The 115,343-nt window shown below is 37.6% G+C and carries 110 protein-coding genes, 1 tRNA gene and 3 pseudogenes (2 of these 114 cut by a window edge); 57 read left to right on the forward strand and 57 right to left on the reverse strand.

What is annotated here, in order from left to right; genetic code table 11:
* From LEP1GSC202_RS08050 to LEP1GSC202_RS08070, 5 genes are all read right to left on the reverse strand, one after another.
* Window positions 1–122, reverse strand: partial view of a ribbon-helix-helix protein, CopG family gene (locus tag LEP1GSC202_RS08050; protein WP_015677462.1) — the beginning only. The gene continues 124 nt to the left of window position 1, outside the view; only the first 122 of its 246 coding nucleotides appear in the window; the start codon lies at window positions 120–122; its stop codon lies beyond the left edge, outside the window.
* A 69-nt stretch (window positions 123–191) separates the two neighbouring features.
* Window positions 192–1,721 carry a thiolase family protein gene (locus LEP1GSC202_RS08055; protein ID WP_039928381.1) on the reverse strand — a complete coding sequence of 510 codons (1,530 nt, stop codon included), beginning with the start codon at window positions 1,719–1,721 and terminating at the stop codon, window positions 192–194.
* A gap of 15 nt (window positions 1,722–1,736) precedes the next feature.
* Window positions 1,737–2,531: a hypothetical protein gene (locus LEP1GSC202_RS08060; RefSeq protein ID WP_015676335.1), complete on the reverse strand. Its 795-nt coding sequence runs from the start codon at window positions 2,529–2,531 to the stop codon at window positions 1,737–1,739.
* Window positions 2,528–3,667: an LIC_10450 family protein gene (locus LEP1GSC202_RS08065; RefSeq protein WP_015676694.1), complete on the reverse strand. Its 1,140-nt coding sequence runs from the start codon at window positions 3,665–3,667 to the stop codon at window positions 2,528–2,530. The genes LEP1GSC202_RS08060 and LEP1GSC202_RS08065 overlap by 4 nt, the downstream gene beginning before the upstream one ends.
* Window positions 3,664–3,948 (reverse strand): hypothetical protein, encoded by a 285-nt coding sequence (locus LEP1GSC202_RS08070; RefSeq protein ID WP_015676551.1) that lies wholly within the window; start codon window positions 3,946–3,948, stop codon window positions 3,664–3,666. The genes LEP1GSC202_RS08065 and LEP1GSC202_RS08070 overlap by 4 nt, the downstream gene beginning before the upstream one ends.
* Window positions 3,949–4,067: 119 nt before the next feature.
* Here LEP1GSC202_RS08070 and rpsT point away from each other — a divergent pair, with 119 nt between their 5' ends.
* From rpsT to LEP1GSC202_RS08110, 8 genes are all read left to right on the forward strand, one after another.
* Window positions 4,068–4,343 (forward strand): 30S ribosomal protein S20, encoded by a 276-nt coding sequence (gene rpsT, locus LEP1GSC202_RS08075; protein ID WP_015677273.1) that lies wholly within the window; start codon window positions 4,068–4,070, stop codon window positions 4,341–4,343.
* Window positions 4,344–4,447: 104 nt separating this feature from the next.
* A tRNA-Val gene (locus LEP1GSC202_RS08080) sits at window positions 4,448–4,520 on the forward strand.
* Window positions 4,521–4,623: 103 nt separating this feature from the next.
* Window positions 4,624–6,000, forward strand: a complete 1,377-nt coding sequence (glmM, locus tag LEP1GSC202_RS08085; protein WP_039928384.1) for a phosphoglucosamine mutase — start codon at window positions 4,624–4,626, stop codon at window positions 5,998–6,000.
* Window positions 5,985–7,820 (forward strand): glutamine--fructose-6-phosphate transaminase (isomerizing), encoded by a 1,836-nt coding sequence (gene glmS, locus LEP1GSC202_RS08090; RefSeq protein WP_015677107.1) that lies wholly within the window; start codon window positions 5,985–5,987, stop codon window positions 7,818–7,820. Before glmM ends, glmS begins: the two co-directional genes overlap by 16 nt.
* A gap of 3 nt (window positions 7,821–7,823) precedes the next feature.
* Window positions 7,824–8,855 carry a GlmU family protein gene (locus tag LEP1GSC202_RS08095; RefSeq protein ID WP_015676856.1) on the forward strand — a complete coding sequence of 344 codons (1,032 nt, stop codon included), beginning with the start codon at window positions 7,824–7,826 and terminating at the stop codon, window positions 8,853–8,855.
* Between the two features lie 3 nt (window positions 8,856–8,858).
* A complete protein-coding gene (locus tag LEP1GSC202_RS08100) occupies window positions 8,859–9,764 on the forward strand; it encodes an alpha/beta fold hydrolase (protein ID WP_015677359.1) in 906 nt (301 codons plus the stop codon).
* 1 nt (window position 9,765) lies between these two features.
* On the forward strand, window positions 9,766–11,367 hold the full coding sequence (locus LEP1GSC202_RS08105) for a carboxyl transferase domain-containing protein (protein WP_015676943.1): 1,602 nt from the start codon (window positions 9,766–9,768) through the stop codon (window positions 11,365–11,367).
* Window positions 11,368–11,411: 44 nt separating this feature from the next.
* On the forward strand, window positions 11,412–11,771 hold the full coding sequence (locus LEP1GSC202_RS08110) for an STAS domain-containing protein (protein WP_039928388.1): 360 nt from the start codon (window positions 11,412–11,414) through the stop codon (window positions 11,769–11,771).
* Here the strand turns inward: LEP1GSC202_RS08110 and LEP1GSC202_RS08115 are convergent.
* Window positions 11,759–12,325, reverse strand: a complete 567-nt coding sequence (locus LEP1GSC202_RS08115; protein ID WP_015676514.1) for a DJ-1 family glyoxalase III — start codon at window positions 12,323–12,325, stop codon at window positions 11,759–11,761. The two genes, LEP1GSC202_RS08110 and LEP1GSC202_RS08115, sit on opposite strands and share 13 nt — an antisense overlap.
* Before the next feature lie 123 nt (window positions 12,326–12,448).
* Between LEP1GSC202_RS08115 and LEP1GSC202_RS08120 the strand changes: the two genes are divergently transcribed.
* From LEP1GSC202_RS08120 to LEP1GSC202_RS08130, 3 genes are read left to right on the forward strand one after another with little or no spacing between them, the layout of a single operon-like run.
* Window positions 12,449–13,600 (forward strand): trypsin-like peptidase domain-containing protein, encoded by a 1,152-nt coding sequence (locus tag LEP1GSC202_RS08120; protein ID WP_051125300.1) that lies wholly within the window; start codon window positions 12,449–12,451, stop codon window positions 13,598–13,600.
* 22 nt (window positions 13,601–13,622) lie between these two features.
* Window positions 13,623–14,627 (forward strand): Holliday junction branch migration DNA helicase RuvB, encoded by a 1,005-nt coding sequence (gene ruvB / locus LEP1GSC202_RS08125; RefSeq protein ID WP_039928680.1) that lies wholly within the window; start codon window positions 13,623–13,625, stop codon window positions 14,625–14,627.
* Window positions 14,608–15,525, forward strand: a complete 918-nt coding sequence (locus LEP1GSC202_RS08130; protein WP_015676359.1) for an energy transducer TonB — start codon at window positions 14,608–14,610, stop codon at window positions 15,523–15,525. The genes ruvB and LEP1GSC202_RS08130 overlap by 20 nt, the downstream gene beginning before the upstream one ends.
* A gap of 4 nt (window positions 15,526–15,529) precedes the next feature.
* Here the strand turns inward: LEP1GSC202_RS08130 and LEP1GSC202_RS08135 are convergent, their stop codons facing one another.
* From LEP1GSC202_RS08135 to LEP1GSC202_RS08155, 5 genes are all read right to left on the reverse strand, one after another.
* Window positions 15,530–15,850, reverse strand: a complete 321-nt coding sequence (locus tag LEP1GSC202_RS08135) for a hypothetical protein (protein WP_015676941.1) — start codon at window positions 15,848–15,850, stop codon at window positions 15,530–15,532.
* Window positions 15,851–15,854: 4 nt separating this feature from the next.
* Window positions 15,855–17,036: a serine hydrolase domain-containing protein gene (locus LEP1GSC202_RS08140; RefSeq protein ID WP_015676663.1), complete on the reverse strand. Its 1,182-nt coding sequence runs from the start codon at window positions 17,034–17,036 to the stop codon at window positions 15,855–15,857.
* Between the two features lie 73 nt (window positions 17,037–17,109).
* Window positions 17,110–17,523, reverse strand: a complete 414-nt coding sequence (locus LEP1GSC202_RS08145) for a SufE family protein (protein ID WP_015677241.1) — start codon at window positions 17,521–17,523, stop codon at window positions 17,110–17,112.
* The gene (locus LEP1GSC202_RS08150) at window positions 17,507–17,833 is read right to left on the reverse strand and encodes an LIC12806 family lipoprotein (protein WP_083930008.1); all 327 of its coding nucleotides are present in this window, start codon (window positions 17,831–17,833) and stop codon (window positions 17,507–17,509) included. Before LEP1GSC202_RS08150 ends, LEP1GSC202_RS08145 begins: the two co-directional genes overlap by 17 nt.
* 125 nt (window positions 17,834–17,958) lie before the next feature.
* Window positions 17,959–18,975 carry a hypothetical protein gene (locus LEP1GSC202_RS08155; RefSeq protein WP_015677519.1) on the reverse strand — a complete coding sequence of 339 codons (1,017 nt, stop codon included), beginning with the start codon at window positions 18,973–18,975 and terminating at the stop codon, window positions 17,959–17,961.
* Window positions 18,976–19,045: 70 nt separating this feature from the next.
* Here LEP1GSC202_RS08155 and LEP1GSC202_RS08160 point away from each other — a divergent pair, with 70 nt between their 5' ends.
* From LEP1GSC202_RS08160 to LEP1GSC202_RS08190, 7 genes are read left to right on the forward strand one after another with little or no spacing between them, the layout of a single operon-like run.
* On the forward strand, window positions 19,046–19,225 hold the full coding sequence (locus LEP1GSC202_RS08160; protein ID WP_015676599.1) for a hypothetical protein: 180 nt from the start codon (window positions 19,046–19,048) through the stop codon (window positions 19,223–19,225).
* A gap of 1 nt (window position 19,226) precedes the next feature.
* Complete coding sequence (locus tag LEP1GSC202_RS08165; protein ID WP_015677352.1) at window positions 19,227–19,754, forward strand: hypothetical protein; 528 nt, start codon at window positions 19,227–19,229, stop codon at window positions 19,752–19,754.
* Entirely contained in the window at window positions 19,755–20,369 is a 615-nt protein-coding gene (locus LEP1GSC202_RS08170; protein ID WP_015676459.1) for an RsmD family RNA methyltransferase, read from the forward strand.
* Window positions 20,341–22,500: a penicillin-binding protein 1C gene (gene pbpC / locus LEP1GSC202_RS08175; protein WP_015677221.1), complete on the forward strand. Its 2,160-nt coding sequence runs from the start codon at window positions 20,341–20,343 to the stop codon at window positions 22,498–22,500. The genes LEP1GSC202_RS08170 and pbpC overlap by 29 nt, the downstream gene beginning before the upstream one ends.
* Before the next feature lie 5 nt (window positions 22,501–22,505).
* Window positions 22,506–22,931, forward strand: a complete 426-nt coding sequence (locus LEP1GSC202_RS08180; protein ID WP_015677064.1) for an acyl-CoA thioesterase — start codon at window positions 22,506–22,508, stop codon at window positions 22,929–22,931.
* On the forward strand, window positions 22,928–24,211 hold the full coding sequence (locus LEP1GSC202_RS08185) for a PP2C family protein-serine/threonine phosphatase (RefSeq protein WP_015676480.1): 1,284 nt from the start codon (window positions 22,928–22,930) through the stop codon (window positions 24,209–24,211). Before LEP1GSC202_RS08180 ends, LEP1GSC202_RS08185 begins: the two co-directional genes overlap by 4 nt.
* Entirely contained in the window at window positions 24,208–25,344 is a 1,137-nt protein-coding gene (locus tag LEP1GSC202_RS08190) for an LptF/LptG family permease (RefSeq protein WP_015677540.1), read from the forward strand. The genes LEP1GSC202_RS08185 and LEP1GSC202_RS08190 overlap by 4 nt, the downstream gene beginning before the upstream one ends.
* A 165-nt stretch (window positions 25,345–25,509) precedes the next feature.
* Here LEP1GSC202_RS08190 and LEP1GSC202_RS08195 read toward each other — a convergent pair whose 3' ends face one another.
* Both LEP1GSC202_RS08195 and LEP1GSC202_RS08200 read right to left on the reverse strand, forming a co-directional pair.
* Window positions 25,510–26,949: an FAD-binding oxidoreductase gene (locus LEP1GSC202_RS08195; RefSeq protein ID WP_015676801.1), complete on the reverse strand. Its 1,440-nt coding sequence runs from the start codon at window positions 26,947–26,949 to the stop codon at window positions 25,510–25,512.
* Between the two features lies 1 nt (window position 26,950).
* Window positions 26,951–27,703 carry an SDR family NAD(P)-dependent oxidoreductase gene (locus tag LEP1GSC202_RS08200; RefSeq protein WP_015676700.1) on the reverse strand — a complete coding sequence of 251 codons (753 nt, stop codon included), beginning with the start codon at window positions 27,701–27,703 and terminating at the stop codon, window positions 26,951–26,953.
* A 51-nt stretch (window positions 27,704–27,754) separates the two neighbouring features.
* Between LEP1GSC202_RS08200 and LEP1GSC202_RS08205 the strand changes: the two genes are divergently transcribed.
* The 3 genes from LEP1GSC202_RS08205 to LEP1GSC202_RS08215 are packed head-to-tail and all read left to right on the forward strand — an operon-like array spanning window position 27,755 to window position 30,842.
* Window positions 27,755–28,255, forward strand: a complete 501-nt coding sequence (locus LEP1GSC202_RS08205; protein WP_279615298.1) for an NYN domain-containing protein — start codon at window positions 27,755–27,757, stop codon at window positions 28,253–28,255.
* Between the two features lies 1 nt (window position 28,256).
* The gene (locus LEP1GSC202_RS08210) at window positions 28,257–29,735 is read left to right on the forward strand and encodes an MBOAT family O-acyltransferase (protein ID WP_015677194.1); all 1,479 of its coding nucleotides are present in this window, start codon (window positions 28,257–28,259) and stop codon (window positions 29,733–29,735) included.
* 9 nt (window positions 29,736–29,744) lie between these two features.
* On the forward strand, window positions 29,745–30,842 hold the full coding sequence (locus LEP1GSC202_RS08215) for a DUF1574 domain-containing protein (protein ID WP_015677014.1): 1,098 nt from the start codon (window positions 29,745–29,747) through the stop codon (window positions 30,840–30,842).
* On the opposite strand, the gene LEP1GSC202_RS08220 is transcribed toward LEP1GSC202_RS08215, so the two are convergent.
* The 8 genes from LEP1GSC202_RS08220 to LEP1GSC202_RS08255 form a co-directional block, all read right to left on the reverse strand.
* Window positions 30,815–31,411, reverse strand: a complete 597-nt coding sequence (locus tag LEP1GSC202_RS08220; protein WP_015676433.1) for a hypothetical protein — start codon at window positions 31,409–31,411, stop codon at window positions 30,815–30,817. The genes LEP1GSC202_RS08215 and LEP1GSC202_RS08220 overlap by 28 nt on opposite strands.
* A 51-nt stretch (window positions 31,412–31,462) precedes the next feature.
* Window positions 31,463–32,653 carry a hypothetical protein gene (locus LEP1GSC202_RS08225; RefSeq protein WP_015677546.1) on the reverse strand — a complete coding sequence of 397 codons (1,191 nt, stop codon included), beginning with the start codon at window positions 32,651–32,653 and terminating at the stop codon, window positions 31,463–31,465.
* The gene (locus LEP1GSC202_RS08230) at window positions 32,650–34,545 is read right to left on the reverse strand and encodes a DUF4962 domain-containing protein (protein ID WP_015676363.1); all 1,896 of its coding nucleotides are present in this window, start codon (window positions 34,543–34,545) and stop codon (window positions 32,650–32,652) included. The genes LEP1GSC202_RS08225 and LEP1GSC202_RS08230 overlap by 4 nt, the downstream gene beginning before the upstream one ends.
* Entirely contained in the window at window positions 34,542–36,395 is a 1,854-nt protein-coding gene (locus tag LEP1GSC202_RS08235) for an adenylate/guanylate cyclase domain-containing protein (protein ID WP_015677302.1), read from the reverse strand. Before LEP1GSC202_RS08235 ends, LEP1GSC202_RS08230 begins: the two co-directional genes overlap by 4 nt.
* 77 nt (window positions 36,396–36,472) lie before the next feature.
* Window positions 36,473–37,783, reverse strand: coding sequence for an LIC11270 family surface protein (locus LEP1GSC202_RS08240; RefSeq protein ID WP_015676564.1), 1,311 nt, complete (start codon window positions 37,781–37,783; stop codon window positions 36,473–36,475).
* Entirely contained in the window at window positions 37,780–38,418 is a 639-nt protein-coding gene (locus tag LEP1GSC202_RS08245; RefSeq protein ID WP_015677445.1) for a hypothetical protein, read from the reverse strand. The genes LEP1GSC202_RS08240 and LEP1GSC202_RS08245 overlap by 4 nt, the downstream gene beginning before the upstream one ends.
* The gene (truA, locus tag LEP1GSC202_RS08250; RefSeq protein WP_015676956.1) at window positions 38,390–39,184 is read right to left on the reverse strand and encodes a tRNA pseudouridine(38-40) synthase TruA; all 795 of its coding nucleotides are present in this window, start codon (window positions 39,182–39,184) and stop codon (window positions 38,390–38,392) included. The genes LEP1GSC202_RS08245 and truA overlap by 29 nt, the downstream gene beginning before the upstream one ends.
* 4 nt (window positions 39,185–39,188) lie before the next feature.
* A complete protein-coding gene (locus tag LEP1GSC202_RS08255; RefSeq protein ID WP_015677547.1) occupies window positions 39,189–40,067 on the reverse strand; it encodes a DUF2225 domain-containing protein in 879 nt (292 codons plus the stop codon).
* Window positions 40,068–40,203: 136 nt separating this feature from the next.
* On the opposite strand from LEP1GSC202_RS08255, the gene LEP1GSC202_RS08260 reads away from it, so the two are divergent.
* The gene (locus LEP1GSC202_RS08260) at window positions 40,204–41,322 is read left to right on the forward strand and encodes an LIC11274 family protein (RefSeq protein WP_015677101.1); all 1,119 of its coding nucleotides are present in this window, start codon (window positions 40,204–40,206) and stop codon (window positions 41,320–41,322) included.
* 97 nt (window positions 41,323–41,419) lie between these two features.
* Window positions 41,420–42,223, forward strand: a complete 804-nt coding sequence (locus LEP1GSC202_RS08265; protein ID WP_015677176.1) for a lysophospholipid acyltransferase family protein — start codon at window positions 41,420–41,422, stop codon at window positions 42,221–42,223.
* On the opposite strand, the gene LEP1GSC202_RS08270 is transcribed toward LEP1GSC202_RS08265, so the two are convergent.
* Together LEP1GSC202_RS08270 and LEP1GSC202_RS08275 are read right to left on the reverse strand one after the other, a co-directional pair.
* Window positions 42,220–42,903, reverse strand: a complete 684-nt coding sequence (locus tag LEP1GSC202_RS08270; RefSeq protein ID WP_244147699.1) for a protein-tyrosine phosphatase family protein — start codon at window positions 42,901–42,903, stop codon at window positions 42,220–42,222. The genes LEP1GSC202_RS08265 and LEP1GSC202_RS08270 overlap by 4 nt on opposite strands.
* Before the next feature lie 4 nt (window positions 42,904–42,907).
* A complete protein-coding gene (locus LEP1GSC202_RS08275) occupies window positions 42,908–44,578 on the reverse strand; it encodes an isochorismatase family protein (RefSeq protein WP_244147670.1) in 1,671 nt (556 codons plus the stop codon).
* 64 nt (window positions 44,579–44,642) lie between these two features.
* Here LEP1GSC202_RS08275 and LEP1GSC202_RS08280 point away from each other — a divergent pair, with 64 nt between their 5' ends.
* Window positions 44,643–44,957, forward strand: a complete 315-nt coding sequence (locus tag LEP1GSC202_RS08280; RefSeq protein WP_015676512.1) for a 7(1) septoil knot domain-containing protein — start codon at window positions 44,643–44,645, stop codon at window positions 44,955–44,957.
* Here LEP1GSC202_RS08280 and LEP1GSC202_RS08285 read toward each other — a convergent pair.
* Window positions 44,937–46,937, reverse strand: coding sequence for an LTA synthase family protein (locus tag LEP1GSC202_RS08285; protein WP_015677186.1), 2,001 nt, complete (start codon window positions 46,935–46,937; stop codon window positions 44,937–44,939). The genes LEP1GSC202_RS08280 and LEP1GSC202_RS08285 overlap by 21 nt on opposite strands.
* A 94-nt stretch (window positions 46,938–47,031) precedes the next feature.
* On the opposite strand from LEP1GSC202_RS08285, the gene LEP1GSC202_RS08290 reads away from it, so the two are divergent.
* The 5 genes from LEP1GSC202_RS08290 (at window position 47,032) to LEP1GSC202_RS08310 (ending at window position 52,095) form a co-directional block, all read left to right on the forward strand.
* Window positions 47,032–48,477 (forward strand): acetyl-CoA carboxylase biotin carboxylase subunit, encoded by a 1,446-nt coding sequence (locus tag LEP1GSC202_RS08290; RefSeq protein ID WP_039928692.1) that lies wholly within the window; start codon window positions 47,032–47,034, stop codon window positions 48,475–48,477.
* Window position 48,478: 1 nt separating this feature from the next.
* Window positions 48,479–48,988, forward strand: a complete 510-nt coding sequence (locus LEP1GSC202_RS08295; RefSeq protein WP_015677001.1) for an acyl-CoA carboxylase biotin carboxyl carrier protein subunit — start codon at window positions 48,479–48,481, stop codon at window positions 48,986–48,988.
* 72 nt (window positions 48,989–49,060) lie between these two features.
* Window positions 49,061–50,548: an Omp85 family outer membrane protein gene (omp85, locus tag LEP1GSC202_RS08300; protein ID WP_015677120.1), complete on the forward strand. Its 1,488-nt coding sequence runs from the start codon at window positions 49,061–49,063 to the stop codon at window positions 50,546–50,548.
* A 17-nt stretch (window positions 50,549–50,565) separates the two neighbouring features.
* On the forward strand, window positions 50,566–51,249 hold the full coding sequence (lsa25, locus tag LEP1GSC202_RS08305; RefSeq protein ID WP_015676786.1) for a surface adhesin Lsa25: 684 nt from the start codon (window positions 50,566–50,568) through the stop codon (window positions 51,247–51,249).
* A 126-nt stretch (window positions 51,250–51,375) separates the two neighbouring features.
* Window positions 51,376–52,095, forward strand: a complete 720-nt coding sequence (locus tag LEP1GSC202_RS08310; protein WP_015677442.1) for a hypothetical protein — start codon at window positions 51,376–51,378, stop codon at window positions 52,093–52,095.
* Here LEP1GSC202_RS08310 and yihA read toward each other — a convergent pair.
* Genes yihA through LEP1GSC202_RS08330 form a run of 4 tightly spaced genes read right to left on the reverse strand, consistent with a single transcriptional unit; the run spans window position 52,065 to window position 55,937 of the window.
* A complete protein-coding gene (gene yihA, locus LEP1GSC202_RS08315) occupies window positions 52,065–52,706 on the reverse strand; it encodes a ribosome biogenesis GTP-binding protein YihA/YsxC (RefSeq protein ID WP_015677247.1) in 642 nt (213 codons plus the stop codon). The two genes, LEP1GSC202_RS08310 and yihA, sit on opposite strands and share 31 nt — an antisense overlap.
* A 5-nt stretch (window positions 52,707–52,711) precedes the next feature.
* Complete coding sequence (locus LEP1GSC202_RS08320; RefSeq protein ID WP_051125301.1) at window positions 52,712–53,713, reverse strand: tRNA lysidine(34) synthetase; 1,002 nt, start codon at window positions 53,711–53,713, stop codon at window positions 52,712–52,714.
* Window positions 53,689–54,012 (reverse strand): PP-loop family protein, encoded by a 324-nt coding sequence (locus tag LEP1GSC202_RS20380; protein ID WP_015677057.1) that lies wholly within the window; start codon window positions 54,010–54,012, stop codon window positions 53,689–53,691. Before LEP1GSC202_RS20380 ends, LEP1GSC202_RS08320 begins: the two co-directional genes overlap by 25 nt.
* The gene (locus tag LEP1GSC202_RS08330; RefSeq protein WP_015676538.1) at window positions 54,009–55,937 is read right to left on the reverse strand and encodes a GAF domain-containing SpoIIE family protein phosphatase; all 1,929 of its coding nucleotides are present in this window, start codon (window positions 55,935–55,937) and stop codon (window positions 54,009–54,011) included. The genes LEP1GSC202_RS20380 and LEP1GSC202_RS08330 overlap by 4 nt, the downstream gene beginning before the upstream one ends.
* 301 nt (window positions 55,938–56,238) lie before the next feature.
* Between LEP1GSC202_RS08330 and LEP1GSC202_RS08335 the strand changes: the two genes are divergently transcribed.
* On the forward strand, window positions 56,239–58,302 hold the full coding sequence (locus tag LEP1GSC202_RS08335) for a sigma-54-dependent Fis family transcriptional regulator (RefSeq protein ID WP_039928694.1): 2,064 nt from the start codon (window positions 56,239–56,241) through the stop codon (window positions 58,300–58,302).
* 18 nt (window positions 58,303–58,320) lie between these two features.
* Here the strand turns inward: LEP1GSC202_RS08335 and thiD are convergent, their stop codons facing one another.
* Window positions 58,321–59,223, reverse strand: coding sequence for a bifunctional hydroxymethylpyrimidine kinase/phosphomethylpyrimidine kinase (thiD, locus tag LEP1GSC202_RS08340; RefSeq protein ID WP_015676973.1), 903 nt, complete (start codon window positions 59,221–59,223; stop codon window positions 58,321–58,323).
* A gap of 1 nt (window position 59,224) precedes the next feature.
* Window positions 59,225–59,563, reverse strand: a complete 339-nt coding sequence (locus tag LEP1GSC202_RS08345) for an MGMT family protein (RefSeq protein WP_039928399.1) — start codon at window positions 59,561–59,563, stop codon at window positions 59,225–59,227.
* A 64-nt stretch (window positions 59,564–59,627) separates the two neighbouring features.
* Here LEP1GSC202_RS08345 and LEP1GSC202_RS08350 point away from each other — a divergent pair, with 64 nt between their 5' ends.
* The 3 genes from LEP1GSC202_RS08350 to LEP1GSC202_RS08360 are packed head-to-tail and all read left to right on the forward strand — an operon-like array spanning window position 59,628 to window position 62,230.
* Window positions 59,628–60,506 (forward strand): DUF455 family protein, encoded by an 879-nt coding sequence (locus LEP1GSC202_RS08350; protein WP_015677163.1) that lies wholly within the window; start codon window positions 59,628–59,630, stop codon window positions 60,504–60,506.
* A gap of 20 nt (window positions 60,507–60,526) precedes the next feature.
* Window positions 60,527–60,928, forward strand: a complete 402-nt coding sequence (locus LEP1GSC202_RS08355) for a hypothetical protein (protein WP_015676800.1) — start codon at window positions 60,527–60,529, stop codon at window positions 60,926–60,928.
* Window positions 60,929–60,961: 33 nt separating this feature from the next.
* A complete protein-coding gene (locus LEP1GSC202_RS08360) occupies window positions 60,962–62,230 on the forward strand; it encodes a porin (RefSeq protein ID WP_015677195.1) in 1,269 nt (422 codons plus the stop codon).
* 356 nt (window positions 62,231–62,586) lie between these two features.
* Here the strand turns inward: LEP1GSC202_RS08360 and LEP1GSC202_RS08365 are convergent.
* From LEP1GSC202_RS08365 to ppk1, 8 genes and pseudogenes are all read right to left on the reverse strand, one after another.
* Window positions 62,587–65,736, reverse strand: a pseudogene (locus LEP1GSC202_RS08365) (efflux RND transporter permease subunit); the annotation flags it as partial.
* The gene (locus LEP1GSC202_RS08370; protein WP_015676824.1) at window positions 65,729–66,478 is read right to left on the reverse strand and encodes a hypothetical protein; all 750 of its coding nucleotides are present in this window, start codon (window positions 66,476–66,478) and stop codon (window positions 65,729–65,731) included. The pseudogene LEP1GSC202_RS08365 and the gene LEP1GSC202_RS08370, both read right to left, overlap by 8 nt.
* Before the next feature lies 1 nt (window position 66,479).
* Window positions 66,480–67,487, reverse strand: coding sequence for an efflux RND transporter periplasmic adaptor subunit (locus LEP1GSC202_RS08375; protein WP_015676686.1), 1,008 nt, complete (start codon window positions 67,485–67,487; stop codon window positions 66,480–66,482).
* A gap of 1 nt (window position 67,488) precedes the next feature.
* Window positions 67,489–68,907: a TolC family protein gene (locus tag LEP1GSC202_RS08380; protein WP_015677436.1), complete on the reverse strand. Its 1,419-nt coding sequence runs from the start codon at window positions 68,905–68,907 to the stop codon at window positions 67,489–67,491.
* A 102-nt stretch (window positions 68,908–69,009) separates the two neighbouring features.
* Window positions 69,010–69,396, reverse strand: coding sequence for a hypothetical protein (locus tag LEP1GSC202_RS08385; protein WP_015676873.1), 387 nt, complete (start codon window positions 69,394–69,396; stop codon window positions 69,010–69,012).
* Between the two features lie 260 nt (window positions 69,397–69,656).
* Window positions 69,657–69,998 (reverse strand): hypothetical protein, encoded by a 342-nt coding sequence (locus LEP1GSC202_RS08390; RefSeq protein ID WP_039928403.1) that lies wholly within the window; start codon window positions 69,996–69,998, stop codon window positions 69,657–69,659.
* Between the two features lie 108 nt (window positions 69,999–70,106).
* Complete coding sequence (locus LEP1GSC202_RS08395; protein ID WP_015677603.1) at window positions 70,107–71,519, reverse strand: FAD-binding oxidoreductase; 1,413 nt, start codon at window positions 71,517–71,519, stop codon at window positions 70,107–70,109.
* A 10-nt stretch (window positions 71,520–71,529) separates the two neighbouring features.
* Window positions 71,530–73,608: a polyphosphate kinase 1 gene (ppk1, locus tag LEP1GSC202_RS08400; RefSeq protein ID WP_244147671.1), complete on the reverse strand. Its 2,079-nt coding sequence runs from the start codon at window positions 73,606–73,608 to the stop codon at window positions 71,530–71,532.
* Between the two features lie 91 nt (window positions 73,609–73,699).
* Here ppk1 and fliD point away from each other — a divergent pair, with 91 nt between their 5' ends.
* Window positions 73,700–75,622, forward strand: coding sequence for a flagellar filament capping protein FliD (gene fliD, locus LEP1GSC202_RS08405; RefSeq protein WP_015677218.1), 1,923 nt, complete (start codon window positions 73,700–73,702; stop codon window positions 75,620–75,622).
* Window positions 75,619–76,581 (forward strand): hypothetical protein, encoded by a 963-nt coding sequence (locus tag LEP1GSC202_RS08410; RefSeq protein ID WP_051125302.1) that lies wholly within the window; start codon window positions 75,619–75,621, stop codon window positions 76,579–76,581. Before fliD ends, LEP1GSC202_RS08410 begins: the two co-directional genes overlap by 4 nt.
* Here LEP1GSC202_RS08410 and LEP1GSC202_RS08415 read toward each other — a convergent pair.
* A complete protein-coding gene (locus LEP1GSC202_RS08415; RefSeq protein ID WP_015676449.1) occupies window positions 76,578–76,793 on the reverse strand; it encodes a hypothetical protein in 216 nt (71 codons plus the stop codon). The genes LEP1GSC202_RS08410 and LEP1GSC202_RS08415 overlap by 4 nt on opposite strands.
* 92 nt (window positions 76,794–76,885) lie before the next feature.
* On the opposite strand from LEP1GSC202_RS08415, the gene LEP1GSC202_RS08420 reads away from it, so the two are divergent.
* Entirely contained in the window at window positions 76,886–77,749 is an 864-nt protein-coding gene (locus LEP1GSC202_RS08420) for an HAD family hydrolase (RefSeq protein WP_039928696.1), read from the forward strand.
* Here LEP1GSC202_RS08420 and LEP1GSC202_RS08425 read toward each other — a convergent pair.
* Window positions 77,723–78,574, reverse strand: coding sequence for a class I SAM-dependent methyltransferase (locus LEP1GSC202_RS08425; protein ID WP_039928406.1), 852 nt, complete (start codon window positions 78,572–78,574; stop codon window positions 77,723–77,725). The genes LEP1GSC202_RS08420 and LEP1GSC202_RS08425 overlap by 27 nt on opposite strands.
* Before the next feature lie 109 nt (window positions 78,575–78,683).
* On the opposite strand from LEP1GSC202_RS08425, the gene dapF reads away from it, so the two are divergent.
* Window positions 78,684–79,526 carry a diaminopimelate epimerase gene (gene dapF, locus LEP1GSC202_RS08430; protein WP_015677225.1) on the forward strand — a complete coding sequence of 281 codons (843 nt, stop codon included), beginning with the start codon at window positions 78,684–78,686 and terminating at the stop codon, window positions 79,524–79,526.
* Between the two features lie 55 nt (window positions 79,527–79,581).
* On the opposite strand, the pseudogene LEP1GSC202_RS08435 reads toward dapF, so the two are convergent.
* From LEP1GSC202_RS08435 to LEP1GSC202_RS08450, 4 genes and pseudogenes are all read right to left on the reverse strand, one after another.
* A pseudogene (locus tag LEP1GSC202_RS08435) lies at window positions 79,582–79,933 on the reverse strand (HepT-like ribonuclease domain-containing protein).
* Window positions 79,923–80,237: a nucleotidyltransferase family protein gene (locus LEP1GSC202_RS08440; RefSeq protein ID WP_015676942.1), complete on the reverse strand. Its 315-nt coding sequence runs from the start codon at window positions 80,235–80,237 to the stop codon at window positions 79,923–79,925. Before LEP1GSC202_RS08440 ends, LEP1GSC202_RS08435 begins: the two are co-directional and overlap by 11 nt.
* Before the next feature lie 59 nt (window positions 80,238–80,296).
* Complete coding sequence (locus LEP1GSC202_RS08445) at window positions 80,297–81,019, reverse strand: lysophospholipid acyltransferase family protein (protein ID WP_015676918.1); 723 nt, start codon at window positions 81,017–81,019, stop codon at window positions 80,297–80,299.
* A 1-nt stretch (window position 81,020) separates the two neighbouring features.
* Window positions 81,021–81,311, reverse strand: a complete 291-nt coding sequence (locus LEP1GSC202_RS08450) for a hypothetical protein (protein ID WP_015677345.1) — start codon at window positions 81,309–81,311, stop codon at window positions 81,021–81,023.
* A gap of 261 nt (window positions 81,312–81,572) precedes the next feature.
* On the opposite strand from LEP1GSC202_RS08450, the gene LEP1GSC202_RS08460 reads away from it, so the two are divergent.
* Window positions 81,573–82,058, forward strand: coding sequence for a DUF4468 domain-containing protein (locus tag LEP1GSC202_RS08460; protein ID WP_039928410.1), 486 nt, complete (start codon window positions 81,573–81,575; stop codon window positions 82,056–82,058).
* 12 nt (window positions 82,059–82,070) lie between these two features.
* Here the strand turns inward: LEP1GSC202_RS08460 and LEP1GSC202_RS08465 are convergent, their stop codons facing one another.
* From LEP1GSC202_RS08465 to LEP1GSC202_RS08485, 5 genes are all read right to left on the reverse strand, one after another.
* Window positions 82,071–82,349 carry a hypothetical protein gene (locus LEP1GSC202_RS08465; RefSeq protein WP_244147672.1) on the reverse strand — a complete coding sequence of 93 codons (279 nt, stop codon included), beginning with the start codon at window positions 82,347–82,349 and terminating at the stop codon, window positions 82,071–82,073.
* 62 nt (window positions 82,350–82,411) lie between these two features.
* Window positions 82,412–83,977: an adenylate/guanylate cyclase domain-containing protein gene (locus LEP1GSC202_RS08470; RefSeq protein ID WP_015677068.1), complete on the reverse strand. Its 1,566-nt coding sequence runs from the start codon at window positions 83,975–83,977 to the stop codon at window positions 82,412–82,414.
* A gap of 16 nt (window positions 83,978–83,993) precedes the next feature.
* Window positions 83,994–85,379: an MFS transporter gene (locus tag LEP1GSC202_RS08475; protein ID WP_015677330.1), complete on the reverse strand. Its 1,386-nt coding sequence runs from the start codon at window positions 85,377–85,379 to the stop codon at window positions 83,994–83,996.
* 102 nt (window positions 85,380–85,481) lie between these two features.
* Window positions 85,482–87,275: a SpoIIE family protein phosphatase gene (locus LEP1GSC202_RS08480; RefSeq protein ID WP_015676745.1), complete on the reverse strand. Its 1,794-nt coding sequence runs from the start codon at window positions 87,273–87,275 to the stop codon at window positions 85,482–85,484.
* A gap of 48 nt (window positions 87,276–87,323) precedes the next feature.
* Window positions 87,324–89,615 (reverse strand): PP2C family protein-serine/threonine phosphatase, encoded by a 2,292-nt coding sequence (locus LEP1GSC202_RS08485; RefSeq protein ID WP_015676967.1) that lies wholly within the window; start codon window positions 89,613–89,615, stop codon window positions 87,324–87,326.
* Window positions 89,616–89,772: 157 nt separating this feature from the next.
* Between LEP1GSC202_RS08485 and LEP1GSC202_RS08490 the strand changes: the two genes are divergently transcribed.
* Window positions 89,773–91,464, forward strand: coding sequence for a methyl-accepting chemotaxis protein (locus LEP1GSC202_RS08490; protein WP_015677621.1), 1,692 nt, complete (start codon window positions 89,773–89,775; stop codon window positions 91,462–91,464).
* Window positions 91,465–91,661: 197 nt separating this feature from the next.
* Here LEP1GSC202_RS08490 and LEP1GSC202_RS08500 read toward each other — a convergent pair whose 3' ends face one another.
* From LEP1GSC202_RS08500 to LEP1GSC202_RS08510, 3 genes are read right to left on the reverse strand one after another with little or no spacing between them, the layout of a single operon-like run.
* Window positions 91,662–92,099: a hypothetical protein gene (locus LEP1GSC202_RS08500; RefSeq protein WP_015676909.1), complete on the reverse strand. Its 438-nt coding sequence runs from the start codon at window positions 92,097–92,099 to the stop codon at window positions 91,662–91,664.
* A 4-nt stretch (window positions 92,100–92,103) separates the two neighbouring features.
* Window positions 92,104–93,369: an acetyl-CoA acetyltransferase gene (locus LEP1GSC202_RS08505; protein WP_015676506.1), complete on the reverse strand. Its 1,266-nt coding sequence runs from the start codon at window positions 93,367–93,369 to the stop codon at window positions 92,104–92,106.
* Window positions 93,370–93,382: 13 nt separating this feature from the next.
* Window positions 93,383–94,693, reverse strand: coding sequence for a 3-hydroxyacyl-CoA dehydrogenase NAD-binding domain-containing protein (locus LEP1GSC202_RS08510; RefSeq protein ID WP_015677250.1), 1,311 nt, complete (start codon window positions 94,691–94,693; stop codon window positions 93,383–93,385).
* 488 nt (window positions 94,694–95,181) lie between these two features.
* On the opposite strand from LEP1GSC202_RS08510, the gene LEP1GSC202_RS08520 reads away from it, so the two are divergent.
* Window positions 95,182–95,793, forward strand: a complete 612-nt coding sequence (locus tag LEP1GSC202_RS08520; protein ID WP_015677392.1) for a hypothetical protein — start codon at window positions 95,182–95,184, stop codon at window positions 95,791–95,793.
* Entirely contained in the window at window positions 95,790–96,293 is a 504-nt protein-coding gene (locus tag LEP1GSC202_RS08525; RefSeq protein ID WP_015676828.1) for a hypothetical protein, read from the forward strand. Before LEP1GSC202_RS08520 ends, LEP1GSC202_RS08525 begins: the two co-directional genes overlap by 4 nt.
* Window positions 96,294–96,527: 234 nt before the next feature.
* Here LEP1GSC202_RS08525 and LEP1GSC202_RS08530 read toward each other — a convergent pair whose 3' ends face one another.
* Complete coding sequence (locus tag LEP1GSC202_RS08530) at window positions 96,528–97,016, reverse strand: DUF2721 domain-containing protein (RefSeq protein WP_015677362.1); 489 nt, start codon at window positions 97,014–97,016, stop codon at window positions 96,528–96,530.
* Window positions 97,017–97,113: 97 nt separating this feature from the next.
* Window positions 97,114–98,046 (reverse strand): tRNA dihydrouridine synthase, encoded by a 933-nt coding sequence (locus LEP1GSC202_RS08535; protein WP_015676781.1) that lies wholly within the window; start codon window positions 98,044–98,046, stop codon window positions 97,114–97,116.
* 35 nt (window positions 98,047–98,081) lie between these two features.
* Between LEP1GSC202_RS08535 and LEP1GSC202_RS08540 the strand changes: the two genes are divergently transcribed.
* The 16 genes and pseudogenes from LEP1GSC202_RS08540 to LEP1GSC202_RS08615 all read left to right on the forward strand — a co-directional run bounded on the left by LEP1GSC202_RS08540 (window position 98,082) and on the right by LEP1GSC202_RS08615 (window position 113,842).
* Window positions 98,082–98,288, forward strand: coding sequence for a hypothetical protein (locus LEP1GSC202_RS08540; RefSeq protein ID WP_039928418.1), 207 nt, complete (start codon window positions 98,082–98,084; stop codon window positions 98,286–98,288).
* A complete protein-coding gene (locus LEP1GSC202_RS08545) occupies window positions 98,285–99,148 on the forward strand; it encodes a hypothetical protein (RefSeq protein WP_015677242.1) in 864 nt (287 codons plus the stop codon). The genes LEP1GSC202_RS08540 and LEP1GSC202_RS08545 overlap by 4 nt, the downstream gene beginning before the upstream one ends.
* Window positions 99,135–101,585 carry an LA_1737 family protein gene (locus tag LEP1GSC202_RS08550; RefSeq protein WP_051125303.1) on the forward strand — a complete coding sequence of 817 codons (2,451 nt, stop codon included), beginning with the start codon at window positions 99,135–99,137 and terminating at the stop codon, window positions 101,583–101,585. The genes LEP1GSC202_RS08545 and LEP1GSC202_RS08550 overlap by 14 nt, the downstream gene beginning before the upstream one ends.
* 113 nt (window positions 101,586–101,698) lie before the next feature.
* Window positions 101,699–103,345: a hypothetical protein gene (locus LEP1GSC202_RS08555; protein ID WP_015677113.1), complete on the forward strand. Its 1,647-nt coding sequence runs from the start codon at window positions 101,699–101,701 to the stop codon at window positions 103,343–103,345.
* An 87-nt stretch (window positions 103,346–103,432) separates the two neighbouring features.
* On the forward strand, window positions 103,433–104,305 hold the full coding sequence (locus LEP1GSC202_RS08560) for a multiheme c-type cytochrome (protein ID WP_015676487.1): 873 nt from the start codon (window positions 103,433–103,435) through the stop codon (window positions 104,303–104,305).
* Between the two features lie 64 nt (window positions 104,306–104,369).
* Window positions 104,370–104,558 (forward strand): transposase, encoded by a 189-nt coding sequence (locus tag LEP1GSC202_RS08565; protein WP_015677111.1) that lies wholly within the window; start codon window positions 104,370–104,372, stop codon window positions 104,556–104,558.
* A gap of 18 nt (window positions 104,559–104,576) precedes the next feature.
* Window positions 104,577–105,443: pseudogene (locus tag LEP1GSC202_RS08570) on the forward strand (IS3 family transposase); the annotation flags it as partial.
* Window positions 105,444–105,659: 216 nt separating this feature from the next.
* Complete coding sequence (locus LEP1GSC202_RS08575) at window positions 105,660–106,256, forward strand: NAD(P)H-dependent oxidoreductase (RefSeq protein WP_015676815.1); 597 nt, start codon at window positions 105,660–105,662, stop codon at window positions 106,254–106,256.
* A gap of 1 nt (window position 106,257) precedes the next feature.
* Window positions 106,258–107,151: an alpha/beta fold hydrolase gene (locus tag LEP1GSC202_RS08580; protein ID WP_015676561.1), complete on the forward strand. Its 894-nt coding sequence runs from the start codon at window positions 106,258–106,260 to the stop codon at window positions 107,149–107,151.
* Window positions 107,148–107,696 (forward strand): PadR family transcriptional regulator, encoded by a 549-nt coding sequence (locus LEP1GSC202_RS08585; RefSeq protein ID WP_015677290.1) that lies wholly within the window; start codon window positions 107,148–107,150, stop codon window positions 107,694–107,696. The genes LEP1GSC202_RS08580 and LEP1GSC202_RS08585 overlap by 4 nt, the downstream gene beginning before the upstream one ends.
* A 64-nt stretch (window positions 107,697–107,760) precedes the next feature.
* Window positions 107,761–109,911 (forward strand): ABC transporter substrate-binding protein, encoded by a 2,151-nt coding sequence (locus LEP1GSC202_RS20385; protein WP_015676662.1) that lies wholly within the window; start codon window positions 107,761–107,763, stop codon window positions 109,909–109,911.
* 57 nt (window positions 109,912–109,968) lie between these two features.
* A complete protein-coding gene (locus LEP1GSC202_RS08595) occupies window positions 109,969–111,078 on the forward strand; it encodes a DNA alkylation repair protein (RefSeq protein WP_015677401.1) in 1,110 nt (369 codons plus the stop codon).
* Window positions 111,075–111,695, forward strand: a complete 621-nt coding sequence (locus LEP1GSC202_RS08600; protein WP_015676759.1) for a hypothetical protein — start codon at window positions 111,075–111,077, stop codon at window positions 111,693–111,695. The genes LEP1GSC202_RS08595 and LEP1GSC202_RS08600 overlap by 4 nt, the downstream gene beginning before the upstream one ends.
* Window positions 111,685–112,224: a hypothetical protein gene (locus LEP1GSC202_RS08605; protein ID WP_015677424.1), complete on the forward strand. Its 540-nt coding sequence runs from the start codon at window positions 111,685–111,687 to the stop codon at window positions 112,222–112,224. The genes LEP1GSC202_RS08600 and LEP1GSC202_RS08605 overlap by 11 nt, the downstream gene beginning before the upstream one ends.
* Entirely contained in the window at window positions 112,221–113,135 is a 915-nt protein-coding gene (locus LEP1GSC202_RS08610) for a CE1 family esterase (protein ID WP_015676964.1), read from the forward strand. The genes LEP1GSC202_RS08605 and LEP1GSC202_RS08610 overlap by 4 nt, the downstream gene beginning before the upstream one ends.
* On the forward strand, window positions 113,132–113,842 hold the full coding sequence (locus LEP1GSC202_RS08615) for an SDR family NAD(P)-dependent oxidoreductase (RefSeq protein WP_015677529.1): 711 nt from the start codon (window positions 113,132–113,134) through the stop codon (window positions 113,840–113,842). The genes LEP1GSC202_RS08610 and LEP1GSC202_RS08615 overlap by 4 nt, the downstream gene beginning before the upstream one ends.
* A 1-nt stretch (window position 113,843) precedes the next feature.
* On the opposite strand, the gene LEP1GSC202_RS08620 is transcribed toward LEP1GSC202_RS08615, so the two are convergent.
* The 3 genes in view from LEP1GSC202_RS08620 to LEP1GSC202_RS08630 are tightly spaced (each overlapping or abutting the next) and all read right to left on the reverse strand, a layout consistent with a single transcriptional unit that may run on beyond the window.
* Complete coding sequence (locus tag LEP1GSC202_RS08620) at window positions 113,844–114,365, reverse strand: Crp/Fnr family transcriptional regulator (protein WP_015676982.1); 522 nt, start codon at window positions 114,363–114,365, stop codon at window positions 113,844–113,846.
* A complete protein-coding gene (locus LEP1GSC202_RS08625) occupies window positions 114,355–114,789 on the reverse strand; it encodes a Crp/Fnr family transcriptional regulator (RefSeq protein ID WP_015677018.1) in 435 nt (144 codons plus the stop codon). The genes LEP1GSC202_RS08620 and LEP1GSC202_RS08625 overlap by 11 nt, the downstream gene beginning before the upstream one ends.
* Window positions 114,789–115,343, reverse strand: the 3' portion of a protein-coding gene (locus tag LEP1GSC202_RS08630; RefSeq protein WP_015676448.1) for an ankyrin repeat domain-containing protein. It continues 1,380 nt past the right edge of the window; 555 of the gene's 1,935 nt are visible here — the last part of the coding sequence; its start codon lies off the right edge, out of view; it ends in the stop codon at window positions 114,789–114,791. The genes LEP1GSC202_RS08625 and LEP1GSC202_RS08630 overlap by 1 nt, the downstream gene beginning before the upstream one ends.

The raw sequence follows: 115,343 nt of genomic DNA on the forward strand, positions 1-115,343 counted from the left end.
GCAAAATGATCGATATAGTAAACGATGGATTCTTTGATGATCTCTGATTTACTTTTATTTTCAATTTTAGCGACTTCTGAAAGTTTCTTTTCTAGTTCCTCAGGTAATCTTAAGCTGATCATACAAGTGCCGTAATACACATGTATCACATTTTTCATTCTCTGTCAAGAGCTTCAGGGCTGACTTCTCACTCAACCCAATAACACAGCTTGGATTTTTCCATCGATCATCTGGAACTCCACTTTGGTTTTTCCTAATTCCAACCCCTCCTTCGATACTATCTCTTTTCCTTCTTTGTCATAGAGGTTTGTGAGAACCATTTCGCCATTGTCTTTGGTCGAACAAACAATGAGGTAAGGTGGTTTTTTTTCGCCACCAGGATTGAAGTAGATGGTTGTAGCAGAGAGAATGGTAGCTTTTTCTTTTTCCTTGGGACTGGGAACATTTACTTCTAAAGGTTTCAGGCCAATGGGTTCTTTCGGTATTTTCTCCGTTTTGTTTTTGGCAAATAGAATCACAGAGTTGATGCTATCAATCCCACCGTTGCCTCCAAGCAAACTTACTTTAGGTGGTTCACTGAGAACATTGGGAATCGGATGTACGGAAAGACCATATTGGCTAGCGATGTCTACAAGTCCCGTAGCCCCGGAGATTGCCATGGCTGCTTGGTAATTCAAGATCCCTCCACCTAAATTGATGGGAATTTCTTTGGATCCATTGGAAATTTTACCGTTACGAAGTGCATTCGCTGTTTCTTTGGGAGAAACTCCAAAATACAATGAGGCTTCATGGATGATCATTCCGGTAAAACAATCATAAATCCAAGCATATTCAATTTCAGAGCGACTGATCCCACTTGATGCTACCGCCCGCTCACAAGCAAGTCCCGCAGGGCTTTTTAAATCTTTTTTTTGGATGAGGTATTCTGCATGGGCACTATGACCTGAACCAATCACATAAATGTGTTTTGCATCCGCCTTAATCACTTTATTATCGATTAACTTTTGTTTCATGGCTTCAGATGTGATGAGGGTGGCAAATCCATGGTCTGTGACAATTGCAATCATTGGTGTGCTATATACACCTGAAAGTGGTTTTTTTAATTGTTTTTCGACCATTTGTTTTTGGTATTGAAAGGCTCGTGGATTGGTTTCAGCTAGGGACCTGAAGTGTTTTGTGATCTCTTCTAAGTCTTCACTTGTCACACCTGTATCAAACATCATTCGTTCGCATAACAAGGAATAGAGTCCGATTAGGGTTGCTCCATAAGGCATCTCCCAATCCTTATGGCAAACGGTTGCTGTTAAACGTTTTAAATCGGATACTTGTTTGAAAACGGATTTGGGAATGTCAGCAGCCGCCACAAGCACCACAGCATAGGGATTTGCTTTTACGATGGTATGTGCCGTTTGGATGGCACCACCAACACTGGCTCCACCAAGATCTACTGTATGGCAGGCAAGACCCCCAAATCCCATATCGTTTGCATCTTTGATCGTAAACCCATACCCCTCTCTACCGAGAGACTGAGCTTCTACGGATACAAAATCGGTGAGGTAGGGTTTGAGGGTTTCTCGGTTCGTTCCTAAAAAACCAAATAGTTTATCAACGGATGTGAAAAGTAAGGAATGGTATTTTTCTAAAGGAGAAAGGTTTTTATAAACTTCCTGGTCAAATTCCGATTCAATTGTGTCGCTAACACCAAGCAAAATAGGGTCCATGGAGCCATATTTAAACTAACCTTCGATATTCATCAACGCATTCATTCGAAAATCTTGTATGATTTGTTTGCAGCGTTCAGTGATCCGATTCAAACATTCTCCAAACTTTTTGCCATTGTAAGCATTATACGAATTAGGATATTCCTTTTCGTTCACTTGGACAATCATATCAGGGTTGATTCGGTTTTTTGCTGTAAGATCTTGTACGGCCACGATGATATTTTTTAGGGCAATACATCCATCCTTCAAAAGATTTTGAGATGCTTTTTCGATGACAATTGCATTCCCGTTGGCATCTAACAAGGTTTTGATGAACTCTTGCATCTTCATGGAAGGAAGACCACGCCGAGTGAGCCCAATTCGCTCCACTTGTAATACTGCATCTTGCAAATAGGAATATTCTGGTGTTCCCTTAAAGATATAAATCAGCACCGGAAGTTCCATTTCTGTAAAATCTAACATCGCTCCATAAAAGTATCGAGTTTCCAGTTTGGCTAAAGGATGGAAGTCAACCTTTTTGTAATTGGCCAACTTCTCAATCGATTCGTCCATGATACGATTTAAAGTTTGTGCTTTTGCTGCTTCTTTTTTTGCTGCTAGTTCTTGGAATTTTGATTTGAGTTGTTCCAAAAAAGTTACTTCTTCCGTGAGAAATTTTGTAATATTCCCACGAAGTTTTAACACTTGGATGTAACGTTGCTCAAATCCAGTTTGGTCAAATGCCTTGGGATTCAATTTCCCATGTTCTTTGTATTCCGATCTAATTTTTTCTAATATGGCTTTTGTTTCTGCTTCGGACAGTTCTTTCATTTCGATTGTTTCCAGTGTTCAATTTCCAAAATGGTTTTATCTAAGTCTTGTGCAAAATAAAGTGAGGCATTTTTTGCATCCACAAACATCAATTGGTTCGCATATTGTAATTGTTTCACTTGAATTTCATTTTTAAGATTCAATATATTCAATAACTGCAAACTTAACTTTTTAAGGTCTTTAATGATGGAATCTGAATGCCTTTGCATTTCAAACAAATGTAAATGATTCAACTTTTCTTTGTCTGATTCAATTAGTTTCATCTCTTCCCGTTTTTCCACAGGTGATTTGGAAATGTAATAGGTAATTGGACGAGGATAAGAGGTCATTTCTTTATGAAGATCGATCATTTTATCGATGGCCTCAAAAACAGTGGCTTCAATTTCTCTTGAAAAATTACCCACAATGTTTTTGTTTTCGGAAGGATCTCCTGTGAGTTCAAAAATCCTTGAGGATTGTAGGTTCCGTATGATGGCTGTGATCCGTTCTCTATAAGTAGCGATGATCTTTAAAAAATCATCAATCCGTTGTTGGGCTGTTTTTTCCCCAGTCCCTTCCTCTAGCCTCATGTTTGCTGTGATGGTAGATGTGTCTTCATCCTCGGGTTTATGAGGCTCAGGTGTGTTGAGAAGTCCTTCGTGGGAAAGAATCTCCTGTACTTTCGGAGGTTCTTCACCTTCAAAGATATCTAAATCTACATCTTCTCGCATCAAGTTCTCTTCTAACACTGGAGTCAGTTTTTCTTTGGAGATTTCTAAAGGTTTTACCCCTTTATCTTGTGTGGTGAGTTTGGGATCAGGTGTAGAGATTAATTTCCCTAAAATGGGATTGGCCCTCAAGTCTTCTGAGATGATCGGCGGTTGAGTTGGAGAAGGTTTCGTTTCAGGATTTGGATCGGTTGAGGTTTGGTTTTCTTTGGTTTGGGAAACTGGATGGTGGGGTAGGACCTCAAAATGGTTCCCAATCAGTTTCAAAATTTCGATCCTTCGGATTTCTTTATTGAATCTTAAGGCATAACGATTGTTATCTTTATCAATATACCGTTGTTGGATTTGTGAAATAGATAGTTTTTGTGGATCGATGTCTGTGATCGAATCAATTTTAATATAATGGTATTTTGATTTTTCAGGAGTCACAGTCGCAAAATTTCCAACAAAGCTTCTGTGAAAGCATATGAGAGTAATACGTTCGGGTCAACTTCCTTCTCCCGAGAAATGAGGCTTAATGTAAAAAAATCATACCGTGAGAGTTCCAATCGTTCATAGTGGCCAAGCTCACCTGGCGGATAGGGTCCAGGTTCCAATCCCTCCAATTTGAGGGATAAAATAGCCATTTTCACCACAAGTCCGATGTCTAGGTGGCGCTCGGTCAAGATTTTGTAAAGTTCGGAATCGATCCAAATAAGAGCAGAAAACATGGTACCTCCGCAGGAAGAGGTCTTGGGAATGTCGTTTGGTACTCATTTTTTTCTCTTTCGCCTTGACCGGCAGAGTGGTACTCAAAAGATAAGTAAAAATTCCTCATAGGGGACATTCCTTGGCTAATTTAAAATCATCTAAAAAAGACATTCGCAGAACTGCTCGTAGAAAAGAGCGAAATGGAGAAGACCGTAGTGAATTGCGCACTTACGCACGCCTTCTCATCAAAGCCATTAAATCTGGCGATAAAACAGAAGCATTATCTGTATTTTCAAAACTTTCTTCTAAATTGGATCGAGCTGCAAAAACAAAACTCATCCACAAAAAAAATGCAGATCGTAAAAAATCTCGTATGGCTCTTCGCATCAATTCCATTGACGCAAAAGCCGCCTAACATTCGCACATAACTCCTAGGAATGAGGCCACCATCGAGTGGCCTTTTTTATTTCTATTTCTCATTTACAGAATTCGAACAGCTAGTTTACTGGTCATAACAACGGGCGATTAGCTCAGCTGGGAGAGCAGCTGCCTTACAAGCAGCGGGTCGGCAGTTCAATCCTGTCATCGCCCAAACCGTTTGCCTTTATTCTTTTTTTATTTCCCATTCACAAACAGCTCGCACAAAGCAAAAAGATAGACTTACAGTGCGAATCCAAGAGCCTTGATCGTATTGTATGCATTTTACTAAAGAGTATGATCTGTCCTCTCTCATGATTTCCATCTCCGGTGTTCGGGGAAAAATCGCACAAGGATTTGGATTGGAAGAGGCACTTGCTTTCTCAAAGTCCTTTGCAACCATGATGAATGGTGGAACGGTTGTGGTTGGCCGGGACTCAAGACCAAGTGGTCCTTATTTAGAATCCCTTCTCACCTCTGCATTGTTAGCTTCTGGATCTTCGGTATTAACATTGGGTCTTGTTCCCACTCCCACAACAAAGGCAGTCGTGAATTTGGCAAAAGCGAATGGTGGGATTATGATTTCTGCTTCTCACAACCCAATGGAGTGGAACGCATTTAAATTTATTTCCAAAAAAGGGTTTTTCTTTTCTGCGGAAGAAAACCAAAAACTTCTATCCATCCTACAGTCTGGGTCTTTTACCAAAGAACAAATTTCTCCGAAAGGTTATATTGATTCTGGAGAAGATTATATCGATCTTCATTTGTCTTCTGTTTTGAAACGTGTAAATGTTAACAAAATCAAAAAGAAAAAGTTTACGGTTTTTGTGGACGCTGTTGGAGGCGCGGGCTCTTATGTAGTTCCAAAGTTCTTACAGATGTTAGGTTGTAAAGTAGTTTCCCATAACTGTAATCCGGATGGAACATTTCCACGACCTCCCGAACCAACGGCCGCCGCCTTAAAAACTGTTGAACCTTTTTTTAAAAAATCAAAAGCCAATATCGGTTTTGCACTCGACCCTGATGCGGACAGGTTGGTTTTATTCACTCCTAAACGTGGTGCCATTTCCGAAGAGTATACCCTTCCTTTGGCTCTAATGAATGTTTTAGCAAATTCCAAGAAAAAATCCAAGGTTGTTGTGAACCTTTCTACCAGTTTTTTGAACGAAGAAGTGGCTTCTCGATTTGGAAGCGAAGTGATTCGCAGTAAAGTGGGTGAAGCAAATGTTGTAGAAGAAATGATCAAAACCAAAGCAGTGTTCGGTGGTGAGGGCAATGGTGGTGTCATTGATCCAAATATCCCTTCCTTTGGACGTGATACACTGTCTGGTATTGCTCATATCTTAAATGTTATGGCGGAAACAGGGAAGTCCATTGATGAGCTGATGGATGAGTTACCAAACCTCTATATGGACAAACAATCTTTCCCTTTAGCTAAAGGTATGTCCTTACAAAGTTTATATGAAAAATTTACATCTGAGTTTTCTCCGAAACTCATTTCCGAAAAAGATGGGTTGTGGATGTATGTTTCCGATTCATGGATCCATATACGGCCTTCCAATACGGAACCTATCTTTCGTGTCATTACAGAAACAAAATCCCAAACTGATTTGGAATCTACCTTAAAGAGGGTAAAACAATGTGTGGAATCGTAGGTTATTTAGGTAAAAGAGAAGCTCTTCCTGTCATCATCAAAGGACTCAAACGATTGGAATACCGTGGCTATGATAGTGCCGGTGTGGCATTGTTAAACGGTGGTTTGGAAATCGTTAAAAAAAAGGGAAAGGTTGCTGATTTAGAAACAGAAATTGGCAATAGAAAATTAGAAGCAAGCCTTGGAATAGGACATACTCGTTGGGCTACACACGGTGAGCCTAGCGATCGTAACGCGCATCCTCATACAAGTTCCGATGGTCATTTGGCAATCATCCACAATGGTATCATTGAAAATTATGGTTCCATCAAAAAAGAGTTAGAAAGTAGCGGACATAAATTTAAGTCAGATACTGACTCAGAAGTCCTTATCCATTTAATCGAAGAAATTAAAAAACAAAATAATTGTTCGATCGAAGAAGCCGTACGTTTGGCTTTAAATGAAGTGGTTGGAGCATATGCGATTGTTGTACTATCAAAAGACAATGAACGAAGTATGATTGCTGCAAGAAAAGGATCACCACTTGTGATCGGAATCGGTGAGGATGAATACTTTGTTGCTTCAGATGCCACACCTATCATTGAATATACGAATAATGTCACTTACCTCAATGACCAAGAAATGGCAATCATCAAAGACGGAAGTCTTGTAGTTAAAAATTTAGAGAATGTGACAAAAACCCCATTCATTCAAAAACTAGAATTGGATTTGGAAGACATAGAGAAAGGTGGATACCCACACTTTATGTTAAAAGAAATTTTTGAACAACCAAAGTCGATTCGTGATGCGATGCGTGGTCGATTGGTTTCGCGCGAACACCATTTGTTCTTAAGTGGAATCAACCAATACCTCAATCGATTTTTGAATGCGGATCGTTTGATTTTAGTTGGTTGTGGGACTTCTTGGCATGCAGGACTCATTGGAGAGTATTTGTTTGAAGATCTGGCAAGGATCCCAACAGAAGTTGAATATGCATCTGAATTTCGTTACCGTAATCCCATAGTAACCGAACGTGATGTTGTCATTGCGGTTTCCCAATCAGGAGAAACTGCGGATACGCTTGCTGCTATCGAACTTGCCAAGTCAAAAGGGGCTTTGATATTTGGAGTTTGTAACGTAGTTGGTTCATCCATTGCTCGTGCTTCACACGCAGGTGCGTATTTGCATGCTGGGCCTGAAATTGGAGTTGCATCAACAAAGGCATTCACTTCCCAAGTCACGATTCTAACGATGATGGCACTTTACTTGGGATTAAAAAGAGGATCTATCTCTCTTTCAGACTACCAAACATTATTATTAGAATTAGATTCTATTCCGGACAAGGTAGCAAAAATTCTAACCAAAGATGAAGAGATTCGAAATATTTCTGAACATTTTTATAGAGCATCTAACTTCCTTTATTTGGGACGAGGATTTAATTTCCCTGTGGCATTAGAAGGTGCCTTGAAATTAAAAGAAATTTCTTACATCCATGCCGAAGGTTACCCTGCTGCCGAAATGAAACATGGTCCGATTGCACTCATAGACGAAGATATGCCAGTTGTTTTTATTGCAACAAAGGATAGTTCCTATGAAAAGGTTATTTCCAATATACAAGAAGTAAAAGCTAGAAAAGGAAAAGTAATCGCTATTGTTACTGAAGGTGATACCGAAATCAAATCGATGGCTGATTACACTTTTGAAATTCCAAAAACTGCTGATGCTTTGGTCCCCTTACTTGCAGTCATCCCATTACAGCTGTTATCGTACCACATAGCAATTCTTAGGGGATGTAATGTGGACCAACCTAGGAATTTAGCAAAATCGGTTACAGTGGAGTGATTTGTGAATCTCCTATTAGATGATTCAAAACGAAATCCTGCATTAGAACCACTCTCTAGATTCCATTCTTTTTTTGAATGGAACTTGGGAGGTATGTCCTTACTTGAAAAGTTAGAAAGGAAATACCCTGGTGCCAAAATCTTTTACAAGGGCCCGAATCCAGATTTTGAAACTTTAATTTTTAATCGTTATCCACATGTTTTACCGGCTTCACTTGAAACTTATGATTCGATTTATAGCTCTGATTCTTTTTTGCCTTGGGAATTATTGGGAACTGTCACATCCATCATCGAGGACACCCTCAACATTGAAAAAGAATGGAAACGATTCCGTCAAAAGTACAAAGCAAAACAATCAGGATTCCATATTGTTGGAAAAGAAAAACATTTGTACATTCATGCTGGTGCCACTGTGTATCCAGGAGTTGTTTTTGATACCACTCACGGTCCCATCCTTGTGGAAGATGGTGTCAAAATATCTTCTTTTAGTTTTTTAGAAGGCCCACTATTTATCGGAAGAAATAGCCAAATTGACAATGCTCGCATCACTGGTGGAACGCTGATTGGAAACCAATGTCGCATTGGTGGTGAAGTAGAAAATTCTATCATTTTAGATTTTACCAATAAACACCATGAAGGTTTTTTGGGGCATAGTTTTGTTTCCAATTGGGTCAATTTAGGTGCTTTGTCTACGACTAGTGATCTTAAAAATAATTATGGCATCGTTAAACTAAAAGTAGGTGAATCAATCGTAAATACTGGCACCATTAAGTTTGGTTCCATCATAGGTCCCTTTACCAAATTGGCAATTGGTGTGATGTCAAATACAGGTACGGTTTTTGATATCGCAAGTAATGTTGTGGAATCCAGAATCCAAGGTTATGTGCCAGCATTTACATGGATCAAACCTGGTGGTCGGTATCGGTTAGAAGAGTTTTTATTTGATACAAAAAAAATTATGGCTCGTCGGAGTATGAATTTATTTGAATTTGAAGACCATTATTTAAGAAAATTATATGGAAAGTTTACGGAGTGAAACATGACACCTAGTTTACAGGCACATATCAATTCCGGAAAGTCTGTGGAAATAGATGGCCTTAGTTTTTTTTATTTAGAAGAAGGCAAGGGTGATGAAATTATACTTTTGTTACCAGGTTTTTTGACCACTTCCTATAACTATCGTAAACTGGTTGAATTATTATCTACCCATTACCGCGTGATCGCATTAGATTTTTTGGGTACAGGTTTCAGCAGTCGGCCAGATGGGCCCTTATCTCATAGACTACAGGCTCATTACCTTTCCCCGTTTTTGGAAAAAGTAGTAGGTGATAAAAAAGTACATGTGGTCGCCTATGATTATGCCTTGCCTATTTTGTGTTTTGCATTTAAGGAACATGCTAACCAATTCAAGTCTCTTTCGATTTTAGGTGGGTTTATGAACTTACCAAAATTTAAATTTTATTTTCCATTACATTTTTTACGTTTACCGCTGATTGGTGAGCTCTTTTCATTTTTGTTCAGGCCACCTTTGCTTCGATTTTTTTATAAATGGTTTTTGGTGAAAAAAACTCATCATTTTACAAGTGAGTGGGAAAAGACCATGTATCATTTGTTATTCGAAGGAAAAAATCGAAAAAACACTTTGGAGTTTGTTCGGAATGTCGACCGTTCCACTCATGCGTTACGAGAAATTGAGGAAGGTGCAAAAAATTTTGTTGGCCTCAGACAAATTTACATTGGGGAAGAAGACTATCGTATCTCTCCAAAACAAACTGAGTACATGAAAGAAACCCTTCGTACAAGTAGTCTGATTTTTTTACCTTGCAAACATTTAGCAATGGAAGAATGCCCAACCGTCGTTTATGAAAAACTCCATTACTTCGTAGATAGTTTTTCTCATAAAAAAACCAAAACCTTCCACTTTAACAAACAGAACAAGGACTGATATGGAACGACTGATCTCCAAAGTGAATCCCCTTTCTTCGGACTTTATAGCCAATCGTACAACATATTTGGAAACTTTGGTTCCAATTCGAAAGACAATCGAACAAGTGAAGTTAGGTGGTGGAAAAAAAGCTTTGGAAAAACACAAAGCTAGAGGAAAACTCACTGCAAGGGAACGTATCGCAGAACTCATTGATGCAAACACGGAATTTATGGAAATCTGTGGGCTTGCTGCAGAAGCCGTGTATCCAGATCCAGTGCCTTCAGCAGGGATCATCACAGGTATCGGTAAGGTAGAAGGAATAGACTGTATGATAGTTGCAAATGATGCAACTGTCAAAGGTGGAACGTATTACCCCCTTACTGTCAAAAAACATATACGAGCCCAGGAAATTGCTGAAAACAATTTTTTACCATGTATTTATTTGGTGGATTCTGGTGGCGCATTTTTACCCATGCAAGATGAAGTTTTTCCAGATAAAGATCATTTTGGTAGGATCTTTTTTAACCAAGCACGTATGAGTGCAAAAGGAATTTCTCAAATAGCGGTTGTTATGGGGTCTTGTACGGCTGGCGGTGCTTATATCCCAGCCATGTCTGACGAATCCGTGATTGTAAAAGGCAACGGAACGATTTTTTTAGGTGGTCCTCCCCTTGTGAAAGCAGCAACAGGAGAAGTTGTGACGGGAGAAGAATTAGGTGGGGCAGATGTACATTGCCGTATATCAGGCGTTACAGATCATTTTGCAGAGGATGATTTTCATGCTCTGGAAATCACACGTTCTATTATCAAAAATTTAAATGCCAAAGCGGATTCTCCTGACAGAGAAACAGAAGAACCTTTATACCCGACAGAAGAAATTTATGGAATCATCGAAAGAGATTCCCGTAAATCCTATGATCCAAGAGAAATCATCGCAAGGTTAGTGGACGGGTCACGTTTTCATGAATTTAAAAAGCTATATGCAACTACCATAGTCACTGGTTTTGCCGAGATTTATGGATACCCAGTGGGAATCATCGCAAACCATGGAGTGCTTTTTTCCGAGTCGGCACTTAAAGCAGCACACTTCATCGAACTCTGTGACCAAAGAAGAATCCCCCTACTTTTCCTACAAAACATCACTGGATTTATGGTAGGGAAAAAATATGAAAACAATGGAATTGCACGTGATGGTGCCAAAATGGTGAATGCAGTGTCCACAACTACCGTTCCTAAGTTAACAATTGTTACAGGTGGGTCATATGGTGCAGGGAATTACGGAATGTGTGGCCGTGCTTTTGCTCCAGAATTTTTATGGATGTGGCCCAATGCACGGATTTCAGTGATGGGTGGGGAACAAGCTGCCAATGTATTATGGACTGTGAAAAAGGACCAAAAGGAAGCAGCAGGGGAAAAGATTTTAGCTGAGGAAGAAACCACATTCAAAAAACCAATTTTGGAAGATTATGAAAAAAAATCGTCTGCTGTATACAGCTCTGCACGACTTTGGGATGATGGAATCATTGATCCTGCCGATACAAGGAATGTACTAGGTAAGGCACTGTCGATTTTAAGTCGGCGAAAAGAAGAAAGAAAACCGTTTGGTGTCTTTCGAATGTAATTTTTTTCCTTTTCATTTCCATTTAAGGTGCAAACGTAAATCAAATGGTCATCCACGAAACGTCATCTCATCAAGTAGTCGTTATCACCATTGAAGGTGAAGTCGACTTGTACAACGCAAAAGAATTGAAAGATATTTTAGATGAGAAAATGCGCAAACACCAATATGAAATCGTGGTTAACTTAGAAAAAGTTCCTTTTATGGATAGCTCTGGGATTGGAACTCTTGTGACGGCCATGTACAAACTTAAAAAATACCATGGAAATTTGAAAGTTTGCAGTGTTCATGGATCGGTTGCCAAAGTTTTCAAAATGACAGGTATGGAAAGCCACTTAGAGGTGTTTGAAACAGAAGACATGGCAGTGCAGTCGCTCATCAATGAAAGGAATTCTCATTCGGAATGAGGGAGTTGTAGTCCTTGTTTCACTGTTTCCATTACTGATTTCCCTTCCAATAATTCTAAAATGTACAAAGCAAATTCAAAGGCAGAGCCAGGTCCAATACTCGTATGAACACGGTTATGCGATTCAATTCGATTCCCTGTATACTTTCCACCTTCTCCTTTTACCAAATCTTCTGTTGAAGGAAATGCTGTGTAAGGATCCTCTTTTGAAATGATTTTTAATTTTCGTAAAACAGCCGGAGCGGCACAAATTGCGGCAATGTGTTTTTGAGAATTATGGAAAGAATGTAAGAGAGAGTGAACCTCCCCTTCGGCCAATAGATTTTTTGTGCCATTCAGTCCACCCGGCAAAATCATGGCATCAAAATCATCTGCCTTCACTTCAGAAAAAGTTTTGTCTGCCAAATGAATGGTATTTCGTGAAGCAATGATGGGTTCTTTTGTTTTACTGACAGAAACAACTTCAACCTTGCCACGGCGAAGGACATCAATTAAGATGATCGCTTCCATTTCTTCAAAACCTGGACATAGGGGAACCAAAACCTTACTTGCCATACTAAGACTTGTTTTGCTAGTTACAAATTGTTCAAGTTTTTTTGTAAAAAAACGATCCCAAGAAATGGGAACTTTCCCCCCGTTTCATGGGTCTGATACTATAGGAGAGAGTGTTCATTGTCTATGACTGAGAAAAAAACGAATCCTTTACGATACATAGCCGTCGCGTTTAGTTTTTTATTATTGGGGACTTTTTTGTCTCCCATCCTCACTTGCGGAAATTCATCAGAAAACCCGTTACAACTGAAAGCAGATGGCAGTGATAAACTATCACCTGCACAAACCCAAGCTGTAGCTTTAGAAGATGCGTTCCAAGAAGTATTCGATAAGGTTTCCCCAAGTGTGGTTTCCATTGCAACGGAAGGGACTGTGAATGTTCCCTTACATCCATTTGAATATTTTTTTGGCCCACCTCAAAACCAAAGAAAGGGCTCGCGCCAACAAAGGTTATCTGGATTAGGTTCTGGCATTGTGTTAAACGAAGATGGGTACATCATGACAAACCACCATGTAGTGGAGAACATGGATAAGTTTACCGTAAAGTTGAAAAACAAAAGTGAATACGGAGCAAAACTCATTGGTTCTGATCCTACTGCTGACATCGCTTTATTAAAAATTAGTGCTCCCAAAGGAACTCTTGTTCCCAGTTTGATTGGTGATTCGAGTAAAGTAAGAGTAGGGAACTGGGCCATTGCCATTGGTGCTCCCCTTGGACTCGAACAATCCTTTACCGTAGGAGTTGTTTCCGCCATCCAAAGGGGAGGTCTTGACCGATCTGGTCTTGCGTACATCCAAACCGATGCAGCCATCAACCAAGGGAATAGTGGAGGGCCACTCTTAAACATTCGTGGTGAAGTGATTGGAATCAACCGAATGATAGTGAGCCAATCCGGTGGATCTGATGGAATTGGATTTGCCATCCCCATCAACGAAGCTCGCAGAGTGGTAGAAGAGTTAAAGGTAAATGGATCAGTGGCACGAGCTTGGATTGGTGCTGGTGTGGACCACATCACCGACCGAGACTTAGCTCAATTTGGATTAAAAAGCAAACAAGGTGCCATCATCCACCAAATCGTAAAAGGTTCTCCAGCTGACAAAGCGGGATTGCAGTTGATGGATGTCATTGTCGAAGTGGAAGGAAAACCAGTCCGAACCCCAGATGAACTCGTTGGATTGATTGTGAACTCCAAAATTGGCAAACGCATTGAGTTAAAAATCATCCGAAATAAAAATGAAATCTTGACGTCCATCACTCCAGAGAAGAAACCCAATTGAGGTGAGTTTACGAGAAGATTGGATGCAAGCGGGCGAAGAAGAACCAAACCTTCGCCCTACAAAACTGTCTGAGTTCATCGGACAAAAAGAGGTATTGGCCAATCTCTCGGTCTATGTCGAAGCGGCACGCAAACGAAAAAGCCCCCTCGACCACGTACTCATTTCAGGCCCACCTGGGCTTGGGAAAACAACTCTTGCCAATATCATTGCCAATGAACTTGCCGTTGCCTTCACTCCTACATCCGCTCCTGCGATTTCAAAGGGAGCTGATTTGGTAAGGTTTCTCACCTTACTCAAAACCAACGAAGTTCTCTTTATCGATGAAATCCACGGTTTCATCAAAAAACAGGAAGAACTCTTATACCCAGCCATGGAAAACTTTTTTGTGGACCTTGTTGTGGGGGAAGGCATCACCGCAAACGCTTTGCAGATCCAACTCCAACCATTCACATTGGTCGGAGCCACCACAAGGTCGGGTCTTGTCAGTGATCCACTCAAATCTAGATTTGGCATCCATCTCAAACTTGATTTTTATACCGATGAAGAGATGCAAATCATCGTGGATCGATCTGCCAAACTTCTCGGTGTGGAATTGGGAGAAGGTGTTGCCATGGAAGTTGGTAAACGAAGCCGTAAAACCCCAAGGATCGCAAACCACTTACTCAAACGCGTAAGAGATTTTGCAGAGGTAAACAACGAAACATCTGTTAGTCTAAAAACCTGTCGGTATGCGTTTGACCGCATGGGTGTGGACCATTTGGGACTCGATGCCGTTGACCGCCAAATTTTGGACATCCTGATTTCGCGTTATGGCGGAGGACCTGTGGGCATCAAACCCATTGCGGTTGTGCTTGGTGAAGAAGAACGTACCATAGAAGACACGTACGAACCATTCCTCGTACGTGTGGGCCTAATTGACCGCACCCCACAAGGCCGGGTGGCTACGAAAAAAGCTTACGAACATTTGGGACTTCCGTATATTGGAAATACGGGAGAAAATCGTGAAAATGGCCCCACTCTCTTTTGATTTCCGATTACCCGAAAAAGAAGAAGGGGAAAAACGTCTTTTTTTCGCCTTTACCTTTGTAATTTTGATTGCTTCCTTTTTTTTAGCTCACCTCATCACACGTAATATGTTATGGAAGATGTGGGCAGAGGAACAAGCGACCGAAACCCTTGGACCAAAAGAACAAGAAAAAATCTACGAAGTCCTCGTCGAACAACAGTTCATCAATCCAGACAAAAAAGATGAATACAAAGCCTTATCTAACAAAGATTCGGCGGGAGGCGGTGGTGTTACCGAAAAACAAGGTTTTCATACACTCACCAAATTTCATGAATTTGTGATGGGAAGTTCTTCTTCTACACCGAGTAAGGCACAACCCAAGTCGGAACAAACCAAAGAAGATGATATTTTTGAATTTGGAATCTTTAAGGCAGATCCAAAATCCAATGCCAATGCACAGGAGAGCCCAAACCAGTCAGCAAGTTCTGGTCAGATGACAAAAATTCCTTTTAATTATCGTTTCCAACAAGACTTCTTGTTCCGATGGGATGGTGCAAAAGCATTAACGATACCCACCAAACAGCTCGCTGGTTATTATTATTTCAAAAACATGTTGAAACGAATTGAGGAATCCTTTGCCCCACCTGGTGGAGGGAACTATGCTTACCGAGATATGGCGGGAGTTGTAGCCAGGGAGGGGATCAAAGAAGGGGAAACCAAAGTTTTATTTATGTTAAGTGAACAAGGACAAGTTTTGGATGTTCGTTTGGTTTCTTCTCAAGGCCAAGTCGTTGTCGACCAAGCTTGTATGGATTCTATCCGTGGGCAAAATTTTGGCCCAGTACCTGAAGAAGTAAAAGCCAAAGGACTCATCTTTGGCATCAATTTTATTTTTCCAGGAATGCGTTACTATCGTTAAAACGTTAGTTAGTTCCTTCATTTAAAAGGCTACAACCATATTGTTTGGATTGGAATTTTGCGGTATTGGTTTTACCAAGACCTCTTACGGTAACAGAAGTATTTTCTTTGTCTAGTTTGAATTCACTAATCGGAACCCATTGCCTTGCAAAATCATGGCATTGTTCTTCCGATAACTCCATCACAAAGTAACAACTGCAATACTCTTTGGAATAAAAGCTGGAAATGATGGAAGGAAAACTAGAGAGGTGTTTCCAATTCCACTGTGCCCAAAACAAAAGCATTAAGAATAATAAAGATAAAATGACTGAGATTTTACGTTTCATAAGATTACCGAATTACCGATTCCTTAATTAATTTTAAAAAATCATTTTTGATAAAGGCTTTTTCCCGATCATCTCCAAACCGAACAATGATTAGATCTAAGCTTGGAATCACATACATCATTTGCCCCCAATGCCCAAGAGCAGCGAAGGTATCTTTCGGCGCATCAGGCCAAGGTTCGTGGATGCCTCGATCGGGCACACCTGTGTTGGCATACCAATGAGCAGTATAATTATCCTGAGATAAATCTTCTGAGTATGGAGTTGTTTTGTAACCTGGAGCAGGGGTTCTAGTGAAATTCACCCAACCTTCAGGTAATAAACGTTCTCCGTTCCAAACTCCATCGTTTAAATACAAATAACCAATTTTGGCAAGGTCTCTCGCTGTGAGATAAAGATAAGATGAACCAACAAACGTACCTGATCCATCTCTTTCAAAGGTAACATTCGAAATTCCTAATGGTTGGAAGATTTTTTCGAAAGGGAGTTTATCGTATTCCTCTTTGCCATACACTTTTTTTAAGATCGCTGAAAGGATATTGGTATCACAACTTGAGTAATACACCTGCGTGCCTGGTTCCGCGCGTAAAGGTAGGTTTGCACAAAAATTGCCCATATCCGATCTGCCTCTTGTATACAACATCGCAATGACGGATGATTTTAAAGGACCACTTTCATACCCTTCCTCAGCGGCAAGTCCTGAAGACATATTCAATAAATGACGGATAGTAATTTTTTTATGAGACTCATCTCGGCTGAGAGGTTCGTAATGATAATACCCTGGGTCATCTAATTTGATGAGACCTTGTTTGACAGCAATTCCATACATGGTTTGTAATACACTTTTTGTAACTGACCATGTTAGGTGAACTTTCTCTTCATTAAAATTACGCGCATATTTTTCATAAATGAGTTTTCCATTCCGAAGGATAACAAGTGCATCCGTCCTTCTTCCTTTGCGGTCTGTCTCATCACCAGTTCGAGTGAAGGCATACTCTTCAGCTAATTTGAGTTTTGCGGAAGAAACACCTACCGATTCGGGGGTGACTATTCTCCAGTTGGGAATTGGCCATTCAGGTTTTAATCGTTTTGGTAAAGCTTGTACATTGACTTCTCCACCAAAGGGAGAAAGATCTTTTCCACAGTGGATCGTAAAAAGAACAAAGATGAAGATTAGAATTTGTTTCATAGAATTCCCAAAGATGATTCGAAAGAGAATTCTAAGCAGATAAAATCAGTTTGCAAAGGAAAAAAGCGAATGATTATACTTTTTCTGCATAACCCTTTAGTTTTTGTACCATAGAAAAGAGTCCATTCCGCCTTGAGATGGATAAAAATTTTGAAAGACCTACTTCTTCAATAAAACTGAGGGAGGCATTTGCTATATCTTCCGGACTTTGTCCTGAAAACACGCGTATAAGAATGGCGATGAGTCCCTTGGTAAGTGCAGTATCACTATCGGCATCAAATTCCAATTTTCCTTCTTTGAGTTTTGGTGCGACCCACACTCTTGATTGGCATCCTGGTACTAAATATTCTTCTGTTCGTTTTTCATCTGGGAACGAAGGTAATCCTTCACCTAACTCAATTAAATATTGAAACTTTTCTTCCCAGTCGGTAAGCTCGGAAAACTCGGCGATGATTTCTTTTTGGATTTCCTCAATGTTTTGTTTCATCTTTAGAACTTCCTTTTGGGATTTCTGCGAACTTATCTTTTTTTCTCATGTAAAACTGATTGAAGTTAGACGTAGAAAGGTTTTTGATTTCTACTCGATTGACCGTAGCAACTGTTAATTCAAACAAATCTTCATTTTTATGAAAGAAATAATCCATCCGAAGTTTTTCATCCAACGGATATTCGACACCTTCCCAAACTAATTTTTTGTTTTCAAAGTCTACATATAAACATTCTGGAGGTTTTGCCAATACATAACAAAACTCACCTGGTTTTGGTACACCTTTATAAAACAGTCCGCAACCAAACATTCCAAAACTGATTGTTACAAAAAGGAATGGGACTCGTTTCTCATTAAGAGGTTGGACGATTGATTTGAAAGATTTGATTGTTTTGCCTTTGTTCGCTAAAATTCTAATAATGGAAGGATTGGTTTTCATTCTTTTTTATCCAAAGATAAATCCAATTTTGTTTTGAGACCTGGTTTTTCTTTCATAAACTTTGATACCAAAATTGGAATCTCTGGATTTTTTTTCCCTGTGGAAATATAATACTCTTCTAAAAGATCGATGCCTTTTTGAGATAAATTCTGCAAATGAAAGATAGTTGCTTCAGTGATGATTGATGTTTCAGTGATTGTGTCAGGGTTTGTCGTTTTGGCTTGTCTCAGTAAAGACAAAGCACCCACATAATCCTTTTTGTAATACTTTCCAAGACCACGCAAAAAATTTTCTTCCCTAGGTGTAAATTGGATCCCTAATTTATAATTTGGATCTTTTGTAATGGTGATCAATTTATCAAGCCCAGTGGCATCACCAGCTAACATCGTATTAAAAGTTAGTAACCAAATGTAAACCGATTGGAGTTCCAAGGAAAGTTTGGATCTGTCAATGTTGCCATATTCCTGAATCAATACTTGTGGGCGTTTGACTCCGCGATGGGTTTCCCCTAAAAATAATAAAACTAAATTATTTTCCCAATCGGAAAACGGCGAGGACGAATAGGATTCTGCGGTCCTTGCATTCCAAAAAATGGAATCCAAAGTGGATTCGGCCAAAACGGAATTTCCAATAAATTCTCGGAAAGGTGATCCTAAATGTAAAATCAAACTATCATGGTCGAATTGGATCCCAAGGCGGTTCAAATTCCAAAACAAACTACGGGCAATTAAGTGAAAGGCAACTGGATCTGTTGGGTCTTTTTCCGAATAGGTAACAGCAATCGATTGGAAATCTTCGATTTCCTTTTCCTTCAGGTTTCCCGATTTCCAAAGTTCTATCGTTTTTTCTTTGGTCTTTTCTGCTCGAACGCTTTGGTCTTTTGCAAAAAGAAAATAAATTTCTTTTCTATAGGTAAACCCTAAAGCGGAGAGGCCTAACGCTAAAACCAATAAAAATAGCGGTGCCTTGGATTTCTTCTTTCTATGTGGTTCGTACCGAGAGTAAATCGCCATCGTTTGATCCCATTTTTTTTTGCCCTCCCCACTTGACACGGCTTTTTCTTTGTGATTTAGTGAGAAGGGTATGGAAGATGACTTTTTAGATGATGACGAATTCGACGCAGAGAGCCTAAACGAAGACGTCGTAACATATGCTTGTGAAGACTGTGACCATCGTTGGGAAGCAGAAGGTGAGGATGAATACCTCGATTCTTGGGAGTTAATTTGCCCGATGTGTGGATCATCCAACATTACCGAACTATAATTTGACCTTATCCCAATCTTTTTTTTGTTTTTTATTCGTCCCAACATTACTTTGGAGCGAATCCTCTGGATTTTCGCTCTTATATACAGAATTTAAAAAAGGGAACTATTCTCTTGTTTCTAAACAATCGCTCCAGTATCTCAATGGACGCGAACCTGAAAAGGATCCTCGGATTTTTTTTCTGTATGTTTCCACGGAAGAAAATTGGTCAAATCTAAAACTACGAGTAGGGAAAGAAGTTTCACCTAACTTTCGTTCCTCTGTGCATTATTGGAACGCTATCTATTTGTTTATGGAACGGGCTCTCGTATTTGGAGAATCAGACTTACTTGTTGAATGGGGAAAAGAATTCCAAAAATCGGGAAAACAAAGTCCTAAGTACAATGATGCCTTATTATTGTATGGTTTTGGCCTTTTGGACTTAAAAAATGATTCGGAAGCAAAAAAGATTTTTTCGGAAATTGAATCCAATTCACCCTCCAAACAGATTCTTTCCCAATTAGAAGAAATGAAAACGGTAACCAAATAAATGAAGGGTTTGCGTATCTCACAGGGGAAGTGGAAAGGAAAAGAAATCCCGACACCTCCCGATGTTTCTGGTCATTTAAATTTTACCAACAGTTTGGTGAAAAAAGCCATTTTTTCTCTAATGGATTCTCGTTTACTCTCTTGGGGACTGAGTTTCGATTCGATTTTGTTTTGTGACTATTTTGCAGGGAGTGGTCAGATCTCTGCCGAAGCGTACAGTTTGTCCGTAAATCGACTGCTCACTTATGAACTCGATCAAACTAGATTTCGGAATTTACATAATTTGTTTCGTGGGTTGCGTAATGTGCAATTATTTCGGAAAGATGCCACAAAACATGTATTAAAATGGGAGATAGGTGACGAAACTGCTTATATTTTTTATTTAGATCCACCGTATACCTATTGGTCAGTAACACCAGCTCGTATGCAAACGATGTTGGAAGAATTGTATCAGTTTTGTTTATCCACTGGAAAACCTTATTTAATACTATGTCAAATCCCCGAACATCAAACTGTGCAAAATATCTGGGTAAATGTTCCCTATAAAATCAGAGAGTATGGAAGCCATCTCATCATTGAAACAGGTTATGAAACAAATCAAACATTGGAAGATTGATGTTTCTCTTTCGTTTGTTTTTCTTAATTTAAATTTTTTTAATTTTCAAAAATTCATTTTTTTTGTTTCGATTTTTTATTTATTCTTTTTCACAACAACGTTATTTGCCTTCCCAACTTATACGGAAGTAAAATCCAATTACCAACCTTCCGACATTCGATTTTATGATCGGAAGGGAGAACTCATCCAACGTTTGCGCATACGTAAAGACTATCGATCTGAAGATTGGGTTGAATACCAAGAATTTCCAAAGTATTTAGTAGATTCGATTTTACACGCTGAAGACAAACGGTTTTTCCAACACAATGGTGTGGATGGGAACGCCATCATCGCATCGTTTTGGACAAGTCTTAAAGGGTCATCCCTTCGCGGAGCATCTACAATTTCCATGCAACTTGCCACGATTTTAGACCCCGAGTTGCAACCAAGTCCGAACAAACGTAAGTCGATCTTTCAAAAAATAAAACAAATCAATCGGGCAAGAGAACTGGAATCATTTTGGACCAAGGAAGAAATTTTCACCGCTTATGTAAATTTGATTTATTTTCGTGGAGAATTAAAAGGGATATCAGCTGCTGCAAATGGACTTTTCCGAAAGTCAGTGAGTGCACTCACACCAAACGAATCCTACTTACTTGCCGCACTCATTCGATCTCCTCAAAGTCCCATTGAAACGATTGCCAAACGCGTGTGTGCCCTTAAATGGGAAAGAGATGGTGGAAACTCTGATTGTGAAGATGTCTCAAGATTTGTAAGGGAATCGTTATTTCGTAATACAGATTATGTACAGTATCCATCTTTAGTCCCTCAATTTGCGAAATCCATTTTAGGATGGATGCCTTCCTTGGAAAAAAGTTCCGACAAAATTGAAACTACTTTATCCTTTTTTTACCAAAAGAAAGTAGAAGAAATTTTAATTAGAAATATCAAAACTTTAGAAAATCGAAATGTTAAAGATGGAGCTGTGATTGTTTTAGAAAACAAAACAGGAAATGTTTTGGTTTATGTTTCTAATATTGGAAAAGAAAGTTCTGTTTCGCATTTGGATTTAATTCGCACCAAACGACAAGTAGGTTCTACTCTGAAACCTTTTGTATATGCTTTAAACTTTCAAAAGAAAAAATTAACACCAAATTCCATCTTATCCGATTCACCCATCGGGATTTCCGTGTACCAGGGTATTTATAGGCCTCTCAATTATGATAAATCTTACAAAGGGAATGTTACGGTGAGAGAAAGTTTGGCATCGTCTCTTAATATTCCAGCAATTCGTGCTTTGTCATATTTAGATGTGAATGAGTTTGTTTCATTACTGGAAGACCTTGGAATCCAAGGATTACAATATCCTGAATACTATGGACCTTCACTTGCTTTGGGTGCAGCTGACATTAGTTTATTAGAACTTACCAATGCGTACCGTGTATTTGCAAACGGAGGAACCTATTCTCCAGTGAATTGGGTACAGGAGTCTAATGTTAGAATTGCAAAACCAATATTTTCACCCCAAGTGAGTTATATGATCTCCGATATCCTTTCTGACCGAGAAGCAAGATCCCTAGGTTTTGGTTGGGATAATTTTTTATCAACATCGTATTATACCTCTGTTAAAACAGGTACAAGTCAAGATATGCGTGACAATTGGTGTATCGGTTATTCAGAACATTATACAGTAGGAGTATGGGTTGGCAATCCCACAGGTGCACCGATGTTAGATGTTTCAGGGATCACCGGTGCCGCACCTGTTTGGCGAGAGACGATGGACCTATTACACGAATCATTGGGTTCCAAATTACAATCTCCGTCGGAAGCAATATGGACAGAAGAAAACAAATCAAATGAGGAAAAATCTTCGTCTAATCCAAACGAGATAGAAAAAACAAAATCATTTAGAATTTTGACACCTGTGAGTGGGAGTATTTTTGCAGTGGATCCGGATATCCCAAGTGGCCGACAAAAAATCCTCTTTACAATTAGTTCTTATGATGTTTCCTATTCGTATTATTTGAACGATATGTTTCTCGCAAACGCTGGAAGTCCCTACCTTTGGGAACCTAAAAAAGGAGAGTATCGTTTGGAAATCAAAGACAAGGAAAAGAGAGTGGTCTCATTGTCTTTTTTTGAAGTTCGGTAGGTACCATGTCTAAACCAACAAAATACAAACACAAATTCATCCAACAGGTGGTCTGGGGAGAGATGGATGCATTCGGACATGTCAATAATGTAACCTATGTTCGTTATTTTGAATCTGCTAGAGCGGATTATTTTACCAAAGAAGGACTTTGGGATTCTCCTTTAAAACCAGTCAAAGCTGGGCCTGTGTTGACACATTTGGATATGGACTATCGCAAACAAGTGGTATTCCCTGCCACACTCGAAATCACGTTAGAAGTCAGTTCGATTTCTTCACGTGCATTTTCTGTGATTTGTTCGATGTGGAATGAAGCAGATGAATGTGTACTGACAGGAAATGCTTCCTTTATTTGGTTTGATTTTACTTCACAAAAACCATTTGCTTTACCAGATCATTTTAAAACAAAATTCGGAAGTACGCATTTGGTATGAATTCAGAAAGTAAGCGAGATGATTTCAAACTAGACGATGAAGTTCTGAAAATTTCAAGAATCTGCCTTGCTGTATTTTCGAGTTTCATTGGGTTTGGAATCTTTGCACCAGTGGACGAACTAGGCCTGTATGATCCTAAGTGGATTCGAGTGGTCCATGCTTCCATTACCATCAGTTTTTTTATCGCTACCTACTTTGTAACATGGGTACGTAAGAATATACAAGCGATCATGTTTGTCTTTTTTTACACTATGAGTGCTCATTCTCTTATACTTTTGTATTGGAACTCACTTTACATCGGTTATTTGGTGGGGATGATCTTGGTTTTGACTTGTATTGGTGTTAGTTTTGTGGACAGACGTTCCCTTGTTTCCTATTTGGGAACAGTTACTTCAGCTGGAATTCTGATTGGAATTTATACAAAAGAACACCAAGTTGACTTACCACTTTATTTATCTGCCATCATCACACCTGCTTTGGTTTCGTATCTAACACTCAATATAAGATTGAGTTCGGTTGAGAAGTTAAGAATTTCGGAATCTCAATTAAAAAAATTCCAAGACCGAATGTTGAACGAATTGGAACTTGCAAATGAAACGCAATCCAATTTGGTGACAACTGATTGGCCAAAAGTAAAAGGAGTCAAAATCCATTCTTTTTTTCGTTCCTTTGACCAAGTCGGTGGTGATGCCATCAGTTATTTGGAAAGAGAAGATGGAAAAATGGCAATTTTTTTTGCTGATGTTTCAGGCCATGGAATTGCGTCGGCTATGGTTTCTGCGATGGCAGTCCTCGCTTTCAAAATTCATGGAAACAAATCGTTGCCTTCCGAATGTTTAAAAGCTATCCATGATGAACTACAGTCTCTTGTTCCCAACAATCATATCAGTGCTTGTGTTTTATTTTTTGATTATGAATCAAAACAAATGTTGTATTCCATTGCAGGACATCCGCCGATCATCCACATCGAAAAGGAAACAGGACCAAAATTTTTGGAAGGCCTTGGCACTCTAATTGTAAGTTTTTTGAAACCGAGTTTGAAGGATTATGAGATCACTCTGAAGCAAACAGACCGGATTTTATTGTATTCCGATGGAATTTTAGAAGTTTTTGATGAGTCGGGTGAAATGTATGGGGATGAACATTTGTTCTCTGCCATCAAAAATCATTCTGACAAAAAAGGTGATGAATTTTTAACTGCTATTTATGAAGACTCGATGTCATATTCTGCGAAGCGGATTTCAGATGATATGAGTATGTTATTATTGGAAATTCAATGAACCTTATCTTAACACCTTTCCTCTGGTTCAAAAGAGAGTTTATTCCTTTTCGAACTCTAGATCGATATTTGTTTTTTGATTTTTTTAAAACATTTTTAGGCACACTCATCATGTTAACTTCGATGATTGTGATTTATAAATTCACCGATGTGATGAAGTATTTGGTTTCATCTAAAGTAAACCAATCTCATGTTTACTTACATGTTTTGTATTCCTTACCTTCTATGGTGGATCAAGTTGTCGCACCTGCATTGATGTTCTCCGTATGTTTTGTCATTGGACAGTTCAGCGTGAATAAAGAATTAGTTGCTATGATGGTTGCTGGAGTTTCTTTTATCCGCATCATCACACCTATTCTGATTTTTGGGATCATCATCTGGCTCGTTATGACCCTCTTTGGTCAAGTGGTTGTGATCCCAGCCAATAAAAAGGCACAAATCGAATTTAGCATTATGGCAAAAGGTTCCAATCGATTGATTGATTTTGTCTATCAATTACATATCAAAGGCAAAAAAGGTTTTTATTATGTGTATTGGATCGATGAAAAAGATAACACAATCAAGGGTGGATTCAATTACATAGACATTACGAATGACGGTTATCCAACTTACACTGTCACTTCGCAAAAAGCAAAGTATATTCCAAATCCTCATAGTTGGATTTTGTATGATGCGGAAGAAGTTCGATTCAATGAAAATTTGGAACTTGTATCAAGAACCAAATACCCTGAAAAAACCTATGACTTCCCTGAAGATTTGGCTTACTTTTCAAAACCTATCCGAAACCCAGAAGAGATGAATTTTTTTGAACTTTCAGATGAGATCGAATCTAGGATTACAAAGGGAATCCCGTATCGCAATGTCATTGTCCAACAACATTTAGCCTTTGCAATGCCACTGATGTCGTTTGTGGTTGTGACACTCGGAGCCCTAGCTGGTGCCATCACCAAACGTTCGGCAGGTGTTGCAAGTCTCGGTCTTACCATAGCGGTTGTTTTATTGTATTATATTTTAAATTCTACTGCAAAAACTTTGGCTGAGAATGGTGCACTGCCTATTTGGATTGGGATGTGGATGACTCCTGTGATCTTTACCTATGCGGCATATTTTCTATACAGAAGGATGAATATCTAACTAAAAGAGTCTTTTTGTCTCTTTTGATTGGAAAGCGGATCTGACTTTGTAAAAAAGAATTTATCTTTCTAAGGGATGACTTGTAAAGTTGTTACCTTCCCCATTGATTGATTTGGAAAAGATAACAACTTTTGGATGAACGTGATTGGTTTTTTAATCAGAAATTTAAGTTAAAAACACTCGTTTGTATAAATCTGTTTGTAAAATTCCTTTTGGATCATACTTTTTCTTCAAACTATAAAACTTTTTTAAATTCTCTTTTGGAAAATAGGATTCCATCACTCGTTTGCGAAGAGTTGAATCCTTAGCAAAGTAAAACCGGCCTTTGTATTTCAAAACAATTTCATCTAACTCGTAACACAAAGCCCATAATTTCTCACGGTTACTCTTTGTCACAGGGAAGTCCATTGCCATTGAAAATCCATCCACTGCATGTGTGAGTAAAAATGGATCTGGTTTATGTTTTTTGAATACAGAAAGATAGTTCACAATTCCACGTTCTTGGCATTTTGTGAATATCTCACTAAATGCTTGTTTTGCGCCTTCTTTTGGAATGAACACTTGGTATTGGATCATGGCTCCTGGTTTATAAACAAATTTCCAATTTGGAACATAGTCCAATAAAAATGCATACTCAGCATGTCCTTGGTAATATGCTTTATGGTTTACCAAAATACTTGCGATGCATTTTGCCAGATTGATCATTCGCATTCCAAAATTGAAGCTGAAAGGCCGCATAAGGATCCACATCCATTTTTTGGGGATCACGTAAAACAATCGGGACGGTAGGTGTTGTCTCTCTAACAAACAATTTCCTGGAAAATCAGGATCTTCCCCCTCTTTAAGGTTCGTTGCTTTGTGGATTTGTCCACGACCAAGGGATTTGCCAGAAGCGAATGCATCAATCCAACCTACCAAATAATCTGCGGATTTGTAATGTTCTTCAAAATATGCAAATAACTCATCAAAATTGCGAACGTATACAGGATCAATTTTCATTTTTCCAGAATAGATTGGTTTCATTTTGATTTGAACTGTCAAAAAACAACCTAACATTCCAAAGCCGGATATTGCTGAATAAAATAGATCTGCATTTTTTTTAGGAGAACATGTTAGTATTTCTCCTTTTGCAGTTAAAAAGGTGAATTCTTTAATGTGTTCCCCAATGGTTCCCACTTTAAAATTATTTTTTCCGTGGATGTTCATGGAAAGGGCACCACCAAGGGTAGGCATCATGGTTCCAGAAACTACAGGTGGCCAAAAACCATTTTCAATCCCTGTTTCCCAGAGGTCTTTGATTCTTGCCCCTGATTGAACTGTCATCACACCGGTTTTTAGATTAAAATCTAATACCTTATTAAATCGAGTTAAATCCAAAACGATCCCTTCGTTATTTGTGGATGCATCACCATAACTACATCCGCCACCACGTAACGCAACTTTGGTGCCTGTTTGATTTGCCCAATCAAACAGTTCTTTAATTTCTTCTTCTGTTTCTGGACGAAACACGGGTGACATAGAAAAAGAACTCATCCCCCAAGCTTCTACTTTTTCTTTTTGAGGTACTTTGAAATTAGGAATGGACTTTGTTTTTTTTGTTACCATATTAGATACTCAATTTTTTAAAAATAAAATTGGGAATGTTTCGAATGATGAGACCCACAAGGGCCCAAATCCCAGGGACAAATGCTTCGTCTTTCCCATTGGCTACAATGGCACGGATTTTTTCAGCCGCTTCCTCTGCAGTGATTGCTTTTAATAAACCCTTTTCAGGTAAAACCAAACCTTTTGTCATTTCGGTTTTTACAAAACCAGGTTTAATCGTTGTTACTTGGACGTTTACTTCTGATAATCGATTGCGTAATGCTTCCAAATAGGTATTGAGACCAGCTTTGGATGTATTATAAACAGGATTTCCTTTTCTACCTCTTTCTCCTGCGATGGAGGAGATTCCCACAATTTTTCCTGATTTTTGTTTGGTAAAGTAGGTGGCTACTGGGTTTAAAAATGCGACGGCACCCAAAAGGTTGACATTTAACATCTCCAAATCTTTGGCTGTGTTGTATTCTTCTTTGGAAATTTCAGGCATCACTCCTGATGCAAAATACACTTCGTCCAATCCACCAAGAAGCGAAACTGCCTTTTGAAAGGTTTTTTCTGCAGTCGCGAATTTGGTCACATCAAAGACCAAAGGAAAGGCTCGTTTCTCCTTGGATTTGTTGCCAAGTTTTGCGATGGATTCCAGGGACTTTTCCCGTCTCGCTAAAAGGACCACTGAGGACCCAGCGTTCAATTCTTGTTCTGCAATGGCTTTTCCGATCCCACTCGAGGCACCGACGATGATTATTTTTTTCCCCATGTTTACGTTTTTTTGGTTTAATCGAATCTGGCAAGTGGTTTCAATAGGGTTGTGCCCGTAAATGAGAGAATCCTGATCGACGGGATGAATCTAATGTATAAATTCCCTGACCTCGCTTTTTGTTTGGGGGAATACCGTCTGCAAGATGCAAGGCTTGGCCTACTCGTACATTTAAAACGACATTTTCCTGACCTGGGACACCGAAAAATCCTCGTATTTTTTGATGGGAAAAAGGAATTACTTTCAGATTGTTATTCGGAAGATTGGGAAGGTTTTTCCATCCATTATAGCCATGAAAAAAAGGCAGACGAACTCATCATCGGTTATTTAAATTATTGTGAAGTACCTTCTCAATGTTTGGTGGTGACTTCAGATAAAGAAATCTTAAGTTTTGCAAGAAAACTACGAGCAAAACGGAAATCTTCAGAAGAATTTTATGCAGAATGGGTAAAACGGGAAACGGAAGAGGATGAAACTGAATTTAACCACTTGAAAGAAGGATTGACACCAAGTAAAGAAAGCGATTACTGGGAGAGACAATTCCTTCCTTGATATGTTGTTCAATTCAATACCATTTTTAATCTTTTTTTCCGTTGTTTACCTTCTATATTGGGCCATCCCAAAAGAATTTCGTAAATACTTCTTACTGGTTTCAGGGATCAGTTTTTATGCTTACTTTTCATTAGCTTTGACCATTCACTTTCTGATTGTCATCAGCATCAATTATCTCCTCTATCGAAAGATTCAAGTAAACCCTAGTAAGTTTTGGATTGGACTCACAGTATCACTCAACCTAATCAACTTAGGTTTTTTTAAGTATGTGTATTTTTTTAGTAGGGTACTTGCAGATGTTACAAGTTATCCATTTTTTGCACAAGTTCCAAATCTCATTCACATCGCACTTCCTCTTGCAATTAGTTTTTATACCTTCCAAGTCATTGCCGCTGCTGTTGATACGTATAGAAATCCAAACTTACCTACAGTAAAGGTTGAAGACTATTTTCTTTTTGTCGCATTTTTTCCCGTACTCATCGCTGGACCGATTATGCGAATGTCAGATTTTTTTCCGAATTTGGAAAAACTAACACCAAATAAAGAAAAGATGTACCGGGCATCTTATCTTATGATGTCAGGTCTTGTTAAAAAAGTGTTAGTTGCTGATCCAATGTCTCTAACCATTTCACCTGTTTTTAATTCACCAGCAGAGTATGATTCTTTTTCGTTATTCATTGCGGGGATTTGTTACTCCATTCAAGTCTTTAGCGATTTTTCTGGCCTAACCGATATGGCAAGATCAGTAGCTCTCTTTTTGGGATTTGAAACTCCAGAAAATTTTAAGGCTCCTTTTTTCTCAACTTCAGGAAGGGAACTTTGGAAGAGGTGGCATATCACTCTTTCTTTTTGGTTACGCGATTACATTTATTTTCCGTTAGGTGGTTCAAAAAAAGGAGAACTTAGAACCTATTTAAATTTGATCATCATTATGACACTTGGTGGATTCTGGCATGGCGCAGATTATACATTTATTTGCTGGGGATTTTATTGGGGAGTGATCTTAGCTGGCGAAAGATTTTTGGAAGGCAAACTAGGACTTAAGTTAACTCCAGAAAAAAACAAATTTCTCATTGTAATCAAAGCAATGATTGTGTTTGTTTTGTTTTCGATTTCAGGACTCATGTTTCGTTCCAATAATGCATCCAATATGGTGGATCATTTTCATGGAATTTTCACTCACTTTTCCTTTAGTTTGGAAGAACTCTTACTCGGAAGTCAAAACGAATGGTTAGTCTCTGCCACTTCTCTTTTGGGAGAAGGATCTTCGTTTCGGTACCTACACATTGAAAACTTGGAACGAATTTTTTACACTTCATTTGCAGTCTTACTTTTCCACCATATCCAGTACGTTCCAGAATTTTGGGTAAAAATTCGCAAACATGATGTTTGGCTTGTACCAGTCCTTGGTGTGATCACTATCTTTTTACTTGCTACGTTATCGCAAGATGGTGGTGAGTTTATTTATTATCGGTTTTAGGAGGATAACGTGGATTTAATTCGAAATCGTTATTTATTAGTCCCTTTCCTAGTTGTATTTTTAGCGTTTTGTCTAGATAAATTACTCATTTTAGAAAACGTTCATACTTATTTTTCTAAATCGTTATCAGACATCAATTATATCCAAAAAAATGAATTGTACGAAGATCTTAAAGATTACTTAAAAGAAAAAAATCGAGACAAGGTTCTTGTTTATTTTGGAAATTCAAGGGCATTGTTATTTGATAATGATTACATTCATCTTAAATACCCAGGTTGGGTGATGTTTAATTTTTCCGTTCCTGGTGGTAAACCTGATTACGTTCTACAATGGATGGAACAATTTGAAAAAGACAATGTGAGACCAGACTTCTTTTTGTTTGATCATTCTGTTGAAATGTTTAATTCTAGTGCAACATTAAAGGTAGATGAAACTTTAACTAATGGACTCAATGTTTCTTTTGTTTTAAAACATTTTTCTTCCTTTTCTACGGATGAAATTTCTACATTAATCGCAAAACGTATGTTTCGTGCCTACCAATACCGTCCCAAATTGGAAGTGATCATCACTCGGGCTAAAAACAGAAACAATATGTTGATCCCGTATCGAACACTTCGAAACAATCTGATGGCAAACTTAAAAAAAGGAAAAGGTTCTGCGATGACTCCGGGGACTCATGAAGCGGTGTTGCCAGCCGAACTTTTAAAAAAATCTGCCTATGGAGATTTCCACTCCTACCTTGTTCCTTTTCGGTTTTCAGATCAGATACTTAGTTTTACTGACCAATCCCTTCAATTGGCAAAAAAATTAAACGTACCATCGGCAGTCATTTGGGTTCGGTTGTCTCTCCCCTATATGGATCATATTCGTAAGATGAAAGTTTCTGTGGGTGAGAATAAGGAAGGTACTGTTTATGAAGATTGGTATCCTCGTATGGAGAAATACCATTCCCAAAATGGAATTCCATTCTGGAATATGAATGATGATCCTGAGTATTCCTGCAACGAGTTTAGTGATGCAGGGCATATGTCTCCATCATGTTATGATGAATATACGGATTATATCTTTAAAAAATTAAATCAATCCTTGGTGATGGGTGCCCGATAAAACTCCGTTCGATTTTGTACATCGTTTGGAGATAGTTTTTCAGGTTCCGTTGGGTTTGGTTTGATAGGATTTTGCGGTTGAGGTTTCGTATTGTTTTCTTTATCAATTGAATACCCATAGTAGTATCCATGTACAATCTCAACAACGGCAACTGGTGTTTCTGAATTTGTATTTTGGATTTCAATTGTAATTTCATCAGGTGGTGCGAGTAACTCAAACACCCATTGTGTTTCAGCTTCGATTTTTTCTTTGCGAAGGATCGTTGGATTTTCGTTTTGACCATTCCCTGCATACACAGTCAAAACCCATTCTTTTAATTTTCCATCCGTTGCAATACCGATTCCTACCGATTGTGGAGAAGCTTCACTCGCCTTTAAATCAAACCGAATGGCACCACCTTTGGCAACGGCACCATAAAGACGTTTTTTTGAAAGAGAAGGGTAAAGTGCCAAATCTTGGATTCGTGTGGTGACTTCCTTCACATTTTGATTTAGGACAGATGGTTCGGATAAAAGCACCTGGCTAGATACAAATAGAAGGCCAAGAAAAAGGGAAAACGGATGTTTCATTCTCTTAATTGGACTAAAAAACGGATTCCTTACAAGCAAAAGAAATGAAAATTATCTCGTACATGCACGAAATTTTGGCAATTCCACAGCTAAGGATTGGCGTTCTTCCGGATCTAAATTGGTACGATTTTTCCATTGTAATTCCATTCTTTCTAAAGCTGGTTTGAAGATGGGGTTACAATTGTTTGAAAAATATCGATAAGCACTGATTCGATTGGATTCATTGTCACTTACCAATTTATAAAATTCAAAAACCGATTGGTTGTCTTCGCTCGCAAAGTTTAAAATAACATATGTTTTGTGACACTCGCCTAAAGTAAATGCAGGGATCTTTGTATTTTTACAATTAACAGCCACATCGGTTTCTAAGAACACGATCATCTCATCATAGGTGAAATCATGAAACGATTTTCCTTTTGGTAAGGTTACTTTCTGTTTGGGAGTAATCGGGGTTGTGATTTGTTTTTGTGATTGATTGGATTCGGATGGTTTTACACCAGAAATGTTTTTGGAAGTATCACTTACTTTTTCTTCATTTTGGCGATAAACTTCCGTGTTAGACTTCACTCTTTCATTTTTTTTGATTTCTTCTAGATTTTCTTTAGAGGTTTGTTTTGATTCTTGTGTGTAAGTTTTAGGTTCTTCTACTTGTACAAAGTTTTTGACTACTTTCGGTTTTTGGTAAGGATTGGTGACCGTCAAATCATAAGGTCCAGTTTTTGCTTCCGTTGTATCCACTTTCAGATCAATTCGTTCTGATGTTTTTACTTCTTTACTAACGATTGGGAGTTTATCCCCCTTTTTAGATAGGTCTACATTTGTAGCTTCTAAAAAATGTTCTCCTTCAATGGTAAGTTCTTTGATCGTTGTTTCCGATTTAGATTCTTGTTTGGAAAGAATGACTGGTGTATCCGTTTCTTTCACTACTTTGGGAGGTTCGGAAATAATAATTTCGAGATCTTTCCAAGCAGACCATACTGCAGGTTTTTTAAACAAGTTTAAAGGTGCAGTGCGTACCATGTACATACCAGAGGGTAACTCTTCGATAGAATGGTAAGGAGTATCAATTTTTTTATCTAAAATGATTTTCCCTGCCTTATCCTTGATTTGGATTTGGTATCCACTGGCATCATGAATAGGTTTCCAAGCGATCAGTTTTGTACCTTCCTCGGCAAACAAAGAAAAAGCGATTAGGAAACCGAATGAATAAATGAAAAATTTTGGTAAGAACAATGATTTCATTTTTTTTCTTTGTACAACCGTTTTGGAGATATAAATTCGATGTCTGAAGGTTTTAATGACTTTAATTGGTCAAGTGCCAATATAAAAGTACCCTTACGAGAGAGTAATAAGTTGGAATTTTTATATACACTTAAATCCCAAGAAAAACTACCTTCATCCAAGATGCTAAGGTCTTTTAAGTGGTAATAGGAATCTTTTGTACTCACTTTATAAATCGCAATTTTTTTGTCAGGTAGGTGTTGGTATAGAACAATATCATATCGATCGGGAACCAAACCTGAAACCTTCCATTGGAAATCCAAACTTGATTTTCCTTTCATTTGGATCATGGCTCCGTTAGGTGACATACTTTCCAATTTTGGTTCTTGGTTTGATTGTGGTTTCGAATCTTCGGCATTCGTGACAACTTCGATTTTTTTCTTTTTGTCTATCACTGAAAAACTTAAAGTTTGCGATCTTTCCGTTTCCTTTCCTTCTTTAGTTTTTCCAATTACTTTTGCAAAAAATGTTCCCAGGCCTAAACCATTCCAATTGGGAACAAGGTAGTTGGAAGTTGTTTCTGCATTCACAACTAGATTTGTGAATTTAGGATCTTTGGCGATGAGTACAGTATACGAATGAATTTCCGCGTTGCCTTCCCAAATGAGTATGGCTTGGTTTTGTTTGATGTCATCTAAAGTGATTTCCGTTTCCGGCATCGGTCTTTGCCATTTGGGAGCTGGTACTTGGTTTCCTTTTTTGATGACAAAGGTATATACTTTGGTTTCACGGTCTTTTGTGTCAGGAAAAGATGATTTAGCGATCACCTTCCAATAATACGTTCCTTCTTTTAGATCATCGAGTGAGATTTGGTTGGCGGATGTTTCAATTCGTTTCGTTGGATTTTGGAATTGGTTGGAATCGGAGAGGAGAAGTTGGTATGTATTTGCTGTTGTTAACTTACTCCATGAAATTGTAACGAGCGGATAGGTCTGCACAAAAGGAATCACTGTACCTGGGTTTGGTGATTCGGCAAGGAAGGGCTCTAGTTTTGAAACAAACAATTTATTGGTTTCACTTGTTTCCTTTCCATTTTTGTTTTTCACTTTCACTCGCCAGTAAAATGTACCTTCCTTTAGGCTAACGGTGGTTTGGTTCCCATTTACTTGTTCCGAAAAAAAAGTCATTTGGAAATTAGGGGACCTGGAGATTTCCAAAATTGGTGATTCATATCCCGATTCTACCTTCCAAGTAAAGTTTACAAGGGCTTCTGTTGGGTCGGTATAAAATAATTTTTGCGATGCGGGACTTAAAAGTACAATCGGAATTTTTTTAATTTCAATTCCAGATGTTTTGAATTCTGCTTTTTTACCTTGGTCTACGGAAACAGTTTTTCCGTTTTGTTTGACAGTAGTTTTCCCTTTTTCAACAAACAAACTCAACTCTTGGTCTTTTGCTTTTTGAATTTTTACATTACCGGAATCAACATTGATTTCATTACCTGAACTTGTGATTTTGATTTGATTTGCATTAGAATCATTTTTTTTGACTTCAAGTGAACCTTCAGAAAATTCTAAATTCGGTTCATCACCCGTCAAATCCAAGTTAAACATTGAGTTTTCGTCGATATTGATTTCTGTTCCATCTTTCAGGCGAATGATGGCATCAGAAAATGCTTCGGAACGGATCGTATCTTTGTTGATGAGCGGACTATTGTTTTCAAGTTTTTCCCAAATCACTTCATCTTCAAATTTTCTTTGCACAATATTGTTTTTAAAGAAAATGGTTCCTACCACTTCTCTATCTCCAATATCAATCTTTCGATTTAGGTCCAAATAAAAAAGAACACTAAAAAAAATTGCAATGCTTGTTAGGCCAATCAATACAAATGAATCTCGTTTATCTAAATTCATTTTTTTGCCTTTTTGGTAGTTGGTTCGATGCCAACAATGGATTGTAATTCAGAAAGATTTTTGGGACAATTGGGATCGGATTTCCTTCCCAAAACAGCGTAAACTTTTTGTGCTTTTGATTTTCCTTTAAATTCAATTTCCCCCATACTGAGAACATGAAATTCAGATTTGATTTCTTGGTAAGTTGTTTCAGTGATGAGAATGTCCGTGTGTGTTTCTTTGTTTAGTGACTCCACTCGAGATGCTAAGTTTACGGAATCACCAATCACTGTGTATTCCATTTTATCAGAACTTCCAATTTGGCCAGCAATCACATAGCCAGTGTTAATCCCACATCCGATTTTGATGAGAGGTTTTTTGACGGTTCCACGATTTTGATTGAATTGGATTAATTTTTCGCGCATACGAAGTGCGGCATCCACGGAAGCTTTTGCATGTTCTTTATGATCACGAAGGGCTCCCCAAGTGGCCATGATGGCATCCCCAATGAATTTATCCACTGTGCCTCCTGTTTCTTGGACACACTTAACCATCTCTGACATATAAGAATTGAGAAATTCAACAACTTCTTCTGGTTGTAATTTTTCTGAAATAGCCGTGAAACTTCTAATATCAGAGAAAAAGATGGTACAATATTTTTTTTGTCCTCCAATTGCAAGTTTCCCCTTCGCTGCTAGTTCTGCAATGTCTTGGTTAACGAAACGACCAAAGGAATCTTTTAATTTTTCCCTTTCTTCAAGTCCTCTTCCCATACTCACAAAGGACTTGGTTAAAGTCCCAATTTCATCATGAGTGGATGCATGTAAATTGATATGGTAATTGCCTCTTCGGATTTCTTCAGAAGCATCTACCAATTTTAAAATGGGTGTGGATAGGGATTTTGCAAAAATATAAACAACGATAAATGATAGTGATAAAAATACGATGAGAAGGTAAACATTCCGTTTTTGGATATTATTCACTTCTTCGAAAATTTTTGTTTCTCTGACTTGAGAAATGACTCCAACTCCTCCAATTCCTAATTTCTTAAAAGAAGCTAAGTAAAATTCACCATCTTTATTTTCATAACGAAATTGTCCATTGTCAACCGTTGACTTTTTCATTCGATCAACAATTGGCAATTCATTAAGATTGTTACCAGACAATACTACCTTTGCATCAGGATGGGCTAAAACACTTCCATCTTCACTCACTAAAAAAGTTTCGACAGGTCCCGAGGTTTGGAATGCATCTAACAAACTATCGAGTTTGACCAAAGTGACCAAAATCGTGTGTGTATCTTTTGTTTCTGATAATGGAAAGCTGATGCATAAGATTGGATTTCTAAAAAAGGGACTGATGTTCCAAATAACAGTTGTTCCGCTAAAAGATTTCTTAAGTTTCGGTTGTATATTTTTTAAAATGGTTTTAACTTCTTGTTTTTGGTAATCATATTTCTCTAAAAAGTTTTCATTGATGGATTCAAATTTTGGATTAAAACTAGAATCATATGCTCCAATAAAAACAAAATTTTGGTCTTCTTCAAATAACTCTTTTGCGATACCATTGGCTGATTGTGTATTTCTGAAAATGGCCGATGCTGTGATATGGACATCTTGTCTGATTGAGTGTAAATCTGATTTTACTTTAAGAGAAAGGATTTCATTGATTTTGATATTGTTTTCTTTGACTCGGACTTCACTATCCTTACGAAAAAAGTAAGATGCAAGAAAGATCACTCCCGATACAGAAACTAAAAGTACAACCGAAGTGATTAACAACAGTTTGTATCGAATCGGAAATTGGAATTCTCCCGAAGAGTTTGTGTTTTTACTAAGAATGTTTCGTATTTTGAAGAAAAACGTTTTCATTTGGTTTGTACTTTAACCTATACGAATGAAAACGGTAGGAAAAAAAAGTAAAATTGAACTATGAAACTATTTTTTTCCTAAGGACAGGCCAAATCAACGTTATATGTCTGTCTGAACGGAAATTCAGGAATGGTAAAGGCAGTTTCTCTGACAACTGTGTCAGGATATCCGTCTCTTTTGGACACATCTCCTAAACAAACTACTTTGTATGTTCCTGGATTTAGGTATTTGATTTTAGCAGTTTGTTTTGCAGGTGTCGCGGCAAGAGGCAATTCGTTGATAAATTCAGTCTCTTCAAATCGGAAAATCCCATAATAGTGCAATAATGAATTGGTTCCACCAGAGATCGTAAGACTCGAAGCAGTTTCAGGATAAATCACACGTGCTCTAGAAATGATATTTCCTCCTGCATCACCTTCCCCTTTGTGATCAAAGAAGATATCACTCACGCCCACATAGGTCACTGTTGTAGAACGACTGGAAGTGTAAGAGTGTAACATTAAGTTTTCTTTTAAGTTGATTCGCACTTCCAAGATATAAGGATCAAAACCTTCTCGGATTCTCATATCAGACTGCACGGCTTGTTCGAAGGTTTGAGAAAAAAGACTTGGAAACATTTTCGGAACGATGGCACTTTTTTCTGCTGTGGTTGTACCTGGTGCGTAGTTATTCCTTGGGACAATATTCAATCCAAAGATGTTGGGTCGATTGTCAAATCGAAGGGTGACGGGGAGTCCTGCGTCTAATGCAAATCCTGTCACAAGGGAACGAAAGTAGATTCCAGAATAATAATATTCCCTTCCAAGCCATGCCTTACCCAATGCTGCAGCTTCTTCCCAACTGAGTGTTTCTGCTGATGGATCATTGGATGGGAATTGGGCTCCAATTCCGTTAAAGAAATCATACGCTTTTAAGATTCCATCACTTTCGAGGCAGGTATTATTATCTAAGGAATAGGTTCTTGTACAAAACACTTGTCTATTGGGAGCAATGAAATCCCAAAACTTATTGGAATCTACTGTATCACGAATTTGTGTTAGGTCATTAAAACCCTTATCAAATTTACTCGAGATCCTAACTTCTCCAATGTCCAAAAAAATCGGTAGGTCTGCTGCCTTAGGAAGGTTTGTGAGAGTCATGATGGGATCAAGGCCATCCCCTTGGGAATCGATGTACAGATCTCCTGTACCGTTGTTTAGCTCACTCCAATCCAATGGGTTGTCAGTGGCATAGGTTCCTTTTAGGAGTAACAACATACGGTTGTTAAAGAGTGTGGAGATCACTGGAAATTTTGTTTCTTTACCTAAATCAACATCCGTTTTGCAGTTTGAGAATAAATAAAAACAGGAAAGTGAGAATAGGAAATAATATATCTTCAAACGGTTCAAAACAATACTCCCACTGTTAGACCAAAATAGAAAAAATCTACGTTCTGTAATGTGTAATTTGCCGGATTTTGTAATCTTGGGTCGTCATAGGGACTGGCAAGAGGGAAACGGTATTGATTCGGCACATCCATTTGGGTTTCAAAAATCTTATAATAATCCAATCGTACCCCAATTCGGATCCTACGACCAGCAATAAAACTCGCTTCTAACCCACCAAAGGCGGTCGGGTTCCAACGTGCCGTATCGGCCGGCCTTGCGACTACATAAGAAGAACCACCCCCTCCCTTCACAAAAAATTGGATGGGTAACTCTAACGGGAGTTTGTACGCAAGTGCCGCATAGAGCGGCATGGCTGTTAACGCCCTTTCCGAACGTGATAAAAATACAGCATAAGACCCACCAAGTTCTGTGTAAAAGATCCATGGCCAAGGCATCCTAGCGTAAAAACCACCACCGAGAGTGGTTTCTAAGATGCGCGCACTGGGAGTTCCAGGCATAGGATTGGCAGCTCCTACCCAACCACCAATTTCATACCGGCGTTTGTTGTACTCTTCTAGGGTTTGTGCGGAAAGGAGACCGGAAAAGAGAGTGAGAGCGAAAAGGATGCTAAGGAAGAGGGATTTTGTACAATTCATGAATTTCCGGATGATCTTCGTAATACGCGCGGACAAAATAGAGCCCATCGGGAGGCAGGGTAACACCAGCCTTCGTTCGGTTCTTTTCTTCCAAAATGGAGTCTATGGATCTAGATTCCCAACGTCCCTTTCCGATGTCCAGTAAAGTTCCTACTGTGATTCGCACCATATTGTGCATAAATCCATTCGCTCGGATCCGAATTTGGTACCATTCTGGAGTGATTTTCTCTAATTGGATGGAAAAGATCTCTCGCACCGCCCGTTTGCCCGACATGGATTTTGCTTTTGTGAGTGATCGAAAATCTTTTTCACCGACAAGGACTTGGAGTTGTCTTTCAACTTTATCCCAATCGATGTGGGATTTCACCCAGAAAGCACGTCCTTCCACAAAACTACTTTCATATTTACTATAGTATAATTTATAAATGTATTCTCTTCCCGTACAACTAAACCGTGCGTGAAATTCGGGTGGAACTTCGATTACATTTTTAACGGAAACTCCGCTTTGTGTGAGTGAATTGAGAGAAACAAGAAGTTTGTGAAAATTGGGAATTGGGTCTCTGGTTTTAAAATTACAGACCATTCCTAGTGCATGTACACCAGTATCGGTTCTGCCGGCCACTGACAGGCGTGAGGCGGGATTCTTTCTAAGAATGATATCAAGTGCCGATTCAATTGATGATTGGACAGTGGGAAGGTTTTTTTGTTTCTGCCACCCATTAAAATGGGTGCCGTCATATTCGACAAGAAGTGCGTAATTGGGCAAACCCTTACTTCTCGCCTCCCATTTCCTCTAAAATGGCATTGTATTCATCGTACAATTCACGTGTCATTTCCACAATTGGGCCAGGTTTTCCTTTACTAGCTTTTCCTGATCCATACAACCTAGCAAGTGTTCGTTTCGCCCGTGACAAAAGTAAAACTTGATCTTCTGGTTTTGGTGCCATTTGGTCTTTGAATTTTTTTGTTAAGAAGGCATTGAGATAAATGACACCATCAAATCCCCAGTTGTTGTCAGTATCGGGTCCAAGCATACCAGCAGCTTGGTCCACAGGTTCGTTCCCATTTTGCATGAGTTCTAATGTATAACCATAAATGACGGCGGCTTTTTGATAGAGTAAGTCTCTGATTTTATCATAACCAATATGAGGAAACTCTTCATGTAAGTCAGAGAAATACCAAGCAGCGCGAATTGCACAGACTGCTTTTTTTGGAGTAGGGGCCACACTCACACCACGTAATTGGTAACAATCCATCCCAAGTAGATAAGAAGCAGCACCTAACACAATTTGCCGATCCTGTGTAAAATCGAGTGGACCAAGGATTTTTTCGATATAACTTCTACGAGCGTCTGTTGCCATTCGAATGGCTTCGTTGTCAGCGGGGTTCAAAGCATTCCAATCTTTCGGAAAAGAGGAATAAAGGCAACGGGGGCAGACGGTCATGACATAATCCAGAGGGCTCACCCTACCGAATTTTTTGTTTTTTTCATACAATCGACGTAAGTCCTGGGCTAATTTCCCAGCGATTAGCCGTCCACCACCTTGGAACATCTGCTCCTTTTGGTGATTTTCATCACAAATTGGGCAAGCTGTAGACTCTTTGGCACGAAAAGATACTTTTTTTGACTGGGCAGCGGCTTGGGACATAGGAAAAATCTAGGAAAAGGCTCAATTTTAAAATACAATCTGTCAATCCAATATCATAAATCTCCGATAATACTCACAGGGGACACCCTGAAATTACTTGTAAGATTCTTCTAACGAAGGAAAGTACGGAAACGGAATGAATGGCAGAGCAATGAAACAATCCCTTCTTATTCTCATGATGAGTCTCGTGATGCAGGCACCTATGTTTGCAGAAGCAGTCTCTAGTAAATCCTATCAAAAACGCATCGAGCTTTTGACTTACTTCCGTGAGCTTGAGCCAATCGTTAAAAACTTTCGTGGCGAAGATGCGGAAGGAAAACCTACAGAGTTAAATGCTCCTGAAGGCAAAGAAGGTTTCCGTATGAAAAAATACTTAGAAGCCAAACGAATTTACCAAGAAGGTTTACAGTACCATTTTGAAGGTAACTTCTCCTCTGCTTACCAACGTTTCCTTGAATGCCAACTTGGCATAGAAAAAATGACAGAAGAACTTTCTCAACTCTATATCCTCCGCGCGGAAGAGATGATGAAAGTGGCTATGGAACGTAAAAATCCAAACAATCCAATGGACAAAGCTCTCCTTGATATCTCCATTGAATACGGAAAAGGATCTTATTTCCGCCAAGACGTGATGGACTTACCTCGCGAAGCTCCTTACCAAAGACGTATGTATGACCCAAAAGAGGCTCATTACAGTTACAATAAGTACGACATTGAAAAGAATATGGAACTCGGTTACAAACATTTGGGACTTGCGAAAGAAGCAAGAGCCAATGCTTTGAAAGTGGAACGAAATTTGGAAAAACACCAAAAACTCCAACCATCTCATAGGAAGTATCGTATCGAATTGTATTTTGGTGCGATCAACTTAGCTCGTGATTCCAAAGCCAATGCGATTAATATTTATAAATTAAAATACCCTTATGATAATTATTATCTAAACAATTCTCTTGCAAAATCAGAAGCATCAAAGGATGAATCTGGTGCCACAGTGGAAGGCCAACCTGTGAAAATTGATGGTGTGACCTATGACTTCACAAAAAACCCTTATATCAAATATGACAACCGTCTCCAAGCAATGTTTGATATCAGAGTGCCAGAAGACTACCGTGTGGATCATGCGGACGTTAGAGGTCGAGTTTACGAATATGATTCCAATAACATGGTGTTCATGAAGTACGACCAAGAACGTAAAAAAGCCTTAAATGTTCCTGCAAAACCTGCTCAGGGAAGTAACACTACTCCGCAACAATAAGAAACACTAACTAACACTGTTTCCGAATGTGGTAGCCCAAGAATTTTCTTGGGCTTTTTTATATCCATAGAAACGACCCTTTTGTCTAATTGTTGCTATGGCGAAAATTCCAGTTGTTGACAACCTAATTGAAAAAAACTTACACGGGCTAAGTGTTCACTACGGACGTTTGGTAATGAAAGTCTATTTGCGAATCACCTTACTTGTGTTTGGGAAGGCCAGTCCGTTTTTGATCCGAGGTTTGTACCGAGCGATCACTGGGAACAAAGAGAAACGAATCAAAGAATTTTTAGAAGGCACAAAGGTTTGGGCGGAAGACGTTAAAAAAATCACCAAATCCACCGTCTTAGTGTTAAATGAATTCACTGTTCCTGAAAAAGGACATATGATATTTTTAAATCACGTAAACGAAATGGATTTTCCATACGATTGTTATGTGATCAGAAAACCTTTTTTAGCAAACCAAGTCATCAAAAAAGCATGGTTTGCCTATTGGTGGATGACGGCTATGGGTTCACAAGTATTTGATAACTCGAAAGCGATGTCCATCGCGGTATCAGTTAAAAATTTAATTGAAGGTTTAAAAACTACTTCCTATATCGTTTACCCTGAAGGCAAAAATACGTATAGCGAAGAGATCCAACCTTTAAAAAAAGGAATGGTGAAAATTGCTTTTGACCAAAAAATTCCTGTTTTTGTGGCCGTGAAGTCGGGTGTCACAACTTACCAAGAATACCAAAAAGGAAATGTGGTAGGGTATTTGGGTCTTGGTGTTCACAACCCCAACGAGTTTGCAAATTGGGAAGAGTTCCAAACTCATCTTTACCAGCTGATGCATTCCAAAAAACAAGAGTTAGATGGAATGTTGGAAAAAGAAAGGATCAAATTGCAAACCGTTTAAGGAACGAAAGACTTTTCCCAGGATTCAAGGAATCGGATTTGTTCGTGTGATTCTACTGCACGTTCACTTCTTGATTCCCTTACTTTTTGGATTGCCGTTTCGGCATTCATCCCAAATTTCCAAATCAAATACGCAGCAGCCACTGTCCCCGATCTACCAAGCCCTCCCACACAATGAACCAAAACTTTTTGATTTTGTGTGAGAATGGAATCAATCCAAGTTACGATTTCTAACATTTGTGTATGGCTTGGTACACGTTGGTCTAAAATGGAAATCTGTTTGTGGTTGATCCCATGAATAGGAAGTTCGGATTTTAAGTCCGAAACACCATATTGTATGTACTCTTGTTCCGTGATGAGGCTAAGAACATTTGAGATTCTTTCTTTTTTGATGGTCTGCAAATCTTCGAGTAAAACTCGGTTCCTATCTTTTCTGCCAGGTAAAATTGTAAGTCCAATTTGTTTTACTAGGTCTCCATCTTTTCCAAAAAAAGGTTTTAGGTAATCGATTCGGAGCAGTTTTGATTTTTGGATATAGGATTTGATTTTCAGTATGAGTTTGGCACCGGCATACAATGCCCATTTTTTTTGAAGGTCATTACATTCATCAAAGGATAGTGTATGCATAGAGTATCGTAAAGCACCAACATGCATTTGGTAAGGGTCTCTGTCTAGTTTCACCAACTTAGGATAATACGATCTGAGTTTTGCGATGAACTCGGTATGCCTTTTTTAATTTCTCATTTGTGATCTCTCTCGGTGGATCAAAGGAAAGTGGTATTCCTAAATCCTCTTGGTTGTGCAAAAAATCAGTGAGAACAATTGCGTCGTTCCATTCTGATTCCGTTTCTATCTTACAAAAGATATACAGAATATCATTTTCCAATTTTAATAAATCACGTATGATATGGCCACGGTGGGTATGGAAAAAATCAATCATCCAGACATTGTCTTGTGCATCAATGATGATATTGGCGCCATTTAAATCTCCATGCACATAAGATGTATTATGTGATATGGCATTATATTCTTTTAAATCCAATAAGTCAGTTTCATAAAAAAGGCATGGATTTTGAACGATGTGGCCTGGAAAAATTTCAATGGTGGACTCATTTTGAGGACTACCAAGAATTGTTTCGACACGATTACGTACGGATTTTGCATATTTATGTTGGAAGTCATAATACTCGAGTAAATTGAGTTTTTCGGTAGATGCTGCTTCAAATAATCTTCCTAATTGTTCGCCAAATACTGTATCGATGACACGATCAAGTCCACTTCCATCCAACATGGTGCCATATAACTTTTGAAAGGTTTTAACATTCCCATCTAACATTGCTGCATACCGGTATTTGATGGCACCTCGGTCACCTAATTCACAAAAATCAACAATGGAGGGTGCATTATTCCCCAATACCTCTTGGATCCTTTCAAAGGAAGTTCTTTCTTTGGCAATCAAATCCCGATTTCCAATTTTAACAACACAAGGAACTTGTAAATGTCCCAAATGGTCGATGGATTTTGTTTTTAATACCACATTTCCTGAAAACCCACCATCCAAAGTTTTGCATTCAACTTCTTTACAATCTCTGAAGAGATAGAGTAATATTTGTTTGTCGAGATCTGTGATGGGGTATTTTGGATCTAAATTTAATTTGTCACTTGCGATCCTTGCATTGGTGGAAATACGTTTTTTGAGATTGGGTTGGTCTCCAGTTAAAAATTCAGTAAAGGCACCGATGGATGAAAATACATTGACTCCTAAAATTTGTTTGAGTTGGTCAAGGGCAATAAAATGCATCGATAAAGATGAACTTGCGGTGAGTGCCGAACAAACTGCAATTTCAAATTCAGGGTATCTTGTTTTTAAGTCATAACATAAAAAGGTTACTTTTGCTTCAGTCCAAACACCCGTAATCCCAACACGTATGGACTTACCTTTGTAAGGTTTTAAAATGGATTCTAAATTCGTATCTACAAAATCATTTAATCCAGAAGCGTTTACAATCTCTGCTCGGTTTGGGTTTTCTTCAATCCAACTTTGGAAAACAAACTCAGCACCTTTTGTGTCCATCAGACAATGTTCTCCAAACTGTAAGAGGTGGTCTTCTTGAGATTTTGATTTGGGATCATGCCAATCCCTGATATGGATTAACTTCAATTGTTTTGGGTCTTTTTCATACGCCCAATCCATCAATGAAAATACTGGGCCATCTTCGACCATTTCCCCAAGCAAACGATTTGCTTCGGCATAACCAATGTGTAATGAATTCGGAAGTGGATCATATTTATCTAAAAGTGATGTAAAATCATTTTGCAAACATTGGGTAAATAAAATCGCAGATTCTGAATTCATGTACAAAAGGATTGACATCCTTAAAAATAAATCGAGAATTTATTTCTTAAATTTTGGAGGAACGATGAAACAAACATTGATTTTGATTCTGTCTGTATTTTTAACGACTGGCCTCATGGCAGGTGAAGTTGGCTCTGATTGCACATTTAAAGGAAAAAAATTGGCTGGAAAGGTGCAGTTCGTTACCAGTTTCCCGGATTTTAAAGTCCAGATCGTAGATAGTTTCCCAGACTTAAAAGTCAAAAAGGTAACAAGTTTTCCTTCGGACTGTGGTCAGTGGCAGGAAGTAACTTCCTTTCCCGATTTTAAAGTCCAAATTGTCACCAGTTTTCCTGACTTCAAAGTGAAGTATGTGGATTCATTTCCTGGAGTACCGTAGTTGTCCTTCCATCGGATAAACAGAATTCCGATTCATCAAATCCAATGACAAATTGAAAAATGCCTTTGCTTTTTGGGTTTGTGCCGTACATTTTGTACGATCTGTTCGGCAAATTGAGTCTTCTTCATATGGGGGCACCATTTGGAATATGAATTGTGTGTCTCCATCAACACTTTGGTATAATATTTTTTCTTCATCAATCCAACCACACGCACTTCCATAGGCAAAATAAGTGCTACCTGATTTTAGATTTGGTGCAAATAGATTTTTACCAAATCCTGCAAAATAGGTTTCTTTACCAATACTTCCTAAAATGGTTGGCAATACATCGAGTTGCGACGCAATTCTCTCATCTAACTTTGGTTTGATGTATTTTGGTGCATACAATAAAAAAGGGACCATTCGATCTTCATAATAAGTCAAATATCGATGATGGGTGTGATCTCCTACAAAAACAAATAAGGTTTCATCAAAGTATTCCTTTTTCTCTATCTCTGCCATAAATGTTTCCAATGCTGCATCGGCATAATGGTAGGTATTTAGATAATCATAATCTGTTATACTTGAATCAAATATTTCATATTTTGGATCGGGGACTTTATATGGATAATGAGTAGTCATCGTGAGGATTGTCACAAGAAACGGTTTTTGTTTTGATTGGTACAAATCCATTTCTTCTATTGCCCGACTATAGAGGTGTTCATCATCATACCCCCAGGCCCCAATTTGGTAAAGACCTGATTTTCGAAAATCTTCCTTACCGATTAAGGTTTTGAATCCAAAGTGAGGTAATATGGTGGCCAAACTATCAAACTTCAAATCATCACCAGTGATAAAACTTGTTTCATAACCGAATCCAGAAAATAGATTTCCTATCGCAGAAAAATGGCTAAGGATCTGTGGAGTTCGAATGGCAGTAAGTCCTGGCCGGTCAGGAATGCTGGTTAATACCGAAAGTAATGCATTGCTAGTTCTACCTCCATTTGCATAAAATTTCCGAAAACTATGTCCTTTTTTCGCCAAATGATTGTAATATGGTGTTACTTCTTTACCCATCCAAATTCCATCAGACATTGGCCAAACAAATTTCCCTGTCCACGATTCTTGGATCACAAGTACAACGTTTGTTGGTTTTTTAGCATTCACAGGATTTAGTTTGCGTATCAATGGAAAGTCTGGATCATTTAGGAATTCAGAACCTTCAAATTGGATTTCCTTTTTGACAACTTCGATCATTTCAGCATCGCTCATTTTTAAATGTTTGGGAATGGATTGGCTTTTGAAGTCGTTCATCGTTGTATAAATTCCGTTTAAGGCAATTTGATTGATGAGAGCATCATCGGAGATAATGGCTTCGCTTGCTCGGAGTGGTGACTCTTGTGGCCCACCACGAAAGGAGATGAAAAAAAATAAAATCCATATACTGTTTTTTAAAATCGTATATTTTGTTGGTATTGGTTCTTGCCTTTGGATCCCTATCTTTTGTTTTCGAAACCAATACCGAATGCCTATAATATAAAGAATGATAAAAAGTAAAAAGGAAAGGATTTTAAGCGGTGCTTCTGCGAAGGCAGAGGAAACCAATACATCCAAATCTCCTAAAAACACAATGGCTTCATAACCAATGTGTTTATTTGCATTTTCAAAGTACAGTAGATCTGCAAACAAATGCATAACACACAATGGATAGATAATAAGTGGTGTGACTAACCAAAGATTTTTATAAAATTGGAATCGAGACAAAGAATGAAACATGGAAAGTATAAAAAATCCAACTAACACCATTGATATGGTTGTGAGATCAAATCTAAACCCAATGAGAAACGCTTTTAAAATTAATAAATATTGGAAATCTTCTAAACGGTAAGAATAAACCAGAAAAAATAAAATACGGTGTAAGAAGAGAGTAAAGAATCCGAAAACAAAATAGGTAATAAAAATACGATCTGAAAAACTAGGTTTGAATATCTGTTTCACCATAAAAAAAGAATTGATGATTCGTTATGATGGTCAATTCACTTCCTATGTTTCTGTTGATTTATTTTCGCCATTCTTTAGTTTTGATCCTACTTGTATGAAGCCGATCCAAAAAATACTTATCGCCAATCGAGGCGAAATTGCCGTTAGAGTCATTCGCACAGCCAAAAGAATGGGGATAAAAACAGTTGCTGTTTATTCAGATCCTGATGCAAACAGTTTGTTTGTTCGCTCCGCAGATGAGGCTTATCCATTAGGTGGGACTGATGCCCGTTCTTCTTATTTAAATGTGGATAAAGTGATCGAAGCATGCCTCACCACAGGAGCAGATGCAGTTCACCCAGGGTATGGATTTTTATCGGAAAACACAACATTTGCTAAAAAATTAGAACAAAATGGGATTCGGTTCATCGGCCCGAAACCACATTCGATAGAAGCTATGGGAGACAAAATCGGCTCACGCGTGTTAGTTGCAAAAAACGGTGTACCGGTAGTTCCGGGATACGAAGGGGAGTCCCAAGAAATGTCTGTTTTCAAAACAGAAGCGGCAAAAATAGGATACCCGATCATGGCCAAAGCAAGTGCTGGTGGTGGTGGGAAGGGCATGCGCCGTATCGATACTCCGGAGGAATTAGAAGCTGGGATATTATCGGCAAAACGGGAAGCGATGTCTTCTTTTGGTGATGACCGCATTTTATTAGAAAAGTACATTGTGAACCCAAGGCATGTTGAGTTTCAAATCTTCGGCGACACAAAAGGAAACATCATCCATTTACATGAAAGGGACTGTTCCTTACAAAGAAGGCACCAAAAGGTTGTGGAAGAAACGCCAGCCCCAAATTTCCCATCCCAACTCAAATCCAAAATGGCAGAAGCAGCGATTCTCGCTGGCAAGTCTGTTCAATACGAAGGAGCTGGAACCGTTGAATTCATATTAGGTGAATCAGGTGAATTTTATTTTTTAGAGATGAACACTCGGTTACAAGTAGAACATCCCGTCACAGAAATGACAACTGGACTGGATTTAGTAGAATGGCAAATACGTGTTTGTCAAGGAGAGCCTCTACCTTCACTCGAAACACCAGCTCAAAAAGGACATGCACTAGAAGTCAGAATTTATGCAGAAGATCCCAAAGAAGGTTTTTTGCCATCCATAGGAAAAATCCATCATTTGTCTTTTCCTACGCGTGAAGACTTACGGATTGACTCAGGAGTTGTCACGGGATCTGAAATCACCATGTATTATGATCCTATGATTGCCAAACTCATTGTTTGGGGAGAAGATCGTTTAACGGCGATTCAGCGATTGATGGAATGTTTATCGGAGACCATTGTGTTCGGTCCCAAAACGAACTTACAATTTTTACAAAAATTGGTTTCCACCGATGAATTTGCGAAAGGACATGTTTCCACTCATTTCATTGCCGACAAAGAGTCCGAACTTTTAAAAGAAAACAACAAAGAAGAAATGAAATACGCATTGGCAGGACTTTTTTTCTCCCATGTGGAAGTGAAAAACCCTTGGAAGGCGAAGGTAAACTAAAATGGATTACAGATTCGAATCAAAACAAGCCCCTGTCTCCGTAAACGTAAGTGGAGATCGCATTCGTGTTCGTCTGGGCGGTGAAACCTTCCAAATCCAAACAGATGTTATCGTAGACGGATTCAAACCAAACGAATCAAATTTATCCACCGTACAGATGAAAGACGGTTCTCTCCTGAAATTTATGAAAGTGAGAAACGAAGTATTTTTCCATTGGAATGGGGAGACTTGGAGTGCTAAACTTGCAGAACGATCATATGAACTTGCAGGCCAAACCTCTCCCGAAATCAAAAGCCCTATGCCAGGGAAAGTCGTACAAATTTCTACGGCAGTCGGAAGCGAACACAGTATAGGGGAAACGTTGTTAATTTTGGAAGCAATGAAAATGGAAAATGCGATTAAGGCTCCATACCGATGCCGAGTGGAAGAGATTCGGAAACAATCGGGAGATTTGGTCCAACAAGATGAGGTCCTCCTCATTTTACACAGAATCGAAGCGGAAATAACATAAATTTCCGAATCTATTTGACATATTTTTCAAATTTCCCACCATAAGGCAGTTTCTTTGGCGAATAGGTAGAGAATGTACAATTCCATTTTAAGAAGTTTGATACTTCTGTTATTTTTTTTCCTGGTATCGGGTCTGTCTGCTCAGGAAAGACAACCGCGAACCGACCTTCCGTTCGAAATCTCTGAAAAAAAGAGGTTAAGCGAACGAGATTTCAAAAATAAAAAAGAGGGTGGTTACTTTACAGGGCTCCCTCTCATCAACTCTGATCCAAACGTAGGGATTGGCTTTGGGGCAAGGGTTTTGTATTTCTATAATGGAAATCGAACTTCTCCTATGTTTGAATACACTCCGTATCGTGTCCGGGTATTTGCTCAGTATTTTAATACCACAAAACGGGCACCATACCACCAGTTGAGTTTGGATGCACCTTATATCTTTGACACCAAATGGCGATTACGTGCCGATTTAGTGTATGAAAGGAACCCAAATTCCTTGTATTTTGGTTTTGGAGAAGGAACCCTCCAACCTCTTTCCTATTTAGAAAGGAATGATCCCAATGGTCGAATCCGAAGGAATGCACCCTTCGCTGATTATGAAGATAACTTAAGTTATAGAAGGCCAGGGGATGCTGGAGTTGGCGAAGCACCAGTTGTCAGTGATAACAAATACAATCGTTACGACATTGAAAACCCTAACTTTAGTACATCGGGGGAATATTCCTTTTTCGGAGGAACCCTCCGTGCAGTGACCGGGATTCGATTATCCAAACAAATCATTCGTACCTTTGATGGTAGATACAATAATGCCTACTTAGGACCAGCGGATGGAATTTTAGGATTTTTGGATACGGACCGAACATTTGGAACTCCTCAAGGGGAAACCAAATTAACCCGAGATGACAAAGACGGAAAGATCCGAGGGATTAACGGAGGTTATACAAATACCATTCGAGCTGGTATTGTGTATGATACTCGTGATTTTGAGCCAGATCCTAACCGCGGTTTGTTTTTAGAATACACTCACGAACGTTCGACAAAAGCCATTGGTTCGACTTCCGAGTTCAACAAAAACCTTGTGTCAGGTCGTATTTTTATGAGCCCGGTCACTTGGTTTACAAACAAACCACCAGAGATTTTGGAGAAGTTTGTTCTCGCGGCTCGTGGAACCATGGTCCAAACAAACGGTGATGCTCCTTTCTACGAATACCGTAACATGTGGGGAACGGAAGTGAACCAATCAGGTCTCGGTGGAAGGACAACCATTCGTGGTTACAAACAAGATCGATTTGTTGGCCAAACCATGGCGTATGCTAACTTTGAAATTCGTTGGAAGTTTGCCGAAGCTGAATTTTGGGGGCAACATTTTGACTTCCAATTGGTTCCCTTTTATGATGTAGGACGAGTTTGGGATCGCACACAAGATGCAAACTTAAAAAACTACAAACACTCTAGGGGTATAGGATTACGGATTCCTTGGAACCAAGCAACTGTTATCTACTTTGATTACGCAGTATCAAAAGAAGATAGGCAATTATTTGTTAACTTTAACCATATATTCTAAAGGAGAGCCATAAGATTATGAAAATACTTCATTCCTGTTTTGCTCTTTTGGCCTTATCTTTTTTCATCAATTGTGAAATGAAACCCGTAGAGGATGTCTACGGTTTAAGCCCAGAAGAAACCAACCAACTGATTGCAGGCCTCATTGCAAACCAAAGTTTACGTGACAATGGCAATGGAACCATATCAGACCCAGTTGCTAATTTAGTTTGGCAAAAATGTACCCATGGACAAGTTTTCCGCGCAGGATTTAACGATTGTTTGGGGGCACCTCAAGGTTCTCTTTTCAATCCAAATGACGTAAATCGTGCAGGTGCTATCCAAGTTGCGTTTTGTGATTCGAAAACACATGCATGTAACTCGATTTCGTACCCACAGGTGATCCAGGGCACGTCTTCGATTTCCATCGCTGGATCGAGTGAGTTGTTTGCAGCTTGCCAAAATAGCAATTTTTTAGGTGCAACATGGCGTGTCCCAACTCCGCTTGAATACCAACGATTGGTCATTCCGGGTCGTGCGGCCACCTTACAGTATTTCCCATCTACCCAAGAAGAGGACTACTGGACTGCTTGGTCCAACCAAGATGATTTACCAGGGGAGACGGCTTTTGCGATTTCCTTTGACCGCCAATCCTACGGAGTCGAGCGCTCCGTTGTCAAAACACAAAGGAATTATGTCCGTTGTGTGAGACAAGGCCCATAGACTAAAAACAAACATTTTTCCCTCTCTCCCGATTCCAACGGGAGAGTTTTTCCTTTTCAAAAATCCAATTTCGTACTAATCTTTTCTTAAGACAAACCGAAGTACCCATTAGGTGGTGAGGTTTCCATGAGAATTGACGAGTCCACATTCAGTCGCATGAATGTCGATCTGCAAAAAGATCGAAGGGTGAACTATGTCGGTCATGGAAGATTAGAAAGTGCCCCCGAATCTTTATCAGCCCTCCATGTGATCTCACATGAACTTGGACACGCGCAAGAATTCAAAAACGAAGCATATCTCAAAGGACGAGAAGTCCAATCCGTCCATGTAAAAATTAACTACGAATTACGAGATGGTCGTATGGTTTCGGTGAGTGGGGAAACGGAAGCCGTTACCAGACCAAAATCGAAATCGGCCGAGGACCCAAGTTTAAGACCCTATTCAGACGGTAAGTCCATTCAAGACCTTTTCCAACAGAAAGAAGAAGATAAAAAAGAAACAAAAGATTCTTCTTTCGAAAAATCAGAACGGAACAACCCAAAAGAAATTCAGAAACGAAGTTACGAAAAAAACTTAGAAACCAAAATCAAGGAATTAGAAACTCGATTGGAATCCGAAAAAAGTAAAAAGTCTTCCGATGTTGCATCAACAGAACGTCAGAAGGAATTAGAGTCTGAGAAAAAAAGATTGGAAGAAGAAGTGCGGTTACTTCGCATCAAAGAACAATTAAAAGAAACTTTTGCCTTACTCACCGATTTTCGAAAAATGATGTCTTCCAATTTATTTGGAATGATCAACTACCAAGTGGATTCGCGTTACGGTTCTACATTGGATACTTTTGTTTGAACTCCCAGTGTCTCTAAAATAAATTCTTTTAATTCTCCCACACCCCTTCCAGTTGTTGCTGAAAGATAAAAGACTCTGAATGGAACTCCAATTTCATTCATGGCTCCCTCCATTTCTGTTCGCACTTTGTGTAACTCACTTTGATTGAGTTTGTCAATTTTCGTTCGAATTACAACAGGTTTGATTTTTTTTTCCATTGCCACTTCGATGGTGGACAATTCTTCCTCAGGAAAATCCCTTTGAGAATCACATAATATAAATAGTATTTTGAGTTGTTTCCAAGAGTTGAGAAATCCTTCCAATAGTTTCATCATTTCTTTATGTTCTTTATGAGATGCTTTTGAATAACCAAACCCAGGTAAGTCGATGAGGTTAAAACCAACTTTCGTTTTAAAGATATTGATCAGTTTTGTTTTGCCTGGAGTTCTGGAAACCTTTGCAAGACCTCTGTGGTTGGATAATGCATTGAGTAAACTTGATTTTCCAGAGTTGGACCTTCCCATAAATGCAATCGAAGGTACAGAATCCAATTCTTCTTTTTCTTCTAACTTAGCTATGGAAGTGAAGAATTTGGTTTCTGGAAATGGAATTTCTTTTGAATATTTATGCATCTAGATCATCTTTCCAAATAGATTCGTTTCGGATAATTCTTTTCGTTTTTGAAAAAGAGAGAAAATAAAATTTGGATGGGTTCGTTTTCAAAATACAGGATAGGAATGAATGTTCTTAGAAAAAAGGGAATTCCGTTTTCCCTCATACACTCGGAAATTTCCTTATTTCCTGAACGGATTTGGATTTTCTGCCCATGGTGCCACGAACCTAGGTGATACTTTGCATCTGGGTCATTCAGTTTAAAACGATTCTGGTTCCATTCAATGACTAAGTGGTTTCCATCGCGGTAAGAAACTGCTTTTTTGAAAGCCGGTGATTTTTTATCAATGATAAATAGATCACCAAACTTCGATTTGTATAAGTAACAGTTTTTATTTTCTAAAAATGCCCTTTCACCTTCGGATTGTAAATGGAAATTTTCAAATCCTGATCGATAAAGAGGATACATTCCTAAGAGTTTGAGGTAAAAATCGATCAGTTCTTTTTTTGCTGATAAACTGAGACTTACCCAAGTTTCGTGTGGAATTCGAAATAGATGGGGATGGTGTTGTGATATGTTTTTATTTTGTCCTTCAAATTGTAGATTGAGTTGGGACTTGTCATGGAAATTCCAATAGGTTTTATAAAAGTTCCACTTTTCTCTTTCTAAAATGGGAAGTAAATCCATACGGATTCTATTTCTTTTGTAAATGGGATCGGCATTGGATTCATCTTCAAAGATGCACATATGTGTTTCTACAAACTGATACAATTCTTTGAGTTCGGAATCTTCCAAAAATACTAACGGTAAAAAACGTTCCCCATCAAAAGGAGGAAGTGTATAAAAGGATTTTTTCCCGCCACCACGTGTTAGGTGTAAAAAAATTGATTCAGTATAATCTTTACAATGGTGTCCAGTGAGGATGATGGATGGGTATCTTTGGCTGATTTTTTTTAATTGGTGGTAACGAACGAGTCTACCAGTCTCTTCAAGACCTCGTCTTAATTTGAGAGAAAGTTTTGGGATTTTTTTTTTACAAAATGAAGTGGGAATCCAAAGCTTTTAACATAACTCTCCATTTCAGATTCTTGTTTTGTGATTTCACGGATTCCATGAGAGAGATAAAAAAGACGTGGTGTTTCAATATTGTATTTCTGTTTTATATAATGTAAAAATAAAACGAGGATACTCGAGTCCTTCCCACCTGAATACGACAAAAGAAAGTTGGTTTTATTCTCTCTCCAAAGCATTGGCAGTTGGTTTCCCATACGATGGAGCATGGATTCAAAATGTTTGGAAATCGAAGTGGGGATTTCAGGAATCATATCTTTCTCACTGCCACCATTGTGATATCATCGTGTTGTTCCTTTTCTTTGACAAATTCTTTTAAATCCAAATAAATTTTCTCCAAAATCTTTTTTGGTTCTAATTGGATGTTCGTTAGAAAACTTTTTTCTAAGTTTTCCTCACCAAATTGAGTTTCTTTTGCGTTTAATGCCTCAGTAACCCCATCTGTAAACAGTAAAATGGTATCTCCCGCACCAAATCGTAATTTTGATTCATTTCTAAAATGAGAGATGTCTGGGCTTATGCCCAAAATCACGCCACCAGTTTCGATTGATCGTAAAACTTTCGAACTTTCCTGGTAATGATAAAAACTACCATGGCCTGCCCCTGAGACTTCTACTTCACCTGAGATAAGATTCCATCGAATGAGGATCATACTCATAAATCTAGGTGTGATTGCTTCTTTATAACTGCTGTATAAGTAATTATTAATATCGTTTAAAATTTCCCAAGGTGAATCTTTGACACGAACCAATGAATGTAGAATGGTACGAACCGTTGCCATCACAAGCCCAGCTGCCACTCCCTTTCCACTTACATCTCCTATACAAACAAACAATTCATTTCTATTAGGTGATAGGATAAAATCATAATAGTCACCTCCGATCCCACGTGCAGGTACCATAAGACCGCCAAATGAAAACCCCTCGGCTTCAGGCGTTTTTCGTGGTAATAAATTACTTTGAATTTCCTTTGCAATTTCGATTTCTTTTTCCAATCGTTCTTTAATGGAAAGGTTTTGGTACAAACTTGAGTTTTCCATTGTAATTCTTGCAAGAGAAACAAATGCATTTAATGCTTCGATTTCTTCATGTGGAAAACGAGATTCCTGTTTAGATAAAATAAAAATACATATCGTTTGGTTTTCCAATTGGACAGGTACAATTATTGATTCTTTGCCCGTAATTCCAATATTTTTCAGAACTAAGTTTTCTGAAGGGTTAACTGTTGTAATTTCTCGACCCATTGCCAATGGAATGATTTCTTCAGTTTCAACAGAATCTGTTTGTGTTTTGAGTTCATAATTATCGATATCGCGGTATACTTTGAATACTTTGGCTTTAGATGTGTTCGGTGGAATTTCAACTAAACATGAAATTGATAAATCTACGATACCAGACAAGGTTAATAGGATCATCCTTATCATCTCATTGTGGTTATTGAGATAAAGTTGGCTTAAAGTAAGCGCTGCAGTGTGCAAACTTTTAAAATGTTTTGATTGATTTTTTGATTTAAAAAACAATAAAGAGTTACGTAATGATACAGCAAATTGACCGACAACAATTTTTAAAATTTCTTCGTCTTCAATATAATCAAAACTATTTTCATCATCATAATCTATGGTAATCATACCAACGGCGATGCCAGCATATAAAATTGGTAATACTAACTGTGATTTGGTGCCCGTAAGTTTTGAATAAAAAGAGTAAAATGGATGTGATTGGTCGCTGAATTTATAAAAACAAGGTTCTCTTTTTGCCATCGCTTCAATTAAAATTCCATAACTCAAATCGTAATCCAACGTGATTCGTTTGATGGCTCGTTCTAAGTGTTTTTGTTTAGAGTAATAATTTGCTAGTTTAATCTCACCTAACTCAAGATTGATAATGAAAATCGCAATTTTATCTCGTTTGAGTCGATCGGAGATGAGTTCGCTGAATCGAAACATCAAATCTTCGAGACCAAGGCTTGAATTAAATAAAGATAGGTTTTCTAAGAGGAATTCTGTTTTTTCGACGGAGTTGAGAACGTTTTTCCCCACTCGTGGGATTTTGCGTTTTTCTAAGATCCATTCTCTTTGGCAGGTCTGGCAAAAAAAACGACCTTGTTTTGTCATCCCACTGGGAACCCGAGGTTCGGCGCAGAGCAAACAAATCCGTTCAAATTCAGTTTCCTCATTCATCCCAAGCCAGGGTATCCGATTTCTTTTTTGGTATGCTACAAGAATTTCGTTCCTAACCAAGAAACCTGGTACGATTCATGCTTAATCTATAAGCAAATGTTGTTTTTTCTGCTGAAACTGAAAGGAAGGCGAGTGAAATGATGAAAAATTCATTTATTTGTTTGCTTATAGTACATTATGATCAAGATTTAAGCAAAATGGTTCTGTCTTCCTTTCCAGCAATCCGTAACGACCAAGAGCAAAACCTATGAGCACGAAGAAATTCAATCCCATCCAATCCATTCACGACGTTGCCACTGCTATGAATTCCACCCAGGACCCGGACGGTCTTTTGGAGTTGATTTTGGATCGTTGCATCCAAATTTGTGGGGTCGAATCTGGATCCCTTATGCTCATCGATGAAAAACAAAGTGTAATAGATGCAGTCACTTCTAGGGGGATGAACCAGCAGTTACTCCGAGAAACCAAACTTAAAATTGGTCAGGGGATAACTGGTATGGCCGCTTCCACCGGAAAAGCAAAATTGGTGAATGATGTCTCAAAAGATCCTGATTATATCCAAGTAAAGGAAGAGATCAAATCAGAGTTAGTTGCCCCCATGATAGTAGAAGATGATATCATCGGTGTTATCTCTCTTGACTCTAACCGTTTGAATGCATTCACACCAGAGATGTTGGAAATTGTAAGTGTACTTGCCAACCAAGCAGGACAAATTTTTAAAAATTTACAAACAATTCGATCTCTTGAACAAAGAACGAAAATTCAGGCCACTCTGATTGAAATCTCTAAAGTTGTAAGTTCCACCTTGGATCAAAATGAAGTGTTTGATTCGATTATGGTAACTATGGAAAAATCACTTCGTTTGGAAAAAGGAAGTATTGTCTTATTTAATAAAGAAGAAGCTTTGTTACGAATTGTTGCTGCTTCTGGACTTTCACCGGAAGAAATCGAAAAGGGTACATACCAACCAGGTGAGGGAATTACAGGAAAAGTATTTGAATCTGGTGAACCAATCATCATTGAATCAGTTGCAACTCATCCAGACTTTTTAAATCGAGTTGGTTATTTATCTCATTTTAAACATGATCCACATAACGTGAGTTTGCTTTGCGCTCCGATTCTTAGTGAACAAACCACATTAGGGGTTGTGAATGCATTTATTGTTCAGAATAAACACACAGATTTGAAATCATTTTTAGATTTTTTACAAGTTGTTGCATCCATCATATCTCAATCCATAAAAATTCAAAACCTTGTTGAAGAGGCTAAAAAAGAAATCTCTCGCGAGAATATCCAATTGAAGAGAGAACTAAAGAATAAATATAAGTTTGGTTCTCTTATCGGAAAAGCTGCAAGTATGGAAAAGATGTTTGAAAAAATTCAGTTGGTCGCTGATTCAAGAGCATCAGTTCTCATTACTGGAGAATCGGGAACAGGTAAAGAAATGATTGCCAATGCAATCCATTACAACAGTTCTCGATCTGAAAATCCATTCATCAAAATTAACTGTGCGGCAATACCTGAAAACCTATTGGAAAGTGAATTGTTCGGTCACAAAAAAGGTTCCTTCACAGGCGCTGTGACAGATAAAAAAGGAAAGTTTGAATTGGCAGATACAGGAACGATTTTCCTTGATGAAATCGGAGAAATGGATTTAAATTTACAATCCAAACTACTTCGAGTGCTTCAAGAAAGAGAAATTGAAGCGATTGGTTCCACCAAAGCAAAGAAAGTTGATGTTAGGATTATCGCTGCAACAAACGCCGAATTGGAACAGTTAGTTGCTGAAAAGAAATTTCGAGCAGATTTGTTTTATCGATTGAATGTTGTAAAAATCAACACACCACCGCTTCGTGATCGAGTAGAAGATATCCCTCTTCTTATGAATCACTTTTTGGAAAAATATACGAAAGACAATAACAAGTCAATCAAAGGGATTTCACGTGAGGCATCTAAACTTCTACTTAAATATCGTTGGCCTGGAAACGTACGTGAATTGGAAAACGTCATAGAACGAGCAGTTGTATTAGCCCAAGACGAAATCTTAAACGAAGAAGATTTTTCTGATATTATATCCAATATGGATGAAATCCCAGAAAACACAGTGGAAGTTTCACATCCAAATCATGTGGAAGCAGTGAATGGGGCAGAACCATTGGATTTGGGTTCAGGGCGTCTCACGTCTGGTCAATTAGATGGTTTGGATGGACGTGCTATGGAAATTGTAGTGAGTGAAGTTGAATCTCGACTCATCCAATATGCGATGAAAAAATTTCGTTATACCAAAACAAGAGTGGCGAAGTTTTTGGGAATCAATCGAAACACTTTAGATAAAAAAATCAAAGAATTAAATATCGAATACTAAACATTGTGAGAGATATAATCAAATTTCACAATGAATCGATGAACATTGAATCATACATGAACAATGTTTGGAAAACTTAAAATTTTTAATTTTTAAGATGCTTAAATATGCGAACATTTGTTGGTGTGTTGGGTCTGGAAAATGATTCAAATGGTGAGTTGGACCTGTAATGATATCATCTTCAAGGCTTAAATGTAGGTATTCTTTTGCAGAACCTACGGCCTCAGACAAACTTTTCCCATGTGCCAAAAAGGAAGTAATGGCTGCCGAATACGTACATCCTGTACCGTGAGTGTGTTTTCCCTTCAGGTAGGGTTTTGAAAATTCAAAAATTGAGTTTCCATCAAAGAGAACATCTGTTGCCATACTTGCATTGGGAAGGTGACCACCTTTTAACAAAATAGGTATATTGTATTTTTGGAATAATTTTTTTGCCATTGGAACCAATTGGTCATATTGATTGATGGTTTCGCCGAGTAAAAGAGACGCCTCATCTAAATTAGGTGTGATGATTTTTGCCAAAGGGATAAGGTCTTCGGTAAGTGATTGGATCGCATCATCACGCAAAAGTTTTGCACCACTCGTTGCTACCATGACAGGATCTAACACCAATTGGATATCTGGATTTTCATAAAAGAAAACACTCACTGCTTTGATGATGTCCTTAGAATACAACATCCCAGTTTTGGCAGCTTTGATTGGAAAAAAATTGGAAACTGTTTGGAGTTGGTTGGATACAAACTCAGGTGAAATTTCATAAATTCCTGTGACCCCATCAGGATTTTGTGCTGTGAGGCAGGTAAACACGGTGGTTCCAAAAGTAGCAAGGGAAGAAAAGGTTTTGAGATCTGCTTGGACTCCCGCACCTCCACCAGAATCGGAACCAGCGATCGTAAGTGTAATTGGGTATTCTTTTTTCATATTATGGAAACCATCCGTACTTGCCAAAATCCAACTGATCATCTCCTAAAGCAAAGAAAACACCTTCAGACTGTAAGATTTTTCTTTGTAAATCTGCTCGCAATACATCTCCTTTAAACGAAATCCTTCCTTGGCGATTGATCACACGTTGCCAGGGGATTTCAGACTCCCTATCTTTTTTTAATGAATTGAGTGCATACCCAACAGCTCTCGCTGCCCTTGGATTTCCAAGTAATAAGGCAATATGTCCATAAGTAGTGACTTTACCTTTTGGAATTTTTTTTACCACCTGATAAACGGATTCATAAAAATTCGGACTTTTCGAATTAGCGGTGTTCATTGAATTTGGAATTATCTACAAATGATTTTTCGTTTTTGTAAACACATTTTCCAAAATTAAAACAATGAAATTAACTGAATACGCAAAACATTTGTTACTTGCTCCTAATTTGGAAGATAAGTTATTGCCTCCTTCAAAACATTGGGATGAAGAAGTAGATGTCACTTCTCTTCGTATTGAAAAACCGATTAGAAATCCTAACATTCAGTTCTCAGACAAAAAAATAAAAATCCCTAGACTCGAACATTTGAATTTAGAATCAAATCGAGGGTTAACACTCCACCATTTTGCAAATCATGAATTAATGGCAATTGAACTATTTGCTTGGGCTATATTAGCATTTCCATATGCACCAAAATCAATTCGAAATGGATGGATCAAAACCATTGAAGAGGAACAAATTCATTTGAAAATGTACATCAATCGAATGAATGATTTTGGCATCCAATTTGGAGATATCCCGTTAAATTATATCTTTTGGAAACAGCTAAAACAATTTGATAGTGTGGAGTCTTTCTCTGCAGTGATGTCATTATCATTTGAAGGTGCAAACTTGGACTATTCACAAGTATATGCGAAAGTATTTTCGTTTTATGGTGACAAACTAACATCGGATATCATGTTATATATCTTTGAAGACGAAGTGAAACATGTGAAACGAGGTGTTCGTGCTTTTGAAAAGTCAATTCCTGGAGATAAAAATTCTTGGGAACATTATTTATCTTTAATACAATTTCCATTCACACCAAGAAGAGCCAAAGGTTATTTGTATTTTCCGGAAACTCGAAGTTTAGCAGGATTAGATCCTCAGTTTATCAAAAACTTGGAAAACTATGAAGATGAATATACAGGACGAGTGAATTTGGAATCGGTCAAAAAATTTGGACTTGGTCCTGAACTAATGCGTAAAAACAGGCTTGATTCTCAATCCAATTCGGATTAGGATTTCTGGAGAAGGTGGCTATGAAAGTTAAAATACTTTTGAGTTTAGGATTGATCTTTGTATCTTTCGGATTTGTACTAAATGCCGAGAAAAAAGCAAAGTCTGTAAAAGAAATGAATCTCCATGATTTTATGGAAGAATACACAAAACCAGCAACCAAGTTGTATGACAAAAAGGATAACGCTGATTACCTCAATAAAATTCTTGAGAAAGTCCCTGACATGGCGCCCGAAGACCAAAAAGCAGAATGGAAAGAAATCATCGACGCAAAACTAGCCGTAGGCAAACCAGATGAAACTTGTAAGTCATGTCATACAAAGTTCAAAAAAGAGTACAAAAAGAACTATCGTAAAAAATTAATCCAAGTTCCTGAAGAATTATTAGGATTTCCAAAAGAGATCAAAGAATTACTCAAAAAATAAATCCTATTATCCGCTCTTCTGGAGCGGATTTTCATGATACTTCGAAACAAATTCATATTCTTTTTTTCTTCCATATCTTTCTGCTTTCTCTTCAATAATGCTCTAACTGCCATTGATTCTGAAGATTCTGCTTATAAAAAAGAAGCAAAAGAAGAGGTTTCGAATAGCGTACAAAATTCACCGAATGAAAGTAAGTCGGATGTAAATCACATCATACTTCCAAAAAGTCTAAAGTTTGGTGCGTTTATAGATACGTATTATTCTCATAATGCAAATCATCCTAATACAAAGGAACGTGCGTATACAACACAAGCTGTTCGTAATGATGAATTCAATATCAATTTAGGTTTTGTGGATGCTAAGTGGCAGGAAGAAAAAATCAGGGGAAGATTTGCTTTACAATTTGGAACTTCAGTTAACACCAATTATGCTGCAGAAAGCACTAAAGATATTAGTTCCAATCAAAACTCTGTAAAGCATATCCAAGAAGCATATGTTGGATTTAAGCTCACACAAAATACATGGTTGGATGCTGGTATTTATTTTGGACATATAGGCCACGAATCATGGATTTCTTCGGAGAATTGGAATTATACAAGGGCATTGGCACTTGATTATGTACCTTATTATTCATCTGGTGTGAGAACCACAACGAAATTCACTGATAAGTTCCAATTCCAATTCCACGTAATGAATGGGTGGCAAAACATTACGGATCAAAACAAAGACAAATCCATCGGTACACAATTCAAATACCAATTTACATCAAATTTTGCGATCATTGCCAATCAATTTGCGGGAAATGAAGCACCTGATTTTGAACGGAAACAAACTCGTTTTTATAATAATACAATTCTAGAATGGAAAGCACTGGATTGGTTGGCCTTTGCATTATCGGGAGATGTTGGGGTACAAAAGACAAAGGAATCATTGTCCTATGAACCTTGGTGGAAAGATGTAAACTCAGTTTTGCCCATTTACATCAGCCGTGAATCAAAAGTTTACAACCAGTGGTATCATGGAACATTTTGGACCAGTTTTCGTTATGAAGATCTCTTTCGTTTGAGTTTAAGACTCGAACGATTTTATGATCCAAAACAAGTATTAGCGCCAACCTATACTCGGAACGGATTTTTAACAAACGGATACACAGTCACATTTGATTTTTTACAATGGCAACCTGGGTTATTGAGGTTGGAAGCGATCCAAAGGGAATCCATGGATCCAGTTTTCGAAACGGACCAAAACAAAAGAACACGAGTAGAACGACTGTTTGTTGTCGCAGCCTCAATTCGAATCTGAGATTTGGTTGGAGATGAAAACTTGGGAATGTAAGAAGATGATTCATTCCGTTATGCTGAAACGAAACTAACTTTCAAAAAAACAATTTTCTGTAATGAAACAGAATGAAAGAAAGAAAGAAAGAATGAATGAATGAATGAATGAATGAATGAATGATTTAGAAATGATTTCTCATTCCTAAATCATATACATTTTGTGTGCTAAGTTTTTTTCCTTTTTTTTGAAGGTTTTTTCTTCTTTTGAGGAAGGGTTTCCTCATCCTCTTCTTCAAGAGGTTCTTCACTGAGTTCATTCACAAAATCAATGAAAGGAATGTGTTTTTTATGGCTCATTTCCTCTAATTCTTTTGCACTCGGTTTTCTTTCCCCGACAACCACTAAGTACAAGGATGGTAGGATCGTTAAAACAAGGCACATCGCAGAAAAGAGTCCACCTACAATTACCGTTGCAAGAGGTCTTTGTACATCGGATCCCACACCCGTTCCTAAAGTGGCGGGGATAAGACCAAGTAACGCCAGTAACATGGTCATTAACATAGGCCGTAATTGGATAACGGCAGCTTTTTTTACTGCAGCTTTTGTAGAAATATCTGGTTCTTCAATGAGGAGGTGATTGGTTCTGGAAACAAATAGAACACCTGCCATCGTCGCAATTCCAAATAGAGAGATGAATCCAACTCCTCCAGAAACGTTGAAGTAATACCCTCGAAGTAAGAGCGCATAAATTCCACCAAGTAAAGAAAGTGGAATACAAGCTAGTGCAACATAAACATACTTTAGGTTGCGGTATAAAAGGTACAATACACCGAAGATGATGAGTACTGTAATTGGGATAACAATTGCTAATTTTTTACCAACACGTGATAAGTTTTCATATTGCCCACCAAATCGTATTTCGTATCCATCAGGAAGTTTGATTTTTTTCTTCACTCTTTTTTGAAGTTCGGAAACAAATCCCCCTTGGTCGCGTCCCCGGATATTGGTACGGACAGTCACCACCCTTCTTCCTTCTTGGCGAAAGATCATCGTTGGTCCATCGATGACCTCAATATCTGCTAACTGAGATAAGGGGATCCTTTCTCCTTTTGGTGAAATGATGGGCATATTTTCAATCGCTTGTTTGGAGGCCCTGTAATCTTTTGAAAATCGAACTACAATTCCAAAACGTGCAGGAGTTTTGGGAGGGATATCAGATGGTCCTTCATACAATGTGCTGATCCTCTGCATACCAATGGCTGCTTCAATCATTTGTTGGATATCAATCACATTGATACCAAAACGTGCGGCTGCTTCCCGATTGATATTGATGGTAAGTTGAGGACTTTCTGCTTCTTGTTCAATCCCGTACTCACTAGCACCCTTCATCTCTTTGATCTCTTTGAGTACTTCGTTTCCGATCCCTCTCATGATTTTGAGATCATTACCAGAGACAAATACTGCAAGGTCAGCAATTGTTCCCATAATCGCTTCTGACAAATTGTCCATAATTGGTTGAGAAAAACTAATCCTTGCTCCCGGTAGAGTCGCCTCTAAATCATTTTTCATCCGGAGTAATAGCTCTTGTTTTGTGATTTTTTCTTTCCACTTACTATAATCTTTTAATCCGATTAAGACCTCTAAACGGTTAGGTGGGAGAGGGTCAGTCCCATCATCATTTCTTCCTAATTGTGAAATGACAACGCTCACTTGCTCATTTTTATAAACAGTTTGCCGAATTTTTGGCATAAACTTTCTTGCTTCAGGTAACGAAATTCCTACTGGAAAAAAGATACGGATGTTAAATCCACCTTCATCCATTTCAGGTAAAAATTCTGTTCCTAATGAAAACATACCAATCGCAAGAAAAATTGTTACGACACTGAATGTATAACGCACAGCTTTTTTAGATCGATCTACAATAAATTCAATCAATCGTTTGTAACGAACTTCGATCCAATCATAAAATGGATTGTGCCATTCAATTGGTCCTGGGTTCTTAGATTCAAAATAATGTTTATAAATGATGGACATGATCACAGGGATCACTGCCATCGCAAAGATTAGAGCACCTAATATGGCAAAGGAGATGGTAAATGCCATTGGTTTGAACAATCGTCCTTCTATCCGTTCAAAAGAAAAGATGGGAAGGTAGGCTAAAATAATGATTAAAATCGAAAATAGAATTTCTGTCCCTACTTCGGATGCAGCATCTCTCGTAAAGGCGAGTATACCATGTGATTTTTCTTCTGGTGTGGCATCACGATAACGCCGCATGATATTTTCCACCATGATAACGGCCCCATCGACAATGATCCCAAAGTCAATCGCACCAAGAGAAAGTAAACTGGCAGGAATCCCTGTCATGTTCATAAGTAAAAACGCAAACAACATGGCAAAAGGAATGGTTGCCACAACAACAAGTGATGCCCTAACACTTCCGATAAAAAATATTAAAACCAAACTTACGACAACAACTCCTTCCACCAAAGTTTTACCGATGGTACGTAAGGTATAATTGACTAGGTCTGTTCGGTCATAAGTGTTTCGAAGTTGTACTCCTTTCGGAAGGTAGTTATCATTGATTTCTTTTACTTTTTCGCGGATTCGTTCTCCCATTTCATTTGGATCACCCCATCGACGCATCGCCACCAAACCTTGCACAGATGAATCTACATCTATGAGTCCTTCCTCATCGTTTTGGATGGTATAACCTAAAACACCACTTGGGATGGGATGAGAAATCTCAACAGAACCTAAATCACGAATGAAGACAGGAACTCCATTCACTGTTTTCACAACAATGTTTTCAATGTGTTTAGGATCGCGAATGGCACCAAGGGAACGTATCGGAAAACCTTGTTCACCCTGAAGGAGTAAATTTCCACCCGTATTCAAATTGTTTTCTTGGATGGCTCTGATCACATCGCCAATCGTTAATTTGTATCGAATGAGTTTATCGGGAGATGTGACAACATGGTATTGTTTTGGTAAACCACCAAATGTAACCACATCGGCAATTCCTGGAATTTGTAACATCTTAGGCATCACGATCCAATCTTGGATGGTTCGCAATTCCATCGGTGTATGGTTTTCGGATGACTCTAATACATAACGATAGATCTCACCAACAGGTGAGCTCATTGGTCCTAATGCTGGATGTACATCTTCTGGTAAATCAGCGTCAGCAACTCGTTCCATAAGACGCATTCGTGCAAAATAATCATCGGTTCCATCTTCAAAAACAAATTGGAACACAACTAATCCATTGATGGTTCTAGACCTTCGGACAGCAACTTTTGGAATTGCGTTTAATACACGTTCAATGGGAAGAGTAACTCTTTCTTCAACTTCAACTGCAGCTTTTCCTGGGAATTTAGCAATGAGTCGTACTTGAGTGTCTGCAATGTCCGAATAAGCTTCTTTACGAATGTCGATCCAAGCCCAAATACCAAATAAAACGGCTACGATGGCTGCTATGATCGTGGTGACACGATTTTTTAAAGCTGTTTCTATTAAATCTTTAATCATGATATTCCCTCGTATTGAAGAGGTAACCCATCTGTAATAATAATTGTGGGTTTCGGTAGTCACCTTGTCCAATTCCTCCACCTAACTGAAGGAAGAAATTGCCAAGTAAGAAATCATAAGTGAGACCAATGTATCTTTGAGTGAGATGCACTTTTTGCCTCTCACGGCTTTCATATTCAAGAAAGGTTGCTACATTGGAATCAATCGAATTGATATAGGACCGAATGAGTAGATCTTCTTGTGTTGGATCTCTTCGATTGTATCCTGGAACATTTACTCCTGTTGGATAAGATGATTGTCCTCCGCGTCCAACCTCAGGAGCAAATGGATTCACTTCAAAATATCCACCTACAATTGATATACTGTGGGAGATAACTGGTGTTTTCCAAAAGGTATAACCCAAATCAATTTGACCCCCTTTCCATTGTGGTCCCCAAACACCACCTGATCCTCGTAATACGATATCTTTCCAATAATAACCTAAATTGAAATTAATACTGGCAGGTGAACCAATGGAAGCACCATAAACCCAAAAATTAGTTGTTTTCGGTAATCGTTTTTCATCTAAACTTTTTGGGTTGAGAGTTTCATCAGCACCAAATGCCGAATCTTTTGAATCTGAAGGTGTCCATTCCGGTTTGATTTCGTTTCCGTTTTTATCCTTAGGATAAGGAGAAGTTTGCGAACTCAAATTGGTTCCAACAAAAAATAAAAAGAAGATTAAGAATAATTGATATTTCATCTTAAAACCCAAAACTTAATCCTTTGAGCAGAATGGAACCTTGGATCGCAACTTTTTCTCCAGGAGCCAGACCTTCAATGATATTCACTCGTTCTTTGGTTGAGATCCCAAGGACAACTTCTCGCCTTTTGAATGTGAGTGGTTTTTCTTCGACGAATACATAGTTTTTCCCTTCCACTGTAACAATTGCTGTGTAAGGTAAAACCACACTGTCCCCGCCAGTTTGTTCAGGAAATTTAACAACACCAAACATCCCTGGTTTCAAACGGTATTTATCGTTAACAACGATAATACGCATTTTTGCAGTTCTTGTGAGTGGATCTACGTTATCTCCGATGGCTTCTGCTGTTCCGATAAACTCTTCATCAGGAAAGGATGCAAAAACCACTTTGACTTTTTTTCCTTTTTTTAATGTAGAAATTTGTGATTCAGGAACATCAGTGATGATCCATGCTTTCAAACTTCCTGCCGTACTCAATTCACTTGGATTTAATCCTTGGGCGCGGAGTTTCCCTTCAAATTCAGCAAGTTCCGCTGCATCATTCCCTGCATCTGTTTCTGATTCCACCAAGTCTTTTTCCGTGGCTACACGATGTACAAACATGTCTTTGATACGACTTAAGTTTTTATTGGAACGATGGAGTTTGTTTTTGGCGTGGACATAACCAACATAAAGATCGTTTAACTCTGCCGATTCGAAGAGTATGATCCTTGCGCCATTACTTACAGAAGGAGAAGTGGAAGCAATGAGTCGTGCAGGAGCTTCCAAACTAACAAATTCACCTCCACCACCTATCACCGTTGATTTTACGATTTCAAGGCCTGGACTATTTGGTTTAAAGACAATACGAAGTCCATCATCGAATACTTCTGCTTTTTCCGGGTGTTTGTGAGCGGGTTTTGCAGATTTCGAAAAGACCAAAAATAAAATCGCGATAACGATTAAAACGACTCCGGAAATCAGGAGGATTTTTGCTTTTTGATTTAATGATTTTAATGTGATTAACATTTTATTCCTCAGTACTTGGCGAAGTTTGGTTTTCAGATTTTGGGATAAAGATACCTTTACCCACTGCATAGTTTACATTTTCAATGGCTTCCATACGATCCGTTTGGAGTTTTAACATCTCTACCACACTAGAACGATAGGTTTCAAAGAAGTCGGCAAACTCTAAGATTGTAATGTATTTCTTTTCATAACTCATGATCATATCTAAGGATAAACTTCCATAATCTTTAATATAAGCATCGATGAATCGTTTGTACAAAGCGTCTTTGATTCGTGCAGATTGATATGCAACAGCCACTTCATTTTCCACTTCCAAAATATTGTTCTTTAATTCTTGTTTGCGTACCAAAATTGCTTTTTCTGCAGCTTGGATATTCCCTTGGTTCCGATCGAATAGTGGAACACTGAGTTGTGCGGTGACTCCCCAATAATTTTGGAAGGCAGTACCACCTCTGTTATAAACTGGACCAAAAGATAAATCAGGTATTGCATTGGCATATTGTAATTCCAGATTTGCTTCTTCGTATCGAAGTGTTTGTAAGGCTTTTTTTAAATCAGGGCGATTTTCACGAGCAATCTCAACTAAATCTTCTAGTTTTACTGTGTTTGGAATGATGGCATCCAATTGCCTTTCATTGATTTTGGGGACAAATTCGACTCTTGCATCGCGATAGAGATCATCATTCACCAAAACTTTAAGTTCTGCTTCTTTTTCATAAACTTTAATGGCAAGGTCTTCTCTTTCTTTTTTTAAGAAAAAGAGAAGGGCTTTCAAACGTAAGTGTTCTGCTTGTAGGAGCGCTCTTCTTTTGTAAGCAAGTTCAGATGATTCGACAGTTTTTTCAATGGATGCAATACTTTGGTCATAAAAGACAACTGCCTTTTTATAAAAGTAAATTGTATAAAATGTCCTTCTTAATTTTGTGATAAGGGCTCTGGTTAAATCATAAAACTCTTGTTCTGAGATTTTTGCATTTAATTCAGCAACTTTCACACGTTTGTCGATCTTACCACCTAATAAAAAAACTTGTTGAACTTGGACTACGGATTGTCCTGAACGAGTGGTATCAAAGTACCTTTGGGTTGGTTCTGCATACACACTTTGGTCAATCGCAATGTTTGGGTTTGCATATAAATCTGCTTGTAAGATTCCAGCTTTTTTAACATCGATTTGAAATCGAGAGGCAATGAGTAATAAGTTGTTTTTCCAAAGAAGTGATTCAGCAGTTTCTAAATCAATTTCTTTGGAAAATTTTTGGTCATCAGGATACAAACTAGAACCAAGGGATGTCCTTGGATTTTCATCAGTTAATTGTCTCCGAAGTGCTTCACTTGCCTGTGCAACCTTCATTCCTTCTGAAAGAAGTGAGGTCACAAAAAAAAGCGATAGGTAGATACCTAATTTGTAATATACGTTCATAAGTTACCAAATTTTAAATTTTCTAAAGTGCAACGAATATGGGCATACTTCCACCCTGTTTGGTGAGCATACACGTCCTGATTCGTAAATGCCGAAAAAGGTTTATGCGAATGAGAGAGGAGGTGGAATGTTGAGTAGAAGAGAAGATAGAAGGTTGGGAAGGTTGATCCCGATAGAAAGTAAATCAATGTAAGAAACAATTAGATCTTCAGATAATTCATGACTTTTGTAATCATTGAAGAAATCTAAAAAATCTGCCCTAGAGCGACTGAGAGTTGCATTTTCGTCAATAGAAGTGATTTGAGGAACATCTATCGTGACATCTTCTGCAGAATCACTTACTTCTAGTTTGTTTGAATATGACTTTTTAATCTGTTGAAGATTTGCTTCAAAGTATTCGGAGACTGCATCTGATGTACAATCAAATGGGAAACCTACAGTTGCCACAAGGAGTAGCGCAATCAGTTTGTTTGACCAATGTCCCGTCATAATGTCCACAAATTCTTATTTAGGTCTGTACTCAATCTTAAAATCACGATTATTTTTTCGTATGAACCAATAAAGTCTACAATTTGCTCAGTTTCTAGGAGAGGAGACGAATGCATTCTCAAAAAAAAGACTGTCCAGAGAGAGAAAACACTCTGGTACAGTCTGGAAAGTTTTGGCAAATGAGAAACATTTCTATAGGAAATGAATATAAAAACATCCTGTGCCCCTAACGGGACACAGGTTAAAGCGGTAGAGAGGAGTTATACGGGTGGAGGTAGATTTAAGTACTGGTTGGAAAGGAGAAAGGAATCACACTGGGAGTCATTTTGTGAGCTCGTACTAAGTGTATGCCCCCAAACCCCTGTTATGCCTCTTCCATTCCAAGTGACAATGTCTTCTAAATCTTTTGTGCCAGTCCCTTCTTCCGAGGAGGAGGTAAGAGAAGAAAGCAAATGAGAACCTGAAAGTTGTGATTTTCCCGAAACTCGTGAGGATTTGGCCCCTCGAGTCCGGATCAGGACGTTTTCTTCCGAAAGGAAAGCACTGCCCAGAGAGAACGTAAGGAGTGTGACACCCAATATGTTTGTGATCTTTCTGAACATAGTTACAGTTTAGACGATCTCTGATTAAAATCTAGCATTTTTTTGGCGTTTGCTTATCAATTAAGCAGATCGACCAAAAAAAGTAAGAGTTTTGCAATCTGTTTGGATTTAGAGCACTTTTCCTGGATTGAGGATCCCTTTTGGGTCAAAGGCGGCTTTGATGGCTCGCATCGTGTCCAGTTCCCCTTGGGAACGTGAGAATCCTAAGTAATCCTTTTTCAAAAGCCCTATCCCATGTTCCGCCGAAATGGAACCTTTGTATTTCTGTATGAGTAGGAACATATCAGGGTCCACTTGTTTGCATTGTTTGAAAAAATCAGAGTCGGAAAGTTCTTTCGGTTTTACGATGTTGAGGTGGAGGTTCCCGTCTCCTATATGTCCAAAAAGGGCTATGGCAAATCCCTGGTATTGACTCGAAAGAAGGGCCGACATTTCATCTAAAAACGCCTCCATGTTCCGAAGTGGGAGAGAGATATCATTTTTATGAACTGTATAAGCAAGGGACAAAGACTCGGAAATCCCTTCTCTATATTTCCAGAAGGTTTCGTTTTGTCTGGAATTTTGTGCAATCGAACCATCGGAGATGAGTTCCTTTTCGGTGATGGATTCCAAGATGGAATAAAGTTTTTCCTCATCGGTTTCATTATTCACTTCAAATTCCATCAGAACATAATACTTGCTAGGCGATTGGAATGGGTCGGGAACTCCTAAATGTTCTTTTACTTTTTCTAAACAGTAGTCTGTCAAAAATTCAAATGCCAATAGCGGTAAATCAAAGTTATGTGTTTCTTTAAAAATTTCTAAAATATTTTTATATTCTGGGACTGCTAAAAAGATCACTCGAATGTCTTTGGGAGGTTTCGTGAGTTTGACAACTGCCTCTGTGATGATGCCAAGAGTCCCTTCTGATCCAATAAACAAATGTTTTAGGTCATATCCTGTATTGTTTTTTAAAATTTCACCATTAAAACGAAACACTTCACCTTTCCCCGTTACAACAGTAAGGCCTAATACCCAGTCTCGAATGAGACCATACCGTACAACACGTACACCGCCAGCATTTGTTGCAATGTTTCCTCCGATATGACTAGAACCAGTCGCCGCAAAATCAACGGGGAAATAAAATCCTCTTTCTTCCGCTTCCTTATGAAGGTTTTTTGTGATCATTCCAGCTTGGATCTGCAATGTGCCAAGGAAAGGATCAAAATCTAATACCTGGTTCATTTTGGAGAGAGAGATAACAATTTCTTCGTCTTTTGCAACAGCTCCACCTGCATATCCAGTTCGACCACCAGAAGGAACAATCGGAATTCCATTTTGGTAGGCATAGGATACAACATTGGCTACATCGTCTGTACTTTCCGGGAATACCAACACTTGGTAGTTAGGTGGGTATACTTTTGTGCGATCTGTACCATAAGAATTGAATAATGATTCATCCATCGTGCCATCATTTTTTTGGATGACTTTTTTTTCTCCGATGAGTTTCCCTAGTTCTATTTTTGTTTTTGTAAAATCCATTTTGGTTCCTTTAGATATCAACCATATCAATTTGAGAATTCACAGCTGGATCATCATCTCCAGGAGTGAGTCTTGTATAACTACCGTCTGATTCTAATACACGTGCTTGTGTATTGTCTCGGATCAAAAGTTCTAATATCTTACCGATTCGTTTTTTGTGTTTGTCTTGTAAGATGGGAAACATCACTTCGATGCGGCGAAGGAAGTTTCTTGGCATACAATCAGCAGAGGCCAAATACACTTCTGGTTTGCCACCATTCTCAAAACTATAAATCCTAGAATGTTCCAAATACCGGCCCACGATGGAACGAACATTAATTCGATCCGAAACCCCCGGAATTCCAGGGCGTAAACAACAGATTCCACGGATGATTAAGTCAATTTTAACGCCCGCTTGGGATGCTTCATAAAGTTTGAGGATCACATCTGGATCTACGAGAGAATTCATTTTAAAAATCACTCGAGCTTGTTTTCCCGCTTTGGCATTTTCAGTTTCCCTTTGGATGAGTCGTAAAAACTCTTCCTTTAAGAAAGTTGGTGCCGCATAAATTTTAGATAACCTTGGCATCTTACCGGAACTAGTGATGGTGTTGAAAAGGATGGCAACATCTTCCGTGATCTCAGGATTTGCTGTAAACAAACTGATATCCGTATAATACCTTGCTGTTGTGGAATTATAATTTCCGGTTCCGAGGTGGACATAACGATTGAGTTTGTCTTCTTCCCGACGAACAATGAGTAACATCTTACAGTGAATTTTAAGGCCAACTACTCCGTAGACAACGTGTACTCCACTATCTTCTAATTTTTTTGCCCAACGGATGTTTCGTTCTTCGTCAAATCTAGCTTTAAGTTCAACGAGGACAGTTACTTGTTTTCCATTTTCGGCGGCTTCACCTAAGTATTGTATAATGGGTGAATCCCCTGAGGTTCTGTACAATGTCATTTTGATTGCAAGAACTTTGGGATCTTGGCTTGCAATTTTTAACATATCTTCAATGGACTTAAAACTTTCGTACGGATGGTGGAGGAGGTGATCGTTTTTACGAATTTCAGAAAAAATCGATTCACTTTTTTTTGCTGCAAATCCTGATTTTGGAACTGGATAGGAAAACTTTAAATGGCTTGTTTTTTCCAGTCCTTGAAAGAACATCATGTCGTTTAAACTGAGTAAAGTGGGTATTTCCATCACTTGGTATTCTTCGAGTTCCAAAAGTCCTCGTAGAAGTTCTTTGATATGGCCGGCACCAGAGTGGACATCCAAACGAACTGCATCACCCCACATTCTATTTTTAAGTTCGTTTTTCATTGTAGTGAGGAGGTCACCAATGTTTTGTTCTTCGTTGATTGAGATATCAGCATCTCTTACAATTTTGAATGTATGAATTTGTTTTACATTCATTCCATAGAACAAGTCACCTAAGTGGAGTTTGATGATTTCTTCCAATGGAAAATACCTTCGGGTATCCGATTCTTGGTTAGGGGGCAGTTGTAAAAATCTAGGTAGTACACTTGGCACCTGGACAATTGCAAACAGTTCCTTCATCTTGTTTTTGTCATCATCAGAATAGAGAGTGATGCCTAAATTCAGTGTACGGTTCAAAATGTGGGGAAAAGGGTGAGACGGATCGATGGCAAGTGGTGTGAGAATAGAGGAAACTTCTCTTTTGTAATAGTTTTTTACAAATTGGATGTCATCCCCTGCCAGTTCACTTGGATCTTGCACCACAACAATTTTGTTTTCCTTCAGTTCGATTAAGATCTCATCTAAGGATTCATATTGTTTTTTGACAAATTGGCCAACTTTGGAATACAGTTCTGCGATGGTTTCAGAAGTTCGTTTTCCATTGAGGCTTTTTTCCTCAATCCCAGCATTTTTTAAATTGAGAAGCCCTGCCACTCGCACCATAAAAAACTCATCCAAATTGGACTCAGTGATGCATAAAAATTTAAGGCGTTCTAAAAGTGGATTTTCTTTATCAAAGGATTCTTCGAGTACGCGGTAATTGAAGTCGACCCAAGAAAGTTCGCGGTCGAAAAAGATATTTTGGTTCCCCAGTTCTATTTTTTCTGTAGGGTTAGCAGTCATAATTCTAGGATTTGGGAAGGAAAAAATTCTGTAAATTCCTAATCCTTTTGTAGAATTCGACGACACTAGATTCAGAGGGATTTGGGACGATATGCCAGCATACACCATGCCGGGTCTAATGACCGGGCAAAATACAAACGATATCGTTAAAAAACTGGTCGAATTGGAACGCCGGCCCATCAAACGTTGGGAAACCGAAAATGAATATGCCAAAATGCAGATTCAAATTTGGGGTGAAGTGAAAAATCTCACGACCAATTTGCAAACGAAAACAAGAGCCCTTGTTTCCTTTACCGCTCCCTTTGCCACTAAATCCGTTTCGTCCTCCGTAGAAGGAGTGATCACCGGGGAAGCTTCCCGTGCCGCAAAATCAGGAAACCGAGCACTTGAAATCATAGAGATGGCAAGTAAACACCAGTTATCTGGTGTTGAAATTGATACAGACATTCGTTTGCCGGAAGGTAGTTTTACTATTTATTCTGGGAAATCGAAAGAAACAGTGACGTTTCCTGGTGGTGGGCTTTCTGAATTTTCCAATGCCATTAAAAATATGGCGGGAAGTCTAATGGAAGCCTCCATCATCAAAATTGACAAAGATTCTTCTATCATCACATTAACGTCTGTTAAGACGGGCAAAAAAAACCAACTTCAGTTTTCTGATCCCAATGGAATTTTAAAACTTGCGGGCCTTGTGGGGGAAAATAAAACCCAGGCAGAAGATACAAAACAAATTCTCTCTTTGGATGGAACCAAAGCAAAGGCTTGGGACCTACCAAAATTCAAAAAATCTGAACTTGAAACCGATAAACTGACTCAAACCGAAGAAGGAATCTTTTTAAAACCAGATACTGCGTATACCATTCCCATTGCAGTCACTGAAATCAAAGAAAGAGCTTTTTTTGAAGTGGAAGTTGTGGGCGAAGCTCCAGCTGTGATGGAACTGGGAATGAGTTTTGAAAAAGAAGGAAGTGTAAGAAACAAATTCCTTCCCATCACGAAAACGGAATCAAAATACATTTTCCAAGCGGGGGACTTGGCAACTGACAAAAACCTAACAGGTATCATTCTTTCCAACGCAGCAACCACTCCAATCCAAATCAAATCGGTAACCCTTGTCACTCCCGAGGCTCCAGGCACTGCAGAACCTCTGAAAGTTTTACAAGAAGCAAAAGACCTCAAAATCAAAATTGATGGTGTTGAGATCACACGTGAAACAAACGAAGGGATTGCCGATGTATTGGAAGGAATTTCATTTAATGTCCATAAGGTGACAGAAGAACCAGTAACACTCAAAATCCATGTAGACCATGCAAAAGGATCTGCCCTCATCAAAGAATGGGTAGATGCCTATAACGAACTGATGAAATTTTCCAAAGAAATTACGTCCGTCGAAAAAAATGGAAAAATTTCAGATAAAAAGGAAAGTGATGATTCCAAAGCCACAGATATCTCAAGAGACTTTTGGGATAATAAATCCAAATCGGGTCTACTTGCTGGTGAAAATTCAATCTTAAGGCTGATTGCTTCTTTAAAAACAACTGCCAATTCCTATTACCCAGCTACCAAAGAACATGGTTTTCGAGTTTTGACAGACATTGGAATTTCCACAGGAGCTGTTGGTTCCAATTGGGAAAAAATCCAAGATGGGCTATTGCAGATTGACCAAGAAAAACTCATTTCAGTTTTATCTGAAAACCCTGACGGAGTGAGGGATCTATTTGCATCCGATCCAAATAACGATGCAAAGATGGAAGAAGGCGTTGGAATCAAGTTACTTGAAATTTTAAAACCATATAACCAATACGCTTCAGGAATTGTCACAAGTAAGGTAAAACTTTTAGAAGAAAGTGTAGCTGGTAATAATAAAAAAATCAAAGAACATGAGTCACATCTCATTAGCTTTGAATCCAAATTGAAACAACGTTTTCTCTACATGGAACAAGGTGTGGGAAAAAACAAATCAGTTGGAAATTACTTACAGAATAATATGTTTAGAGGGAACGGTGGAGAATGATGGATATTTTTATCAATGAACAACAATTAGATACTAAATTGGATGGTGAAACAAACCTTGGTCAAGTATTTGATCAAATCCAAAAATGGATCGAATCCAATGGTAAATACCTCCGTCATTTCACTGTAAATGGAAAAGAGCTCAATCGTTCTGATTTAGATTCTTTTGGAATCGATGAAACAGAACGTTTGGATTTATACGTTGGGGAAGAACTTGATGTCATCGAAGATAGCCTTGTCGAAGTAGACAATTATGTCGACAAAGTAGGTTCTACACTTGTAGGTCGTGATTCATTAACAGAAAAAGAAGCGGAAGATTTAAAAGAAGGAATCCCTTGGATCATTTCCATGATTCGCACTACCACTAAACTTTTAAACCTCAATCTAAACCTCATCCAACCCATGGGGAAAGGGAAAAACGTCGAAGAAATTTTAACTTCATTACAAACTGGGGCCTTAATCCTTGATTCTACAAAAGCAATAGAATCCTTTTTAGAAGACCTTCGCGATGTAAAATTGTTTTTAATGGATCTAAGCACAAGACTTGCTGTGATGCGACTTGATGAATCCGAACTGATTGAAATCATTTCTCGTTTTGTAAACGAAAAAGACAAAGTGATAAAAGATTTTATGTTAGTGAATGAAAATTTCCAATCAGGAAAAGATCACCTTGCATCTGAAATATTAAACGATGCAGTAGGTCGGTTAACAGGCCTTATGTCCGCGTTAGTATCAATCCAAACACGGCACACAGAACTTGATTGGCAAACCTTGTCATTTGAAGATAAAAAACTTTCGGATTTGGTTGGCGAACTAAACGTAACACTTTCCAATATTGCACAAGCGATGGAAAAAAATGACATCGTGTATGCAGGAGATATTTTGGAATACGAATTACCAGAAATTTTGGAGTCACTAGTTCCGTTCCTCTCCCTAGTCTTAGAGAAAGTGACAGTTTAAATTTTTTCTTTTTGGGGGATTTGGTTTGCGAACCAATACCCCAATCCAAACAAAACACCCACACCAAATACAAGACTCCCCCAAATTAAATTTAAATTCCAACCAAGGGATTTTCCATACATCGGATCGCCATCCGTCAGATACCCATGTCCCATTAAAATGGATCCTAAAATCAGAAACAATGCAGAAAGGATTGATGATAAAGAAATCATACAAAAATAGTAACAACCTTTGCTATGTTGACAAGCCATAATTCTTAACCAAACCGTTGACAGAAGGAATTGGATTCGTTTCACTTTCCGATATGGCTTTATTTTTAGATTTGGACAATACTCTTTTGCCTTCGAAAGAAGCATACACCTATGCCATCTCACAATGTGCAGAAGACTGGCGAGAACGCGGGTTAGGTGGTAATTTTCTGGAGTTGTATGAATCTGCAAGAAAACAAGTAAAATCACAACTCAAACACCATAGTTCGAATCGTTTGCGTTTGTTATGTTTTAAATTGGTTTGGGAGATGTTACGATCGAATGATGCTCGTCAAAACTCTGAAAAATTAAAAAATCCTTCCAGCGATTCACAAAATTCAATGATAAGTCATGGATTCCAAACCGAAGACATCCAAGATATCCTTTGGATGGAAGAACGGTATTTTTTTCACTTTTTACAATTTTATGCAGAAGAGAAAAAGAAAGAAAGTTACGAAAAATTATTATTCCCACTTTTAGTTTCTCTTTCAAAAGAATTTCCGATTTACCTCACGACAAATGAAACCCTACGTACCCAACTTTTGAAAGCCCAAGGGTTTTTACCAAAAGGGTTTCGTTTTACACTCATCACGTCTGAGGAAGTGGGATTTGAAAAACCAACAAAAGAATTTTTCCAGTATGTGATTGGTAAGGCTCGTGAAAAACCAACGGACTGTATTTTAGTTGGAGACAATTGGGAGGATGATATCATCGGCGCAAGTTCTTTTGGGATATCATGTATCCATATCCCTGAAATGTGGGGTGATGGTGACGGTATAAAAGAAATCAATGAGGCTCAGGAATCCATTGGAGGAAATGGTGGAGGTTTGGGCCCAAGTCCAAAAAATATTTGGCGAGCTCCCAATATCATTTCCGGTTTAACCCATGCTAGGTCATGGCTTCTTAAGCGTCAAAAATAGGGTATTGTTCCAGTTGATTGATTTGAAGCTAAGAGTAAACACAAGTTTGGTGAAGTAATAATAGGCTAACTTCACATAAACGGCCAGTTTACTTTTGCTACCTGACACCGATAAAATTGGCATAAGGACTTTGTATTCTGGATTTGTGAATCCACATTGTTTGCCAAGTTCCGCCAAAGTAGACATTTTGTAATTGTTCACATGGTCTTTTGCTTCTAGATAATGAACTCCTTCTTTCATCCCTTTTAATTTTACCTTGAGGTTTGCTTTTGCCAATTGGATAGGGAAGTTTGGTGTTTGTAAAAACAAAACCCCACCAGGTTTTAAAAGACTATGTAAATATGTGAGTAATGAATGAGGTTTTGGAATGTGTTCGATCACATCCCACAGAGTGATGATGTCAAAACTTTCTTTTGGTAGTTTGGAATCTTGTACGAGTCCGGCATATACCGTTTTCATTCCATTTTGTTCGTTTGCAAATTTTACTGCTTGTTTGGAGATCTCATACCCAACCGCCGACCAACCTGGTTTGTTTGTGAGGACCGCTTTCACAAAAAAACCTAACCCACAACCCACATCCAAAAGATTCCCTTTTGGTTCTTTTAGATAGGTTCCTATAAAATCGGAATACACGGCCCTGTGTGCGTTGTCCCACCATTCCAAATCATACGTTTGTTCTGCGCCGTCCCAATACCCTTCGTAGTGTTCTTCTTGTTCATAAGACGAATAAACATGGCCACAATTTTGGCATTCCAAGATGGGGGTTCCATTTTCATTAAAAACAGTTTTGGACTGGGTAGAGTGGCAAAGGATACAAGATTTCATGTTCGATTCTGTCAGTCTAATCCATAGGAACAAGGGTCAAACTAAAAATCCTTGATACGACTTGCCAAGTAGGGTCACCAAAAAATCATTGGGTGTAAGAGAGGAACCGATGAAAATCAACTTCACCAAAATGGAAGGGATCGGAAACGACTACGTATACATTGATGCTACGAAAAACGATATCCGTCTCACTCCCGAACAAATCCAAAAACTATCTGACCGCAATTTTGGAATCGGTGGCGATGGTGTGATTTTCATTCGAAATTCCAACTCTGGTGAATTCCAAATGGATATGTACAACTCCGATGGGAGTTCATCGGAAATGTGTGGGAATGGAGTTCGTTGTGTGGGAAAATTTGTGTATGACCATGGACTTACCAAAAACCAAAAACCCACCATTGAAACAGGAAAAGGAGTTCTCACATTAGATTTAAAAACAGGAACAAGTGGTAAAGTGGATATGGTGACTGTGGATATGGGAGAACCCATCCTCAAACCATCCCTAGTTCCGATTGTTTGGCCAGGAGAAGATCCGGTCATCAACCAAGTTATCGAAGTCCAAGGGAAACAATATCATTTTACGGCTGTTAGTATGGGAAATCCACATTGTGTCATTTATGTAGATGATGCGGATACTTTTCCTGTTAGAGAAATTGGCCCACTCATCGAGAACCATCCATTATTCCCAAGAAGAGTGAATGTTGAATTTGTATCCATCAAAGGAAAAGACCATCTTTACCAAAGGACCTGGGAACGTGGAACGGGAGAAACCTTAGCATGTGGAACGGGAGCATGTGCCGTCACAGTTGCTTCCATCCTCAATGGAAAAACCGGACGTTCTGTACGGATTGATTTACGTGGCGGAACTCTAAACATTGAATGGAAAGACAGTGGTTCTGTGATGATGACAGGTCCTGCAAGAGAAGTTTTTTCGGGAGAAGTGGAGATTTAGGGGGAACAACCTTGCAAATTTTTATTGAATCGCTTTGATATTGCGTTATTGCGATTCAGTCAAAAAGTGTTTTTTCCTTTTGCAAAATTTCCTTTATTTGCTTTTCAAGAATAGGGATTTTGTTATTAACAAGATCCCAAACAATTTCATAATCTACAATAAAATAACCATGGATTAAATGATTCCTCGTTGCCGAAAATTTCCGCCACTCTGGCTCAGGATATTTTTTCTTAAAAGTATCGGAAAGTTTGTTAGAGGCTTCACCTATGATTTCAATACTTCGCACAAATGCTCGTTTTAAAAACATTGTTTTCTAGAAATAGAATCTCATTGGTATTTGCTAATTCATTTTTGATAAATAGAATTTCAGCATAAATATGTTTGATGTATTCAATGTCAGACTTCAATTAAGACTGACTCACTTTCTACCGAATTTTTAAAAGCACCTGAAATAGAATCTGCAGTCAGAAGATCAACTTTTACATCAAAGAGATCTTCCAATAGAAAAGTTAGTTCAATGTAATTATCAAAACTTTTCATTCCAGGTTTGAACTTAACTAGGAAATCAATATCACTATTTTGGCCTGCTTCATTTCTTGCGACAGACCCAAAAAGATGAATGGTCTCAACTCCAAAAGAATCTAACTCCTTTTTGTAACTTTTTAAGGAAGTCTGAATTTTGTTGGAATCTAGAGATTCAACTTTCGCCATATTTAGAAATTTGTCTATTTTCAGTAAAAGTCAAGTGATTGAATGTATGTACAGTTGGATTATTTTTTTAAATAATCTACTTTTTGTAATTCACCCATTCGACGTTTCGTCTCATCGGAAACGGCCACCATCCCTTTGTCGAGCGGTAAGTGGGCATAGTCCTCATACTTGATCACTTCACCAAACACAACATTGATTTTTTTATACACCACTCTTCGTTTGATGTCACAAACTTCTTTTGGCATTCCCATAAAGGCGCGCACAAGTGGTGGGATGGGATAATCGGTAATGGTTTCTTCTTCGGGGATGATGACAGAAGGTAAGATGTCCACTTTGTTCCGCAAACTAAAGGCCGCAAAGCCAGTGTGGAAATTTGCAAGTGGCGCGGAAAAATCATTTTTCACCATGTAGTCATGGCCTTCCGGAAAAATCCCAAGCACATCTCCATTTTTGAAGACTTGTTGCACCTTTTTGATACTTGCCATTGAAATGTTTCCGTCAATGGCCATGGGTATGGTTCCTGTTTTTTCGACAAAGTCTTTGAAAAGGGGAATCCTTGTAGTGTATTCGGCGGCAATCCAAGAGATGAATCTTGGAAACACAGATCCAATGACAAACGGATCCATATCACTGCGATGGTTACAAGTTAGGATCAGTTTGCCTGTGGGGACAATGTTATGGTATCCGTAAACCGTTGTGTTCACAGCCAAATTAAAAAACGGAGTGACAAATTTTTTGATGTTCTCGACGTTTTTTTTGGCTTGGTCTACGGTATTTTCCATTTCAATCTCCTAAAATCTTTTGCCACCAGGATTTAGTAACATTGCCACTGTTTGGTTTTCGTGGTTCTGCACTTGGATTCTCTCCACTCAATTCTCTTGGGTCATTTGAGGGAGCAATGGGCATACGGCGTTTCCCAACGTGCGGGCTTGGAACAGTGCGTTTGATTTCCTCCAATTCTTTTTGGGCAGAAGCATTGGACTTAATAAAGGCGCGGATTTCATCCCACTGGGGATCAAAATCATTTCCATACATGGCATAATTCATAAGATCAATACGATCAAAATCGGGCATGTTCAAGATTGAAAGTGATGCCCGCACAAATTCAATCCAATTTTTATTTGGGCACTCCAGAATGAGGGAGGCCAATTCCGAAAATAATAAAGTGAGAGATAGAATCGAGTCCAAGAGACATAAGATCAAAAAAACAAACCAGAACACATCCCCATTGCCCAAAAACGTAATTCCATTTCCGGTCCAACCGAATAAGGAGAAAATTTTCCATTTATGTGAAGATTTGTTTTGCGAACCGAACGAGGGAAAAGAAGCTTAGAGATGATGCAAAAACGATTATTGGCCTTATCTTTGTTTTTCCTTTTGTTCCAAAACTCAATGTGTTTGAAACTTTGGATTGTTTCTTCCAAAATGCGTACGACAGAAGATGCGAGAGACCACAAAACCTACCAAAAAACGAGAAGTTTTCTCAAAGCAAAACAATGGTTGGAATACAAACTTGATCCAGAAGTTTCCAAAATTGAATTTGAAAACCAAGAGACAGGGGAACTCCGGGGGCTTGGTCTCATCAAATGTTACGTTCCTTATGGAATTGGTGAAGTGGACGCCAATGAACATGAATTCGAATACGTGGTAAAGATTCGGGATGGCCACGCGGAGATGCAGATCAATAAAATCTTTTCTTATATCCGGGACCCCAATGATATCATTTTGAATTATGGGCCAAAAAATGAGAAGGTGGCAAAGGTAACGATCAGGTCTTGTTTTCGGCCGTTACTCGATGATTTTTTTGAGTTCATTAAATAACCAAAATTTGGACTAATAACCGAGTGGATTGCCCACTGTGGAACCCGTGGAACCAAAGGTATTGGTTCCTGTAGGGGAATCAGTGAGGCCATAGTAGTTTAAATTTTGTGAACTACCGTTTTGTGTGGATGAGTTTTGCGATGCAGATTGGGAAGAATTGGATTGCGAATTGGCATTCGAATACCCGTCGTCTTTGAGTAGATCCAAAATGTCTTCGGTACTCACCAACTTGATTTCGTTACACGATGAAAATGATACCATTAACAAAATTAAGCCAAACACAAATCTCATAATCACCATTTTGACATCATTCAAAAAAGGATTCAAGCCTTTAATCCAATTTTTAAGGCAGATTACAAGATTGGATAAGAGTAAATTTTCTCTTTTGATTCTCTGCCTTTGAGTTCGAATTCACCTTCTAATTGTAATTGTGACCGAATGGTTCCAGGTAAGAGGTTGGCTGTGTTTTCGGTAATGAGAAGATTTTTTTGTAAACCTTTACAAAGTCCTTCCACTCTAGATGCAGTGTTTACGGTATCACCGATGACTGTAAATTCCATACGATTAGCGGAACCAATGTTCCCAACTAATAAACTTCCCGTATGGATACCTATTCCCATTTTAAGTTCTGTTAATCCTTCACCTAAAAATTGTTGGTTGAGTAAATTTAAATTCTTTTGCATTTCCAATGCTGTTTGGAATGCACGATCTGAATGGTCTATCATTGGCATCGGTGTTCCAAAAACCGCTAATATCGCATCGCCAATGAATTTATTGATGAACCCACCATGGACTTCGATGGCATTACTCATCTCCTGAAAGTAACGGTTTAGTATGTACAATACTTCTTCAGGGGTTCTTTTTTCTGATAGTTTAGTGAAGTCTCGTAAATCAGAAAAAAGGATTGTGGCTTCCACTACTTTTCCACCTAAACTATGTTCGTTGGAAAGTAGGTAATCTCTAATCCTAGGATCAACAATCCTTCCAAATGTGTCTTTAATTCGTTCTCTCTCTGCAAGTCCTTCGGCCATTTCATTGACAGCATCACCAAGTAATCCCAGTTCATCGGAACTAAATATAGTGACTCTCGTATCAAACTTTTGTTCTTTGATGAGTTCCGTTGCAGATTCGATTTCGTTTAATGGATGTTGCAAACTGATGGCAAAGGTAACAGAAAAAAGAAAGGAAAAAAACAACATGATGGCAATTACTTCAAACAATACATCGGTATGGATGAGAGTATGTAATTGAAAAAGGTTCTGGTTTGTCCTTTGTAATAAACCAAAGATCAGTAAAATGATTGGGAATAATGTGGAGGCTGTCCAAAAAATAATTTGTTTTGTGATGATAGAAAATTGTTTTCCCTTTGCATATTTTCCAAGGCCACCCGTCGGAAATACATTCGGAATGATTAATGTTTTGTTTAAAAAATTGGTTGTGGAATAAGAAAATGCAAAAGCAAAAAGACCCCAAAATGCGAATAAAATGGTAACGGTTAGGATACTTTGCGGAGGGGCATCTGGATACAAGGTATCAATTCTAAGAACAGATAAAAAGGTTGAAAGTTCCCAGCCAATGAACCCAAACAAACTTATGATCATTGGGGAATGAACAATTCTGAATCTTGCCCTTTCTTCCGAAATGATGTTACATTTTTCTTTTTTGAAAATGTAATTGGCAACTGGCATACTATAAAATAATAAAATTGCTGTGATGATAGGAAACGGTGCCCAGGTTAACGCGAATAAGGTGAAATCATTTGTGGTGCGTGTTGCTTCAAATAAAACCAAAAACTTTTCAGGTAAAAAGGCAGTACTTGTATAATTGGCAAAAATTAGTGTGAACAAACAGGCAGAAAACGGAACAATGAAGTAGATGCTAAGGAAAGCAAGAAACTGGACCTTTCGATTTTCTTTCATAGGCTTCAAATTGTAATTACCGATTCAAGTTTTTCAAGGTTCTTTTTGTTAATATCCGTTGCACTTGGATGTGTTTGGCATCGGATAAAGGAAAAAATAAAAAGAGTAGGGAACCTAATATAAAGAAAAATCCAACTCCTGGGCCAAAGATCATGGCAAGACGGAACCCCACTTCTTGTGACTGGGTGGTGAGACCGTTTTGGAATCCAATCATATCTAATAAAAAACCAGTGATGGCGATCCCAAAAGCTTGTGAGAACTTAACTCCCATTTTCCAAATACCAAAATAAAGTCCCTCACGTTTTTCACCTGTTTTGAATTCATCATAGTCAACCACATCGGTTAAAATTGAATCCATGATCAAAATGGAACCTGCAAAGATTCCTCCAAAAAATGCTGCAATGAGTGGTGGTCTTAGTTCGCCATAAGGGAACAGCGGATAAACGATCACAGTAAGAAGTCCAAGACCAAAGACACCTAAAAAAGCAGGAATTTTTTTTCCAATTTTTTTCGAAATCCAAACCCAAAACCCAATGGATACCATTAGGACTAGAAAAAAAGGTAATAAGATATTGATGACTACTTGAGATTCTTTTAAACCCAATCGGTATTCATAATAATATAATGCGATCGCAGAATTAAATGTTCTACCGATGGTCGCGATCACAAATGCAAATAACAAAATGAGAAACATTTTGTTTTTGATAACTGATCCAAAGGATTGAAAGAATGGGAGTTGTTTATTTTTATCGGTTTGGATTGTATCTTTTCCTTTTGTGACCCAAAAGGTGATAAATGAGGAAAATAGGATCACAAGGGAAACAATTTCTCCAGCGGTCGTTCTGGATGTGACGATATTTTCCTTTGAACTTTCATCACCTAGCGATTGTAAGATTGCAGCTGGAACTATCATTCCAATGAGCATTCCGATATTACTAAAAAACAATCGCCAGCCAAAGACTGAGGTTCGTTCGTTTCGTTCAAAACTAAGTTCTCCACCGAGTGCAATATGTGGTACAGAAATGATCGTCATCGCTGTGTTCACCAAGAGATACACACAAAGCAAATAAGAAAATTTTCCAATTTGAGAAGAGATGTTGGGCGGCGAAAAGAGTAAAAGTACAGAAATTGCTAAAAGGATTCCTCCCATCAAAATATAGGGACGCCTTCTTCCGAATCGAGAATGGGTATGGTCGGAAATTCTACCCATGAGTGGGTCACTGATGGCATCCCATATCACTGAAATGGAAAGTGCAATTCCTGCTAAACTAGAATTTAGACCAACAATTTCTGTGTAGTATTTTAAAAGATAAATTTGAGTGAAAAGTTGAACAGCTGTTATGCCTGTTTCAGCTAGTCCATATCCCATTTTGACGGGAGTTTTGAGTTTGGTTTGGTTCATTCCTAGTTCCATGTATTGGACGGTTTTTACCAAATAAATTGATAAATAAATTAGAAGTTGGACTGAGAAAGAGATGGAGAATTGAATCCATTCATTTTCTGTTCATTTTGTTTCGTAAGCAATGCGAATGATGGAAATATCGTCGATCACTTGGCCAATGGAATCAATTTCTTGGATCATTTGTTCCAAATTGCCTTTGGTTTTTGCAACTATTTCTAGGAAGTTTTCATCTTCCGATAAAACTTCCCATCCTCCTTCTCTGTTTTTAGAGAGCAAATCGTCCTTTCCATCAGATCCAATAAACAATACATCTTGGGGTTGCAGTTGGAACTCATTCACTTCTTTTGCCGAATTGGCTCCAAGGGTACCTAATTTCCGATAGGATACGGTAGGAAACAAATAGTTTGCTTTTCCGTTTCGAAATAAAACAATCATGGGATGTTCCGCATTGAGGAAAAAAAGTTTACCCGTACCTTCTGCAATCAATCCCAAACTTAAGGAAACTAACATGGTTCCATCGAAAGTTTCAAAAATCAATTGGAGTTCTTGGAAAATGGATTTGAGCCATACATCGGGAGCCAGGTTTTGGAACCTTGCATCCGTTTTGGTTCTTTGGACGATGGATTGAAAAACTGATCCAAAAACCAAAGCACCTCCCGCACCCTGCATCGATTTTCCCATCGCGTCTGCATTGACAAACAAAAGGAATTTTTCATCGTTAAGATGGATGGTATGAGAGATGTTGATATCACCTCCGATTTCATACTTTCTGTTTTTGAATTCAAAAGATTTTTTTTGCCTGAGAAAATGGTCTACTTGGAAGTGTTTGCTTTTGATATCTTTGATGGCAAAAGGGTTTAACAGTTGGTGAATGAGAAAATAATCTCCATCTTGTTGCACTTTCAATTTACTTAAATCCAATAAAGATTGGTTCAATTCATCGGTTCTTAACGTAACTTTTTCTTCCAATCCTTCGTTTAAATCACGAATTTCTTGGTACATGTTTTTTAAGGTTCCAATCACTGAGTTTAAATAAAATGCTTGTTTGGCGAAGTCATCACTCGATCTGGGATTTACGATGACATTAAAATTCCCTTTTGCCAATTCACCTAAAGACCGACTGGTTTCGTTTAATCCCTCATTCACGGACTTTGCAACAACGTAGGAACAAACTATGAGGGGAATGATAAAAATAAAAGAAACTGTAACGATAGGAATCATCGGGTCAGCGACAGCTATTTCACCGGAGGCCAAAGAATATAAAATGTAAGAAAAAATCACAAAGGGGAGTGCCGCCAAACTAAAAAATGCGACAAGAATTCTTGCAAAATAATTAAACTTAGGAATGTCTTTTTCTTGTAGTTCTACATTTTGAAATTGGGGTAAATCAAATAAATTACGAATGGAGTTTTCAGTGATAAAATAATAAGTAACAAAGGAAATGGGTGCAATCATCACAAATGTGAAAATTGCAGATCTTGCAACAGAAGGAGTGTATTCGACTAAATAAAAAAACAACAAACTAATTGGAATTACACCAGATAACCAACGTATCACGATAATGATCGCCTCTACCAATGGGTAACGAAAAAGTAAAATTTTTACAGATTTTGCATAGGCTAAATCTTCTTTAGAAAGGGAAGAAGAGCCAGTGTTTGGAAGTTTCATCCGTTCTATTTTTGCAAATAGATACTTTAAAAGCAAATGCCTGATAAAAGTTCCTAAAAGTCCGATCCCTGTGGCAAATACGAGACATAAGGCTATGAATATTTTCCAATGGTTTGGTTCCATCTTTTGGGTGATAATGGCATAGTAAACAGCAAAGGGAACAGGTACAGTATGCGTAAATGCTTCTAGTTTTAATGTTAGATCCCAAAATAAAGATTTTCTGTTCATGGCTGTAACACGAGATACGATACCAAAGACGATACTATAAGATTGATTTTAAATCAAGAGATTAGGGAATTTTAATCCAAGGATTTGTTTCCATTTTTTTGTTCTGTCCTTTTCTTCCGGATACAAGATTTCCCATTCTGTCAATAATTCCATTGCCCTCTGTACATTGTCTTTTTCTAAATACAGACGAATCAAATGGAATGTGTTTTTTACTGCTTTCGGTTCGCGAAGTCGAATTCGTTCTGCGATTTCAATGGCTTCATCGATTTTTCCAGACTTTCGAAGTAAAACGGAACCTAATTCCATAAAACCAATGTCATATGGATGGCTTTCTATATACACTTGGGCATGTTCAATTGCTTCCGAATATTCTTTTCTTTTGAAATGAAGTTTTGCTAATAATTTATGAAATCGTTTGTTTGTGACCGGTTGGCTTAGGATTTGTTTTTGAAGGGATTCTATTGCTGCATCAACATTGCCCAACTCTACATGTTTTTTTGCAGTTTGGTAGGATTTGGATACTTCTTCGTTAGGGTTATCGTTTTCTTTTCCTTGATAAAAAACTCGAATTAATGATAAGTCATCGGTGATTTCTCCATTTTTAGTAAGAATTTCAAAAATAGAATCTAAAGAACCATTCGCTTTTTCGACATAAGATAAGATTAAATTTTCATCTTGGTTGATTTGTCTTTGGGTTGCTTCACTTTGTTCACTGTATAATAAAATATCATCCCGACCGTCTGACCCACTGATGATGGTATCACCAGGAAACAAACGAAATGTTTTAATGAAAATTCCAGAGTTTAATCCTTTGGTTCCTAACTTTCGATAACTTAGTTCGTTTTCTAGAAAACAAGCCTTTCCGTCCCTATATAAAATTAGCCAGGGGTGTTCTGCATTGATAAAGTATAAAAACCCTGTTTCTTCCTCAATGAGTCCAATCACAAGGGAAACAAGCATGCTACCATCAAATCCTTCAAAAATTTTGTGCATTTCGATGAATGCATTTTTTAACCATCGTTCCGGTGATTGGTTGTAAGTACTTGAAGATAAGTTTGTACGTTCTATAATGGATTGAAAGACGGCACCTAACACAAGTGCTCCACCAGCACCTTGCATGGATTTTCCCATCGCATCTGAGTTCACAAAAACGGAAAATTTTTTCCCTTGCAAAAGGACATTGTGTGCAATGTTTAAATCGCCACCAATTTCGTATTCTTTACCTTTGAATTCAAATTTCTTCTTTTGTTTTAAGAAAAAATCAATGGATATGATTTCACTTTTTACTTGGTTTTTTCCAAGTGGTTTCAGTAGAAGGTGAGTTAAAAAATAGTCCCCATCTTGTTGGAATTTCAATTTTTTAACTTCTTCTAAAGAGTTTTCCAATTCTAATGTTCTTTCCTTAACTTTACTTTCCAAACCAACATTTAAAGTAAAAATCTCAGTGTACATGGTATTGAGTTGTTGGATCACACGGTTCAGGTGAAAGGATTGTTGTCCAAAGTCGTCACCTGAGGAAGGCATGGAGACCACAGAAAAATTTCCTTTGGATAACTCATCTAAAATATGACTAGTTTCGCTTAATCCTTGTCTTACGGCCTTGGCCACCAAATAAGCCACAAACACCAATGGAAAAATAAAGATAATACCGATTATGACAACTTGTAAGGATGGATTTTGAACATTTAAATTTCCATTCGCACTGGAAATAAGCATGTAACCTAAAACCGTAACAGGTAACGCGGCAAGTGCAAAAAAAGAAATGAGTATTCGTTTGAAGTAATCAAATTTGGGAATTTCATTTGGCTCAATGGCAATCGGTCGAATCAATGGAAGTTTGAATAAATTTCGGAATGCATTTTCAGATATGAAATAGTATGCCACAAACGAAATCGGTGGTATCATGATCATATATAAAATGAATGTAGTCCACAAGGTTGGTCTGTACAAATCAAAGAAGGGAGTGACAAGGAATATTAGACCAACACCAACAAACCAACGTAATATAATGATGAATCCCTCATAAAAAGGGTATCGGTATAAAAAAAGTTTTAGTTCTTTTGCTTTTTGATTGGATCCAATCGTATAAGAATCGGTTCTCTTTTCTAATTGTAATGTTTCAAATTGAATCGAAATTTTTTTTAGAATGAGGTATCGCCACAAACATCCTCCGAGAACCATGAAAGTTCCACTTGTAACACAAATAAATAGGAATAACAGCCATTCGCTGGCACTGTATTCTTGTGTGATGGAAGCCAAATAAATCGCAAATGGAACAGGAACTAAATGAGTAAATGCTTCTAAACGAATGGTGAGAGGTAAAAATATAGTTTTAAACATGAAGTATTGAGGAATCCGTAAGTGATTTTATGAAAAATTCGAAATTGTCAAGCCAATGCAGAAGAATCGTTTTTTTGTATGATTCTATTTTGCTTGCTTGTTACGGGCTTTACCTAAATACTTTCCTTCATGTCTCTCAAAATGGAACCGAAAGTGTATGCGTAAGAACCTACCCATCACAAACCACGAAGTAGAATTCCAAGAAGGAATCAAAATCACTTCGAAAACAGACTTAAAAGGCATCATCACGTATGTGAACGAAGACTTCATAAAAATTAGTGGATTTACGCAAGAAGAACTGATTGGGCAACCACACAATCTCATTAGGCACCCTGATATGCCTGGGGAAGCATTCCGAGACCTCTGGGATACAGTCAAATTACAAAATTCATGGGTTGGACTCGTTAAAAATCGGTGCAAAAACGGGGACTATTATTGGGTCGATGCCAATGTTTCTCCCATTTATGAAGATGGGAAACACATCGGGTATATGTCGGTTCGAACGAAGGCAACCAAAAGCCAAATTAAAAATGCGGAAATCCTTTATGCAAAAATGAATTCAGGCAAATGGATCGGACAAGCCCAACCTGGATTGTTATCGAGTCTTTCTTCTTTATCCATTTACTTGATCCAAACGATCGTTAGTTTGTTCATTTTGATTGTTTTTGTTTCTTTTAGTATAACAGACACCAATGTAGTTTCCAAAACATCAGTATTTGGAATTGGTTTCATTATTTTTACGCTCACCTCCATGTTTGGATATTGGAAAATCAAAAAAAACAGACACTCATTTTTGAAAGTAATCGAATACTTAAAAAATTTATACCAAGGTCGTCTGAAATTTGATGTACAATTGGAAAATGGAGGGGATTACGCAGAAGTTTTACAACTCATCAAAAAAACACAATTTGAGTTTCGGGGAATGATTTCACAACTCATTGGTAATGCTGAAATTGTGAAAACACAAATCAAAGGCCTGACAAAAGCTGTTGAACACATCCATGTAGCCTTTAACGAGTTGTCTCTTGCCATGCATTCACTTTCAGATTCGAGCAATGTGACAAGAGAGAGTTCTGAATCTATTTTTCACCAAATGGATGCTCTTAATCACCTAATTCTAAGTATACGATCTGAATCCAAAGCGGTCAAATTGGAATCAACACATGCCCATCAAATTGCCATGGAAGGAAAAAACCGATCTGATACAGCCATGACCCAATTTTTTAAAGCAAAAAATCAGATTTTTAAAACTTCAGAATCCATCAAAGATTTGGGAGAAAAAACTAAAGCTATTCGCAAAATCACGGAAACCATCGCCGCCATTTCTGAAAAAACCAACTTACTCTCGTTAAATGCATCCATCGAATCCGCAAGGGCTGGCGATGCCGGCAAAGGTTTTGCAGTTGTTGCAGGTGAAGTTGGACTTCTTGCGGAACAATCAAAAAAATCTGCCAAAGAGATTTCCGTATTCATCAATGAACTGACAACGAAGATTTTACAAACTGTTACTGATATAGAAGAAGGTTTATCTGAAGTGGAACTTGGATCAAGGGAATTTGAAACCGTTCAAGTAGAGATGGAAAAAATCCTTAGTAACTCGGAAGTTACAAAAGCGAGTTCAGAAAAGATCAGTGGTTCAACAGAAGGAACGGAAGAAAAATCATCTAGTGTTTTGAAGAATATGGAGAATATCCAAAATCAATTGACCCATACTTCATCCATTGTGGAAGAATTATCTGCCGCTGCAAGCGAACAAAAACAAACAGTGGCTGCGATCGAGGAATCCATTTCGAATTTGGATCAGGTTGCGGATAGACTTGATTCAGTTGCCTTTCGGTTTCAGTTTTAATCGGAATCAAAAGTAAACGTAAGGATCATTTGATGACGACACCGAACCCAGAACCAAAATCGAAAATGAGTTTTCATTTGGAGACTTCGAGATTGGATACGCACTTTAGTCTTTCCTGTTGTAAGTCAGCAGAAATTCAATTCGATACAGACATGCATGGAAATCCCAATGCTTTTAACCCTGCAGAACTTTTACTTTTACTCTTCCTCTTTCCAACCTACTGAATAAATCACAGCAGTAGAAATGGTAAACAGTGAATAATAAGCAACCCAAACCCATACGAGTTGTGTAGGAGCAAAGTTTGTTAAGGACAAGGTCCATAACATCGGTGATACGAATCCAATAATGGAAACTAAGATACCCACAAGAAAACCACCGACAAGGCCTTGTGGTAAGGATTCTTTCATCAGTGCGTAAAGAAATCCAAAAGCGAGTGTAAATGTTAAGTCGCTGAACACAGGTCCTAACCAAAAAACATCTGTTATGGGAACAAACATCGATTTCAATGTTGGATCAAAGTAAAACTTTGCAAAAAACAACATACGAAGAGGGATGGATACTGCTTCCCAAAACGAAAAGGCAAGAAGGAACCGGACTAAAATCCGATTCCATTTTTCTGTATTCAGCGAGCTCACTGGATTACTTTCCTAAGATGAACACAAAGTTCGTCGTAGCCGATCCACCAATGTTGAGCATAAGACCGTTCTTTGCTCCTTTCACTTGGTAATCACCTGCAGTATTTGTGACTTGTTTGTAAAGGTCGAGCATCATACGAACACCAGATGCACCCACAGGGTGACCCACTCCAATAAGCCCTCCGGATGGATTGATTGGTTTTTTACCACCGAAATCAATCGTTCCTTCTTCAATTGCAATGTGTTCTTTTCCTGGTTCTGAGATTCCAAAAGCAGAAATCGCAGCATACTCAGAAGAAGTAAAACAGTCATGTGTCTCAAACACATCAATGTTTTTCACGTCTAGGTCAGCACGTTTGTAAGCATCTTTTACCGTTTGGCGAGTCCATGGAAGGATGTATTTGTCTCCAACGGATTCTTGTTTTTTTGCTTCAAAGGTAATTGGTGCCACTCGGTGACCCCATCCTTTTACACGAGGGATGTCATCGATTTTACGACCAGTTTTTTTAGCGTATTCTTTCGTGTAGTCTTTAGAAGCAAGGATGGTCACGGCAGCACCGTCTGTTACTTGTGAACAGTCAGTGATACAAAGCCTTCCACCAACCGCCATATTGTTTGCACCACCACGAGCCATCGCATGTTCTTTGTTCATGAACCATGTGCGAGTTTGTGCTTTTGGGTTACGTTTTGCGTTTGCGTAGTTGATACGAGAAATTTCTGCAAGAGCATCCATAAATCGTTCTTCTTTGAGTTCGTATCTTTCTAAGATTACATCTGCCAGTTTTCCGAAAAGTTTAGGGAAAGGAAATTGTACTCCTTTCGCTTCTTTATCGTAATACGCAGCCGTTCCAAGGAAGTCACCACCCACAGAAGAAGAAACAGTTTTCATCACTTCCACACCAAGTACAATCGCTAGATCGTAATCTTCTGCGCGGATATGTGTGATGGCAGCATCAAGGGCAACGGAACCAGATGCACAAGCTGCTTCGTAACGAGCTCCAGGCACTCCAAAAAGAGCAGGGTTTACTTCTGTTAAAAAAGCACCTAAATGTCCTTGGTTCGCATATTGTTCTGCATCAAAGTTACCAACAAAGACAGCAACGCGGTTTTCTTTGTTCAATCGTTTGATTTCATCATAACTAATGCCAACTTTTTCAAGAGCATCATCTAATACTTCACGCATCATGGACATGAAGGTTTTTCCTTCCTTTGTCCAGTTCCTTTGGAAGTCGGTTTGTTCTCCGCCTAATACGAATACTTTTTCACTCATATGATACTCCTAATTAACCTTTGAAGAGAGACCTTGCATCAAGTTTGTCGCCGAGTTCGTAGAACTTTTTGCCTTCTTTTGCATCTTTTAAAAGTTTTGGAACTGGTATTTTAGACGCTTCCATAAGCTTAATTGTTTCCTTTGGTCCACCAAGGAAATCGACAAATGCAGAAGCAGGAACCCAGTTAAAACCAAATCCCATCGCACCATCAGTGTTTTCTTTTGTATCCACAACTTCTCCTACGAGAGAGAGCGAATAACTGATGTAACGTGAAATGAAGTAACGAGCGATTTCAGCTTCAAAACCGGATGCGTTTTTCACAACGTCCATAGCACCCTTGTAGTCAGAGTCTTTGATTTTTTGGCGCGCTTCTTTGATAAAAGGAATATCAAATTTTGGATACGGATCGTAATCACCTGTTTTGATATTGTATACAAACTTCTCACGTTTTCCGTCAGGATGTTTCACAACTTTTGTGAGACCACCACCAGATTTCATACCAAGTTTACCAGCATCGATTAACTTTTGGAAGTAACCAGGAAGTTTGAATGTTTCGTGAGCTTCGTCTTTTGTATTGTCGTAGATATTGTCTACGATCGCTTTGTGAACATCTAGTCCCACGAAGTCAGCAGTAGCAAGTGGTCCCATCGCACGTCCAGTGTAACCTGACATGATTTCGTCCATAAGGGCGATTCCACCTTTGTCAGCATACTTTTCTGCAAAGTGAGCCACTTCGTTCATCAACTGAAACCCAATTCGGTTTCCAGCAAAAGCAGGAGTGTCGTTTGTATAAACCACAGCTCGGCCGAGTACTTTTTCTAAGTATTCACCTAACGCTTGTGTAACTTTTTTATCATTTCCTGAGTGAGTTACGAGTTCACAAAGGATCATTTTATAAGGAGGGTTAAAAAAATGGGTTCCGTAGTAATGTTTTTGGCCATCTTCGTCGTAAGCTTTTGCCAAACGACCGATCGAAAGTCCAGAAGACACAGTGGAAACGATGGTTCCAGGACGGCGAGCCTTTGCGATACGAGTATTGATCGGTTCTTTGACTTCGTAACTTTCCGCCACGAGTTCGAATACCCAATCTGACTCTGCGACAGCTTTTTCCAGATCCGCATCGTAGGAACCAGGGATCATTCTTGCGCGAATTGTATCCGTTTTGACGGATGCGACAGCGGCTTCGATACCCTGTTTTGCTTTTTCAACATCTCTAGCGAGCATATGGACTTTAGCACCACCGAAGGCAGCAATGACGCCCGCACTTCCAGAACCCATGGCTCCGTTGGCACCTAAAATCGTGACAGTTTTGATTTCTCTCATGAAGGAATTTCCGAATCTAATTTTTACTTACCGTTCTAGAAAGCCGAGGTGACAGGAAAATCGTTTTTTTTTGTCAGATTTGTTACAAAAGAGGGTCGAAGGGCGCGGGCACGCGGGTACACTTTCCCCGCCCGATTTGAGGGTGGGGAACTAGACCCACCGCCCAATGTGTTCCCTTTACCACAACCTACTTTTTTTGGCACGCCCATTCCCAAAACCCAAGATTTTCTTTCCGATAAGTTCGCCATTTGGCCATTAGGGCACCCAGGCGGGCTCTCTCCGGGGTCCGCTCACGCTCCCGTCTTCGGCTAGGCCACAGCCGCCGAAGACCAAGCCCTACGGATCCCTGGTGCGAGGGAGATTCGTATTTTCAATTCTGACTTTCTTAAGTAAGATTGAAATGGTTCTTCGGTATTTGTTACAGAAAATAATAAGTGTTAAGTGACAATTCTCTTGACCTAACATGCGTATTTCTACATCTTGATCGGATGAAATTGGAAGATATAAACTCACGCAATTGGATTACCCTCATTTCAATATTATGTTTAGGAATACTTGTAAATTGTGTTTCCTTTGTAAAATATGAAAATCCAAATTTAAAAAATACAGCAATCCCCGAGATATTAGAAAAGAAGACTATCTTAATAAAGTATTTTGGCGATTATTATGAAAATGGCAAAATTGCAAAATTTCCGCAGGCCATACCAACTTTAAATGAAAAAATGGAGGGGATTTTAAAAGATTCAAATTTGTTCAAGAATGTCACAACTAATGATAAAGAATCTGTCGATCTTATCATGATTGTCGAAACAAATATGGATGATAAAAGTAGCAAAATTTTGGCTGGTGTTTCAGGGGCAACTTTTCTCGTTTTTCCATTATTTATCAATTTAGAACTTAACATGAAAGTTTCGTTACTTGATTCAAATTATAAATTATTGGCCATAAACGAAGAACGTTATGCAAACAATTCCATCCTTGGATGGATCGTTCTTCCTATATCTCCATTTTTCTTCACTCCCATTGTGGAAACAAGGGCGTATCGAAATGTCATTTACTCATCACTAAATAATTGGAAAGCAAAAGGAATCATCAAATGAATTTTAGGAATATTGTCACATCTGTTGTTTTATTAACCTTTTTTTCTTGTGCCGAATTGCCTCCTTTACAAAAAAAGGATTCAAAAATAGAATTAATCAATCAAACTTTGGAGTTGGTTGAACCTGGAACTTCTTTCGATGCCTATAATAAAGGATACAACCATGTCGGATCGCGCGCAATCATAAGGAAAGGTTTGATTGAATATGGTTTATTTAAGTCTGTTGTCAATTTTAAGGGAGATCTTCAACTTCGTGTTGTAAATAGTGAAAAAGACGAAATACAGGAAATCAATTTTTCAAACATACGCCATAAGTTAAAGTTAACCTTTATCATATTAAAAGACAAAAAAGAGATTTATAAAAAAGATTTCATTGCTGATGAAGTTGCAACTGGGTCAGAAAAATTCATGGGTATAGAAAGAATTCGTTATGCAACTGAAAAAGCCACTTATCGATGTTTGGAACAATTTTTGGAAGACATTTCCAGACAAAAACTTTGAGATCATCAAAATTTGATCAGAAGATAAGTGTAACTGGCAAAACAAAATCCAAGCGCCACTTGCACTGAATTTATTGAAGTGTCGGTAGGAGCGGAAATCCTTTCGCAGGCGCGAAAGATTGGAGCGGATGACGCGGTCGTTCATCGATCGTAGCTTCTTCTTCGATAGATTACGAGGCGCCCAAATAGAAAATAAAAATCTCTGATTTGGGCTTTGTTTCGGAATCTGAGACTTTTATTTTTCTTGGAGTTCGCGTTCCAAAAATTCTACGAATTCAATTTGTCGATTGATGAAGGTTAGGTTGTATCTGCTTTCATAAAAAAGTAAAGCACTTGCTACAAATAAACAAACTCCACCTAGGATGGCGACAATGGTTGCGAGCCAAGTTTGGTTTTTTGCAAACGCAAGTGTAAATGCCAAAGTCAAACTGGAAATGATAAATAATGATGTCGCTAAATACAAAAATGCCATCGATCGTTGGATAAGGACAGCTCTCTTTTTTTGAACTGAAAGTTGGTGGCGCATATAAACCAATCTTTCCTTTTGATAATTCTTTTTGCCATCTAACAAAAGTTCAACTTCTGATTTTAAAAGATTTACTCTGTCAAAAATTCTTCCAAGCCGATTGGCTGTAGAAAAAATCAAACTGGCGCAGGCGGAAACAAGGACGGCAGGAGTGATCATGCCAGAAAGGATTTCGGAACTTGTAAAGGAATCGAACATAGGAATAAATTCAGACAGATCTTAGGATTTGAAAGGAAAAAAAACTAATGAAGGATGGAAGATGAAAAAATATATTGTGATTCCAAGTTTGTAAACTTTATGTTTCCATCCAATAAGTTTCGAATTCATCTAATTTCCTAAATCGTTTCACAATTTCAAAGTCTCGTTCTGCTTCAAAGTATTGTCGGGATAGGTAATGTAACCATTGTTTGATGCGTCCGCCACGACTTGTTGTATCCATATCCAATTCCAACTTCTCCCAATAATTACGCAAAATTCCTTTGGTATCATTCCAAGAATGTGGATCTTGTTGTTTTTTTCGGATCATCAGGGCAAGAGAAGGGTTGGCAACAGCACCACGTCCAATCATAATGTTTTCACATCCAGAAATTTCCATACACCGAATGGCATCTGTTACAGTCCAAATTTCTCCATTCGCTACAACAGGTATTTTTACGGTTTCGATAATTTTATGGATCCATTCCCAATAGGCAGGTGGTTTGTATCCGTCGGTTTTTGTTCTGGCATGAACCACAATTTCATTGGCACCACCATCTTCCAATGCTTTGGCACAAACAAGCGCCTGTTCCGTGGAATCAAATCCTAATCGCATTTTTGCTGTGACAGGGATATGGGAAGGAACTGCACTTCTTACAGCCTTCACAATCGAAAACATAAGGTCTGGTTCTTTTAATAGTGCAGCACCACCACGATTCCGGTTTACTGTTGGCGCAGGGCATCCAAAATTTAAATCAATTCCATAAGCGCCAAGGGATGCTACCATACTCGCATTTTCAGCCATACAATTGATATCGGAGCCTAACAATTGTACTTTGACAGGAATTCCAGCCATTGTTCGGGAGTTTTGGTGTAATTCCGGCACAAAACGATAAATTCGATGTGCAGGAAGTAGGGTATCATTCACTCGAATGAATTCACTCACACATTCGTCATAACCACCTATCTTTGTAAGTGTATCACGAAGTCTGTAGTCGAGAAGTCCTTCCATGGGAGCAAGTAAGATACGCATAAATATTGTAAGGCCTAACGCATCAAAATTTCATAATGATCAGAATCGGCACCATCTCCATAGTTATTTTTACGATTCGTTTGGATACAATTTGTAAAAACGTTGAACCTAGGGGATTGAATGGAAGGAAACCCACTCATTCCATTCATGTCAAATGGTTTACTGGATCAAATTCTCTCGCTCAAAAGAAAAATGGATTGTTTCGTTTGGGACAAACAGATACATTTCGAAACGACCTATGAAACCCTTTTCAAAATTTTTCCTAGTATCCTTTATTTTAATTTTTGTCAATTTCTGTTTTACAAAGGAAGTAATCATTCCAAAAGACAATTTATATCTTGTGGTAGCTCCTCCAGTATATGCAGATGCTTTCGAAACAAATTCGTATCTTTTCCCTGTTTTCTCAGAAATCAAAAATCGACCTGATACCAAGGGAAAAGTATATTATACAATTTTAAAAGACAAAGAACAAAAACGTATCTTACGATCTATCGCTATTTTGGTTGACGACCACTCTTTAAAATTAAAACCAGAAGAATACCTTCACTATCCAGTATATTATGCAAACTCTACTTCTAAAAGTTTTCGAGTTTGGCACCATTATAACATGACGTATGACATTCGCCGAGCAGCTGATAACTCTCCTGTCTATGTTCCCGTTTATACATCTGCCAGTGTAGCTTCATTTGCCGCGTTTGGTGTTTTTTATGTAGCTTCAACAGGAACTGCATTCCTTTTGGGACTCGGAAAAGGAACATATGAATTTACAGAAGACATTATGGAAGGAATTTCGATCAACCAAGAAGAGGTAGTATTAGCATATAACGATTATACTTATGATGAACAAGGTCGCATGACAAAAATTACAACGTATTTACCTTATCGTTCCATTTCAAAATCGGTGATTCCTTTATATGATAGAGAAGGTAAAAAACAAATTGGGCAAGTATACCCGACTAGCAAACCGATACTGGTTTCTCAAATGGACTTCCAATACATCAAAGGAAATCAAAATCCTAAATCAGTGAATTTTATAGAATACTTACCTAAAAAAAATCAAAAGTTGGTTCGTTTGCCAATAAAAGGAAATGAGGAAAATTAAAGTGAACTTTTGCTTAAATCAATTGATTTCTATATTGATTCCAGCAGTCACTTTATACTTTATATGCTTTAGTATTTCACCTTTGTCCGCTAAAACATGGCCTGATTTAGAAAGGGAACAAGAAGTCAAAATTTATGGTAGCGAACGCAGTGCAAAATTCAAAGCAAGTAATATCTTTTATGATATAGAAGATTGGAATGAACATTATTCGGTTCGAGCTTTGGGAATTTATCGATACTACGACTATCCACTCTCAAAATCCAAAACAATTTTTCCCTTTTACTACCACATCCAAAGTAAAAAAGACAATCGTGAATACAAACGTATCATCAATGTGAATGTAACTAAAGAAAATGATTCGGTTCAAAAATCATTTTTTCCATTTGTGTTTTGGGGAAACAGACCAAATCATTCTTATTTCATTACAATTCCTTTTTTCTTTCAAAACAAATCTGAGGATGGGAGCAGTTTTGGTTTTCCCATTTTACCACTTGTTTATTACAATCATAAGGAAAAAATAAGTGATTCAAGTTATCATTACACAAGATTCCTTACATTCTTTCATTATGAAACAAATGACAAAAGAGGATTAACAGATTTATCGTTCACGCCTTTGTTTTATTATTCAAAAGAAAACTATTTGTTTTTGCCATTGTTATTGTATTACCAGAATTTTCGTGAGACAACTCATGAATATTGGCTTGGACCTCTATATTATTCCAAAGACAAATTAAAAGAAGAGCGATTATTTGTATTTTTCCCGTTAGTTGGAAGTTATGTTTCACCTAAAAAAGAAATTGATTTTGTTTTCCCTGTGTATTTGAACATAAAAGATTCTGAAGAAGATTATCATATTAATTTGTTTTGGTATACCAAAGTTCATAATGCAAATGTCAATCTTGCAACCAATGATGGAAATGTTTATCTCGATTATGACTTTGGATTATTTTACAATTTAGTCGGAATCTCAAAACGAAGTAAAATTTTATTAGGAAATTCACAGAAACGAAATGATATAGCTAGTCCTACAAAACCAGAATTAAAGAAAAAAAGAGAATTCAATCGTGAAAATAGTGATCAATTCTCTGGATACCAATTATTGTTTGGAATTTTTTCATATGAAAAGGCGGACACTAAAAAACATATACGGTTATTGCCCTTTGCGTGGTTCACTTGGGATGAGTCTTCAGAGGATAAAGTTGTTTTAGTTCCACCTTTTTTCCCAATATGGCTAAGTTATGTTTCGGATGATTTGGAGTATAAAATTATATTTCCACTATATGGAAAACAAAAAGATAAAACTTCTGAGATTCATTCTTACTTGATCAATGGTTATATCAAAGAAAAATACGAACTGAACAATCGAGTGGAAAGGTCTTATCTATGGCCTTTCGTAAATGTTTACGAGTCGGATATTGATTCTGGACACAGGGTTTTACCGTTTTATGTGTATAATCAAACCAGAAATGATAAAAGTTCCAAAACTAATACCTACACATTAATTTCAATTTATAAAAGATTATCGAATACTAATGTTGAAGCAAAAGAGTTTTTGATATGGCCAGTTTGGATTTCGTATGATTCCTATTTGTATAAAAATCAAGATGCAAAAACTACCTTTTGGTTTACCCCATTTTTTTATCGAAGAGTCAGCGATTCAAGTTCTAGAACGAATTTGTTTTGGTTCATCGATTGGGAATTTGAATCATATAAACCCATCCTTTCAAAAAATCAAAACGAAACAAATCCACCAGTCACAAAAACAACTTTGTCTCACTTTCTCATATTCCCTTTTTATTATTCGGAATCTAGTTTTTCAATTTTACCAGTTTCCTTCAATCATTGGAGTAATGAAGAATTCACAACCTTCACATTGTTAAATTATTATCATTCAAAGAAAGAAGGACATTATTACAATTTTTTATATTTGGTAGAGTCTGAAAATTCCACTACCAATTACCAATTCAGAAGTGTATGGGACTATTTGTTCAGTTTCCAGAAAAAACCAAAAGAAATCGAACGACTTACTTTACTATGGTTGGGATATGACAACACAAGTTATAAAAAAAAGATCAATTTTTTTCCTTTGGTTCGCACAACGGTATCCGAAGAAGAAAATTCTAAATTATATGGTCCATTTATTTATTACCAATCGAATTCACCGGACGAAATGACGGAATTAGCTTTGGCGGGAATTGGATATTACCATAATCAAACAAAATCAGACAAACAATATTCCACTTATATTTTGTTAGGTGCAATTTACCAAGAGAAAACGGAATTAGAAAGGGGATTTGTCAAACGAGGAAGTTTATGGGGTTGGTTATGGGAATACCAAACGGAAGATAATGGTTATGAAAAATTTTCAATATTAAAATTGTTTTCTTATTCGAAAGAAACAGATGGGACAAAGAAGATATTAGGAATTAGTATATAATCCAAAGGAGAACCATTCAAACTTAGGTTTCATTTATTAGAATTTTTTTACCGGGGAAGGTCTTCTTAAAAAATACATTGTAATTTTTAACAGGATTAGCAAATTTCGGTGATATGAATCGTAAAATCCTGATCCTGCTTGCCTTCACTTTGTTATTCGCTTCTAATTGTCGCAAAAAAACAGAAGAAATCCTTTTACCTGAAAAAATCTACGTGATTCCATTTGTAAATAATACTGTCTCCGTCTATCATTCTTTAGATACTTTGGAACGAGTGAGCGCCTTTGAAAAAGACAAATATTGGGTTGTCAGTGGGATTTTGAAATTAGTGCCTAAAAATCAAGGTGATAAGGTGATTTCATTTTTATTTGGCGATTGTGATTCTCGATTCAAATGTTCTGATGGAAAATTTTATATTAAATTGAATTCAATCCATTATAATTCAGACGCTGGACTGGATGTTGCTATGAGTTTGGCAGCACCATATTCACCAGTGTACATTGCGAAAAAAGACCAAGTTGATTCCATAATCGAAGGCATCCAGTATTACAACCAACCATCGTCAGAATACCCTGCAAAAGGTTTAAACAGTTCATTTGTCGATCATGTACTTGAAATCACCAAATCTCTAGAAAAACAAGATAGAAGTGAATTTTTAATCCCATTTTATGTCCTACAGAAAATGATCGTTACCAAAGGAAATGTGAATTTTCCTGAATTTGATGGTTCTAATTATAAAATATCCTCCACATTACAGTCAATTTTGGATGCAAAAACAAGTGGAAGTTTATCATCGTTTGTTTTCCCAACTCCCTTATCTGACAAACAATTTAAAGTATTAGAGGAGTTAGTTGAGGAAACTCGTAAAGAACGTATCTTCAATTTAATGAATGTAGAAAAATCATGGCAAACCATTCAAAAAGAATTTAAAGAATTGGTGAAGGTACCTGATACAAAACAAAAAGTATTAGAATCAATTTTAAAAACTGCAGAATACAAAGTAATCGGTCGTGAAGGGATCACACAAATCAATGGTCTTGATCCTAAACAAGAAAATGGGGTCAAATTCCAGAAAAATAAAACTACAGGAAATTTAGAAATTGTTTCCAGTAATACTGCACTCAATACATTTGAAGTTTCGCAATCGGAAATCCTGCCGAATACAGAAGACTCGGTGAAACTTCGATTGACTAGTCCCACTGGAGAAGAATTAATTCTGGAATCGATTGGGATTCCTAAAGCCTTCAAAGGTGCTGAGACACTAAAGGAATATATAAAAACCATTCCGAAGACCATCGACGAAATTTTATCCAATGGAAATACGATACAAAAGTCTGCAATGGATGCAGCACTTCGATTTGGGGTAGGGAAATTTGATCGCGAATCAGGGAAATATATATACGAAATCCAAAATGTGAATGTGGTATTGGCATTATTTAAAAACAATTCTGTATTTAATGCGAGTGATAGTGAATGTTCGCAGGAAGTTTCAAGTCGGTTTGGGGATATAATCATTACAAAGTATTATCAAAAATATGATAAAGCTACGAAAGTACAAACCTTGTTCCTGAATTATGAGATTGAAGGATGTGCAAGGGAATGTAACACCTATCCTTATCCAGATAACTTGTGTTTTACTACTGGTGATAGTCTTATTGTCAAATTTAATCCAAGTGATTTAGAAGTTTCAGAAGGAGTTGGTATTAATTTTAGCGCAGCAAAGTCGGAATATTGTAACTATCCATTTGCAAACCACGAATAGTTTTTGTTTCGAAATAACGTTTTTGTTTTCGCAATATTACTGATTTTTAATTCATTCAGTTGTAGCGAATCCGAAATACTCAAACCGATGTCCAATGGCAAATCTCCTTTGGATATCGGATCCATTCGATGGAATTCCTCAAAGGATTGTGAACGTTGCCACAAATCCATCTATCAAAATCATCAAAAATCTGCACATGCAAACTCTTGGAAAGATCCCATCTTTTTAGTAGCATTTCAAAAAGAACCAAGGCAATGGTGTTTGAATTGCCATGCACCCCTCCATTCTTTTGATTCCAAATTTGACTTCAAAACACTTTCTTATGATCAATCTTCCAATGAAATTTGGACCGAAGGAGTAAATTGTGCAGTTTGCCATGTGAGAGGAGATAAAATATTTGGAAAACATACCCGAAACGATATTAAAGACCATCAAGTATTAGAAGATAAGTCATTTTCCAACAACTCTCTCTGCAAAAATTGCCACCAATTTAATTTTCCTGATAAACATTTTCCAAAAATAGAATATACGAATGTAGTTATGCAAGGGACGGGTTCGGAATCAGAAACAATTTTTTCCAATCTTTCTGGTTCCAATTTATGTGTAAATTGCCACCTCAAATTGGACCACCAATTGAATGGAACTGTGTTTGATTTTGATTGGATGGAAGATTGGAAGGTTTCTGTTTCAACGGAAGGAATCGGAAAAGAATCCATTGTGAATTTGATTTTAAAATACCCAAAAATGGGTCATAAATTTCCCACAGGTGATTTGTTTCGTTCACTTGTCTTTCGGGTGTATGACCGAAATCAAAATATTTTAGTAGAAGATCGATTTGAAAAAAGAATGAGAATTTTGGATTTATATGAAGTTCGTGATACTCGGTTATCTCCATATGCAAATACAGAAATTTCAAAATCGTATTGGATCAAACAGGATCCATTTGTTTGTGAATTGTGACCTGCTCCCCAAAAACTGCACCGATATTTAAGTTAGTTTTCTCCGATATTAAGGAGAGAGCATTATGGCAAGAAAGAAGATAGAAGAAAGCGAGATTTTTCGGATATTAAAGGAAGCAGAAACAGGTATTCCAATCAAGGAACTTTCACGAAAATACGGAATCACTGAACAAACATTTTATCGCTGGCGTAACAAGTATGGAGGAATGGAGCTTAGCGAAATCAAGAAGATGAAGGCACTCGAGCAGGACTAGAGGCGTTCAAATCTCAAAAGATTGGTAGCTGACATGGCTCTCGAAATCCAAGCAATTAAGAATGTTTTTGGGAAAAAAGTTTTGAGCAGATCAACGAAGGAGAGAGCAGTTGATCTGCTAGTTGAAGAGGGACTTTCTCTAAACAGAAGCCTAGATGTTGTTCTTCTTCCTAAATCAAGTTATTATTATCAGCCGAAAGCTATTGATGAAGAGACAATGAACGAAATTCGAAGACTTGCTTTTCGATGGAAACGGGAAGGCTATCGACGAATTTACCGAAGGTTAAGAAGGTCGGGTAGGACAATCAATCATAAGAAAGTATATCGACTATATTGCTTAGAAGGGCTTAAAATAAGGACAAAACCGAAGCGAAAGAAAAGAAATGCATCATCACAGCAACTACCATTGCCTAAGAATTCAAACGAAGTTTGGTCAATGGACTTTGTTTTCGAACGGACGATTGATGGAAGAAAGCAAAGAATTTTAACAGGTATTGATCATTTAACAAGAGAGAATACCATACTTCAGGCAGAGTTTACTTTTTCGTCAGAAAAGTTGATCAGATATTTAAACACCCTCGAAAGACTTCCAAGAGCATTTGTTTTGGATAATGGAACAGAATTTACATCCAAAGACTTCCAGAAATGGGCAGAAGATAAGGGGATAGAAATTCACTTTATTGAAAAAGGAAAACCAACACAAAATGCATTTATAGAAAGTTTCAATGGTAAACTTAGAGATGAGTGTTTGAATCTACACTACTTTAAAAATCAAAGAGAGTTAACCGATGCTTTGCGAATTTTCCAAAAGGAATACAACGACGAGCGTCTTCACTCTTCATTGAATTACTTGACTCCTTCAGAGTTTAAGCGATCTTATGGTTGAAATGTTTAGAGAAAACTAACTTATCCATTGGTACTGAAAATGGGGGCAGGTCACATTTACAATTTCCAATTGAACATGAATTAAAAAACAAGTTACAGTATAACCAATTACATCGTCCTATTTTTCGGGACAAATGTTCCGTGAAATGAACCAAAAATAGTTTGACAACATATATCTAATAGATATAGCTGATAATTATATCTGGTAGATATAATTATGGAAAACAAAAACAAATCGATATTAATTGTATTAGGTCACCCGAACCTTAACTCCTATTGTGCCAAACTTGCTGAAACCTATTCGGAAGCCGCAAGAATTTCAGGTTACGATGTCAATTTATTAAAGTTAAAAGATCTTAAGTTTGATTATAATTTGAATTTTGGATACGATAAGACTGTCAAACAAGAGTTAGAACCAGATATCCTACTGAGCCAATCCTTAATTCAAAAAGCAGACCATCTTGTTTTTGTTTACCCTAGTTGGTGGGCAAGTATGCCTGCGTTATTAAAAGCTTGGATTGATCGTGTATTTTTACCTGGTTTTGCGTTTGCTTATCAAAAACATTCTCCCTTTCCTAAACAATTTTTAAAAGGAAAAACTGCAAGAATCATCATCACGATGGATGCTCCCACTTGGTATTATAAATGGTTTAATCGAAGCCCAGGTGTTCAGTTACTCAAACATGGAACTTTGGAGTTTTGTGGAGTTGGTAAAGTGAAAGTCACCTATTTAGATCAAATCCGTTTTAAGAATGAAGTGCAATTAAAAAAGTTCATCGAAATTATCAAACAATTGGGTATAAAGGGAAATTAATATGGAAGGTTTTTTTGAAAATGCAATTGAGTTTAAAAAAAATGGTAAGTATTTAAAATTCAACAATCATTCGATTTTTTACAATAGTGTTGGTGAAGGTGAAACATTATTATTGTTACACGGTTATCCATTTAATAGTTATGATTGGAATTGGTTGTTGAATGATTTATCAAAAAAATACCAAGTTATCTATTTTGATTTTTTGGGCATGGGGTTTTCAGATAAACCAAAAGAACATCAATATTCATTTGAAGAATATGTGGAGATTTTAAAAGAAGTTATTAAAGTATATCAATTAAGGTCAATAAGAATTTTGGCACATGATTTGGCTGTCAGTGTTGTACAAGAATTGATTGCATCAGAAGAAACACTGGATTTTAGAATTTTATCAGTGGCTTTTATGAATGGTGGATTGTTTACAGATGTTTATAAACCTCGTTTGATCCAAAGGTTGTTATCACAATCTCCCAATTGGATGGGAAAATGGATAAGTAAAAAGATGTCGAGAAGTGCAGTGGAATCATCGATACATCGAGTTTTTGGCCCACAAACACAACCCAATGTAGATTTATTGGAAAATTATTGGAATATACTCAATTACAAAGATGGAAAACAAATTGCATATTTGATTGGTCGATTGGTATTTGATAAAGTGAAGTACCAAACACGATGGATCAATGCTTTAAAAAATACAAAAATTCCTTTTTGTTATATATGTGGTCCATTTGATCCAAATTCTGGAACTCATATGGCCGAAAGATTCCAAATCGAATATCCAAATCGGAAAGTTTATTTTTTATCAAATCTAATCGGGCATTGGCCTCAGGTAGAATCTCCATTAGAAGTATTGTCAGCATACCAACTTTTTTTGAAAGATATAGAACATAATAAATGAAACGAGAAAGTAAAACTCAGTATGCCCTTTTAGGGATTTTGGCCCAATGTGAAATGAATGGGTATGAAATCAGAAAATACATTGAATCGACAATTAGTTTTTTCTGGAGTGAAAGTTTTGGTCAAATTTATCCAACACTTTCAAAGTTAGAAAAAGATGGATTGATTCGCGAATGGGAAAAAACAGATTCAAACGGTAAGAAAAAAAAAGTATTTAAAGTCACAAGGAGTGGATTGGAAGAATTTAGAAAATGGATGGATTCTTCACCCATCCAATCCAACAAACGAAACGAACTTTTATTCAAAGTATTTTTTGGAAGGCATATGAATCCAAAACTTCTAGTAGAACAATTAGAAGGTGAAATACAAAAACAAAAAGCCGATTTAAAAAGTTTAAAACAGTTCCAGAAAGAATTGAAGACTGATTGGGAAAATCACCCTGATAATGAATATTGGAATTTTACCTTAGAGTTTGCAGAAAAACAAACAATGTTGAATTTGGATTGGATCGAAAAAGTCAAATCGAAAATCAAAGAAAAAAAATAAAAATCAAAAATACGGATGGTTATTTCATTGATTTAAGAGAAATTATCTTTATAAAAATCTCAGAATGGAAACAAAGATCATTCTTCGCAATTTTAACTATGTCGTATGTACACTTCTATTTTGTTTCCCAATTTTTTCAATTTCCGGCACTGAGAAGGTAACCCTTCACTTAAAATGGTTACACCAATTCCAATTTGCTGGTTATTATGCTGCCTATGAAAAAGGATTTTATAAAGACGTTGGTCTTGATGTTGAAATTATAGAAAGCACTGTCGGTATTCGAGGGATTCACGAAAAAGTCGTAGCCAAAACTGGTCAATATGGTGTAGGAAGTAATGAATTGTTACTCCAAAGGCATATGGGAAAACCGGTTGTCGTATTAGGAGTAATTTTCCAACACTCCCCTTCCGTTTTATTTTTTAAAAAATCTTCAAATGTGCAAAGTATCCATGATCTTTTTGGCAAACGAGTTATGTTAACTCCTTGGATCGAAGAGATAGTTGCTTATTTGAAAAAGGAAGGTATTAACAAGTCAGATTTACAACTCTTAGAACATCGATTTAATCCTAGAGATTTAATAGAAGGTAGAGTTGATGCATATTCTGGTTATTCAACTACCCAAGCATATGATTTTAAAAAAGCTGGTTTCCCAGTGGTAGCTTACTCACCACGTTTAGCAGGAATTGACTTTTACGGAGATAACTTTTTTACAAGTGAAGAAGAACTCAAAAAATATCCTAATCGAGTAAAAGCGTTTCGTGAAGCTACTTTATTAGGTTGGCAGTATGCGATGAGCCATCAGGAAGAAATTGCGGATATCATATACGAAAAATATTCAAAAAGGTATTCCAAAGAACGTTTGTTATTTGAAGCGCAACAAATGGTACCTCTCATTCAACCGGTTCTTGTCGAAATGGGTTATATGAATCCTGGAAGATGGAAACATATTAACGATATTTATTTTGAACTGGGAATGTTGCCAAAAAATATTAATTTAAAGGGATTTATTTATGATCCAAATCCACCAACAAATTACGATTGGATTTATTATACATTTTTTAGTTTAATTGCAGGGGTTGGAATTGTTTGGTTGGTGCAATGGAGAAGACTAAATAAACAATATTCTGAAAATTTAAAATTACAAGTAAGAGAGAGAACAGAAGAGTTAAGACAATCTAACGAAAGTTTACAGATTCTGAATCAAAGTTTGGTAAATACTTTAAAAGAACTTACTGAAGCCCAAGATCGTTTGTTGGCATCTGAAAAATTAGCGGTTTTAGGACAATTGGCGGCCGGGATGGCTCATGAATTGAATACTCCTTTAGGAGCAATTGTTTCTTCTAACTACTCATTGAATGATTTTTTGAAAAATAAACTTCAGTCTGTTATCGCTACAATTTTGACATTTGATGACGAAGATACAAAACGTTATCAGTTGGTTTTAACAGAGAGTTTATTGAACCAACCATATATTGAGGGGAAATCAGAAAGGACATTAAAAAAAGAATTATACTCTCAATTTTCAGATAATGAAAAAATGGATTTATATGGTGATCATATGCAGATGGTAATCGAAACAGGATTGTTTCGGATTCCAGATAAAATTAACTATATATTAGAAAGTGACCGATCCTTAGAAATTTTACAAGTAGTGTCTAGTATTCATTCAGCTTATCGATGTAACCAAATTATTTCCGTTGCCTCTGAAAAAGCCACTCATGTAATTCGTGCCTTAAAAAATTACCTTGTCTCTGACAAAGAAAATACTACCAATGAATCCATTATCGACTTGGAATCAGAAATTGAAACGATTTTATCATTATATCATTATAATTTAAATAAAGTAACGGTTGTTAAAAATTATGGTCCAAATAAACTTTGTTTCGGAAATCGTGACAAATTGAACCAAGTTTGGATTAATTTAATCAATAACGGATTACATGCGATGTCCTATATGGGCACATTAGAAATAAAAATCAAAACAGAGGGGACATGGGTTAAAGTATCCATCATTGACTCAGGTGTGGGAGTGCCTGATTCAATCAAAGATAAAATATTTGATCCATTTTTTACTACAAAACCAAATGGGGAAGGAATGGGTTTGGGATTGGACATTTGTAAAAAAATGATTTTACAAATGGGTGGAAAAATTGAATTGGAACCGGTCACAACGGGTGCATGTTTTTCTGTATGGTTAAAACAAGCTCAACTTTGATTTGTGTTTGAACTGTATCGATATATATATATCAAATTTCTTATTTACTGAATTTCTATGGAACCTTTAAAAAATATTTATTCAAACGAATTGATCAAAAATCTAAGTGATGTGGTATATACGGTGGACCCAAAAATCACACCAAAAACATTTCAATCAAAGGTTTTCGAATCTCCTTGGAAAAAATTTGAATTAAAAGAAAGAATCAATCGGATCGCCGATGTTTTTGTTTTTTTTTGGAACGAACCACTTCATTTAGTGGAACCAAAATTACTCCGATTGATTGAGTTGTTACGATCAAACGGAGTTCAAAATTTTAATTTTCCTTATATATTCGTGAATGATATTGTAACCAAATCAGGTTTAAATGATTTTGTTACTTCCATGCGAGTTTTAGAAAAAACTACTGTATTCTCCAGTGCTGAATTTGCCATCAGATTTTATTACCAATCTCATTTTGAAAGTACGTTAAAACAAATGATATTATGGTCAAAACATAAAGAAGCATATGTTAGGCGTTTAGCAAGTGAGGGAGGTCGTCCTTTACTTCCATGGGGGATTGGAATACCAGAAATCAAACGAAATCCAGATATACATCTTCCAATTTTAGAGAATCTATGGGATGATGAAAACGAAGTGGTTCGTCGCAGTGTTTCCAATCATCTCAATGATATTTCAAAAATGAATCCTGACTTGGTATTGGAATTTTGTAAAAAACGATTTGGTGTTTCTGAAGTTTTAGACAAAAATTTAAAACATGCGTTACGTGGATTGTTGAAAAAAGGGAACCACAATGCACTAACAATTTTCTCTTACGATACTAAATGGAAACCAAGTCTTTTGAAATTCACTTTAAAACAAAAAGTGGTTAACATTGGGGATTCTTTAGAATTTGAAATTCAATTCCAACAAAAATCTAAAAATCAAGAAAAGATTCGAATTGAATATAAAATAGGTTTTTTATTGGCAAATCATTCGTATGGTTATAAAACTTTTAAAATTTCAGAAAAATTGATCCCTTCGAACGAAAAAGTGAAAATTGTCAAAAGGCATTCATTTAAAAAGATAACAACTCGAGTATATTATCCAGGTATACATAAGATTACAATCATATTCAATGGTAGGGAGTTTGAAAGTTTGGAATTCAAATTAGTAAACAAACAATGAAAAAAATAAAATGGAATCATATATCAATTTTCATTTTGGTTCTGATACTAAATTTAAATTGTTCTATATTTTATTCTTCGGAACGAATTTTATCAGATACTCGATTTCCAATCAAAAACAAAACTTTGTCTTATGAATTGATTGGATGGGATGAAGAATTGGATAGAAGGCGGGTGACTTATTTACTAAGTGCATTACAAAATTCCCAAAAATTTAAGTCAGTGCAACATTATGCCCAAACAAAATCAGATCTGCATTTACAAATCATATTAGAGTCTAGCCCAAAATTTAGATTTTTTATGGGAGAATCTTCTGAACCAGTTTCCTATATGGCGGAACGAGAACCTGGTCGATTTACAGTTTATCTTTTGAATCGTTTTTTAGCAGTGAGTACTTTTTTTGTGATTCCTGATATTGACTATGATGATGATCGTATTCTCTTCCGAACGATAAAATCAGGTAAAATACTTTCCGAAAAAAGATATCCGATTGAGTCATATCGAATTTTTGGTTGGGTTTCTGTGTTGCTTATGTGGGCCGATGATCGAGATGAATGGAAAACCATTTTAACTGAAAAAGTAAACGAGTATTTAGTGGATATAAAAGATGAAATATAACCAAATTAAAATACTTTCTGTAAATACTTTATTCATACTAATTTCGTTTTGTTTTCAATGTGCAGCCATTCCAAGTGCTGTGCAAACAAAAGAAAGAAATTTGACTACTTATTCTCAAAATTCATTCAAACTTGTATTTACTGGTTTTTATCGATATGAAAAGGAAAAAGATTTAATTCATAATAAATTAGTCGAGAAAGGTTACAAAATCGATCAGAACTCAACTTTTCAATTAGAGATCATTCTCCAAAAAAAAGAACCAAAATATAATTCCGAATTTTTTCACAAACTTCATTTTTTATTAACTTTCTTTTCAGGTGGGATCATTCCAACACATATTCGTACCGAACATACTGTTACTTTCCGTTATTCAAAATCGGATGATATATTACAAGAGAAGGTGTATTTTGTTGGGATGGATCAGTTCCGTGGGATCCCTATTTTTGTATTTATGATCACTCATTGGCCAAATCAAATCTTTAAAGATCAATTGTTGGAGACTATTAATATGGAGTTCATACCCCAATGAGATTTTTTATTTTAGTTATTATATTTGGATTCAATTCATGTTTGGGATACTTTTATAAAGTATCACCCAATGAAAAAATGGATTACTTTATTTTTTCTGGTAATAAACGTACATATTTAGTCCATTATCCAAAAAAATGGGATGGTCTTCCTATACCAATGTTAGTTGCACTTCACGGTCGTTTTGGCACAGGTGTTACCATGTCAAAACAAACCAAGTTAAATGATTTATCAGACCAAAAAGGGTTTATTGTATTATATCCCGATGGATATAAAAGAAGTTGGGCGGACGGTAGGGGAAATTCTCCAGCTGATGAAGACGGAATCAATGATGTGGTTTTTATAGAATCAATTGTGAAAAGAATGATCGCAGAAGGATCAGTGAATGCAAAAGAAGTATATTTGGTAGGACACTCCAATGGTGGTTTTATGGCACAACGTATGGCCATAGAAAAACCTGAATTATGGAAAGGAGTGATGAGTGTGGCAGCTCAGATTTCTGTTGCACAATTAAAATCCAAATTAAATTTTAAAACAAAACCTGTTTCTGTTGCAATTATGGCTGGAACAGAAGATCCTTTAGTTCCTTACGGCGGTGGTTATGTGAAAAATGGAAAAGAAGTCATTTCAGTGTCTGATAGCATACAACGTTGGAAAGAGTGGAATGGTTGCCAAGACAACACAAGGAATCAATCCAAACAGTATGATGAAAATGGATTCAAAATCGTAATTGAATTTTATCGTTATGAAGATTGTTTAGAAAATACAAAAGTGGAACTAATCCAGATGAATGGATTAGGACACAGTTGGCCTGGAGAAACACCGATGTTACCCTTCATCAACCAAGGTAGAACGACCAATGTTGTCGATGGATCTGCAATGGTTTGGGAATTTATGGAAAGTCTCAAATGAATGGCAAATTTGCTTTAGTAACAGGTGCCTCAAGAGGGATTGGACTTTCTGTATCTAAAGTATTACTTGAGTTAGGCTACATTGTATACGGTGTTTGTCGAAATCCAAATCAATGTGAATTCCAAAATCCGAGTTTTCATTTAATCGAATGTGATTTATCGAATCCAAAACAAATCCAAAAATTAATCGATAGTTTTCCAAATCAAGACAAACTTCATGTAATTGTAAATAACGCTGGTTTTGCTAAGTTTGGCCCGATCGAAGAGTTATCACCCGAGAAAATGATCGATATGGTGCACGTAAACTTGTTGGCACCAATGTTGATCACAAATGGTTTCACTCGGATTTTAAAACAAAATGAAGGGCATATATTTTTTATCGGTTCGGTGTCTGGGAATCTTCTTTCACCTTGGGGGAATGTTTATGGTTCTCTCAAAGCAGGCCTTCATCATTTTTCCAGATTGTTATTTGACGAACTTCGTAAATATTTTGTGAAAGTACACCTTTTGATTCCAGACATTACAAAAACCGACTTTTACAAAGATTTAAATATAGAACCTGACACGGATATAAATTCTTTTTTATTGCCAGAACAAATTGCAACTGTTGTCAAACAAATACTAATGGATCAATCTGGAATGATTGTGCCGGAAATTCACGTCTCACCACAGTTATTGAAATTGAAACGAAAAAAATATCTAAAATAAATCATTCCCCAATGGACTGGGCGTCATTAGTAAAGGTTTCTAAAGGAACCTGACCTGAACTTTCCTTTTCTGATCCATCGGAATCTGTTGGAGTGGAGTTAGGTGTTACTTTTGCAATAATAGAATCTTCGTCTTGTTTACGTTTGATGGCTCTAATTTTTCCATCCGTTTCGTACAAACGTTCGATTACTTTTTTTAATAACAAAAACAAAAATTCAGGACTTTCCTGACTCATTTGCACAAAAGTTGTCCGGTTAATGATTCCTAATTTTGCGGTTTCTGAAACTACCACAATCGATGCAGCTCTTGGACTATTATTGATGATCGCCATCTCACCAAAAAATTCACCTGGAAGGATACTTCTTAACTTTGTATGTTTTCCTTCGATTTGTTTGTAAATATCGAGTTGGCCTTCAAACAAAAAAAACATGGCACCGTTAGAGGGAACACCTTCTTTAAAAAGGACTTCTCCACGTTTGATATTGATCATACTGAGTTTTGCGAGTGATTCTTTAAGTCCCATCACTTACCTCAGTGAGATCTTTTAGTTTCTGTTCAGCTTCAATCAAACGTTCCACATAAGTTTGTAAAAGAGCATACACAAACATAGGATTTGAATTTGCAATTCGTATTAAATTCTGTTTGTCCAAAATTCCAAGTTGAGCACGGTCCGATTCTATAAACACTGTCATCGCTCGAGGGTGAGCGGAGATTAACGCAATTTCTCCAAAAAATTCACCAGTGGATAGCTTTCTCACTTCATGAAAATTTCCTTGGTCAGGCGCACCCATTCCAACGGACAAAATTCCACTTAATATAAAATACATTTTTTCATTTGATGGATCACCTTCGCGTACGATGATCTCACCACGTTTGAATGTCTTCGTTGGAACTGTATTAACGAAGTCGAATATGTTGATACGATTATCTTTTTTGGGAATGGACATCAAAGACCGCGATAAATTTCTATCAATTCAGAGATATTTTTGTTCAGAGCATAATCAAGAGCTGATTTTCCGATTTTGTCTTTTAGCTTTGTGTCTCCACCATTGAGTACAAACACTTTAGCCAGCTCTAATATGGCATCACTTTTACCAGGATCAAATTGAATTGCTAGTTCGGAAAGTATAGTTTTCCCTAATTTGTCCTGCTGGTTGATATTGGACCTTCGCTCAACTAGGAATAGTACTAATTTTTTATAGGTTTCGATTTGGTTTGGATCTTTTGATGTTAGGAATTTTTGAACTGCTTTGTGTAATACGGAGAGTCCATTATTGTCTGTTAGGTTTGGATCTGCTCCCATTGTTAATAAAAGGGACATTGTTTCAATTTTATTTCGATTCAGCGCGATATGAAGGGCACTTAACCCACGTTTGTTTTTGGCATTCGGGTTTACACCCTTACTGATCAATAATTTGATCGTTTCTTCGATAAATTTTTGATCCTTTTTTTCCACTTCTAGTTTACAAACTGTTGTGATAAGGTTTTCATCTTCATCATT

The sequence above is a fragment of the Leptospira yanagawae serovar Saopaulo str. Sao Paulo = ATCC 700523 genome (genome assembly GCF_000332475.2).
GTDB lineage: Bacteria > Spirochaetota > Leptospiria > Leptospirales > Leptospiraceae > Leptospira_A > Leptospira_A yanagawae.

Excerpts from the sequence above, each read along its gene's own strand:
- LEP1GSC202_RS08055 (WP_039928381.1), bottom strand. The coding sequence starts at position 1,721 with ATGGACCCTATTTTGCTTGGTGTTAGCGACACAATTGAATCGGAATTT.
- LEP1GSC202_RS08510 (WP_015677250.1), bottom strand. The coding sequence starts at position 94,693 with ATGAGAGAAATCAAAACTGTCACGATTTTAGGTGCCAACGGAGCCATG.
- LEP1GSC202_RS08375 (WP_015676686.1), bottom strand. The coding sequence starts at position 67,487 with ATGTTAATCACATTAAAATCATTAAATCAAAAAGCAAAAATCCTCCTG.
- LEP1GSC202_RS08580 (WP_015676561.1), top strand. The coding sequence starts at position 106,258 with ATGGAAGGTTTTTTTGAAAATGCAATTGAGTTTAAAAAAAATGGTAAG.
- LEP1GSC202_RS08460 (WP_039928410.1), top strand. The coding sequence starts at position 81,573 with ATGATGCAAAAACGATTATTGGCCTTATCTTTGTTTTTCCTTTTGTTC.
- LEP1GSC202_RS08395 (WP_015677603.1), bottom strand. The coding sequence starts at position 71,519 with ATGGATTTTACAAAAACAAAAATAGAACTAGGGAAACTCATCGGAGAA.
- LEP1GSC202_RS08330 (WP_015676538.1), bottom strand. The coding sequence starts at position 55,937 with ATGAATGAGGAAACTGAATTTGAACGGATTTGTTTGCTCTGCGCCGAA.
- LEP1GSC202_RS08370 (WP_015676824.1), bottom strand. The coding sequence starts at position 66,478 with ATGAAATATCAATTATTCTTAATCTTCTTTTTATTTTTTGTTGGAACC.
- LEP1GSC202_RS08265 (WP_015677176.1), top strand. The coding sequence starts at position 41,420 with ATGGCGAAAATTCCAGTTGTTGACAACCTAATTGAAAAAAACTTACAC.
- LEP1GSC202_RS08520 (WP_015677392.1), top strand. The coding sequence starts at position 95,182 with ATGAAATTGGAAGATATAAACTCACGCAATTGGATTACCCTCATTTCA.
- LEP1GSC202_RS08170 (WP_015676459.1), top strand. The coding sequence starts at position 19,755 with ATGAAGGGTTTGCGTATCTCACAGGGGAAGTGGAAAGGAAAAGAAATC.
- glmM (WP_039928384.1), top strand. The coding sequence starts at position 4,624 with ATGCATTTTACTAAAGAGTATGATCTGTCCTCTCTCATGATTTCCATC.
- LEP1GSC202_RS08620 (WP_015676982.1), bottom strand. The coding sequence starts at position 114,365 with ATGGGACTTAAAGAATCACTCGCAAAACTCAGTATGATCAATATCAAA.
- LEP1GSC202_RS08605 (WP_015677424.1), top strand. The coding sequence starts at position 111,685 with ATGAAATATAACCAAATTAAAATACTTTCTGTAAATACTTTATTCATA.
- LEP1GSC202_RS08180 (WP_015677064.1), top strand. The coding sequence starts at position 22,506 with ATGTCTAAACCAACAAAATACAAACACAAATTCATCCAACAGGTGGTC.
- LEP1GSC202_RS08150 (WP_083930008.1), bottom strand. The coding sequence starts at position 17,833 with ATGTTTGGTTGCGGACTGTTTTATAAAGGTGTACCAAAACCAGGTGAG.
- yihA (WP_015677247.1), bottom strand. The coding sequence starts at position 52,706 with ATGCATAAATATTCAAAAGAAATTCCATTTCCAGAAACCAAATTCTTC.
- ruvB (WP_039928680.1), top strand. The coding sequence starts at position 13,623 with ATGCAAGCGGGCGAAGAAGAACCAAACCTTCGCCCTACAAAACTGTCT.
- LEP1GSC202_RS08235 (WP_015677302.1), bottom strand. The coding sequence starts at position 36,395 with ATGAAAACGTTTTTCTTCAAAATACGAAACATTCTTAGTAAAAACACA.
- LEP1GSC202_RS08100 (WP_015677359.1), top strand. The coding sequence starts at position 8,859 with ATGACACCTAGTTTACAGGCACATATCAATTCCGGAAAGTCTGTGGAA.
- LEP1GSC202_RS08565 (WP_015677111.1), top strand. The coding sequence starts at position 104,370 with ATGGCAAGAAAGAAGATAGAAGAAAGCGAGATTTTTCGGATATTAAAG.
- LEP1GSC202_RS08140 (WP_015676663.1), bottom strand. The coding sequence starts at position 17,036 with ATGAAACAAATTCTAATCTTCATCTTTGTTCTTTTTACGATCCACTGT.
- LEP1GSC202_RS08310 (WP_015677442.1), top strand. The coding sequence starts at position 51,376 with ATGAGAATTGACGAGTCCACATTCAGTCGCATGAATGTCGATCTGCAA.
- LEP1GSC202_RS08360 (WP_015677195.1), top strand. The coding sequence starts at position 60,962 with ATGATACTTCGAAACAAATTCATATTCTTTTTTTCTTCCATATCTTTC.
- LEP1GSC202_RS08220 (WP_015676433.1), bottom strand. The coding sequence starts at position 31,411 with ATGAAACATCCGTTTTCCCTTTTTCTTGGCCTTCTATTTGTATCTAGC.
- LEP1GSC202_RS08120 (WP_051125300.1), top strand. The coding sequence starts at position 12,449 with ATGACTGAGAAAAAAACGAATCCTTTACGATACATAGCCGTCGCGTTT.
- LEP1GSC202_RS08380 (WP_015677436.1), bottom strand. The coding sequence starts at position 68,907 with ATGAACGTATATTACAAATTAGGTATCTACCTATCGCTTTTTTTTGTG.
- LEP1GSC202_RS08060 (WP_015676335.1), bottom strand. The coding sequence starts at position 2,531 with ATGAAAGAACTGTCCGAAGCAGAAACAAAAGCCATATTAGAAAAAATT.
- LEP1GSC202_RS08480 (WP_015676745.1), bottom strand. The coding sequence starts at position 87,275 with ATGAACAGAAAATCTTTATTTTGGGATCTAACATTAAAACTAGAAGCA.
- LEP1GSC202_RS08190 (WP_015677540.1), top strand. The coding sequence starts at position 24,208 with ATGAACCTTATCTTAACACCTTTCCTCTGGTTCAAAAGAGAGTTTATT.
- ppk1 (WP_244147671.1), bottom strand. The coding sequence starts at position 73,608 with ATGACTGCTAACCCTACAGAAAAAATAGAACTGGGGAACCAAAATATC.
- LEP1GSC202_RS08585 (WP_015677290.1), top strand. The coding sequence starts at position 107,148 with ATGAAACGAGAAAGTAAAACTCAGTATGCCCTTTTAGGGATTTTGGCC.
- LEP1GSC202_RS08410 (WP_051125302.1), top strand. The coding sequence starts at position 75,619 with ATGATGGATATTTTTATCAATGAACAACAATTAGATACTAAATTGGAT.
- LEP1GSC202_RS20385 (WP_015676662.1), top strand. The coding sequence starts at position 107,761 with ATGGAAACAAAGATCATTCTTCGCAATTTTAACTATGTCGTATGTACA.
- LEP1GSC202_RS08200 (WP_015676700.1), bottom strand. The coding sequence starts at position 27,703 with ATGGGGAAAAAAATAATCATCGTCGGTGCCTCGAGTGGGATCGGAAAA.
- LEP1GSC202_RS08525 (WP_015676828.1), top strand. The coding sequence starts at position 95,790 with ATGAATTTTAGGAATATTGTCACATCTGTTGTTTTATTAACCTTTTTT.
- LEP1GSC202_RS08210 (WP_015677194.1), top strand. The coding sequence starts at position 28,257 with ATGTTGTTCAATTCAATACCATTTTTAATCTTTTTTTCCGTTGTTTAC.
- LEP1GSC202_RS08145 (WP_015677241.1), bottom strand. The coding sequence starts at position 17,523 with ATGAAACAAAACATTGAGGAAATCCAAAAAGAAATCATCGCCGAGTTT.
- LEP1GSC202_RS08385 (WP_015676873.1), bottom strand. The coding sequence starts at position 69,396 with ATGACGGGACATTGGTCAAACAAACTGATTGCGCTACTCCTTGTGGCA.
- LEP1GSC202_RS08110 (WP_039928388.1), top strand. The coding sequence starts at position 11,412 with ATGGTCATCCACGAAACGTCATCTCATCAAGTAGTCGTTATCACCATT.
- LEP1GSC202_RS08070 (WP_015676551.1), bottom strand. The coding sequence starts at position 3,948 with ATGTTTTCTGCTCTTATTTGGATCGATTCCGAACTTTACAAAATCTTG.
- LEP1GSC202_RS08505 (WP_015676506.1), bottom strand. The coding sequence starts at position 93,369 with ATGAGTGAAAAAGTATTCGTATTAGGCGGAGAACAAACCGACTTCCAA.
- LEP1GSC202_RS08245 (WP_015677445.1), bottom strand. The coding sequence starts at position 38,418 with ATGAATTGTACAAAATCCCTCTTCCTTAGCATCCTTTTCGCTCTCACT.
- LEP1GSC202_RS08195 (WP_015676801.1), bottom strand. The coding sequence starts at position 26,949 with ATGGTAACAAAAAAAACAAAGTCCATTCCTAATTTCAAAGTACCTCAA.
- LEP1GSC202_RS08105 (WP_015676943.1), top strand. The coding sequence starts at position 9,766 with ATGGAACGACTGATCTCCAAAGTGAATCCCCTTTCTTCGGACTTTATA.
- omp85 (WP_015677120.1), top strand. The coding sequence starts at position 49,061 with ATGTACAATTCCATTTTAAGAAGTTTGATACTTCTGTTATTTTTTTTC.
- LEP1GSC202_RS08575 (WP_015676815.1), top strand. The coding sequence starts at position 105,660 with ATGGAAAACAAAAACAAATCGATATTAATTGTATTAGGTCACCCGAAC.
- LEP1GSC202_RS08160 (WP_015676599.1), top strand. The coding sequence starts at position 19,046 with ATGGAAGATGACTTTTTAGATGATGACGAATTCGACGCAGAGAGCCTA.
- LEP1GSC202_RS08185 (WP_015676480.1), top strand. The coding sequence starts at position 22,928 with ATGAATTCAGAAAGTAAGCGAGATGATTTCAAACTAGACGATGAAGTT.
- LEP1GSC202_RS08345 (WP_039928399.1), bottom strand. The coding sequence starts at position 59,563 with ATGAACACCGCTAATTCGAAAAGTCCGAATTTTTATGAATCCGTTTAT.
- LEP1GSC202_RS08335 (WP_039928694.1), top strand. The coding sequence starts at position 56,239 with ATGAATTCCACCCAGGACCCGGACGGTCTTTTGGAGTTGATTTTGGAT.
- LEP1GSC202_RS08390 (WP_039928403.1), bottom strand. The coding sequence starts at position 69,998 with ATGTTCAGAAAGATCACAAACATATTGGGTGTCACACTCCTTACGTTC.
- thiD (WP_015676973.1), bottom strand. The coding sequence starts at position 59,223 with ATGAAAAAAGAATACCCAATTACACTTACGATCGCTGGTTCCGATTCT.
- LEP1GSC202_RS08255 (WP_015677547.1), bottom strand. The coding sequence starts at position 40,067 with ATGTCCCAAGCCGCTGCCCAGTCAAAAAAAGTATCTTTTCGTGCCAAA.
- LEP1GSC202_RS08350 (WP_015677163.1), top strand. The coding sequence starts at position 59,628 with ATGAAATTAACTGAATACGCAAAACATTTGTTACTTGCTCCTAATTTG.
- LEP1GSC202_RS08535 (WP_015676781.1), bottom strand. The coding sequence starts at position 98,046 with ATGCGTATCTTACTTGCTCCCATGGAAGGACTTCTCGACTACAGACTT.
- LEP1GSC202_RS08550 (WP_051125303.1), top strand. The coding sequence starts at position 99,135 with ATGAGGAAAATTAAAGTGAACTTTTGCTTAAATCAATTGATTTCTATA.
- LEP1GSC202_RS08275 (WP_244147670.1), bottom strand. The coding sequence starts at position 44,578 with ATGAATTCAGAATCTGCGATTTTATTTACCCAATGTTTGCAAAATGAT.
- LEP1GSC202_RS08545 (WP_015677242.1), top strand. The coding sequence starts at position 98,285 with ATGAAACCCTTTTCAAAATTTTTCCTAGTATCCTTTATTTTAATTTTT.
- LEP1GSC202_RS08470 (WP_015677068.1), bottom strand. The coding sequence starts at position 83,977 with ATGAAAGAAAATCGAAAGGTCCAGTTTCTTGCTTTCCTTAGCATCTAC.
- LEP1GSC202_RS08465 (WP_244147672.1), bottom strand. The coding sequence starts at position 82,349 with ATGAGATTTGTGTTTGGCTTAATTTTGTTAATGGTATCATTTTCATCG.
- LEP1GSC202_RS08615 (WP_015677529.1), top strand. The coding sequence starts at position 113,132 with ATGAATGGCAAATTTGCTTTAGTAACAGGTGCCTCAAGAGGGATTGGA.
- LEP1GSC202_RS08555 (WP_015677113.1), top strand. The coding sequence starts at position 101,699 with ATGAATCGTAAAATCCTGATCCTGCTTGCCTTCACTTTGTTATTCGCT.
- LEP1GSC202_RS08155 (WP_015677519.1), bottom strand. The coding sequence starts at position 18,975 with ATGGCGATTTACTCTCGGTACGAACCACATAGAAAGAAGAAATCCAAG.
- LEP1GSC202_RS08540 (WP_039928418.1), top strand. The coding sequence starts at position 98,082 with ATGATCAGAATCGGCACCATCTCCATAGTTATTTTTACGATTCGTTTG.
- LEP1GSC202_RS08295 (WP_015677001.1), top strand. The coding sequence starts at position 48,479 with ATGGATTACAGATTCGAATCAAAACAAGCCCCTGTCTCCGTAAACGTA.
- LEP1GSC202_RS20380 (WP_015677057.1), bottom strand. The coding sequence starts at position 54,012 with ATGATTCCTGAAATCCCCACTTCGATTTCCAAACATTTTGAATCCATG.
- LEP1GSC202_RS08450 (WP_015677345.1), bottom strand. The coding sequence starts at position 81,311 with ATGCCCGATTTTGATCGTATTGATCTTATGAATTATGCCATGTATGGA.
- LEP1GSC202_RS08625 (WP_015677018.1), bottom strand. The coding sequence starts at position 114,789 with ATGTCCATTCCCAAAAAAGATAATCGTATCAACATATTCGACTTCGTT.
- LEP1GSC202_RS08115 (WP_015676514.1), bottom strand. The coding sequence starts at position 12,325 with ATGGCAAGTAAGGTTTTGGTTCCCCTATGTCCAGGTTTTGAAGAAATG.
- fliD (WP_015677218.1), top strand. The coding sequence starts at position 73,700 with ATGCCAGCATACACCATGCCGGGTCTAATGACCGGGCAAAATACAAAC.
- LEP1GSC202_RS08595 (WP_015677401.1), top strand. The coding sequence starts at position 109,969 with ATGGAACCTTTAAAAAATATTTATTCAAACGAATTGATCAAAAATCTA.
- LEP1GSC202_RS08260 (WP_015677101.1), top strand. The coding sequence starts at position 40,204 with ATGAATGGCAGAGCAATGAAACAATCCCTTCTTATTCTCATGATGAGT.
- LEP1GSC202_RS08355 (WP_015676800.1), top strand. The coding sequence starts at position 60,527 with ATGAAAGTTAAAATACTTTTGAGTTTAGGATTGATCTTTGTATCTTTC.
- LEP1GSC202_RS08445 (WP_015676918.1), bottom strand. The coding sequence starts at position 81,019 with ATGGAAAATACCGTAGACCAAGCCAAAAAAAACGTCGAGAACATCAAA.
- LEP1GSC202_RS08560 (WP_015676487.1), top strand. The coding sequence starts at position 103,433 with ATGTCCAATGGCAAATCTCCTTTGGATATCGGATCCATTCGATGGAAT.
- LEP1GSC202_RS08475 (WP_015677330.1), bottom strand. The coding sequence starts at position 85,379 with ATGAACCAAACCAAACTCAAAACTCCCGTCAAAATGGGATATGGACTA.
- LEP1GSC202_RS08600 (WP_015676759.1), top strand. The coding sequence starts at position 111,075 with ATGAAAAAAATAAAATGGAATCATATATCAATTTTCATTTTGGTTCTG.
- LEP1GSC202_RS08280 (WP_015676512.1), top strand. The coding sequence starts at position 44,643 with ATGAAACAAACATTGATTTTGATTCTGTCTGTATTTTTAACGACTGGC.
- LEP1GSC202_RS08285 (WP_015677186.1), bottom strand. The coding sequence starts at position 46,937 with ATGGTGAAACAGATATTCAAACCTAGTTTTTCAGATCGTATTTTTATT.
- LEP1GSC202_RS08135 (WP_015676941.1), bottom strand. The coding sequence starts at position 15,850 with ATGAAACGTAAAATCTCAGTCATTTTATCTTTATTATTCTTAATGCTT.
- pbpC (WP_015677221.1), top strand. The coding sequence starts at position 20,341 with ATGAAACAAATCAAACATTGGAAGATTGATGTTTCTCTTTCGTTTGTT.
- LEP1GSC202_RS08420 (WP_039928696.1), top strand. The coding sequence starts at position 76,886 with ATGGCTTTATTTTTAGATTTGGACAATACTCTTTTGCCTTCGAAAGAA.
- glmS (WP_015677107.1), top strand. The coding sequence starts at position 5,985 with ATGTGTGGAATCGTAGGTTATTTAGGTAAAAGAGAAGCTCTTCCTGTC.
- lsa25 (WP_015676786.1), top strand. The coding sequence starts at position 50,566 with ATGAAAATACTTCATTCCTGTTTTGCTCTTTTGGCCTTATCTTTTTTC.
- LEP1GSC202_RS08230 (WP_015676363.1), bottom strand. The coding sequence starts at position 34,545 with ATGAATTTAGATAAACGAGATTCATTTGTATTGATTGGCCTAACAAGC.
- LEP1GSC202_RS08610 (WP_015676964.1), top strand. The coding sequence starts at position 112,221 with ATGAGATTTTTTATTTTAGTTATTATATTTGGATTCAATTCATGTTTG.
- LEP1GSC202_RS08440 (WP_015676942.1), bottom strand. The coding sequence starts at position 80,237 with ATGGCGAAAGTTGAATCTCTAGATTCCAACAAAATTCAGACTTCCTTA.
- LEP1GSC202_RS08490 (WP_015677621.1), top strand. The coding sequence starts at position 89,773 with ATGCGTAAGAACCTACCCATCACAAACCACGAAGTAGAATTCCAAGAA.
- LEP1GSC202_RS08290 (WP_039928692.1), top strand. The coding sequence starts at position 47,032 with ATGAAGCCGATCCAAAAAATACTTATCGCCAATCGAGGCGAAATTGCC.
- LEP1GSC202_RS08225 (WP_015677546.1), bottom strand. The coding sequence starts at position 32,653 with ATGAAATCATTGTTCTTACCAAAATTTTTCATTTATTCATTCGGTTTC.
- dapF (WP_015677225.1), top strand. The coding sequence starts at position 78,684 with ATGAAAATCAACTTCACCAAAATGGAAGGGATCGGAAACGACTACGTA.
- LEP1GSC202_RS08425 (WP_039928406.1), bottom strand. The coding sequence starts at position 78,574 with ATGAAATCTTGTATCCTTTGCCACTCTACCCAGTCCAAAACTGTTTTT.
- LEP1GSC202_RS08130 (WP_015676359.1), top strand. The coding sequence starts at position 14,608 with ATGGCCCCACTCTCTTTTGATTTCCGATTACCCGAAAAAGAAGAAGGG.
- LEP1GSC202_RS08485 (WP_015676967.1), bottom strand. The coding sequence starts at position 89,615 with ATGTTTAAAACTATATTTTTACCTCTCACCATTCGTTTAGAAGCATTT.
- LEP1GSC202_RS08415 (WP_015676449.1), bottom strand. The coding sequence starts at position 76,793 with ATGATTTCTTTATCATCAATCCTTTCTGCATTGTTTCTGATTTTAGGA.
- LEP1GSC202_RS08530 (WP_015677362.1), bottom strand. The coding sequence starts at position 97,016 with ATGTTCGATTCCTTTACAAGTTCCGAAATCCTTTCTGGCATGATCACT.